Source organism: Lysobacter sp. Root916 (assembly GCF_001429785.1).
GTDB lineage: Bacteria > Pseudomonadota > Gammaproteobacteria > Xanthomonadales > Xanthomonadaceae > Lysobacter.
This window is the reverse complement of sequence record NZ_LMJF01000015.1, coordinates 285982-389471: the sequence shown is the minus strand read 5'-3', so window position 1 is coordinate 389471 and position 103490 is coordinate 285982. Positions and strand designations below refer to the sequence as shown.

Annotated in this window: 81 protein-coding genes, 2 tRNA genes and 2 pseudogenes (1 of these 85 running past the window's edge); 40 read left to right on the top strand and 45 right to left on the bottom strand. The window is 68.1% G+C overall.

All coding sequences use genetic code 11. The features are described from left to right. Nucleotides 1–1551: 1551 nt before the first annotated feature. Nucleotides 1552–2337, top strand: a complete 786-nt coding sequence (locus tag ASE35_RS18305; RefSeq protein ID WP_057164709.1) for an ankyrin repeat domain-containing protein — start codon at nucleotides 1552–1554, stop codon at nucleotides 2335–2337. A gap of 39 nt (nucleotides 2338–2376) precedes the next feature. On the opposite strand, the gene radA is transcribed toward ASE35_RS18305, so the two are convergent. The 3 genes from radA to ASE35_RS18290 form a co-directional block, all read right to left on the bottom strand. Then, nucleotides 2377–3786 (bottom strand): DNA repair protein RadA, encoded by a 1410-nt coding sequence (gene radA / locus ASE35_RS18300; RefSeq protein ID WP_056175861.1) that lies wholly within the window; start codon nucleotides 3784–3786, stop codon nucleotides 2377–2379. A gap of 157 nt (nucleotides 3787–3943) precedes the next feature. After that, complete coding sequence (locus tag ASE35_RS18295) at nucleotides 3944–4231, bottom strand: hypothetical protein (RefSeq protein ID WP_056175864.1); 288 nt, start codon at nucleotides 4229–4231, stop codon at nucleotides 3944–3946. Between the two features lie 174 nt (nucleotides 4232–4405). Beyond that, nucleotides 4406–4711 (bottom strand): hypothetical protein, encoded by a 306-nt coding sequence (locus ASE35_RS18290; RefSeq protein ID WP_056175867.1) that lies wholly within the window; start codon nucleotides 4709–4711, stop codon nucleotides 4406–4408. Nucleotides 4712–5214: 503 nt separating this feature from the next. Here ASE35_RS18290 and ASE35_RS18285 point away from each other — a divergent pair. Genes ASE35_RS18285 through ASE35_RS18270 form a run of 4 tightly spaced genes read left to right on the top strand, consistent with a single transcriptional unit; the run spans nucleotide 5215 to nucleotide 11267 of the window. Further along, the gene (locus ASE35_RS18285; protein ID WP_057159872.1) at nucleotides 5215–6339 is read left to right on the top strand and encodes an AAA family ATPase; all 1125 of its coding nucleotides are present in this window, start codon (nucleotides 5215–5217) and stop codon (nucleotides 6337–6339) included. After that, nucleotides 6336–6758, top strand: a complete 423-nt coding sequence (locus ASE35_RS18280; protein ID WP_057164708.1) for a hypothetical protein — start codon at nucleotides 6336–6338, stop codon at nucleotides 6756–6758. Before ASE35_RS18285 ends, ASE35_RS18280 begins: the two co-directional genes overlap by 4 nt. Continuing rightward, the gene (locus ASE35_RS18275; protein ID WP_057164707.1) at nucleotides 6755–8581 is read left to right on the top strand and encodes a hypothetical protein; all 1827 of its coding nucleotides are present in this window, start codon (nucleotides 6755–6757) and stop codon (nucleotides 8579–8581) included. Before ASE35_RS18280 ends, ASE35_RS18275 begins: the two co-directional genes overlap by 4 nt. Then, complete coding sequence (locus tag ASE35_RS18270) at nucleotides 8574–11267, top strand: bpX6 domain-containing protein (protein WP_057164706.1); 2694 nt, start codon at nucleotides 8574–8576, stop codon at nucleotides 11265–11267. The genes ASE35_RS18275 and ASE35_RS18270 overlap by 8 nt, the downstream gene beginning before the upstream one ends. A gap of 25 nt (nucleotides 11268–11292) precedes the next feature. Here ASE35_RS18270 and ASE35_RS18265 read toward each other — a convergent pair whose 3' ends face one another. The 9 genes from ASE35_RS18265 to ASE35_RS18230 all read right to left on the bottom strand — a co-directional run bounded on the left by ASE35_RS18265 (nucleotide 11293) and on the right by ASE35_RS18230 (nucleotide 29541). After that, the gene (locus tag ASE35_RS18265) at nucleotides 11293–11712 is read right to left on the bottom strand and encodes a hypothetical protein (protein WP_200943948.1); all 420 of its coding nucleotides are present in this window, start codon (nucleotides 11710–11712) and stop codon (nucleotides 11293–11295) included. A gap of 128 nt (nucleotides 11713–11840) precedes the next feature. Then, nucleotides 11841–12056 (bottom strand): hypothetical protein, encoded by a 216-nt coding sequence (locus tag ASE35_RS20845; protein ID WP_082576327.1) that lies wholly within the window; start codon nucleotides 12054–12056, stop codon nucleotides 11841–11843. 17 nt (nucleotides 12057–12073) lie between these two features. Next, on the bottom strand, nucleotides 12074–12877 hold the full coding sequence (locus tag ASE35_RS18260; RefSeq protein ID WP_157489557.1) for a hypothetical protein: 804 nt from the start codon (nucleotides 12875–12877) through the stop codon (nucleotides 12074–12076). Next, nucleotides 12861–24122: a putative Ig domain-containing protein gene (locus tag ASE35_RS18255; RefSeq protein ID WP_082611358.1), complete on the bottom strand. Its 11262-nt coding sequence runs from the start codon at nucleotides 24120–24122 to the stop codon at nucleotides 12861–12863. The genes ASE35_RS18260 and ASE35_RS18255 overlap by 17 nt, the downstream gene beginning before the upstream one ends. Nucleotides 24123–24672: 550 nt before the next feature. Further along, entirely contained in the window at nucleotides 24673–25791 is a 1119-nt protein-coding gene (locus ASE35_RS18250; protein ID WP_057164703.1) for a hypothetical protein, read from the bottom strand. Between the two features lie 71 nt (nucleotides 25792–25862). Beyond that, entirely contained in the window at nucleotides 25863–26252 is a 390-nt protein-coding gene (locus ASE35_RS18245) for a hypothetical protein (protein ID WP_157489556.1), read from the bottom strand. Between the two features lie 272 nt (nucleotides 26253–26524). Next, the gene (locus ASE35_RS18240) at nucleotides 26525–26842 is read right to left on the bottom strand and encodes a hypothetical protein (protein ID WP_057164701.1); all 318 of its coding nucleotides are present in this window, start codon (nucleotides 26840–26842) and stop codon (nucleotides 26525–26527) included. Between the two features lie 297 nt (nucleotides 26843–27139). Next, entirely contained in the window at nucleotides 27140–27841 is a 702-nt protein-coding gene (locus tag ASE35_RS18235) for a LytTR family DNA-binding domain-containing protein (RefSeq protein WP_057159608.1), read from the bottom strand. Beyond that, a complete protein-coding gene (locus ASE35_RS18230; protein ID WP_057164700.1) occupies nucleotides 27829–29541 on the bottom strand; it encodes a sensor histidine kinase in 1713 nt (570 codons plus the stop codon). The genes ASE35_RS18235 and ASE35_RS18230 overlap by 13 nt, the downstream gene beginning before the upstream one ends. A gap of 145 nt (nucleotides 29542–29686) precedes the next feature. On the opposite strand from ASE35_RS18230, the gene ASE35_RS18225 reads away from it, so the two are divergent. Continuing rightward, nucleotides 29687–31183, top strand: coding sequence for an alpha/beta hydrolase (locus ASE35_RS18225; protein WP_082611357.1), 1497 nt, complete (start codon nucleotides 29687–29689; stop codon nucleotides 31181–31183). Between the two features lie 303 nt (nucleotides 31184–31486). Here the strand turns inward: ASE35_RS18225 and ASE35_RS18220 are convergent, their stop codons facing one another. Next, nucleotides 31487–32140 carry a glutathione S-transferase family protein gene (locus tag ASE35_RS18220; RefSeq protein WP_057164699.1) on the bottom strand — a complete coding sequence of 218 codons (654 nt, stop codon included), beginning with the start codon at nucleotides 32138–32140 and terminating at the stop codon, nucleotides 31487–31489. Nucleotides 32141–32446: 306 nt separating this feature from the next. Here ASE35_RS18220 and ASE35_RS18215 point away from each other — a divergent pair, with 306 nt between their 5' ends. After that, entirely contained in the window at nucleotides 32447–32887 is a 441-nt protein-coding gene (locus tag ASE35_RS18215) for a VOC family protein (RefSeq protein ID WP_057164698.1), read from the top strand. 285 nt (nucleotides 32888–33172) lie between these two features. Here ASE35_RS18215 and ASE35_RS18210 read toward each other — a convergent pair whose 3' ends face one another. After that, nucleotides 33173–33451 carry a hypothetical protein gene (locus tag ASE35_RS18210; protein WP_056175908.1) on the bottom strand — a complete coding sequence of 93 codons (279 nt, stop codon included), beginning with the start codon at nucleotides 33449–33451 and terminating at the stop codon, nucleotides 33173–33175. A gap of 343 nt (nucleotides 33452–33794) precedes the next feature. Here ASE35_RS18210 and ASE35_RS18205 point away from each other — a divergent pair, with 343 nt between their 5' ends. Next, a complete protein-coding gene (locus ASE35_RS18205; RefSeq protein WP_157489555.1) occupies nucleotides 33795–34145 on the top strand; it encodes a hypothetical protein in 351 nt (116 codons plus the stop codon). Then, entirely contained in the window at nucleotides 34145–34417 is a 273-nt protein-coding gene (locus tag ASE35_RS18200; protein WP_057159611.1) for a hypothetical protein, read from the top strand. Before ASE35_RS18205 ends, ASE35_RS18200 begins: the two co-directional genes overlap by 1 nt. A 215-nt stretch (nucleotides 34418–34632) precedes the next feature. Here ASE35_RS18200 and ASE35_RS18195 read toward each other — a convergent pair whose 3' ends face one another. From ASE35_RS18195 to murJ, 9 genes are all read right to left on the bottom strand, one after another. Beyond that, nucleotides 34633–35232: a hypothetical protein gene (locus ASE35_RS18195; RefSeq protein ID WP_057164697.1), complete on the bottom strand. Its 600-nt coding sequence runs from the start codon at nucleotides 35230–35232 to the stop codon at nucleotides 34633–34635. A gap of 70 nt (nucleotides 35233–35302) precedes the next feature. After that, nucleotides 35303–35785, bottom strand: a complete 483-nt coding sequence (locus ASE35_RS18190; protein ID WP_057164696.1) for a hypothetical protein — start codon at nucleotides 35783–35785, stop codon at nucleotides 35303–35305. 365 nt (nucleotides 35786–36150) lie between these two features. Next, nucleotides 36151–37620 (bottom strand): hypothetical protein, encoded by a 1470-nt coding sequence (locus tag ASE35_RS18185; protein ID WP_157489554.1) that lies wholly within the window; start codon nucleotides 37618–37620, stop codon nucleotides 36151–36153. Between the two features lie 162 nt (nucleotides 37621–37782). After that, a tRNA-Thr gene (locus ASE35_RS18180) sits at nucleotides 37783–37858 on the bottom strand. A gap of 127 nt (nucleotides 37859–37985) precedes the next feature. After that, nucleotides 37986–38936: a 4-hydroxy-3-methylbut-2-enyl diphosphate reductase gene (gene ispH / locus ASE35_RS18175; RefSeq protein WP_056175923.1), complete on the bottom strand. Its 951-nt coding sequence runs from the start codon at nucleotides 38934–38936 to the stop codon at nucleotides 37986–37988. A 20-nt stretch (nucleotides 38937–38956) separates the two neighbouring features. After that, nucleotides 38957–39460: a signal peptidase II gene (gene lspA, locus ASE35_RS18170; protein ID WP_057164694.1), complete on the bottom strand. Its 504-nt coding sequence runs from the start codon at nucleotides 39458–39460 to the stop codon at nucleotides 38957–38959. 118 nt (nucleotides 39461–39578) lie between these two features. After that, nucleotides 39579–42449 carry an isoleucine--tRNA ligase gene (gene ileS / locus ASE35_RS18165; protein ID WP_057164727.1) on the bottom strand — a complete coding sequence of 957 codons (2871 nt, stop codon included), beginning with the start codon at nucleotides 42447–42449 and terminating at the stop codon, nucleotides 39579–39581. An 86-nt stretch (nucleotides 42450–42535) separates the two neighbouring features. After that, complete coding sequence (locus ASE35_RS18160) at nucleotides 42536–43576, bottom strand: bifunctional riboflavin kinase/FAD synthetase (RefSeq protein ID WP_057159614.1); 1041 nt, start codon at nucleotides 43574–43576, stop codon at nucleotides 42536–42538. Between the two features lie 96 nt (nucleotides 43577–43672). Continuing rightward, a complete protein-coding gene (gene murJ, locus ASE35_RS18155) occupies nucleotides 43673–45304 on the bottom strand; it encodes a murein biosynthesis integral membrane protein MurJ (protein WP_057164693.1) in 1632 nt (543 codons plus the stop codon). 148 nt (nucleotides 45305–45452) lie between these two features. On the opposite strand from murJ, the gene rpsT reads away from it, so the two are divergent. Then, on the top strand, nucleotides 45453–45722 hold the full coding sequence (rpsT, locus tag ASE35_RS18150) for a 30S ribosomal protein S20 (protein ID WP_056175933.1): 270 nt from the start codon (nucleotides 45453–45455) through the stop codon (nucleotides 45720–45722). A gap of 304 nt (nucleotides 45723–46026) precedes the next feature. On the opposite strand, the gene cgtA is transcribed toward rpsT, so the two are convergent. From cgtA to rplU, 3 genes are all read right to left on the bottom strand, one after another. Beyond that, complete coding sequence (gene cgtA, locus ASE35_RS18145; RefSeq protein ID WP_056175936.1) at nucleotides 46027–47094, bottom strand: Obg family GTPase CgtA; 1068 nt, start codon at nucleotides 47092–47094, stop codon at nucleotides 46027–46029. Nucleotides 47095–47286: 192 nt separating this feature from the next. Next, entirely contained in the window at nucleotides 47287–47541 is a 255-nt protein-coding gene (gene rpmA, locus ASE35_RS18140; protein ID WP_056175940.1) for a 50S ribosomal protein L27, read from the bottom strand. Between the two features lie 12 nt (nucleotides 47542–47553). Continuing rightward, nucleotides 47554–47874 carry a 50S ribosomal protein L21 gene (gene rplU, locus ASE35_RS18135; RefSeq protein WP_036113830.1) on the bottom strand — a complete coding sequence of 107 codons (321 nt, stop codon included), beginning with the start codon at nucleotides 47872–47874 and terminating at the stop codon, nucleotides 47554–47556. A 222-nt stretch (nucleotides 47875–48096) separates the two neighbouring features. Between rplU and ASE35_RS18130 the strand changes: the two genes are divergently transcribed. From ASE35_RS18130 to ASE35_RS18110, 5 genes are all read left to right on the top strand, one after another. Continuing rightward, a complete protein-coding gene (locus ASE35_RS18130) occupies nucleotides 48097–48738 on the top strand; it encodes a YidB family protein (protein WP_057164692.1) in 642 nt (213 codons plus the stop codon). Nucleotides 48739–49499: 761 nt separating this feature from the next. Beyond that, the gene (locus ASE35_RS18125) at nucleotides 49500–51566 is read left to right on the top strand and encodes a S8 family peptidase (protein WP_056175944.1); all 2067 of its coding nucleotides are present in this window, start codon (nucleotides 49500–49502) and stop codon (nucleotides 51564–51566) included. A 118-nt stretch (nucleotides 51567–51684) separates the two neighbouring features. Further along, nucleotides 51685–52551, top strand: coding sequence for an OmpA family protein (locus tag ASE35_RS18120; RefSeq protein ID WP_157489553.1), 867 nt, complete (start codon nucleotides 51685–51687; stop codon nucleotides 52549–52551). Between the two features lie 453 nt (nucleotides 52552–53004). Further along, nucleotides 53005–55929 (top strand): excinuclease ABC subunit UvrA, encoded by a 2925-nt coding sequence (gene uvrA, locus ASE35_RS18115; protein WP_056175950.1) that lies wholly within the window; start codon nucleotides 53005–53007, stop codon nucleotides 55927–55929. After that, on the top strand, nucleotides 55926–56345 hold the full coding sequence (locus tag ASE35_RS18110) for a thioesterase family protein (protein WP_056175956.1): 420 nt from the start codon (nucleotides 55926–55928) through the stop codon (nucleotides 56343–56345). Before uvrA ends, ASE35_RS18110 begins: the two co-directional genes overlap by 4 nt. 183 nt (nucleotides 56346–56528) lie before the next feature. Here ASE35_RS18110 and ASE35_RS18105 read toward each other — a convergent pair whose 3' ends face one another. Continuing rightward, the gene (locus ASE35_RS18105; protein ID WP_057159617.1) at nucleotides 56529–56978 is read right to left on the bottom strand and encodes a copper chaperone PCu(A)C; all 450 of its coding nucleotides are present in this window, start codon (nucleotides 56976–56978) and stop codon (nucleotides 56529–56531) included. Nucleotides 56979–57032: 54 nt separating this feature from the next. Here ASE35_RS18105 and ASE35_RS18100 point away from each other — a divergent pair, with 54 nt between their 5' ends. Continuing rightward, a complete protein-coding gene (locus ASE35_RS18100; protein ID WP_057164690.1) occupies nucleotides 57033–57791 on the top strand; it encodes an enoyl-CoA hydratase/isomerase family protein in 759 nt (252 codons plus the stop codon). A 437-nt stretch (nucleotides 57792–58228) separates the two neighbouring features. Here the strand turns inward: ASE35_RS18100 and ASE35_RS18095 are convergent, their stop codons facing one another. The 3 genes and pseudogenes from ASE35_RS18095 to ASE35_RS18080 form a co-directional block, all read right to left on the bottom strand. Beyond that, complete coding sequence (locus ASE35_RS18095; RefSeq protein ID WP_057164689.1) at nucleotides 58229–59080, bottom strand: sulfurtransferase; 852 nt, start codon at nucleotides 59078–59080, stop codon at nucleotides 58229–58231. Continuing rightward, nucleotides 59077–59912, bottom strand: a pseudogene (locus ASE35_RS18090) (DUF1289 domain-containing protein). Before ASE35_RS18090 ends, ASE35_RS18095 begins: the two are co-directional and overlap by 4 nt. Before the next feature lie 175 nt (nucleotides 59913–60087). Beyond that, nucleotides 60088–60777: an FKBP-type peptidyl-prolyl cis-trans isomerase N-terminal domain-containing protein gene (locus ASE35_RS18080; RefSeq protein ID WP_056175978.1), complete on the bottom strand. Its 690-nt coding sequence runs from the start codon at nucleotides 60775–60777 to the stop codon at nucleotides 60088–60090. Between the two features lie 199 nt (nucleotides 60778–60976). Here ASE35_RS18080 and ASE35_RS18075 point away from each other — a divergent pair, with 199 nt between their 5' ends. The 17 genes from ASE35_RS18075 (at nucleotide 60977) to ASE35_RS17995 (ending at nucleotide 76308) form a co-directional block, all read left to right on the top strand. Next, nucleotides 60977–61759 (top strand): enoyl-CoA hydratase-related protein, encoded by a 783-nt coding sequence (locus ASE35_RS18075; RefSeq protein WP_056175981.1) that lies wholly within the window; start codon nucleotides 60977–60979, stop codon nucleotides 61757–61759. A gap of 59 nt (nucleotides 61760–61818) precedes the next feature. Further along, the gene (locus ASE35_RS18070; RefSeq protein ID WP_157489560.1) at nucleotides 61819–62193 is read left to right on the top strand and encodes a hypothetical protein; all 375 of its coding nucleotides are present in this window, start codon (nucleotides 61819–61821) and stop codon (nucleotides 62191–62193) included. 143 nt (nucleotides 62194–62336) lie between these two features. Further along, nucleotides 62337–62969, top strand: a complete 633-nt coding sequence (gene nth / locus ASE35_RS18065) for an endonuclease III (protein WP_056176723.1) — start codon at nucleotides 62337–62339, stop codon at nucleotides 62967–62969. Nucleotides 62970–63115: 146 nt separating this feature from the next. Further along, a complete protein-coding gene (locus ASE35_RS18060) occupies nucleotides 63116–64339 on the top strand; it encodes an OprO/OprP family phosphate-selective porin (RefSeq protein WP_057164687.1) in 1224 nt (407 codons plus the stop codon). A 232-nt stretch (nucleotides 64340–64571) separates the two neighbouring features. Then, on the top strand, nucleotides 64572–65591 hold the full coding sequence (pstS, locus tag ASE35_RS18055; protein ID WP_162258752.1) for a phosphate ABC transporter substrate-binding protein PstS: 1020 nt from the start codon (nucleotides 64572–64574) through the stop codon (nucleotides 65589–65591). A gap of 454 nt (nucleotides 65592–66045) precedes the next feature. Further along, a complete protein-coding gene (gene pstS, locus ASE35_RS18050; RefSeq protein WP_057164726.1) occupies nucleotides 66046–67140 on the top strand; it encodes a phosphate ABC transporter substrate-binding protein PstS in 1095 nt (364 codons plus the stop codon). Nucleotides 67141–67316: 176 nt separating this feature from the next. Continuing rightward, nucleotides 67317–68282, top strand: a complete 966-nt coding sequence (pstC, locus tag ASE35_RS18045) for a phosphate ABC transporter permease subunit PstC (protein WP_056175992.1) — start codon at nucleotides 67317–67319, stop codon at nucleotides 68280–68282. Between the two features lie 20 nt (nucleotides 68283–68302). Further along, nucleotides 68303–69160 carry a phosphate ABC transporter permease PstA gene (gene pstA, locus ASE35_RS18040; protein ID WP_056176729.1) on the top strand — a complete coding sequence of 286 codons (858 nt, stop codon included), beginning with the start codon at nucleotides 68303–68305 and terminating at the stop codon, nucleotides 69158–69160. A gap of 34 nt (nucleotides 69161–69194) precedes the next feature. Further along, nucleotides 69195–70010 carry a phosphate ABC transporter ATP-binding protein PstB gene (pstB, locus tag ASE35_RS18035; RefSeq protein WP_056175996.1) on the top strand — a complete coding sequence of 272 codons (816 nt, stop codon included), beginning with the start codon at nucleotides 69195–69197 and terminating at the stop codon, nucleotides 70008–70010. Between the two features lie 157 nt (nucleotides 70011–70167). Continuing rightward, nucleotides 70168–70878 carry a phosphate signaling complex protein PhoU gene (phoU, locus tag ASE35_RS18030; RefSeq protein WP_056175999.1) on the top strand — a complete coding sequence of 237 codons (711 nt, stop codon included), beginning with the start codon at nucleotides 70168–70170 and terminating at the stop codon, nucleotides 70876–70878. Nucleotides 70879–71123: 245 nt separating this feature from the next. Beyond that, nucleotides 71124–71639 (top strand): RNA polymerase sigma factor, encoded by a 516-nt coding sequence (locus ASE35_RS18025; RefSeq protein ID WP_056176002.1) that lies wholly within the window; start codon nucleotides 71124–71126, stop codon nucleotides 71637–71639. A gap of 106 nt (nucleotides 71640–71745) precedes the next feature. Further along, nucleotides 71746–72195: a hypothetical protein gene (locus tag ASE35_RS18020; RefSeq protein ID WP_056176732.1), complete on the top strand. Its 450-nt coding sequence runs from the start codon at nucleotides 71746–71748 to the stop codon at nucleotides 72193–72195. 10 nt (nucleotides 72196–72205) lie between these two features. Next, nucleotides 72206–73063, top strand: coding sequence for a DUF692 domain-containing protein (locus tag ASE35_RS18015; RefSeq protein ID WP_057159623.1), 858 nt, complete (start codon nucleotides 72206–72208; stop codon nucleotides 73061–73063). Continuing rightward, nucleotides 73056–73838 (top strand): putative DNA-binding domain-containing protein, encoded by a 783-nt coding sequence (locus tag ASE35_RS18010; protein ID WP_057164686.1) that lies wholly within the window; start codon nucleotides 73056–73058, stop codon nucleotides 73836–73838. The genes ASE35_RS18015 and ASE35_RS18010 overlap by 8 nt, the downstream gene beginning before the upstream one ends. A 59-nt stretch (nucleotides 73839–73897) precedes the next feature. Further along, the gene (locus ASE35_RS18005) at nucleotides 73898–74554 is read left to right on the top strand and encodes a DoxX family protein (protein WP_057164685.1); all 657 of its coding nucleotides are present in this window, start codon (nucleotides 73898–73900) and stop codon (nucleotides 74552–74554) included. A 93-nt stretch (nucleotides 74555–74647) separates the two neighbouring features. Next, nucleotides 74648–75283 (top strand): ribonuclease T, encoded by a 636-nt coding sequence (gene rnt, locus ASE35_RS18000; RefSeq protein ID WP_056176014.1) that lies wholly within the window; start codon nucleotides 74648–74650, stop codon nucleotides 75281–75283. Between the two features lie 155 nt (nucleotides 75284–75438). Continuing rightward, a complete protein-coding gene (locus tag ASE35_RS17995; RefSeq protein ID WP_157489551.1) occupies nucleotides 75439–76308 on the top strand; it encodes a hypothetical protein in 870 nt (289 codons plus the stop codon). Nucleotides 76309–76685: 377 nt separating this feature from the next. On the opposite strand, the gene sugE is transcribed toward ASE35_RS17995, so the two are convergent. From sugE to ASE35_RS17965, 6 genes are all read right to left on the bottom strand, one after another. Then, complete coding sequence (sugE, locus tag ASE35_RS17990) at nucleotides 76686–77003, bottom strand: quaternary ammonium compound efflux SMR transporter SugE (RefSeq protein ID WP_056176021.1); 318 nt, start codon at nucleotides 77001–77003, stop codon at nucleotides 76686–76688. A 79-nt stretch (nucleotides 77004–77082) separates the two neighbouring features. Beyond that, entirely contained in the window at nucleotides 77083–77850 is a 768-nt protein-coding gene (rlmB, locus tag ASE35_RS17985) for a 23S rRNA (guanosine(2251)-2'-O)-methyltransferase RlmB (protein WP_056176024.1), read from the bottom strand. 276 nt (nucleotides 77851–78126) lie between these two features. Next, on the bottom strand, nucleotides 78127–80637 hold the full coding sequence (rnr, locus tag ASE35_RS17980; RefSeq protein WP_343123525.1) for a ribonuclease R: 2511 nt from the start codon (nucleotides 80635–80637) through the stop codon (nucleotides 78127–78129). 50 nt (nucleotides 80638–80687) lie between these two features. Beyond that, on the bottom strand, nucleotides 80688–82343 hold the full coding sequence (locus ASE35_RS17975) for a hypothetical protein (protein ID WP_057164683.1): 1656 nt from the start codon (nucleotides 82341–82343) through the stop codon (nucleotides 80688–80690). A 17-nt stretch (nucleotides 82344–82360) separates the two neighbouring features. Next, nucleotides 82361–82978 carry a hypothetical protein gene (locus ASE35_RS17970; protein ID WP_157489550.1) on the bottom strand — a complete coding sequence of 206 codons (618 nt, stop codon included), beginning with the start codon at nucleotides 82976–82978 and terminating at the stop codon, nucleotides 82361–82363. A 652-nt stretch (nucleotides 82979–83630) separates the two neighbouring features. Beyond that, nucleotides 83631–83715 (bottom strand) — tRNA-Leu (locus tag ASE35_RS17965). Between the two features lie 257 nt (nucleotides 83716–83972). Between ASE35_RS17965 and parC the strand changes: the two genes are divergently transcribed. The 3 genes from parC (at nucleotide 83973) to ASE35_RS17950 (ending at nucleotide 87661) form a co-directional block, all read left to right on the top strand. Continuing rightward, a complete protein-coding gene (parC, locus tag ASE35_RS17960; RefSeq protein WP_057159629.1) occupies nucleotides 83973–86216 on the top strand; it encodes a DNA topoisomerase IV subunit A in 2244 nt (747 codons plus the stop codon). Between the two features lie 10 nt (nucleotides 86217–86226). Then, nucleotides 86227–86883, top strand: a complete 657-nt coding sequence (locus ASE35_RS17955) for a thiopurine S-methyltransferase (protein WP_057164682.1) — start codon at nucleotides 86227–86229, stop codon at nucleotides 86881–86883. Between the two features lie 310 nt (nucleotides 86884–87193). Next, nucleotides 87194–87661, top strand: coding sequence for a hypothetical protein (locus ASE35_RS17950; RefSeq protein ID WP_057164681.1), 468 nt, complete (start codon nucleotides 87194–87196; stop codon nucleotides 87659–87661). A gap of 70 nt (nucleotides 87662–87731) precedes the next feature. On the opposite strand, the gene ASE35_RS17945 is transcribed toward ASE35_RS17950, so the two are convergent. Further along, on the bottom strand, nucleotides 87732–88889 hold the full coding sequence (locus tag ASE35_RS17945) for a beta-eliminating lyase-related protein (protein WP_057164680.1): 1158 nt from the start codon (nucleotides 88887–88889) through the stop codon (nucleotides 87732–87734). 319 nt (nucleotides 88890–89208) lie between these two features. Here ASE35_RS17945 and ASE35_RS17940 point away from each other — a divergent pair, with 319 nt between their 5' ends. Further along, a complete protein-coding gene (locus ASE35_RS17940) occupies nucleotides 89209–89688 on the top strand; it encodes a hypothetical protein (protein ID WP_056176051.1) in 480 nt (159 codons plus the stop codon). An 87-nt stretch (nucleotides 89689–89775) separates the two neighbouring features. Here ASE35_RS17940 and asnB read toward each other — a convergent pair whose 3' ends face one another. Next, nucleotides 89776–91455, bottom strand: a complete 1680-nt coding sequence (gene asnB, locus ASE35_RS17935; protein WP_057164679.1) for an asparagine synthase B — start codon at nucleotides 91453–91455, stop codon at nucleotides 89776–89778. 419 nt (nucleotides 91456–91874) lie between these two features. Between asnB and ASE35_RS17930 the strand changes: the two genes are divergently transcribed. Then, on the top strand, nucleotides 91875–94232 hold the full coding sequence (locus ASE35_RS17930; RefSeq protein ID WP_057164678.1) for a penicillin acylase family protein: 2358 nt from the start codon (nucleotides 91875–91877) through the stop codon (nucleotides 94230–94232). 172 nt (nucleotides 94233–94404) lie between these two features. Here ASE35_RS17930 and dapE read toward each other — a convergent pair whose 3' ends face one another. The 7 genes and pseudogenes from dapE to map all read right to left on the bottom strand — a co-directional run bounded on the left by dapE (nucleotide 94405) and on the right by map (nucleotide 101365). Beyond that, entirely contained in the window at nucleotides 94405–95541 is a 1137-nt protein-coding gene (gene dapE, locus ASE35_RS17925) for a succinyl-diaminopimelate desuccinylase (protein ID WP_057164677.1), read from the bottom strand. Further along, nucleotides 95538–95897 (bottom strand): Spx/MgsR family RNA polymerase-binding regulatory protein, encoded by a 360-nt coding sequence (locus ASE35_RS17920; protein WP_056176064.1) that lies wholly within the window; start codon nucleotides 95895–95897, stop codon nucleotides 95538–95540. The genes dapE and ASE35_RS17920 overlap by 4 nt, the downstream gene beginning before the upstream one ends. Continuing rightward, on the bottom strand, nucleotides 95894–96370 hold the full coding sequence (locus ASE35_RS17915; RefSeq protein ID WP_057164676.1) for a hypothetical protein: 477 nt from the start codon (nucleotides 96368–96370) through the stop codon (nucleotides 95894–95896). Before ASE35_RS17915 ends, ASE35_RS17920 begins: the two co-directional genes overlap by 4 nt. Before the next feature lie 132 nt (nucleotides 96371–96502). After that, on the bottom strand, nucleotides 96503–97000 hold the full coding sequence (locus ASE35_RS17910; protein ID WP_057164675.1) for a hypothetical protein: 498 nt from the start codon (nucleotides 96998–97000) through the stop codon (nucleotides 96503–96505). 8 nt (nucleotides 97001–97008) lie between these two features. Continuing rightward, a pseudogene (gene dapD, locus ASE35_RS17905) lies at nucleotides 97009–97962 on the bottom strand (2,3,4,5-tetrahydropyridine-2,6-dicarboxylate N-succinyltransferase); the annotation flags it as partial. Next, nucleotides 97899–100592: a [protein-PII] uridylyltransferase gene (glnD, locus tag ASE35_RS17900; protein WP_057164673.1), complete on the bottom strand. Its 2694-nt coding sequence runs from the start codon at nucleotides 100590–100592 to the stop codon at nucleotides 97899–97901. The gene glnD and the pseudogene dapD, both read right to left, overlap by 64 nt. Beyond that, a complete protein-coding gene (map, locus tag ASE35_RS17895) occupies nucleotides 100589–101365 on the bottom strand; it encodes a type I methionyl aminopeptidase (protein WP_056176078.1) in 777 nt (258 codons plus the stop codon). The genes glnD and map overlap by 4 nt, the downstream gene beginning before the upstream one ends. A gap of 97 nt (nucleotides 101366–101462) precedes the next feature. On the opposite strand from map, the gene ASE35_RS17890 reads away from it, so the two are divergent. Together ASE35_RS17890 and rpsB are read left to right on the top strand one after the other, a co-directional pair. Further along, the gene (locus tag ASE35_RS17890; RefSeq protein ID WP_162259073.1) at nucleotides 101463–102344 is read left to right on the top strand and encodes an MBL fold metallo-hydrolase; all 882 of its coding nucleotides are present in this window, start codon (nucleotides 101463–101465) and stop codon (nucleotides 102342–102344) included. A gap of 356 nt (nucleotides 102345–102700) precedes the next feature. Further along, nucleotides 102701–103490 carry the 5' portion of a 30S ribosomal protein S2 gene (gene rpsB, locus ASE35_RS17885; RefSeq protein ID WP_056176081.1) on the top strand. Its footprint extends 53 nt past the window's final position, so 790 of the gene's 843 nt are visible here — the first part of the coding sequence; its start codon is at nucleotides 102701–102703; its stop codon lies beyond the right edge, outside the window.

Here is a 103490-nt window from a genome sequence, read left to right as displayed (position 1 = left end):
AAACGTCGGCTTTGTTACATTCGGGCCGCCCCACGCCAAGGACGACCGCCGCCATGACGCTGCCGCTACCGCCCTCGCCGCTGCGCCGCTGGACCCTGGCCGGCCTGATGCTGTGCGCCCTGACTGCGTGCTGGGCGGCGCCGCCCGCAAGCGGCGAGCGGCTGCCCTGGGACCCGGGCGATTACTTCGAGGGTCCGGCCCTGCAACTGGCGGTGGCCAGCGACCGCCGCAAGGCTGAGCAGATCCGCTGGATGATCCACGAAAAAGGCATCAATCCTGATCACTTATTCGACAAAGGCGACATGCCGCTGGTGGCCTGGCCGGTGTTCAATGAGAACCCCGAAGGCCTGCGCCTGCTGCTGGAGAACGGCGCCGACCCGAANCTTATTCGACAAAGGCGACATGCCGCTGGTGGCCTGGCCGGTGTTCAATGAGAACCCCGAAGGCCTGCGCCTGCTGCTGGAGAACGGCGCCGACCCGAATGCGCGCAAGCACGAGCCGGAGCGCAAGCGAGGGCAGTACCGTAACAATGCGATGGTGCTGGCCGCGCGCAGCAAGAACCCGATTTATCTCAAGCTGCTGCTAGACCACGCCGGCGATCCCAATACGCTCAGCTCGAACAACGAGTCATTGCTGCATGTGGCGTATCTGCGCGGGCAATGGCAGAACGTGCAGTTATTGGTCGAGCGCGGTGCGCGCATCAACGAGCCTTTGTTCGCGAAATCCGAAAGTTACGAAGGCCACGACACCGTACTCAATTGGTACGCGAGCCTGGGCAATTTCGACAAAGCCTATTGGCTCTTGCAGCACGGCGCCGATCCGGCGCGCAAGATGTGGTTGCCACCGGACTTCGATGACAAGAGCCAGGGCGAGCGCATGCCCATCCTCGAATCCATCTTCTGGCTGCCGGTGAAACCGCACATGGTCGAATGGCAACGCAAATGCCAGATGTTCGCCCTAGCGCGCGGCCTGAAACCGCCGCCGATGCCCGACGGCATCAAGTTCAGCCGCAAAGGCCTGGGCCTGCCCACCGAGGAAAAGGACATTCCGCTACCGACGCTGGAGGAAGCCAAGCGCGCGCAGGCGTCCCCCGCGACGTCAAGCCCGGTGCCGACATCCCCGCCGGCGCGCTGACAGCGCCGCGGCGGTGTGTGGATTCAGTCCTCCGCCGACTCGAAGGTGCAGGCCAGGTGCCGAAGCGTTCTTGAATCGCGCAGCACCCGGAAGCAACTACCGCTCTCGCCCTCGAAGTACAGCACCGCGTCGATCATGTATTCGAGCGCGCACGAGCCGACGATGTCGCGCTCTTGGCGACGTGGCGACTATCCCTGAACAGCGCCATGCTTGGACCGAAACCGTCACTTCAAGCCGCCTTGTCGAAACGTCGGCTTTGTTACATTCGGGCCGCCCCACGCCAAGGACGACCGCCGCCATGACGCTGCCGCTACCGCCCTCGCCGCTGCGCCGCTGGACCCKGGCGATTACTTCGAGGGTCCGGCCCTGCAACTGGCGGTGGCCAGCGACCGCCGAAAGGCTGAGCAGATCCGCTGGATGACCCACGAAAAAGGCATCAACCCTGATCACTTATTCGACAAAGGCGACATGCCGCTGGTGGCCTGGCCGGTGTTCAATGAGAACCCCGAAGGCCTGCGCCTGCTGCTGGAGAACGGCGCCGACCCGAACGCGCGCAAGCACGAGCCGGAGCGCAAGCGAGGGCAGTACCGTAATAATGCGATGGTGCTGGCCGCGCGCAGCAAGAACCCGATCTATCTCAAGCTGTTGCTAGACCACGGCGGCGATCCCAATACGCTCAACTCCAACGACGAGTCGCTGCTGTACGTGGCCTACCTGCGCGGGCAATGGCAGAACGTGCAGCTGTTGATCGAGCGTGGCGCGCGCATCAACGACGGCCTCTACGCCACGCTCAACGACAAGCGCGGTCACAACACCGTGCTCAACTGGTACGCCAGCCTGGGCAATTTCGACAAAGCCTATTGGCTGTTGCAGCACGGGGCCGACCCCGCACTGAAGATACGCGCCTCGGACGAAGCCAAATTCGCGAACGACCGCGACCGCATGCCCATCCTCGAATCCATCTTCTGGCTGCCAGTGAAACCGCACATGGTCGAATGGCAACGCAAATGCCAGATGTTCGCCCTGGCACGCGGCCTGAAACCGCCGCCGATGCCCGACGGCATCAAGTTCAGCCGCAAAGGCCTGGGCCTGCCCACCGAGGAAAAGGACATCCCGCTGCCGACGCTGGAGGAAGCCAAGCGCGCGCAGGCCTCGGAGCCGAAGCCGCCGGTCGCCGCGCAGCCCGCCACATCGGTGCGCTAAGGCGACGAAGGCGCCACCTACGTCGGCCAACCGCGGACCTCAATCCGCCGACGCCTCCAGCGCATCGGCCAGACGCTCCACCGCCACCACCGTCATCTCGCCCACCTTTCCGCTCTTGGGCGCATTGGCCTTGGGCACGATCGCGCGCTTGAAGCCATGGGTCGCGGCTTCCTTCAGACGCTCCTCGCCGTTGGGCACCGGCCGGATCTCGCCGGACAGGCCGACTTCGCCGAAGGCCACGGTCTGCTCGGCCAAGGGCCGGTCGCGCAGCGAGGACAGCACCGCCAGCAGCACCGGCAGGTCGGCCGCGGTCTCCTGCACGCGGATGCCGCCGACCACGTTGACGAACACGTCCTGATCGCCGACCCCGACCCCGCCGTGGCGGTGCAGCACCGCCAGCAGCATGGCCAGGCGGTTCTGCTCCATGCCGACCGCGACCCGGCGCGGGTTGGACAGCGGCGAGGAATCGACCAGCGCCTGCACCTCGACCAGCAGCGGCCGGGTGCCCTCGCGGGTGACCATCACGCAGCTGCCCGGCTGCGGGGTGCGGCTGCCGGACAGGAAGATCGCCGAGGGGTTGGGCACCTCGCGCAGGCCCTTGTCCCCCATCGCGAACACGCCCAGCTCGTTGACCGCGCCGAAGCGGTTCTTGAATGCGCGCAGCACGCGGAAGCGGCTGCCGCTCTCGCCCTCGAAGTACAGCACCGCGTCGACCATGTGTTCGAGCACGCGCGGACCCGCGATGCCGCCTTCCTTGGTCACGTGGCCGACCAGGAACACGGCGGTGCCGGTTTCCTTGGCGTAGCGCACCAGGCGCGCGGCGCTCTCGCGGACCTGGCTGACCGAGCCCGGCGCGGCGCTGAGCTGCTCGGTCCACAAGGTCTGCACGGAGTCGGCCACGATCAGCGCCGGCTTCATGCGTGCGGCGTGTTCGAGGATACGTTCCACCCCGGTCTCGGCCAGCGCATGCACGCCGTCCAGGGGCAGGCCCAGGCGTGCGCCGCGCCCGGCGACCTGGGCCAGGGATTCCTCGCCGGTCACGTACAGGCCCGGCAGGGTCTGGGCCATGCGCACGATGGCCTGCAGCAGCAGGGTGGACTTGCCGATACCCGGGTCGCCGCCCACCAGCACCACCGCGCCGTGGACCAGGCCGCCGCCAAGCACGCGGTCGAACTCGCCGATCCCGGTGCTGACCCGCGATTCTTCGCCGTGCTGCACGTCCTTCAAGGCGGTGACGGCAGGCGCGTCGGCGCGCCCGGCCCAACTGCTGCGTCGCGTCGCCGCGACACCGCCGCCCTTGGCCGCCGGCTCGACCACGAACTCGCTCAGGGTGTTCCAGGCCCCGCACTCGCCGCACTGTCCCTGCCACTTGGTGTGGTCGGCGCCGCATTCGGAACAGACGTAGGCGGTGCGCGCCTTGGAGGCGGGCTTGCTGGCGGGCTTGGACATGGGGATCGCTGGCGGAAACTGACCGGCACTGTACCGGGACCGCGTCGCAACGCGCGAGACCGCAACGGCTGAACGGCGTGTAGGCGGATGCCGCCAGACGGGGTAGGCCCTCGCCTACCGCCCTACCCGTCTATAGGGAGGAGGCGACCGCGACGGCTCAGGCCGCCAGCGGCCGGTGGTGTTCCGGATACAGCGCGGGCAGCCAGCGCTGCGGCGTCGCCAACAGGCCCGGCACATCGGCGCGCGGCACGATCCCGTACCCGCGCGCATCGATATCCGCGGCGATGCCGCGCCAGTCCAGACGCGGCGCGGCCATGGTGCTCTCGATGGTCCAGCCGAAGCGCAAGGCGCCCAGCGCGAACATCTCGTCCAGCGGCAGCGGCCGCCCGGCGGGCGCGACGACGTAACCCTCCTCGTCGCCGACCACGAACACATCCACGCGCATCGACCGTCTCCTCGCCTCGCCTGCACCGGAGCGGCCGCGCCGCTCGATGGCGCGCCATGGTGGCGACCGCGCAAGAAAAATTTCGTGAAGAGCCGATGGCCGAACGGTGAAACACTGGCCGGCGTTCACACTCCGGTTCAGTACCGATGCTTATGCGCGCATGCGCTACGCGCCTTAGGCGGCCTCGAAGCGATTGAGCATGCGCCGCACCACCAGCGCCAGGGTGCGCCGCGACATTTCCATCGCCGCCAGGTAGTCGCCTGGACGCTCCTGCCCCATCGCGTGCTTGGCCGCGTTGACGGTGTCCAGCACCAGCACCGCGCCATCGGCGCCGACCATGTCGCTGAGCGAGCGCCGATGCGCGTCGAGGCGGCGCTCGATCTCGTAATCCAGGCCGCGCCCAGCGCGCGCGGCCACGCGCGCGAGCGTGGCGTCCAGGCGCTGGAGTTCGTCTTCGATCTGCGCGGAGCTGTAATGCATGGACGGCGGTTCCTGGGAGGGCGCGCCGGCGACGGCGGACGAGGAGCCTAGGCAGCGCGCGTCTCACCGGATGACACTGCAACGGCGGCGCGCACTTAGGCGACCACGAGTGTGACCGGCGTAGCGCGGGCGGGTTCCGCGATGCGACGCCTGCTGGTTCAGATGCGCGTCACGATCCGGCGCGGACGCCTGCATCGTCGAGCACGGGAGCCTGCCACTTGGTGTGCGCCGAGCGATGCCGCGATCCCGCCGGAGCCGACCGCACTGGATGGGATCCTTAATGCATCGCTACGACGGGGCGCCAATCCCAATACCGATGCCGGACCAAGTCGTGCCGCATCCACCATCGACACCAGGCGCGCGCGCTGGTGAAGGCGGGCGCATCCGGTCGGGCGGGATCCGAGGCTTTCGGCAGCCCCGGAAATCCGGCAAAGTGTGATGGGGATTCTTCCGCACCGACCATGCCGGCCCAGGCTCGCACGGCGCACACCTACTGCCGAATCATGTCTCAAATCATAGAAAGCACCGCCGCACGCATACGCGAGACCGTCCATTCCGCGACCACCGGCCTGGTCGAGCGCGAGCAACTGGCGGAATTGATGGTTCTGGCGGCCGTGGCGAGAGAGCATCTCCTGATCGTCGGCCCTCCGGGCACGGCGAAAAGCGCGGTCGTGAGACGGGTCGCTGCAGCGCTGGGCGGACGCTATTTCGAGTACCTGCTGGGTCGCTTCACGGAGCCGGCCGAACTTTTCGGCCCGGTCGATCTGCGCAAGCTTCGCGAGGGCACGGTCGAGACGGACGTTGCGGGCATGCTGCCGGAGGCCGAGGTCGCTTTTCTCGACGAGGTGTTCCTGGGGTCGACCGCCATCCTGAACACCTTACTGGGCGTACTGAACGAACGCCGCTTCCGACGCGGCCATACCGATCTTCCGTGCCCGCTCCGGGTCTGCATCGGCGCCGCTAACGCGCTTCCGGAAGATGAATCTCTCGCCGCCTTCGCGGATCGCTTCCTGCTGCACCTGTTCATCGATCCGGTGCCCGATCATCGGCTCGAAGCGATGCTGACCGGAGGTTGGCAGGCAGACCAGGCGAAAGTCACGCATTTTGCCGATCTGACGGATATCGACCTACTCGGCGGCGAAGTGGCACGGGTGAATATGGACGAGGCGCGAGGCGCGCTCGCCAACGCAATCCGCAAACTGCGCGGCGCCGGCTTGAGCTTGTCGGACCGAAGGATCGTCAAGACCCAGCGCCTGATTGCGGCCGCAACGGTCCTCGCCGGACGCCAAACCGCAACCGAAGCCGACCTGTGGCCGATCTTTTACGTGCTGCCCACGCGTGAGGCCCAGACCAGTGCGCAGGAGGTCCTTCGCGACTCCTTGGTCTCCGCCGCCAATCCGACCTTGCGCGCCGCCGTCGAGCACGCCGCGCTGCAACCGGTCTCGCGGGCGACGAGGCTGGTGGAAGCCGCGCGCAGCTGCCTGCACGAGCAGGACACGCCCTCAATGCGCACGATCGCCGAAGCGCTGTTGCGCGAGATCGACGCCAACTTCACTCCTCGCTCGCTTCCAGAGGAATTGGCTGTCGAGCGCGCTCGTCTGATCGAGCGCACCCACACAGACTCATGACCTGGTCCTGGCGGGATGAACCCGACCCGCCTCAACCCCAGGGCGTAATCGGGATCGGCTCGGTCGCCCGGCATCTGCTCACGATCGTCGAGCGGCTCGCGCAAGGCGGCGATACCGGGCTGATGGCGACAGCCAACGACGACGTATTGATACTGACGGGACCGGCGCAGCTACTGCCCTGGGCGGATGGCGTTCAATACATCGCGCCGCACGATGAAGCGACGGCGCTGTGGTTACCCGTTGCGGAACGCCCCGCGATTCCCATCGATTTGTTGGAGCAGGCGATCCGGCGCAAGCACCCCCGAATGCCCATGCTACTACTGCGGGAGCCAGGGCAATTGGTGCCTCTGACCCGCTTGCTGCCGGCCGACGCAGGTTTGCTGCGGCAGATTCGGAGCCGCTGGAAGGGCGACCAATGACGACGAAGCTGCCGCCGGCACTTCAGCCGTGGAGTGTCTGGCTGGATTGGTTCGACCCTGAAATAGCGACGATCGTCGGCGAGCTACTGCTGCGCCTGGATCCGCTGTTGAGCCGCGGCAACAGCCGCCTTCAGCGGGGCAAGATCGAACCCGACGGCGTCGACGACCTGCGCCAGCGCGGCCCTTACGAACGCCTGCTGTTGAGCGAATGGGCGCTCGCCGACGCGTTGCCGGACGAGTTCCTGCGCCGCGCCGCCTACCACGAACACCTGTTCCTCGCCCCTCGGCTGGTCACGCCCCAATCCGACGGATTGATCGCCGTCGTATTCGACGCCAGCCCCTCGCAGTGGGGCGCTGCGCGTCTGGTGCATGTAGCGATGTGGATACTGCTGGCCCGTCGCGCGCAGGCGACGCATATGCGTTTCGCGTGGGGCTTGGCTCACAGACCCGGCGTCCTGACGGAGAACGACTCTTCCGCGATGCTGAAGAACATGCTGAGCGCCCGCACGCACGAAGTCTCGGGGGCGGACCGGCATCGAGCCTGGCGCGACTACTTCGACTCCGCCGACCTTCCCCCCGGCGAACGCTGGCTGCTGGCGGCGACCGATGAAAACGTGGACGCGTTCAGCCATGTCGGTTCGGTGCGGCGCGGCTTCGACCACCGTCTGCATGTCCGTCTTGGCAGCGCTCAGAATCGGCGCAGCGTGGACCTGCCGATGCCGCCCTCACAACAGGCCGCGCAGTTGCTGCGTGGCGACTTCCTCGGAAATGCCAACGCGGCCGCGCATCGAAGGACCGCAGGAAAACTGTCCCTGCGACAACCTCCCCTGCTCAGCATTGGCGGAGATTACGTCGCCTTGCCGTTGTTGGGCGAAAGCCGTGCCATGGTCATCAAGATCCAGCGCAGCGAGAAGGAAAAGCCCGCCAAACCTCGTTACGGCAACTGGTCGTCCGGAGCGCAGTTGCTTTGCGGCGCGCTCTCTGGAGGCAGCTTCGGTGGCATCGTAGCCGATGCCCATCACCTGTACTTCTGGAAAATATGGGGCTTCCAGACCGTACAACGCCCTTCCAGCCGAGAATTCACCGTCACCCCCGGGCTCGCTCGGTGGCTCAGTTGCGTGTGGCTGAACAATGGCGGAAAAACCCACCGTATCGCCGTACTGGACAACGCCGGTCGCCTGTTGACCTGGACCAACGCCAGCGCGTCCCATGGCCGCAGCGATGCCGCGCATGTGATTCTGGACGAAGCGGTGGTCGCGCTCGTGCAGGCCGACCCGCAGAGGCTGATGTATGCCGCGCACAAGGCCGGCAAACTGAAGATCAAACTCGTGCATCGCGACGGAAACAAGACGCTGGTGACGAGTCTTCCGATTTCGGGGAAACCCGCCGCGGTGTTCTTTTGCGGGGCCATGCGCGACAAGGAATGGAATGGCGCCGTCTGCGTCGAACAACGCCCCGAAGGCAAGAGAAGCAAATCCAGCATATATCGCTTGTTCGAGGGCCGGCCACAGGATGGCTTTCGCGAGTACGAACTGACTATCGCGCCGGGCTCGAAGGCACTGGGACTGATCAAGGACGGGCAAACGCATACCAAGCACATATTGCTTGCTCTCAGCGCCGATCGCCGCGGGCTGATCGGGGTCGGACCGGATGGCATCGAAGACATCTATCGCTCGTCGAGAGACATCATGGCGGTATCGCTAGGAATCGACGGCGACCTGGTCGCCTTGATCAACCTCGACGGCCAACTGATCCTGCTCGGCGACGGCGGTCGCCGCTTGCTGATGAGCGTGAGCGGCCAAGCGGAGGCTGCCGATGAGTGATTCGGCCAATGTCCGCCACCCTGTGTGGCGGGGACAGCAAGCGGTGTCCGGCCTTTGGTTCCCCAGCTGGATCGCACCCGATCTGCGATCGGCCCGCTTGCTCGCGGCCTGGGTGCCAGGCTGCCGCGCCTACCGCTTCGCGACCGGGGACGCGCTGTGCTTCCCTCAGCCTCGGATTCTGGTTTGCGAGACCACGCAGGGGCTGGCGCTTTGTCGCATTCAAGGCGGCATGTATTCGGCGCCGCTGACGTCTGGCGAGCTGGCCCGGCTTCCGGCCACCGATATCGGAATCGTGCAAGGCGCCCAGGTCCTCAGCCTGACGCTTGAGCAAGCGATCGAACTCGACATGTCAGCTTCGATAGATGTCGGCGGCTACGCCCTGCACGATACCTACGATTGCCGCATCGCCGATGCCGCCCTGAAAGTCCCCCGACTCGACGGCAAGAGTGTGCGCAGCCTGCTGGGCGACAAGATTCCGCCACAAAGTAAGGACAGCGAGGCTCTACTTCGCGATATCGCCGATAAGCAAGCCGGCAGGGAAGTCAACAGTGGGGAACCTCGTTCCCTGAAGCATGGCATCGGCGCAGCGCGGGACAGCATCATCGGCCTGATGCTCTCGGCGTTCTTCAAGGCCGTCCCAGGCCCGGCGACCGGCGGCGCCTCGGCCAGGGCGGTTTCGCCCCGTCGACGACCGAACGGCCCCCAGCCATGGCGCGAAAGAATGGCGCGTCTGGCCATGCTCTCGAAGATCGCCAAGCTGATTGGCTACCGGCAAGGCGCCCACCTGCGCCGCATGATGAATATGTTCGAGAGAGGCGACCTGAACGAGGCCTTGCGCAATGCGATACCGCTGGACGGCCTCGCGGGCTCGTTGGGACCCGCCTTCTCGGCCGGCCAAAGACGACAAGATCTGCGCTTGTCCACCCACCTGGGCCCCTCTTCGAGCATCGGCATCGGCGAGGACTTGCAGTCTCATCTGCGCCGCCTGTACCGGACCGCATTCGAGCGATTCGACCGCCAAGGCGGCATCGACGAAGCTGTGTTCGTACTGGCGGAACTTCTGAACGCGCGTCAGGAGGCGCTCGACTACCTGGTCAAGCATGGCCGCCACTCCCAGGCAGCGGAGCTTGCGCTGGGGTGGGATATGCCACCCGGCATGATCATCCGATTGCTCATGCTTTCGGGCGATACGCAACGGGCGCTGCAGGTAGCGCGAAGAGACGACGCCTTCTCGGAGGCGATTCAGCAACTCCAAGCCTCTCATCCGAAGCTGGCGGACGAACTGCGATTGGAATGGGGGCACGCAAAGGTGCAGCGTGGCGACTGGCTCGGCGCCGTCGATGCCATCTGGCAGCTGCCGCACGCTCGCGATCACGCCCTGGCATGGCTCAAGGCAGCGGAAGAGGCCGGCACTGAACTCTCTGCGCGCGCACTGGTGCAGCGAGCCGCCCTGCTACCGGAAACGCTGCAGCATTACGCGGCGAGGATAGAGGTTCTGTCGGACCCGCTATCCGAGCCGGGCGCCAGATCGGCTCTGGCAGGGGCCCTGCTCGTATGTGGTGGCAAGAACGAAACCTTGCGAGCGCTGGCGACGTCGGTTTTGCCCGCCGTCGCGGCGGATCGCGCGGCCGGCCAGAACAACTTCAGCAGCAAGGACCTGAGCCGGCTGCTGAAAATTTCGAACGATCCCTATCTCATCGCCGATGTGCCCCGCTGGGCCGGCCCAAAGACGGAGCCGGACAAATCGCTTTGGCTACGAACCGAACCCCTAGCGCTGCAAGCTCCAAGGGCCGGTCTTCATGAGATACACGATGCCGCCGCGCTTCCCGGTGGCCGTTATCTCGTGGCACTGGGTGAATCCGGCGCTGCGATACTGGATTCGCATGGCCGGATCAGGCAACGCTATACCGTGCCCGCATTCAAGCTGGTCCTCGCCGACAGCGGCGAAGTGGCGCTGGCCATCGCACCTCGAGAACAAGCGTCGCGTGTTTCCAGATTGGACCTGGTAAACCATGCAATCGTCGATCTTGGCGTGATTGTGTTGCAGTTCGCGGCACCCCGTTTCGATGGCATCGGCTGGACCGTGGTCATGGCCAATCGCATTGTCGTAATCGATACCGCCAAGGACACCCGCGAAGTGCTCTGGCATGTCGCCGACCTACCGGGCCCCATCGTCGCCGCCGGCTTCTTCTCCGATCGAGAGATTTACCTGGTGGGCCTGACGGACGGCCTGCAAGATTGGAGCTACGCCCTGCCGGGGCGCCGCCTTCAAGCGCGCAGCGAACTCCGCCTGCACGACGACCGCCCCTTGCTACCGCATCGCCTATCCACGGTGCAGCAACCGCAGGTGCGCTTGTCAAACGGGACGCAGATCGAGCTGTGCTATCAACGCGATGGCGTCGATCGGCACTGCGTATTGAGCGAGGAAGTTCCCGCACAGGAGTTTCACTGCACTTTCGTTCCCTTCAGCCTGGGGATGATCGTCGGCTTGCACGAACCATCAGGCAGCCGCTACTTCGTGGTGCGGCTGGACAATGGAACCTTGGTGGCGAAGGTGGACTGGCCGGCCGGGGCATTGGCGTTCGCGCGTGAACAAGCGGAGCACTTGTTGTTTCATGACGCAACGGGACGTCTATTGGACGTGCTCATCGCACGTTCAAGCGCGCACGCCATTTCCGTGCTTTAAATCTTCGGCGCCGCGGCACCGGCCTTCACCCGCGACCCGCGCGGCTGCGTAGCAACTCGGAGTACTTGGCGATGCTCTGGTCGATCTTGTCGATGGCGAAGCCCGCCGACTCGGCTTCCATCGCGCCGGCCGCCGCGGCGACGGCGGCAGCCGCGCTCATGAACAGGTCTGTGGCCAGAATGCCCAGCGCATCTTCCGCGGCGTTGTTCGGCGCCTGATCGGTCAGTCCCTGGGTCATCTGCTTCAGCAATACCGCCTGGCTAGCCAGGGCGAGCTGGGAGATGCCGTCGAAGTAAGCGGCCGCCGAATGCGCGACCAGGTCGGCGGCGTCGGGCGACACGCGGCGCAGGGAGGCGATCGCCTCCATCGCGGTGGCGACGGAGTCCTGTGTCCGGGCTTGAATGTCCGCGTCGATAATCGGTGCGGGAGTGATCTTGTCGTCCATGATCGGTTCCTGGAGGTGGCTTGGAATGGAAAGCTGGGCGCGGAACGCGACCGTCCGACTGGCGACGCCGGCCGCGCGTAGTACGGTTCAAGCATAGCGAATCGGCTCGGCGCGCGACGCGCGCGTCGCTAACCGGAGGGCTTCCGTGCCGCCTTTGGACGGCGCGACTGCTTGCCCAATTCGGTCAGGCGCTCGGGCGAGCCCTGGCCGTTGAGCTCGTCCAACGCCGCCTGCGGATACTCGGCGAACACGTTACCCCACCAGCGTTTCAGGCTGTTGTCCCAAACGCGCCAGCCGTCGCCCGGGACCGCCCGGCCTACATAGCGTCGTTTGCGGGCTCCCATGATCGGCTACGCCCCGCCTACTTCCACCAGACCTCGCGCATCGGCATCGCATCGGCACAGGTGCCGCGAAGCCGGTCCTGCGCGTACGGCGGCAGTTGATCCGAACGGCCCAGGTCCAAGTAGTGAAGCTGGCGCATCAGCTCGGCGCAAGACGTCGCTCGAAACGTGCCGGACCACCCCAGCAAGGCGGCTTCCATTTCCCCGTCGCGGGTGCGGGCCTGCGGGAACAGCACGATCTGCTCGTACAAGCTATCGCCGTACTTACCTACCACGAGGGCGTCTTGCAGGTAGCGCGAACGCGTCGTGGCGCTGTCCTGATCGATGCCGTAGATGAAGTACCGGTCATCGTCGGCATGCAGCGGCTGGGCTTGCGCGAGCGCCAATCCCTCCGGGTCGAGACGCGCGACGGTGTCGACCGCGCCCAGCGATAGAAAGCCGGTGCCGTGCGCGATCGTTCGCCAGTCCGCCTGCGGACGTTGCGCACGAATGAAGTCCAGATAGGAACGCGGCAACGCGACGCCGAGCGCGCGTTGGCGTTCCTCGATTGTCCGCTCCAGCGCGCCCTCCTCCAGCGGCAACGCGACCGTCGCGACCAGCGGCTCCGGGCCCGCGCTGCGCGCCTGTCCGACTTCGCGCGACCAGCAATCCAGGAACCGGCGCCAGTCCGTCGGCGTGCCTGCGTATCCGGAAACCCGTTGATCCAAGGTCATGGCGTGCTCGCTCTGGCTCGGCGTATCCGGCGGCGTTCGGGCGCAGCCTGCCAGGATCAGCAGGACCGCCACCAGAAGCCGCCGGCGCATCAGCTTATCGCGAGCAGACATAGCCTGTAACGGGCAGGCCGCGCACTGCGACCACTTTGTACCTGCGGCTGGGCGTGTTGGCGGGGATGCCGCAGCGCGCATGGAACCAGCGCAGATGCGAGCCAACGCTGCGGTTCTGCGATTCGTTCACGCTGCGCAACGACACGTCGTTGGCCGCGCCGCCTTCGCGACTGGCCGCCCAGGGATACTCGTCGCAATCCGTGCCTGCGCCACCGGCGCAGGCACGACCCGGCCCCTTGTTCAGTCGCAACCAAGCGCGGCTGTGCGGAGGTTCTTGCCGCGACAGCATCGATGGCTTGCCCTCGCTCAGCGCGTCGCCGACATGCGCGCGCACCTCGGCGCTGTCGTCGCCGACCAGGAACATGGCGAACTGCGGCTTGCACTTGTTCTCGCCGGACTTCGCCGAGTTGATGCACTCCTCCAGCTTGGTGCGGATCAGCACGTCGGTCAGGACGTAGGTGCCGGTCACGGCCGCGACCGAGTACAGCGTCACCTTGGCGATCAGGCCCGCGGTGACCAGCGACGGCACGGCGGTTACCGACAGCTGCGCCTGGATCTGCAAGCCCATGGTCATGCCGCCCAGGTCGCTGAAATAGCCGCTGGGGTCCACGTAATAGGCCGGACTCGCGTTGGCGTACAGATACTTGTGCAGGCTGACCGGATCGCTGTCGTCGCCGGAGTAGGCGTCCATCTGGGTGAAACGCCCGTTGGCCGGGTTCATGTAGCGCGCACGCAGATAGTAGAAGCCCAGGTTGGGATCGAGCTGCTCGCCGGCGAACAGGAACGCGTTGTCGCTGGAGCCGGTGTGCGACTCGGTTTCGCCGAAGGCCTCGAACCAGTAGCGATCCGCCGCAGCACCCGCCGAGGTGGTCAGCAAACGCGTGCTGCCCAATCCGTCGCCGTGCAGATAGACCGTCTGTCCGCCGTCGCTGCGCCCGATGCGATCGTCGCCCATCAGGTACAGCACCGCGCGCGCGCCGGTGTGCTCCTCGATGACCTGATCGTTGCGGGCCGTCGGGTCGACCACGTAACGCGTGGTCACGCCGTTGACCGTCTGCGCCTGGCGGATGCCGGCCGGATCGTAGCGGTAAGACATCGCGCCGGTCGGCGTGACCGCATCGATCAGGCGGTCGCCGCCGTCGTAGCTGTACATGCTCAGCCCCGCGACATCGCTGCGTTCAATCAGGCTGCCGTTGGCGTCGTAACGGTACTGCACCGCCCCGCCACCGCCGACGTCCTCGCGCTGCAAGCGGTCGTTGACGTCGTAGGTGTAGGCCGTGCTGGTGGTGACGCCGGCCTTGGTCCGCACCTGGGTGAGGCGATTGCCGACCGCGTCGTAGGTCCAGTCGGTGGTGCGGTTGCCGCGCGTGCTGTCGACCACTTGCTCGCGCTTGAGCCGCTTGAGCGCATCGTACTGGTAGGTCACGGTGCGCGTCGAACCCACGCTGCTCTCCACCGCCTGGGTACGCAGGCCGGTGTTGTCCACCGTGTAGGTGAAGCCCAACAGGACCGCGTTGGCCGCGGAACGGTGGGTGAGGGTCTTCAGGCGGTTGCGCACGTCATAGGTGTAGTCGGCGCGGTTGCCGTTGGGCAACTGCAGCAGGCTGCGGCTGCCGACCTCGTTGTATCCATACGTGGTGGTGGCGCCGTCGCGAACGACGGTGGCCAGTCGATTCAGCGCGTCGTAGGTGTAGGCGACGTCCTGGCTGGCGGTGGTCATGCGCAGGCGGTTGCCCATCGGATCGTACTGATACGCGATGGCCACGCCGTCGGCCTGCACGACCGAGTTCAGGCGGTCGCCGGCATCGTAGCCGTAGCTCGCAGTGCCGGCGCCGTCGGTGCGCGTGGCGATCTGCCCCGTAGCCGTGTACGTGGTGACCGCGCCGGAGCCGTCGGCATGCCGCACCTCCAGCTCTCGATTCATCGCGTCGTAACGGAACTGACGCTGCGCGCCGTTGAAGTCGACATGGCCGACGCGATTGCCGTTGCCGTCGTACGCCCAGGTTTCGACCTGCCCGCCCGGCAAGGTCCGCGCGACCGGGCGGCCGGCGTCGTCGTAAGCCCATTGCGTGACGCGCCCCAATGCGTCGGTCTGGGCGATCTTGTTGCCCATCTCGTCGTAGGCGAACGTGGTCCGGCTACCCGCAGCATCCACCACCGCCGACAGTTGCCCGGTCGGCGTGTACTCGAAGGCGGTGACACGACCCATTTCATCGGTCGTGCTGGATTTCCGGCCCTGGGCGTCGTAGCCGAGAAGGCTACGCGGGTTGTCGGTGTCGGCGGTCGTCGTGTCGGGATGGAGGGTCTCGACCAGTCGGCCCAGCGGGTCGTAGACGAACTTGGTCGTACGCGCCAGCGCGTCCTTGATGCTGGCCTTGGTGCCGTTGACGTTGTAGGCGGTGGTGGTCGACCGCCCCAGCGCGTCGGTCACGACAGTCTGCCGTCCGGCATCGTCGTAGGCGATGGTGGTGGCGTTGCCGCGCGCATCCTCGCGCCGCACCTCGCGTCCGGCCTTGTCGTAACCGATGCGACTGACCGCGCCGTCGGGCAGATGGGTCTCGATCAAGCGGCCCGCCGCGTCGTACACCATGGTCGTGGTGCGCCCGGCGCGGTCGATCGTGGCGATCACGCGGCTCTCCGCGTCGTACACCGAGCGGTCGCGGGTGCCGTCCGGATGGCGCGTCTCGACCAATTGGCCGAACGCGTCGTAGTCCATCTCGGTGCGGTTGCCGTTGGCGTCGATGTCCGCCGACTGCTTGCCGATCGCGTTGTACTCCCAACGCGATACCTGGCCGATCGGATCGGTGGTGGAGGTACGGTTGCCCTTGGCGTCGTAGGTGTGGCGGGTGACCAGCGAGCGGGTGCTGCCGTCCGCCGCAGTGCGCGTACGCGTCTCGGTCAAGACGTGGCCGGCATCGTCGTAGGTGTACACGATGACCGCGCCCAGGGCGTTGGTCTCGCGCGTCTTGTTGCCACGACTGTCGTAGGCGTACGACGTGGTCGTCCCGTCCGGCAGGCGTACGCTCGCCAAGTCGCCGCTGGTGGCGTAGGTGTACTCGGTCTTCTGGCCCAGCGCGTTGGTGGACGACGTCAACTGGCCGTTGCGGCTGTTGTAGACGTTGTTGGCCACCGTCGCGCCGCTGGCGTCGGTCTGGGTCAGCACCTGGCCGCGGCTGTCGTAGGTCCAGCGCGTGGTCTGATTCAGCGGATTGGTTTCGCTGATCTTGTTGCCGGCGGCGTCGTACTCCCAGCGCCAGACCTCGCCCTCGCCGTTCTCGCGGCTGAGCTCGTTGCCGTACGCGTCGTAGCCGTGCTTGGTGACCTCGCCCAGCGGATTGATTTCCTGGGTCACGCGACCGTTTTCGTCGTAGGCGTAGGTCGTCGACTGGCCCAGGCGGTTCTTGACTACCTGGGTGCGGCCGACCAGATCGACGGTGTATTCGATCCGCCTGCCTTCCGCGTCGATATGCGCGATCAGGCGCCCGTTCTCGTCGTACTCGCTACGCGAGGCGCGGACGCCGCGCGGATCGATGATGTCCTGCAGGTAATGCGGGAAACGGCCTTCCAGGTAGCCGTAACGGGTGACCTCGCCGCGCTGGTCCACCGACGCGGTCAGGTTGCCCGCGAAGTCGTAGGTGTAGTCGATGAAGTTGCCGTCGGGCAGGCGGATGGTGGAGATTCGGCCCGCGCTGTCGCGGATGAACTGCACGCCCACGCCGCTGGAGTGCACGATGCCGTCGCGGGTGTAGGTCAGGGTGTTGCCGTCCAGGTCGGTGACCCGGCGGATGCCGACGCCCTGGCGCAGGTCGTAGCGCATGCCCTCCTTGGTGGTCAGGGCATAGTCGTTCGGGTCCGCCGGACCGATCTCGCCCAGATCGATCAGCTGGTTGCCCGCCAGCCTGACGCTGCCCAGGGTGGTCTGCTCCAGCTTGGAGGTCGTCCCCGGCAGGGCCTCGAACACGATCTGCACGTCGATGTTGGGCACGATGAACTGGCACTCCGGCATCGCCTTGGCGCGGAACTTCTCCAGCTTGCCGTCCGGCAACGCGACGGTGACGATCGGATCGCCCTGCGGCTGCACGCACCAGTTGCTGAAGAAGCCCGAGCGATACTCGTTCAAGCTCCAGCCCAGGCCGATCGTGCGCGATTCGTGCACGCGCACGTTCTGATAGTCGACGCTCCAGCCATAACCGAAATCGAGCTTCTCGTGGCTGCGGCGGGTGTCGTAGGTGCGCGTGACGGTGATCGGAATACCCATCACCGGGATCGACACGTCGGGGAAGCTCAGGCTGAAATGCCCCAGCTTCATCTCGCCGTCGACCACGATGCTGCTGAACGCCTTGGACTGATGGCCGGCGCTGTCCCAGGCTTCCAGCACGACCACGTACTGGCCGTTGAGCAGGCGCGTGGGATCGAGTTGCCCCAGCGTGCCGGACACCGCGGCGGTGCCGCTGGCCAGCTGCTGCGCATTGCTGCCGTCGCGGTCGACCAGATACAGCTTCCAGCCCGCCAGATCGGTGTCCTGCACCGAGCCGGTGATCGTTGTCGGCGCGGTCACCACCGCGTCGTCCGCCGGTGCGGTCAGGGTCAGGGTCGGCCCCTCGCTGCTGTTGGCGTCCAGAACGGTGAACTCACCGCTGACCTCGACCGTGTCGGTGCCGTCGCTGACGATCGCCACCAGGGCATGACGCCCGATCAGGGTGGTCTGCACCAGCGCGCGCAGGTTCGCGTCCACCGGCACCAAAGCGCCGTCCATGCGCAGTTCCACGCTGACCTGCGAGCCGGCATTGACCGGCAACACCTGCACGGTCACCACTTCGTTCGGACCGACCTGCGGCGGCTGCACATCCAGGGTCGCGCTGAAGGCCAGGCCCTCGACCACGCGCAGCAGCCAGGCCTGCTCGGTCCACAGCGCGCCGTCGCTGACGCGCAGACGAACCGGGTAGTCGCCGATCTGGGTGGGCTGCCAGTCGATGCGGCCGGTCTGGGCGTCGATCGTCATGCCGGCCGGCGCCTGGGTCAGGCTATAGGCCAGCAGATCGCCGTCCGGATCCAAGGTCAGCACGTCGTAGCGGTAGGCACGCCCCAGCTTGGCCGAGGTGGCCGGCGCGCTATGGATCACCGGCGCGCCGTTGCCGCCGCCGCTGCTCTGCTCCACCACTTCCACGCTGAAGGTTTGCCAGGCCACGCCGCCGCGGCCGTCGGCCACTTGCACCTTGAGCGCGTGCTGCCCGATCTGATTCAGCGCCGGCGTCCACTCGATGCGGCCGGTGTCGGCCGCCATCGCCATGCCGCGCGGGTACTCGAGCAAGCTGTAGCTCAGCGCGTCGCCATCGGCGTCCTCGGCCGCGACGTCGTAGACGTAGGCCTGGCCGACGATCGCGCGCGGATTGGGCGTACTGACGATCTGCGGCGCATGGTTGACCGGATCGTTGACGTACACCGTGAAGGTTTGCCGCGCCCAACCGCCGCGGTCGTCGCGCACTTCCAGTTCGAACTCGACCGCGCCGGTCTGCGCGGCGCTCGGCGTCCAGCGCACGGTCGAAGCCGGGCCGATCGCAGCGCCCGCGGGCAGGCGGTTCCAGACGTAGCTCAACGGATCGCCGTCCGGATCGACGGCGGCCGCGGCGTACTCGTAGGCCTGGCCCAGCGTCATCGACAAGCCGGGCGTACTGGTGATGGACGGGGCGCGGTTGGGCGTGGCGTAGACCTTGATCGCGTAGGCCTGTTCCGCGCGCGCGTTGCGCTCGTCGGTCGCGACCACCTTGACCGCGACCGGCGTGGCCGGCGCCGTACTCGGTTGCCACAGCACGGTGCCGGTGCGCGCATCGATCTGCATGCCCGCGGGCGCGCCCTCCAACGAATAGCGGATGCGTTGGCCTTCCGGATCGGTGGCGCGCACGTCGTAACGATAGACCTGGTCCACCGTCGCGGCCGTGATCGCGGTCGAAACGATGGTCGGCGCCTGGTTGGGCTCGGTCGAGGCCGCTACGTCGACGGTCCACGATTGCTGGGTGGCGTTGCCGTTGAGGCTGCGTGCGGCCAATACGAAGGTAAAGCGACCCACCTGGCCCCAGCGCGGGACCCAGGTCAGCTCGCCGGTGCGCGGATTGACCACCGCGCCGTCCGGCGCGCTGCTCAACTCGTAGGTCACCGCGTCGCCCAGGTGCGGCGAGGTCGCCGCGGCCTGGTAGCGGTAGGCCTGATGCTCGATCGCGTTGCGCGGCGCGGTGCTGGTGATGCTGGGCGCGAGCATGCGCTCGCTGACCGCCACCACCCACAGCAGCCGGGCCTGCAGCCCGCCGTGATCGGCGACGGCGATCGACGCGACCCGGCCGGACGCCATGTTGTTGCCGACTTCGCACTCGTTCTCGTCGGCGGCGGCGAGGATCACCGCGGTGACCTCCTCGCTGCCGACCGCCTCGATCGTGGTCGCCAGCTGCGCCGCCACGCTCTGCCCGGGCGCGACGGGCGGCACGGTCGCCTTGCCGATCAGACTTCCGGCATCGACGCCGCCCCGATAGAACGCGACCTCCAGCGAGCGGCTCCCGGCCGTGCCGCGATTGACGACGTCCGCGGTCAGGGTCAGGCCAGCGGCGTTCTGCGCGCCGTACGGTGCCGAGACGCGCAGGTCGGAGCGGAACGTGGTGGCCTGGGTCACCGCCTGACGCTGGCCCTGCACATACAGGGCCGCGGGCGGGCGCGAAACATCGGTGGGGGTCGGCCGCAGATCGCTGCGGACCTGATCCAGCGCGAAGGCGCTCTGATGCAGCACGCGCGAGCCCGCATGCCAAGGCAGTGTGGTCGAGCCGTAGGCACGCAGGGCGTTGCTTTCGCTGACCAGCAGCATGGCATTGCCGTCGCCGTCCAGGTCCACCAGGGTCGGCGTGTGCGAGTGATGGTCGCTCATGCCGGTGAAGCGCCACAGCACCGCACCGGTACGTCCGGCCACGACCTGCACATAGCCCGGGTTGGTGGTGAAGATTTCCAATTCGCCGTCGCGGTCGATATCGGCCGCCATCGCGGCGCGCGAATTGTTCGCGCTCCAGTTGGTCGCGCCGCTGATATCCCACAGGGTCTCGCCGCCGGCGCTGGAATGCAGGCGACCGGATGCAGCCACGAAGATGTCCTCGCTGCCGTCTCCGGTGAAATCGGCGACCAGCAGCGGGCCGGCCGTGGAGACCTGCGCGGTACGCAACCACACGTTGTTGCCGTCGGCGTCCACCAGGCTCAAGCGATAGCCGCGGCTGGTGTGTTCGCTGATCGCGATGTGCGCACGCGCGCTGCCAGCCACGCGCACCGGCGCGTAATACGCATAATTGACGGTGCCGTCCAAGGCGCTGGGCAGCTTCTTGCGCAGCGCGCCGTTGGCATCGCGGATCTCGCCGCGATACAGCACTTCGCGACGGCCGTCCTGATCCAGGTCGATCGCCAGGGCCTGACCGCGGCTGTCGGCGCTGGCCGGGAACTGCCACTTCAGGGTGCCGCCAGCCGTAAACACCGACGGACCGATCAGGATCTCCGAGGTTCCGTCGCCGTCCAGGTCGCTCACGCTGATCGCGTTGTAGTTCAGCGCATTGGCGGCCACCGGCACGTTACTGACCCAGCGCGGGCTGCCGTCCGGGCGCAAGGCGACCAGGTAGCGCTGGCTGTCCACGAACAGGATCGAGACATTGCCCTGCCCTTCCAGATCGGCCATCGCCGGCTGGATGTACCAATCCGGCGTGCGCTGGTTATAGCTCCACAGGGTTTCGCCGGTGTGGGCGTCAAAGGCATGCAGGCGGCGATTGCCGACGGTGGTGTCGGTCCAGCTGATCGCCACCACCGCGGTGAGGTCGGCCGAGGTCAGCTGGCCGTCCATGTTGGTGTCGAGGATCGGGCCCACCAGCGGCTGGGTCGGGAACCGCACCTTGGTGTTGGCCCAGCGCGAACCGGGCGCGAACTCGCCCAGCGCCGGGTCGCGCGCCAGGCAGAACGGATTGGCCGCCGCCATTGCGGCCGGATAGCGCGAGCTCACCGAGGCGGCGGGCCAGTTCAAGCGCCCGCTCACGCCATCGACGTCGGAACCCGGCGGCAGGATCGTGCCCTGCCACGCGAACTGCTCCAGCACGTTGACGTCGCTGACGGTGGGCGAATACGAATACGCCGAACCCAGCGTGGCCTGCAGCGCCGGCGCATTGGTGATGCGCGGCGCCTGATTGGGCAGATCGCCCAGCAAGGTGTAGACCTGCAGATCGTAGTTGCCGTGCTGGTCGCGCACGCGCAGCACCACGCGCTCGCTCTTGCCCGCGAACGCGGCGGGCACCTGCCACTGCACCGCGCCGGTGGCGGCGTCGATGCTCAGACCGGTCGGGCCCATGAAGACGTCGTAGCGCAGCTCGGACGACGGCGCCGCGGTAACTTGCGTCGCGTAGGCGTAGAGCGTGCCCTGCACCGCCCGGCGCTCGGGTTCGGAGACGAAGCGAGGCGGCAGGATCGCCGCATCCACGCTGAGCGTGTAGCGCTGGCGCGCCTCGGCGCCGGCCAGGTCGCGCACCACCAGTTCCACCGTGTGCGTCCCGGCTTGCGAGGCATCCGGCACGAAGGTGAGCTCGCCGGTCAGGCGGTTGACCGCCATGCCGATGGGCGCGGTCGCCAGCGCGTAGGACATCGCGTCGCCGCGGTCCGGGTCCGCCACCGTCGGCGCGTAGACATAGCGTCGGCCGACGCCGGTGGTCGCCGCCGGCGTCGAGGTGATGGTCGGCGCCTGATTCTGGTCGATCACCTGCACCGAGAAACTCTGCTCGGCGTACAGCCCGGCGCGGTCGGTGACGCGCGCGCGCACCCAGGCCACGTCCAGCGCGTTGTTGTCGGTGGCGCACTCGGCGACCTGCGTGGGCACCAGGATGCGCGCGCTCAGGCGACCCGGCTCGGCGCCGGCCTGCACCCACCACGGAACGGTCAGATGCGAGAGCGCGCCGGCCGCCAGGTCCGGCACGGCTTCCACCGACACCAGCTGGTCGTCGGCGAAGATCTGCACGGCGATCGCGTCGCCCACCGGCGCCAAGCCGCGGTTGCCGATGTCCAGTTCGATGGTGGCGCCGTTGGACGCCAGGCCGTGCACGTAGACGTCGGGCAGATTGCGGGTCGGCAGCTGCTGCAGGATTTCCTGCACCTTGATCTTCAGCAGCGCGTTGGTGAACGACTGCGCCACTCGGCCGCCGTCGCGCAGGACTTCGATGTCCCAGGCCGCGCCGCCAGTTTCCAGGGCCATGTTGACGTAATCGGCGATCGTGGTGCCGTCGCCGCCGTAGGCGCTGGCGTTGGCGCAGGTCAGGAAGCCGCCGCGGCCATCGGCCTTGTAGCCGACCTTGTGCTGGCCCAAACCCAGGGCCGCGCTGCCGTCGCCGCACTTGAAGCGGGCATTGACGACCGCGTTGAGCACGGCCTTCTGCGTGCGCATCTCGCCCAGCAGGGACGCGTAGGTGATCGACGCATCGGTGTTGTCGCGGTCTTCGTCGGTGACCAGGATGATGTTGCGCGCGGTGGTTTCGCGCAGCGGGTACTGGAAGATGGCGTGGCGCACCGCGCGCCAACCGTCCTCGGTGCCGCTGCCGCGCAGCGCCAACTGCGCGCTGGCGGTGATGAATTGGCGGTAGTCGCCGGTCAGGGTGGTGCCGACGTTGATCGGCAGCGGCACCGGGTCGTAGGCCAGCAGACCGTAGCGATTGGGGACGGCACCGTCGCCGACGCCGTTGGTGGTCAGGTGCGCTTCCAGCGGCGCGGCGAAGTCGGCGATCCAATCGTGCTCGCCCGACATCGAGCCGGATTCGTCGACCACCACCACCACGTCGGCGGCCGCGGCCAGGCTGGAGGTACGCTCGCCGCCGGCCATGCACATCGCGTTCGGCAGGCGGTTGTTGCCGGCCCAGCCGGCGCCGTTCCAGGCGATATCGCCGGTATCGGACGCGATGGTCATGCCATCCGGGCGCTTGAGCAGTTCGTATCGCAGCAGATCGCCGAGGTCCGGATCCTGCGCGCGCAGCGGGTACAGATACCCCTCCAGTTCCGGCGCGTCGTGCACCGCCGAGGTCACGATCAGCGGCGGACGGTTGCTGCGCTCCACCACCACCACGAAGGACTGCGCATCGCTGGCGCCGGCGCGGTCGGTGACCGCCACAGTCACCGGGTGCTCGCCGGCCTGGTCGACGCCGGGCGACCATTCGATCAAGCCGCTGGCCGGATCGATGCGCATGCCTGCGGGCGCGTTCACCAGCGAATACGTCAGCACGTCGCCGACGTCGATGTCTTCGGCCGTAACCGGGTAGCGGTACGGCGTATTGTCCAGCGCCCGCAGCGGCGGCACGCTGGTGATATGCGGCGGGTCGTTGACCGGCGTCACTTCGATCGCGACGGTGGCCACGTTGGAGTCGAACTCGCCGTCGTTGCTGCGGAAGGTCAGGCGGTCCGGGCCGTTGTAGTTGGGCGCCGGGGTATAGACCAGGTCGGGCGCCGTGCCGCTGAGCGTGCCGTGCTGCGGTTGCTCCAGCACTTGATAGGTCAAGCTGTCCGACTGGGTATCGGTGGCGGTGAGGCTAAGCGCCAACGCGGTGTCTTCCGGCGTCGACAGGTTCTGGTCCTGCGCGACCGGCGGCTGGTTGTAGCAACGCTGGTAACCGCGGAACTCGAAGCTCAGCCAGCCATGACCGGTCAGTTGGTAGTCGCGCAGGCGAATCACCGCGAACTGCTGGACGCGGTAGTCGTAGCGGTTGCCCTGTCCGCGCGTCTGCGAGTACGCGGGCACGACGATGTCGCGCCCCACCAGGGCGGCCATGTTCTGCCGCACCTGTGCGGCGTTCATCGAGCCGGGCCCGCCTTGCACCCAGTCGCCGATGTCCAATCGCTGATCCTGGGCGTCATCGGGGTTGCGATAGGTATCGCTGTCGCCCGGCGGTACCAGGCTGGCGGCCAGGGTGGGCGCGCTGGGTTGGCCGGACCAGGTCAGCCAGCTGTAGTTGCCGGCCCCGGTGCCGCGCGGCATGCGCTCGAACACCGTACCGGGCGCCGCGCCTTGCAGCAGCGAGGCCGGAACCGCGATCGGATAGATGGCGCAGAAGTTCGAGTCCGGCGCGGAGGCGCCGAAGGCCTCGATCAGCCGCTGCTGGGCGCCCGACGCGAGTACCGCGCCCGCCACCACCACCGCGCCCAAGAATCCCCAGGCGAACGTACGCAAACTACGGCCACCGCGACCGTTTTCCCTGTTCATACCGCTCTCCCCAGAGCATAGCCATCCAAGCAGTCATCGCCATCCATGGCCCGATCAGGGAGCCCGGCAGAACGCTGCCAATACCCGACCTCCCGCCGACAGTCGACGAGAGGCCGCTACGAATCATGAAAGGACGAGCGATCGGCTCGCCAGCCCCTCTTCCCTACAGCACAGAGGGGACGTTCGCGTGCGCCCGTCACCGAAGCCACCGGCCGCCCGCGCCGCAATGAACTGCGCTTACGGGCCCCGGCACGAAGCCGCGCCAGCCCGGTAAGACGCCTTGCGATCCCCCTCTATCAGGGTAGCGCATCGGATATTACGAACAGAAGTGCATCCGCGGTCGGCTGGCCTCGTGCCTCGCCCCCAGCCCCTGGAATCGAAATGCCGCACCGTCGAACGCGCTTTACTGGATGCGGGAATAGGCACCGCACCCGGGGAGCCACGACGGCGGAGTCTGGACCCCGCCGATGGCCGCGTCGGCCCAAACTCAGCGCGTGCGGTTCGCCCGCAGCCCCGCGAGCAGACGCCCGCGCGGTCTGCGCTGCGTCCGCTAGCCCATCGCCTTGCGATGCTCCGGCTGCTCGGTGGTCTGCGCGGCAGCGAGCTGGGTCTGCACCTGGGGGCTGACTTGGGCCTGCCCCGCGACGCTCGCTGCGTCCTGCTCGCGTACCCCGCGCGCCTGATTCTCGCTGACCATCGCGTAGTTCGGACCGGTCGGGCCCTTGCTGCCGTCGAACACGAACAGGTTGCGGTCCGGCTGGCCGTTGGCGTCGACCACGGCGTTGCCGGGCTGGATGCCGGTCACCGTGTCGAAACCTTTGAGCTTCGCGCCCGCATACAAGTTGGCCGCCACCTGATCGTCGGCCATGCCGTGCGTGCGCATCGCCGCGACCACCTGCCCGTACATCGGATCCTCGCGCATGCGTGCGACGTTAGGATCCAGCGCGGCCAGCGCAGTACGCTCGCCGGGCGCATCGGGGGTGTTCAGGCTGACCCGGCTGTCGGTGGACACCGCGCCTGGCGTCGGCAGCTTGGGGCCGATTACATCATCCGGCGACAGGCCGTGCTGGCCCACGCGCACGCGGTCGCTCCATTCCATGTTGCCGCCGCTGTTCATCACCACCAGCTTGCCCTGATCCAACTGCTGCCCGATCAGGTTGGCCAGCTCCTGCGGCGTCGCATTGCGATTGGCCGCGCCGATCTGGTTGCCGATGGAGTTGTTGTACAGGTCCATCGCCTCGCGGTTGGCCCAATTGCCGGGCAAACCCTCGTGCGCGGTGGTGAAGGCCTTGCCCCATTCCGGGCCGTACTCCTGCGCCAGACGCGCGCTCCAGTACGCATGCCGGAACGCGTCGCGATGACCGTCGTTGCCCTGCCACTCGCGCGCACGGTCGGCGGGAACGCCGGCCGGCACCGGATTGTCAGGAAAGCGTCGCTCGCCCTCGGCGAAAGCTTCGCGGGCGATGTCGCGGAACCCGCTCAGCCCCACCAGGCCGCGGTCGCGGGTCAGGCGGTCGAGCAAGGCTCCTTCGGTCTTGGTCATCTCGCGGCCGTCGGTGAACGGGATATCGAACGCACCGAACGCACGCGGGCGATAGGTGATGACCTCATCGTCGGCGACCTGATAGTTCGTCCGGATATCGCTGAGGTTGGGACGTGGATCCGGCATCGCGCTCTCCTTTTCGCTTGCGTTCGTTCGTCGCCGCGCGATCCGCTCCCCGCGATCGGCGGCGGCTGGCCTTATCTGCGCGCCCAGCGGCGCGATGTGACGCGCCCGTCCTGGTAGCGGACCTCGTAATACTCTTCGTCGATGCCGGCGTCGGAGACGCCCAGTTCGTAGATGTCCATGCCGGTCGCGGTGTTGCTGGAGTCGGGCTCGCCCAACACCATGATCACCTCATCGCGGGTCATGCCGTCGGTGATCGCCTTGGCCAGCGCGGGCACCATCGAGCCGCGCCGGTTATCCAGCGGCTTCGCGCCGCGTTGCGATTTCCAGGCAGCCGAATCGAAGTTCGCAGTCTCGTGCATGGCGCAGGCCGATAGTAGGAGGGGGATCAACAGGACGCTTACCCGCACGCGCCGCAGCGCGAGCCGGGCGGTAACCCCAAAGGTGATCGATTGCTTGCGCATGAACCGTCCCTGGAGATGGTTGGCGTCCGGATGGCAAGAGCCTAGCATGGTCGTTTGAGGCCGTCGTGAAAGCAGAAAACCTGCACCTTTACCGCGATTTCGACGCCAATCCTGAGTTGCGACCGCATCCGCGCCACCGGCACCAGATCTTGACCCACCACCGAACCGCGACCGTCGCATGAAGCGTTGTCTGCTGCCCTACCCCTGATCGGATTTTTGCGCCGCCTCCGGCCGCCAGGCCGTCGGCTAGCCTCGGATGCCCGCGGTCGACGCTAGGTGCGTTCGCGCCCAAGGCAGTAGCGCAGATCGCGCACCAGGGTGAACACCATCGCCAGCGCAAACAACAGGTGCAAGGCTCCGATCACCACGGTGCCCCAAGGTCCGGCCCATACGTCCACCAGCGCCGCCGCACCCCAGAAGCCCAGCGGGAACAATGGCAGCACCGGCACCACGCTGACCCCACCCCGCAGCTCCTTGGCGACGCCCTCACGGAGTTCCTTCGCGCGCAACTCGGCGATGGCCGCGAACGCCCAAAGCGACCAGACCGCGAACAGCAGCAGCGGTAGCCACCAGTGGGGGATCGTGATCATAGGACCAGAGCCATCGCGAATGCCCCACTACGCGCCGGGGCGTTCGCGCATCCTAGCGCCCGCCCCCCAAGCGAAACCATCGACCGGCCTACGGTTCGGCGCCGCGCGGCGCCGGCAGGCCGTCCGCGCGGCGCCATTGGCCACATAGACGTCCGCAGCCGAGGTCGATCGACGCGCCCATCCCTGTCGAACACCGCTCGGGGCGTCGCATCATCGGGCGCGGCCTGAGCTAGCCAAGCAAGCAGACTCGGCCTGTCGGTCGACACAGGCCAACGCGAGCACTGCGCTATTGCTCCCTCACTCAAGCGCGAGCTCGCTCCGCAGCGCCCCGACATAGACGCGTCCCACCGGCAGCTCCGCACCGTCGCCCAGCACCAGCCAGTAACGACTGCCCGAGCCGGCATGCAGGGTGCGGACATGGCGCAGGTTGACCAGGTAGGAGCGGTGGCAGCGCACGAAATCGGGCGGCAGCACGCCGGTCAGGCCGGCTAGGGATTTGTCGTGCAATTCGCTGCGGCCGTCGCGCATGCGCAACTCGCTGTAGTCGCCGTCCGCGCGGATCCACACCACGTCGGCCAGTTCGACCAGTGCCGTGCCTTGGGCGCGCCAGATGCCGAGGTAGCGGGCACGGCCGGAGCGATAACGACCGACATCGAGCAGCCGCTCGAGTGCCTGGCCGAGGCGTTCGCGCGAGAACGGTTTGGGAACGAAATCCAGCACGCCGTGCTCGAAAGCCTGCAGCGCGCGTTCGCGATGGGCCGAGACCACAACGCAGTGGTAGCGTCCGGCTACCGCACGCCGCAGCAGTTCGAAACCATCCTCGCCCTCAAGGTTCAGATCCAGCAAGATGCCGTCGTAGACGCTGCGCTGAAGTCTGTCCCCGGCAGATTCCAGGTCCGCAACCGCATCGAAACGCGCACGCGCGCCGGCCAGTTCCGTGCTCAGGCGCAACAGACGCTGGCGCACCAGCGGTTCGTCCTCGACGATCAGGATGCGCATGTCAGCTCGATCCGACCGCACCAATCGGCGCCATCGACGCCCTGGACGAAGCGCCAGCCGTCGGGATAGGCGGTGGCCAGGCTGGCCTCGATATAACGTGTGCCGGTGCCGCGACCGCGGTGCGGCGCCGATCCGCAAGCGCTGCGCAATTCCAGGGTCCAGCGATCGTTCTGGCGATCTACTCGCAATCGGAACGGATGCTGCGCGCAGGCCCCGGTGCCGGCGTGAGTCAGCGCATTCTCGATCTGGGCATGGAGGATGCCCGGCGGCAACGACAAGCGAGTGTCGTCGGCATCGACCTCAAGCGACAGCGGGTGATCGGAGGCCAGACCGACGATATCCAAGTGGCTGCGACACAAGGCCAATTCGTCCTCCAGCGAAACGCTTTGGCGGGTGCTGCTGTCGCGCAGCCGGTCGAACTGCTCGGCCAGCGACTCGACCAGACGGCTGGCGCGCGGCGGCGCCTGCTCGATCAACTCCTGCAGGCAGGTCAAGGTGTTCATGAGCCAGTGCGGATGGATGCCCCGCTGCAACAGCTGCAGAGAAAGCTGGGCGCGCTCTTCGCGCAGCTTCGCATTGTGGCGATCCAAGGCACGCAGCTGCGCGGCGTGGCGCAAGAGCAGGAAGCCCATCAGTATCGCCAGCAACAGGAAATACGGGCCGTCGAGGAAAGCGCCGTGCGCGACCGCCATCGCCAAAGCCCCGGCAAGCACCAGCGCCAGGATCGGTCCACGTTCCTCCTGCGCGCCATGGACGCGCAGCAGCACGCCCGCCGAGGCGAGCAGGCTCAACAGCAGTACCGCAGCGGAACGCGCATCGAAGCCGGGCATGAACGCCGCGACCGCCACCAGCGTCGCCAGATAGGCGATGCGCACGCCCATGGGCACGGACAGGCCGAAGTGGCGCGCCAGGTAGGCCGGTAGCAACATCGCCGCCGCCAGGTGCAAACCCAGCAGAACGAACAGGCGCGGGCCATGCCACGGATAGGCATAGCCCACCAGCGCGCGCCAACCCTCGATCATCGGCAAGGCCAGTCCGACGGCGCAGAGCGCGAGCAGCAGCCGAGCGCCAGGCCTGCGCCGACGGCCGCGCTGGACCGCCAGGAAATACAGATACGCCGCCGCGAGCGCACCGGTGGCGAAGGCGGCAATCAGCCACGGCCGCATGGCCTGGCCGTAGAGCAGCTCAGCGGGAGCCACCACGGCAAAGGCATCGGCACTGAGCAGCCGCAGGCCTTGATGCTGACTGGAAGCGAGCACGACCAGCTCATCCGTCCCGGCCCCGGCCGATGGCGGCAGCACGCGCACAATGTCGAGGCGGCCCGGACGTTCCTCCGCGACCGTGCGGCCCACGATGCCGTTGCCCGCCAACGGCTGACCGTTCCAGTAGAGCCGGCTGGCGCCGCGCAGCGAAAAGCGCAACGCGCGGTCGGCACCGCCCTGCGTCGCCGGCGCGGTCGATCGCCAGCGCAGCCAATAGGGGTCGCGCCAACCCGCAAGCACGCGTTGATCGAGCGGACGCCAATCCGCGTCGGCCGGTGGGCGCTGCGGTAGTTCGCCGGCCGCCGACATCGTCGCGGGCGCCATTTCCCCGGTCAGGATCCGCACCGTCTTCATGTCGGGCTTCGCAACGACCAGCCACGCGGCGACGGCGGCTAGCCACACGACGAGTACGGCCAAGGTGGTGCGCGAGATCTGCATGCCTCCATCTTATCGGCGGCACGGAGACACTGGACAGCCGTTTGGAGCTGTTCGGCGGACCGGCGCAGCCTGGCCGCGGCGTCGAAGCGGATGCTGATCCCGTGGCGAAGGCCACGTCCAGATCCTCTCCCAATCGGAGCTCGCCATGTTCGGAAAATCGCTATTCGTTGTCGGCAAACGCGGTACGCCCCCGCATCGGACCGGACGCCTGGCGGCGCTGTGTATCGCACTGGCCTGCGCATCGCCGGCACTGGCCCGCGATGCGCAGGCGCCGCTGGTGTTCAAGCCCTACGCGATGGAGACCAAGGGCAATGGCACGATCGCGACCGAGGAAGCGTTTCTGGAGGTGCCGCGCAGACACAGCCAGCCCGACGGACCGCGCATCCGTTTGCGCGTGGTGCGCCTGCCCGCGACCGGTGGCGACGGCCGCAGCGCACCCGTGGTCTACCTGGCCGGTGGCCCGGGCGGCTCCGGTTTCGGGACGGCGCTGGGCCCGCGCTGGCCGGTGTTCGACCGTATCCGCCGCGAGACCGATGTGCTGCTGCTCGACCAGCGCGGCACGGACTTTTCGGACATGCCCCCGGAATGCTCGCACGCGCATCGCTTCGACGACGCCCAACCGCTGCAGCGCGAGGCCGCGCTGGTAGCGCTGCGCGCAACCGCCGTCAGCTGCATCTCCGAATGGCGAAAGAGCGGCGTCGACCTGGCCGCCTATACCACGGCCGAAAGCGCCGACGACATCGAATCCCTGAAGCGTGCGATGGGCCTGAAGCGCATCAGCCTATGGGGAATGAGCTATGGCACGCATCTGGCGCTGGCCACCGTGCGCCGACACGGCCCGAGCCTTGAGCGTGTGGTGCTGATGGGCTCCGAGGGGCCTGACGATACGATCAAGTTGCCGTTGGCCGCGGATGCCTTGTTGGCGGATCTGGCCGTCATCGCCAAGAAGGACGGTTTCGACGATCTGCAAGGATCGGCCCGACGCGTGCTGGAAACGCTGCGTCGTCAACCGGCCCAAGGCAGCAGTTCCAAGCACGGCGGCAGAAAAGTCACCATCGGCGAGTACGACGCGAAGCTGGCGATCGCCATTGCGCTGGGCCGGCGCTCCACCCAGCGGATGCTGCCGCTGATGTTGCGCGAAGCCGAAGCTGGCGACTATGGCCTGCTGGCGAGCTTCGTCCTGATGGTGCGCGAGGAACTGGGCGGATTCCGGGCCATGCCGCTGGCGATGGATGTGGCATCCGGCCAGAGTCCCCAGCGCCGCGCCCTGGTCGAGGCACAGGCGCGCGAAAGCATGCTCGGCGACGCCTTGAACTTCCCGTTCCCGGAACTCGCCGACGGCCTAGGACTCGTCGATCTGGGGGAGGCATTCCGCGGGCCGCTGCGTAGCGATGTGCCCGTGCTTTTCGTCAGCGGCACGCTGGACGGCCGCACACCGCACGCCAACGCGCAGGCGCTGCGGCCTGGCTTCAGCCAGGGCAAGGAATTGCTGGTTCGCGGCGCCAGCCATGACAACGAGCTGTGGCTGGGCAACGCGGGCATCGCCGAGAGCATCGCCAACTTCCTCGCCGGCCGACCGGTCGCCGATCAAGTGCTGGACGTGCCGTTGCCGGTGTTCATCACCAGCAAGTCCGAGCTGTAAGCGTTCGAAGCGCCGCCGGGACAGCCTGGCGGCGTTGAACGCACTCCAAAGCGAAGACGACACGAATGTTGCTCAAGCGCTGTCCAGTCGGAACTCGCAATGGCTGCAGGAACTTCTGGCCCGCCGATCGCAGACCAATGGCTGCCCGCTTGCTCTCTGTGGGAGCGACGTGAGTCGCGATTGAAGCTTCGGCCGCCAGCGCAGCCACTCCGGATGTCAGTCGCTCGCGTCGCTCCCACAGAAGGCGCGACCGCAGCGGTGAGAGCGGACTCTGCCTTGGGCCGCCAGGCGTGAACGGCTCGGTCAAGCGGCCGGCGGCGGGGCGGCATTCACCGCCCACTGCGCGGCGAACGCGCGCTGATAGGCGGGCCGCGCTTCGCCGCGGGCCACATAGGCGGCCAGGCTCGGGAACTCGTCGAGCAAGCCCGACGGCCTCAGCCGCAGCAGCACCGACACCATCATCAGGTCGCCCGCACTGAACGCACCGTCGAGCCAGTCGGCATCGCCCAGCCGCGCCGCCAGCTGCACCAGCCGGGCGCGGATACGGTCCATCACCAGCGGCAGCCGTTCCTGCGCCCAGGGCTTGTCGCCTTCCTGGAACTTGACGACGACGATATCGAGGATCGGCGGTTCGACGGTATTGAGCGCGGCGAACATCCAGGCGATCGCGCGCGCCCGCGCATTGGCGTCGTCCGGCAGCAGGCCCGGCCGGCTTTGGGCGAGATGGAGGACGATCGCGCCGGTTTCGAACAGGACGAGGTCGTCCTCCTCCAAGGTGGGAATCTGGCCGAAGGGATGCAGGCGCAGGTGCGCGGGCTCCTTCATGTCGCGGAACGACACCAGGCGAACCTCGTAAGGCTGCCCCACTTCCTCCAGCGCCCAGCGCACGCGCGTGTCGCGCGCCAGGCCCTTGCCCCCGTCGGGCGATCGTTCGAAGGCGGTAATGGTGACGGTCATCGGCGTGCTCCTGGTGGCATGGGGGAGATTTGGCTGCTTACACCATGGCGACGAACAGGCAGACCCGAATTCGACATGAGCCCGGGAAGGATTTCGCACACATCGGCCCTCAGCTTCGACCTGGACCGCCCTCGCCCCGCGATAGTACGGTGAGGACGCCTGGGCGCCGGTGAGCGGCGACTCGGCCGTTGACCTTGAGTCTGAGCCGCTGGACTATCGATCCGTGCCCCGCTCCCATCAGCAATCGACGCCGGCGTCGCCCATCCGTCCTTCCCGGCGCGATTCAACCCAGCTCCAGGAGACCTCATGACCATCAAGCGCATGGACAACATCGGCATCGTGGTGGACGACCTCGACGCCGCCATCGAGTTCTACACCGAACTGGGCCTGGAGCTCGAAGGGCGTGCTCCCATCGAAGGGCCTTGGGCGGACGGCGTCACCGGCCTGCGCGACATGCGCGTCGAGATGGCCATGATGCGCACGCCGGACGGCCACAGCCGGCTCGAACTCTCCCGATTCCTCGCGCCGCCTGTAATCGCCGATCACCGCAACGCTCCGGTGAACGCCCTCGGGTATCTGCGCGTCATGTTCACTGTGGTGGACATCGACGACACGCTCGCCCGGCTGCGCAAACGCGGCGCGACGCTGGTCGGCGAAGTGGTCCGGTACCAGGACGTGTATCGGCTTTGCTACATCCGGGGGCCCGAGGGGATACTCATCGGGCTTGCGCAAGAGCTCGGGCGATAGAAGCCGGTCGAATGCCAAATCGAGCGATCTTGAAGCGGCGTCAATCGGCACGGCCCTGCTGAGCGCGATACCTGGCACTAGTTCCGACCGCAAGGCCCCGCCGGTCATGCGCAGCTTCGGGCATGCCGCACGCAAGCCTCGCGCGACAAGCCTAATCGCCGGACCGTACAAGACCTGGCCGGGCGCGGTCTCACGCGGCAGTTAGTCGCCAGCCGCTGTGGCAGGCGTCGTCGTGTACTCCACGCAAGACCGCGGTTCAAGCCATGCGCGCTTCGGAACCGATCGTCAGGCGCCGTTGTCACGGTCGTTGCGGTACTGATCGCTGATGCGGGGTCCGGCCAGGGCCTGAGCATGCCGCTTCTTTTCGCGAGAGACGCTGAAACAAGTGCCGGCGATGGCGACGACGAGCACGATGGGCCAGACGAGGACCCCAACGATTTGGCCTGCCCGGTAGGACGAGTCGACGTCCGTCCCCATCATGCCTCCGATGACGCCACCGGCGATCACGCCGACTATGGCCGCGGCGAAGAACCACTTTACGAACGCAAGCAATGCGTGCCCCATCACAGCCCCCGTCGGCGTGGAATACGGGGGGAAGTCTGGTCTCGACGGAGGAAACGTGTCAATGCGATGGATTTGGCACAGGAGCTGTGCGAAAGCCAGTGGCCGCCGAACGGGGAATAGGCGTTGAAGTCGGCCTTTAGAAAGTAGCCCCCACCCTGCCCCCTGTTTCGGCGATGCCGAACTGGCGCGTGGGCGGATTAACAGTCCGCCGCCCCCTCGGACCGGCGGACTCATTTGCGAAGCCCCTACCCCACTGGTTAGCATCCTTGCGCGGTGCCGATGGGGACAGCCACAGCACACCCGGCACCGTAGGGCTTTCAAAACTACGCATACAGGGGGATGTATGAATCGGATTTTGATCGTAACGGCCTTGGGGTTGGCCGTGTTTTCCGGACAGGCTGCGGCGGGTGAGCCGGTGTACGGCGTCGACAAGGACCTCGGCGTCGCTCTGGAAAAGAGCGTCGCCGCCGTCGAGAAAGCCGCCATCGCGCACGGCACCTGCGTATCCGCCTATCCGTCGCTCGACACCTGTGAGGAGTCGGCGAAGTTCGCGGGCTATTTCCAGTGCAAGGCCATCCGCGCCAACCACAAGGGCAGCTGCGCCAACAAGCCTTCGGACCTGGACAATCTGATCAAGGCGGCGAACGGCCTGAGCGGCCCGGCCGCCAAAGCCTTCTTGGCGGGAGGCCAGTGATGAACGCCAGAAAGCCGAAGGCGATCGCACCGCTCCTCTTGGGGACACTGCTAGCGCTGTCATTGCCAGCCTATGCCGGCGTCGTCGTGACCGGCGATGGCGCTACGCTGGAAGAAGCGATGGCCGCCGCCACCCGCAATGTCGAGGCCGCCGCCAAAGCGGCGAAGCGCTGCGTGAGTACGTACCCGAAGCTCGATACCTGCGTGCAGTTGGAGAACGGGATGTTCCGCTGTCGCGGGGTTCGCGCCAAGCACAAGGGCAGTTGCAACTAGGCGCCACGCGCGCCAGCTCTGCTCCAGGCCCATCGTTGGATTTGCAGCGGCTCGGTCACAGCCTTGACCGAGCCGCTTTTGTTTCGCCCCAATGCCAACCCGCCGCGGGCCAGGTACGCCGACGCGAAGCGTTCCATGAGGCAGTAGGCATCGCGCAAGGACACGAGGCGATCGAAGGCGTGATCTGTCAGTGCGGGTGGGAGCATAGGGTGGGCCTACGAAGCTTTTGAAGGCGACGGTTTCTCGAACGCATCATCCACATCCGATGAGACGGGCTCGCAGATATGTTTCGCCGCGTCGCCCAGGGCGTTCATGGCGTACTGCATCGCGGCGGCGGCCTGATCGGCCGGCTTCGGTGCGACGAACGAGAGGCGGATCTTCACTATCCTGCTGGGCGACTCGCCTATCCACAGAACGGAGCCGACGTCCTCGTTCTCCTTGGTCCACCGGTAGAGCCCCAACTGCCCAGGGGCGGGGTGACCCGCCAAGACGATCTGCGCAAAGTTGCGCGTAACGATTTCCATGCCTGGATGCGCCGCCACGATTTCGGTTTCGGCCCCTCTGAATTCCGTTTCCACGCTGGCGGACCGCGATTTGTCCATGAGGTATACCGTCAGCGCGGTCCGGTAGGGGCGCGCGTTATAGCCGAAAATTTTCCCCAGGCGATCCCGGCGCAGCGCGTCGTGATCCTCTTTCGAGAAGCTGAAGGCCTCCAGATCGCCGATGCGCGCAGGAAAGCACGCGCTTGGAACCGGCTCCGATTTGGCTTCGCCCACGAACGTCACACCGGCCGCGCCACACATGGCGAACGCCATTACCCAACGTCTCATCGCTTCCCCCCGACTTTTCATGCATTGACAGGCATCTCGCCCGCGTCAGCGACGATCAACCTCTACTGCAGGACACCTGCACTTCGCCCTGCGCGTCCATCGAACCCAACGGGATCGTGACCATGCTCTGCCCGTCGAACCGGAGGATGCGCTTTGTATCCGAGTTCTTGCGGGCTCTCATGGCATCCAGTGTGGCCTGCCCATGGGCGACCGTGAACGCGGGATGGTCGGAGGAAAGGAACTTCGACGAGTTGAACCGTACTTCGATCAAGTCGCCTTGCAGCGACCAGGTGCCGGTGTTGCGGGTTTCGGTGCGGATTTGCAGGCCTTCGCGGGTGTAGGTGACGAAGCTGTGCTCGGTGAAGTAGCCGTTGTCGGAGTAGACGCGGCGGTCGATGGTCGAAGCCGAGAGGTCGGGGCCGGGTGTTTCGTAAGGGCCGCAGGTCCAGGCGCCGACGATGTCGGGGGCCTGGGGAGCGGCTAACACTGCGAGAGGGAGCGTCAGCCCTAGCGTGAACGACAGGAATCGAAAACGCATGGGGGCTCCTGGATGGATTGGGTGGTGCGTTCTGGGAGTGTAGCGACAGGGTGATGCGATTGGCGGCGGCGCGGGGGTTGTGAAAGTTCCGAGGCGGGCCTGAGGCTCGTCTTTAGGTTTAGGCGGAAGGTGGGGCAAGAGCAAATCCTCCCCAGCCCTCCTTTTTCAAAGGAGGGGGCTAGAAGCGCCAAGCGGGGGGTCGGTGTTTTTGCGGCAGGTGGGGTTCGTGGTCGCGGCTTGCGCCGCTCCTACCCGGAGGTCGGGAGGGGCAGGACCGGGACACCTACCTTTGGGCCCGACTTTGTTGCTCCCCTTCCGCACCGGCACCCCATCTGCCGGGCTGAGCTTTTCTGATCATCCCGCCGTCAACCCGCTCCCGAACGCTGGATCCTCAGAGGGCGTTCCACTGGGGCCGACTTTCCGGTGCCGTACTCGAAGCGCAGTTCGCGCATGCCGTCCTTCACGTCGGGCAGGAGCGGCTCCGCGCTGGCACACCCGTCGTAAAGCCGCCCCTGTAGCGACAGGGCAATGGCCTGCGTATCGGCCGCCGTGGGATGCGACGGGTCGCGCGCGACGACGCGGCCGGGCAGTACCCATGCCACCGCTACGCCGTTGAGCGACGAAGTGACCAGCGCCTTCTCCGGCGGTTTCGCATCCTTGGCCAGGGCTTCGATCGGCGGCGGCGACCAGCAGTTGCCTGTGCTGCTGATCTGCAGCCGCGGCAGCATGCTCTGCGCGAACTGTTCCAGATCCTGGCGCAGTTGGGCGCGCGTGTGCTTCGCTGCTTCGGCGCTGTAGCGAAACTTGATGGCGTACATGCGGTCGACGGCGAACATCATCGCCGAGCTGAGCGCCTTGCCGTCGCGCACATAGGCGAAGTCGACGGCGTAGACGGTGATGTCATCGGCCTTTGCGCCGTGCGTGGCCTTGCCCTTGGCTCTTGCTTGGATCGGCACAGCAAATGCCTTCAACGCCGTCATGTCCTGCGGACCCGTCATCGTCTTTCCCCAAGCATCGAGCAGGTTCTGGCGCTCGACGCCGGCCATCTGCGCAACTTCCGCGTCGGTCAGCACGCCGACCGGGTAAAAGTAGACGTCGATCCAACCCTGTTTGTCACCCGCCCGCTGGAAGCGAACGGAGGCGCCGGCTTCCTGCGTGTCGTAGCGCTGTTCGCCCCGCATCTCCCACCCCTCGACCTTGAGGGGATATACCACGTGCGATTCACGCAGGAAGCCGCCTAGGAACGGCTGCTTGGACGGTCTGGACGCATCGACAGGGCCGTCGGTAGCGGAGGCGCTGTCGCATTTCTTCTCCACGATCGGTGCCAAATACGCACGTAACCTGCCCGCGTCCCGCTTCGCGATCAGCGCGTCGAGGTGGGGCGCCCTCGCCTTCGCGTCCTTGGCGAGGAACGCGGCATACGCGCGCAGCGTGCTTTCGACCGCGGCGACCTGTTTCGACAACTCATCGGATTTCGCGCCGTTTTCGACTTGGAACGCGGCGTTTCCGTAAATCGACTGCAGCAACAATTCACTGGTATTGGGTACCGTGTCCCCGTCCGATTTGACGAGATCGAGTACGTCGCAAACATTGACGACGTAATCGGGCGTCTCGTCCGCCCATTTCGTCAGCCATTGGCGGAGTTCACGCGCCTCGGCGCTATCAGGCGATGTCTCAAGTGCGCGCGTGTAGCGCACGACCCTGGCGGCATCCGATTCCAGCGGCGCGGCGGTTGCGGCAGTCGGCGTCTGCGCGCCAACGACCGCGGACACGAAAAGCAACGAAAATGTCAGCCCGACGTCCAGAACGGCGCTGCGCACTACCCGTGATGCCATTTTTTTAGTCCTTTCCGTCGCGCGTTGCGACCCCCTACCAGAAGGTTATCAGCGGATACGCCGCTGTAAGCTTCGGCCCACAGCATCGACATTCGCATCGTCGCGCAGCACCAAAAAAAAGGGCTTGCAGGCCGAGATCGCGCTGCAAGCCCTTGATTTTTATGGTGCCGGAAATAGGAATCGAACCTACGACCTACGCATTACGAATGCGCCGCTCTACCAACTGAGCTATTCCGGCGGTGTTGCGGGCCCTGGCCTTGCGGCGTGGGCGTCCGCGGGCAGGCCGCGGGGGTGTGAATTGTAGGGTTGGGCACCGGGGCGGGTCAATTCAGCCGGGCCGTAAGGCGCCCTGCCCGCTCCCGGCCTCAGCCGACCAGGCGCAGGCGCAGTTCCTTGGGCAGGGCGAAGACCATGTCCTCGGGCTCGCCGTCGAGCTCGTTGACGCGCTGCGCGCCGAGTTCGCGCAGGCGCTCGATGACGCCGCGCACCAGCACTTCCGGGGCGGAGGCGCCGGCGGTGATGCCGATGCGCTTGCGGCCCTTGACCCATTCCGGGTCGATCTCGACGGCGCCGTCGATCAGGTAGGCTTCCACGCCCTCGCGCTCGGACAGCTCGCGCAGGCGGTTGGAGTTGGAGCTGTTGGGCGAACCGACCACCAGCACCAGGTCGCACTTTGCGGCCAGTTCGCGCACGGCGTCCTGGCGGTTCTGGGTGGCGTAGCAGATGTCGTCGTGGCGCGGGCCCTGGATGGCCGGGTACTTGGCGCGCATGGCTTCGATCACGCTGCGGGTGTCGTCCACCGACAGCGTGGTCTGGGTGGTGTAGGCCAGGTTCTCGGGCTGGTCGACGTCGAGCGCGGCGACGTCGTCGGCGTCCTCGACCAGGTAGATGCGGCCGGAGCCGGCTTCGCGCCGCCACTGGCCCATCGTGCCTTCGACTTCGGGATGGCCTTCGTGGCCGATCAGGATCACGTCGCGGCCAGCGCGGCAGTGGCGCGAGACTTCCAGGTGGACCTTGGTGACCAGCGGGCAGGTCGCGTCGAACACTTTCAGGCCGCGGCGCTCGGCTTCCTCGCGCACGGCCTTGGACACGCCGTGGGCGCTGAAGATCACGGTGGCGCCGTCGGGCACTTCGTCGAGCTCTTCGACGAAGATCGCGCCGCGGTGCTTGAGGTCGTCGACCACGAAGCGGTTGTGCACGACTTCGTGGCGCACGTAGATGGGCGCGCCCAGGGTCTCGATCGCGCGTTTGACGATCTCGATCGCGCGGTCGACGCCGGCGCAGAAACCGCGGGGATTGGCGAGCAGGACGTCCATGGGCCGATTGTACTCCTGCCCTAGCCCTTGGGCTTGGCCGGGGGTGTCGCGAACAGGCCGACCAGGGCGATCCCGACCGCGCCGGCCACGATCGCCGAGTCGGCCAGGTTGAAGGCCGGCCAGTAGTGCTCCTGCCAATGCCACTGGATGAAGTCGACCACGTGGCCGTGCAGCAGGCGGTCGATGACGTTGCCCAGGGCGCCACCGATCACCAGCGCGTAGGGCAGCGCGGTCTTCCAGTCGCCGCGCGCGGTGCGCCGCAGCCAGGCCGCGAGCAGGCCGCTGATGGCCACCGCCAGCACCACGAAGAAGTACTTCTGCCAGCCGCCGGCGTCGCTGAGGAAGCTGAAGGCGGCGCCGGTGTTGTAGGTGCGGTACCAGTTCCAGACGCCTTCGATGACCGGGATGGCGGTGTATTCGGGCAGCGAGGACAGCACCCAGGCCTTGCTGAGCTGGTCGAGCACGATCACCGCGACCGAGACGATCAGCCAGGGCAGCGCGTTCTTGCTGGGGAGTTGCGACATCGTGTTGCGCTCCTGGTTCCGGCGGGGCCGGAAGCCCGGTGAAGAGGTCCGCGGGGGACCCGGTGATTCGGCTACCGCTCCGCATCGGGTCGACGCGGAGCGGATGAGGGACGAGGGTTCAGAACCAGCGACGGTCCTCGCCCGCGCCGGCGACGTTGTCTACGCAGCGGCCGCACAGTTCCGGATGCGTGGGGTCGCTACCGACGTCGGCGCGGTAGTGCCAGCAGCGCACGCACTTGCTCTTGGCGGTCGGCGCGGCGGTCACCGCGATGTCCTTGATCGCGTCGTCGGCGACGATTTCGACGTCGCCGCTGATGAACAGGAAGCGCAGCTCGTCGGCGAACGGCGCCAGCCAGTTCTGGTCGGCGACGCCGCAACGCAGTGCGATCTCGGCCTCGAGCGCGGCGCCGATCTTGCCTTCGGCGCGCATCGGTTCCAGGGTCTTGCTGACGTCGTCGCGCAGGGCCAGCAGGCGGGCGAAGTCCTCGGCCGACAGCGGCGCCTCGTCGGACAGCAGCGCCAGGCCGTCGTACCAGGTGGTGAACAGCACGTTGCCTTCGCGCGCGCCCTGCTCGGTGTTGGCCGGCAGGTGGCGCCACATCTCGTCGGCGGTGTAGGCCAGGATCGGCGCGATCCAGCGCACGAAGGCCTCGGCGATGCGGTACATCGCGCTCTGCGCCGAACGGCGGCCGCGCGAGTTCTCCTGCATGGTGTACAGGCGGTCCTTGGTCACGTCCAGGTACAGCGAGCCCAGGTCGACGCTGCAGAAGTTAGACAACGCCTGCACGATCTCGGCGAAGTCGTAACGCTCGTAGGCGGCGGCGATGCGGTCCTGCAGCTCGGCCGCGCGGTGCACGATCCAGCGGTCCAGGGCGACCATATCGCCCAGCGCGACCAGATCGCGCGCGGGGTCGAAGCCGCTGAGGTTGCCGAGCAGGAAGCGCGCGGTGTTGCGGATGCGGCGGTAGACGTCGGCGTTCTGCTTGAGGATCTTGTCGGAGACCGTCATCTCGTTGCGGAACTCGGTCGAGGCCACCCACAGGCGCAGCACGTCGGCGCCCAGGGTGTCGGTGACCTTGTCCGGCGCGAGCGCGTTGAACATCGACTTCGACATCTTCTTGCCGTGTTCGTCGACGGTGAAGCCGTGGGTCAGCACCTGCCGGTACGGCGCCACGCCGTCCATCGCCACGCCGCTGAGCAGCGCGCTGTGGAACCAGCCGCGGTGCTGGTCGGAGCCTTCCAGGTACAGGTCGGCGGGCTTATGCAGGCCGTCCTGCGGACGCTGCGCGAGCACGCACTCGTGGCTGGTGCCGGAGTCGAACCAGACGTCGAGGATGTCGTTGACCTTCTCGTAGTCCGCGGCTTCGTCGCCCAGCAGTTGTTCGGCGGTCATCGCGTACCAGGCATCGGTGCCCTCGCGTTCGACCGCGTCGGCGACCTGACGCATGATCTCGCCGGTGCGCGGATGCGGCAGCCCGGTCTCGCGATGGAAGAACAGCGCGATCGGCACGCCCCAATAGCGCTGGCGCGAGATCGTCCAGTCCGGACGGCCCTCGATCATGTTGTAGATGCGCGCCTCGCCCCAACCCGGCACCCAGGACACGCCGCCGATCGCGGCCAGCGCGTCGCGGCGCAGGCCGGCCTGCTCCATCGAGATGAACCACTGCGGGGTGGCGCGGAACACCACCGGCGTCTTGTGCCGCCAGCAATGCGGGTAGCTGTGCTTGATGCGGCCGGCGGCGAGGAGCGCGCCGCGCGCGCGCAGCACCTCGACGATCAGCGGATCGATCTTGAAGATGTGCTGGCCGGCCAGCGCATGGCCGTCGGCCGGCGGCGTCGACGGCAGGTACAGGCCGCGCGCGTCGACCGGATTGATCTGGGCGGCGCTGTAGCGCTCGACCAGGCCGTACTTCAGGCCGACCGCGTAGTCCTCCTGGCCGTGACCGGGCGCGGTGTGGACCGCGCCGGTGCCGGCGTCGACGGTGACGTGGTCGCCCAGCAGCACCGGGATCTCGCGCTCGTAGAACGGATGCTGCAGGCGCAGGCCCTCGAAGGCGACGCCCGGCTGCGGGCCCCACTCGCTCGCCTGCACGCTCGCGCCCTGCTTCAGCGCGTCGCGGTTGGCCAGCGTGGTCAAGAAACCCGCGGTGAGGTCGTGCGCGACCAGCAGGTATTCGGGGCGCTGAGCGCCCTCGCGGAACAGGCCTTCCGTGCCCGCCTCCAGCTTGACCAGCATGTAGTTCACTTCCGGACCCAGCGTGACCGCCAGGCTGGCCGGCAGCGTCCACGGCGTGGTGGTCCAGATCGGCACCGACAGCGGCGCGCCGTCGTCGGCGAGGCCGAAGGCGTCGAACACGCGCTTGCGGTCCAGCACCGGATAACGCACGTAGATTTCGGTGGATTCCTTGTCCTGGTACTCGATCTCGGCCTCGGCCAGCGCCGAGCCGCAGTCGAAGCACCAGTGCACCGGCTTGGAGCCGCGCACCAGGTGGCCGCGATCGACGATCTTGGCCAGCGAACGCATGATGTCCGCCTCGTAGCGGAAATCCATGGTGCGGTAGGGGTGATCCCAATCGCCGGTCACGCCCAGGCGCTTGAAGCCGCGGCGCTGGATGTCGATCTGGCTGGTCGCGTACTCGCGGCACTTGGCGCGGAATTCGGCGGCGTCGAGCACGCGTCCGTCGACGGTGCTGCCGACCTTGCCGAATTCCTTCTCGACCTTGTGCTCGATCGGCAGGCCGTGGCAGTCCCAGCCCGGCACGTAGGGCGCATCGAACCCGGCCAGCAGCTTGGACTTGACCACGATGTCCTTGAGCACCTTGTTGACCGCGTGGCCGACATGGATCTCGCCGTTCGCGTACGGCGGGCCGTCGTGCAGCACGAAGCTGCGCTCGCGGCCGCCGGTCTTCTCGCGAATTCGCTGATACAGGCCTTCGCTCTCCCAGCGCGCCAGGGTTTCCGGCTCGCGCTTGGGCAGATCGCCACGCATCGGGAAATCGGTCGCCGGCAGCAGCAGGCTGGCCTTGTAGGCGTTGCCGGGGGCGGGTTGGCTGGGGTCGTTGGTCACAGCGGGTCTCAGGCAGTTTTCTCGGCCGCGTCGGCGGCCCGAGCTGGCGACGTAGACGCACGTCGAGGGTCGTGGTGCGGAAGTTCGGTGTGCATCGGTTGCAGCGAGCGGCGCTGCGCGTCCAGCACCAGCAGCTCGCGCGCCTGGGCGGCGTCGCGGTGCATCTGCTGGGTCAGCGAAGCCAGATCGGGGAACTTGAGCTCGGCGCGCAGGTGGGCGACGAACTCGACCTCGATGCGACGACCGTACAGGTCGCCGTCGAAGTCGAACAGATGCGCTTCCAGCAGCGGTTCGACGCCGTCCACGGTCGGACGCGTGCCCAGGCTGGACACCGACGCGCGCGGACGCTCGCCGACACCGTGCACCCAGGTCGCGTAGATCCCCGACAAGGCCGGGGTCTTGCCGCCGAAGCGCAGGTTGGCGGTCGGGAAACCCAGGGTGCGGCCGAGCTGCTGGCCGCGCACCACGCGCCCGCCGATCGCATAGGGCCGCCCGAGCAGGCCGGCGGCGGCGGCGAAGTCGCCGGCCAGCAGCGCGGCGCGGATGCGGGTGCTGGAGACGCGTTCGCCGTCGTGGTGCACGGGCTCGATCTCGTGCGCCTCGAAGCCGCACTCCTCGCCGAGCCGTCGCAGCACGCCGATGTCGCCGCCACGGGCCTTGCCGAAACGGAACTCGGGGCCGACCCAAACCTCGCGCGCGCCCAGGCGCTCGACCAGCACCCGGCGCACGAAGGTCTCGGCGTCCAGGCCGCTGAGGCGGGCGTTGAAACGCAGCAGGCCGACCTGATCGGCGTCCAGCGCGAGCAGGCCCTCGGCCTTGGCGCGCGGCAGCAGCAGGCGCGGTGGCGGCGCCGACGGGGCGAAGAATTCGCGCGGCAGCGGCTCGAAGCTCAAGGCCACCGCCGGCACGCCCAGCGCGTGCGCACGCGCGACCGTGTGGCGCACCAGCGCGCGATGCCCGAGGTGCAGGCCATCGAAGGCGCCGATGCAGACCACACTGCCGTGCGGGCAACGGGGCCCGCCCTCGACGTCACGAAACAGCCTGCTCATGGGATTGCGTGGGGGACCGGCTCGAAAGGAGCGTTCAAAAGGATGAATCAGGAAGTATAGCCGGCGCGGACGACTCTCAAGCCGCCTGCGCCGGACTCAGTGCCCGCGCAGGTCGCGCGGGCGGATGCCCTGCAGCCACAGCATCGCGGCGTAGACCGCGCCGCCGGCGCCCACCGTCACCGCGAGCTTCCAGCCGCGCTCCCACCACGGCCACGCGGTCCAGCCCTGCCACAGCCACAACAGGGCCAGCACCACCGCGCTCATCGCCACTGCGGCCACGCCGATCTGACGCAGGAAGCGGCCCCAGCCGGGCTGGCGCGCATACACCCGCGCGCGCCGCAGGTACCAGGCCAGTTGCAGCGCGTTGACCCAGCCGGCGATCGCGATCGCCAGCGCCAGGCAGGCATGCGCGCCGGGCACGTAGCCCAGGGCTTCGCGCAGATGCCCGCCGCTGCGCAGCAGCGCGGCCTGGCCGGCCTCGGTGAAGTACAGCGCGCTCAGCAACAGGGCCACGGTCGCGACCAGGTTCACGATCACCGACACCACCGCCGATTTCACCGGGGTCTTGGTGTCCTGACGCGAATAGAAGGCCGGCGCCAGCACCTTCACCAGCAGGAACGCCGGCACCGCGGTGGACTGCGCCATCAGGCTCAGGCGGATCATCTCGGTGTCGGTGGCGCTGAGGCGGCCATACTGGAACAGGGTCGCGATCAAGGCCTCGGCACACAACACCAGGCCCAGGCAGGCCGGAATGCCGATCAGCAGGCACAGCCGGAAACCCCAATCCAGCCCCTTGGAAAAGCCCTGCGGATCGGTCGCGGCGTGGCGCTTGGACAAATGCGGCAGGATCACGGTGCCGATCGCGACGCCGAACATGCCCAGCGGGAATTCCAGCAGGCGGTCGGTCAGATACAGCCAGGTCACGCTGCCGGCGATCAGGAACGAAGCCAGCGCGGTGTTGAGCAGCAGATTGAGCTGAGCCACCGAGGAGCCGAACAGGGTCGGCACCATCAACCGCATGATCTTGCGCACGCCCGCGTGCGCCCCGCCCCAGCGCGGCCGCGGCAGCAGGCCCAGCTTGGACAGCGCCGGCAACTGGAACACCAGTTGCAGGATGCCCGCCACGAACACGCCCCAGGCCAACGCCAGCACCGGCTCCAGGCCCAGCGGCCGCATCAGCGGCACCGCGCACACCGCGGCGGCGATCATCGACAGGTTCAGCAGCACCGGCGACAACGCCGGAATCGCGAAGCGCTCGTAGCTGTTCAGCACCCCGCCGACCAGCGAGGCCAGGGAGATGAACAAGGCGTACGGGAAGGTGATCTGCAACATCTGGGTGGCCAGGCGGTACTGCTCGGTGCCCGGCTCGAAGCCCGGCGCGAACAGCTGCATCACCCAGGGTGCGGCCAGCACCACCGCCGCGGTCAGCACCAGCAGGGCGGCGGCCAGGGTGCCGGTGACCCGGTCGACCAGTTCCTTGACCGCGGCGTGGTCCTGCTTTTCCTTGTACTCGGCCAACACCGGCACGAAGGCCATCGAGAACGAGCCCTCGGCCGAGAGCCGGCGCAGGAAATTCGGGATCCGGAACGCGATGAAGAACGCGTCCATGGCCGGGCTGGCGCCGAATTGCCAGGCGTAGACCTGGTCGCGGACCAGGCCGGAGACCCGCGAAATCAGGGTCATGGCGCTGAAAACCACCGAGGACCGCAGCAAACCGGCCTTGCTCATCGCCCGCCCCCGGCCATTCCCGCGGCGGCGCCTGCCCAGTTGACGCAAGTCACTGAATCGGCCATACTTTTGGGTCTGATTTTCCGCAATTGCATTTTTGCACCCAGTTCCATCACAGCTTTCAACCAAATTTTCCAGGAAACCACCCGTGGCAAACATCAAGTCCGCCAAGAAGCGCGCCAAGCAGACGGTCGTCCGCAATGCCCGTAACGCCAGCCAGCGTTCGATGCTGCGTACCGCCGTGAAGAAGGTGCTGAAGGCCCTCGGCGAGAACGACGCCGCCGGTGCCAAGTCCGCGTTCGACGTCGCTCAGCCGATCCTCGACCGCTTCAGCTCCCGTGGCCTGATCCACAAGAACAAGGCCGCGCGCCATAAGAGCCGCCTGTCGGCCCGCATCAAGGCGCTGTCCGCCGCCTGATTGCGACGCGACTGCGGTTAGCGCCGCAGCAGCATGCGAAAACCCGGCTTCGGCCGGGTTTTTGCTTTTTGCGGGCAGGCGATTCACGACGCACGCGGCCGCGCTTGCGGAAACATTCGCGACGGAGCTTGCGCAGCGTGCATGTTGAGGCATGCAGCGCATCGTCGGCGCCGCGCGTGAAGCGAGCAAGAAGCGTTGCGCGCCGTCGCCTCGCGCGGCGACGGCGCGGCCGGCGATGCGCGCGGCCAAGTGCGGCGCGCGACGAGCGCCGCTTAGGGTCGAAATTGAACGCCGAGCCCGCGGCTCAGGGCGCATGTTCGCCGGCGGCGTTCGCGGCTTCCAGCGCCTCTTCGCGCTGACGGTCGAAGAAGGCCATCACGTCCAGCATGATCGGCCAGGTGCCGTCGCGGCCGATCGCCGAGACCAGGTACCAGCGGTCCTTCCAACCCAGTTCGTCGACGATCGCCTGCGCCGCGGCCTGCTGCTCTTCTTCCAGCAGCAGGTCGGCCTTGTTGAGCACCAGCCAGCGCGGCTTGGCCAGCAGCTCGGGATCGTGCTTGGCCAGTTCGCGCTCGATCGCGCGCACCTGCTCGGCCGGGCTCACGCCCTCCACCCCGCCTTCCATCGGTGCGATGTCGACCAGGTGCAGCAGCAGACGTGTGCGCTGCAGATGGCGCAGGAACTGCGCGCCCAGGCCGGCGCCGTCGGCGGCGCCTTCGATCAGGCCCGGAATGTCGGCGATCACGAAGCTGCGGTGCGCTTCCACGCTGACCACGCCCAGATTCGGATACAGGGTGGTGAACGGATAGTCGGCGACCTTGGGCGTGGCCGCCGAGACCGCGCGGATCAGGGTGCTCTTGCCCGCGTTCGGGAAGCCGAGCAGGCCGACGTCGGCCAGCAGCTTGAGTTCGAGCTTGAGTTCGCGCTGCTCGCCCGGCAGACCCGGCAGGGCCTTGCGCGGGGTGCGGTTGGTCGAACTCTTGAAATGCATGTTGCCCAGGCCGCCCTTGCCGCCGCGCGCGACCAGCAAACGGTCGCCGCTGGTGGTCAGGTCGCCGATCACCTCGTCGGTCTCGACGTTGGTGACCACGGTGCCGACCGGGACCACGATGACCAGATCGTCGCCGCCCTTGCCGTAGGCCTGCCGGCCCATGCCGTTCTCGCCACGCTGGGCGCGGAACTGCTTCTGGTGGCGGAAATCGACCAGGGTGTTGACGTTCTCGTCGGCGACCAGCCAGACGCTGCCGCCAGCACCGCCGTCGCCGCCGTCCGGCCCGCCCAGCGGGATGAACTTCTCGCGACGGAAGCCGATGCAGCCGTTGCCGCCGTTACCGGCGATGACTTGGATTTCTGCTTCGTCGACGAGTTTCATAGGAGCCGGGATTTGTGATTCGGGATTTGGGATTGGGGATTCGTAGAGCAAAAACGGGGCCACTGAGGATTGTAGCGGGAGCGGGAAATCCGGATTTTCGCTGTTGCGAATCCCGAATCCCGAATCCCCAATCCCGGCTTAGAAACGAAAAGCCCCGCCGAAGCGGGGCCCTTCGCGTACCGCGCGTCGCGCTTAGGCGACGACGCTGACGGTGCGACGCTTCTTCGGACCCTTGGTCGAGAACTCGACCTTGCCGTCGACCAGCGCGAACAGGGTGTGGTCGCGGCCGAGGCCGACGCCGGCGCCCGGATGGAACTGGGTGCCGCGCTGACGCACGATGATGTTGCCGGCCTCGATGGCCTGGCCACCGTAGATCTTCACGCCCAGGTACTTCGGGTTGGAGTCGCGGCCGTTGCGGGTAGAACCTACGCCCTTTTTGTGTGCCATGGCTGCTGCTCCTTACTTGTTGTCGCCACCGGCGATGCCGGTGATCTCGATTTCGGTGTAGTGCTGACGGTGGCCCATCTGCTTGCGATGGTGCTTACGACGGCGGAACTTGACGATGCGCACCTTGTCGGCGCGGCCGTGGCCGACGACCTTGGCGGTGACGCTGGCGCCCTTGAGCGCGTCGCCGAGCTTCACACCTTCGCCATCGCCCAGCATCAGGACGGTGTCAAACTTGATCTCGCTGCCGGCTTCGACATCGAGCAGCTCGACGCGGAGCGTCTCGCCTTGCATCACGCGGTATTGCTTACCGCCGGTGACCAGTACTGCGTACATGACCGGTATTCCTCTGTAGTTATTTTGGTCGCTGCCGCACCCAATAGCGGGCGGACAGAAGCGGAATTGTAGGTGCTTCAGCGGGTTAGGGCAACTATCCCGGTCCGCCGGACGGCACTGCCCCCGCCCCCGGGGCCGCCTGTCGCGGCCTTAACGCGTCTCATGCTGTAGTGAGCACGCTACGAAGGACCCCGTGGCCGCCCTTCCCCACGGGATCGCCGCATGTTCGAACATCTGCTGGACCAGGTCGGGAGCCGTCACGGCCTCAACCCGGACCAGGCCCGGCGCCTGCTGGCGGCCTGGCTGGACCGTATTTTCGACCCCGCCCGGGGCGGGACGGCGGGCTTCGTCCAGGCCTTCCGGGCCCAGGGGCTGGAGCCGCTGGCGACGTCCTGGATCGCCCCGGGCCCGAATCGGCCGCTGACCGCGGACCAACTGGAGCGGGTGTTCGGCGAGGCCGAGATCGCCGCCCTCGCCCGCGCCCTGGAGCTGCCCGCTGCGGCCGTGGCCAGCGCCTCGGCCGCGATTCTGCCCGAAGCCGTGGACGCCCTGAGCGAGGACGGCCGCTGGCGCGGCGGCCGCACGGCGAGCGCCGAATCGAGAGGGCCCGGCCCTGACGAGCACGGGCTGCACGCGCGGCCCGTCGACGACGCGCCGCGCCCCGAGCCGCCCACGCTCGAATCGATCGCACCGCAGCCGATCCGCGACACCGCACCGGGACCGCTGCCTTCCGAGCCCGCGCCGCTGTATCGCGCGAACGACGGGCCGCCGCTGCCTTCGGCGAAATCGTTCGCGCGCCGCGCATTGCCGTGGCTGCTGATCGCCGCACTGCTGATCGCATTGGCGCTGCTGTTGCGCGTTTAACGCGAAGCCAACGCGCCACGACGCGAATTGCGCCGCAATCGTGGGGCGACGCAGTTCACACAATCGAAATGGCGTTCGCGCGCTGCGGTCGGCGCGATTCGCGCCTGCCGCGCGCCCGTTCGTGTTTGTGAAGAGCGGCATTTTTCGCAACGAATTCAGCATCGCATTCGATTTGCAGCATCGCAGGCGCATCCACGTTACATGCGGCGTTACATATCCGCGCATCGTCGGTGCCTGCTTTAGTCGTAGTGCATGCCACTTGCGCACATCGCAACGCTTGAATTAGCTTGCCATGGACGCGCCTGCAGGGGGTCGCGTCGGGATCGAACCAGCATGGATGCTGAGTCGCACGCCAGCGCGCGCGACATCGGCGGAGATCGCCGGTTCCACACTCAGGGGGCCTCTGCATGCGACTGGAGTCATCCAGCCTTCCCGCATCTCACCGCGACGGCGAGCGCAGCGCGTGCGCGGCTCATTACCCTGTTTTGCACGATGCGCAGGCCGCGCATCGCGATGCGTGCGCGCGCGTCGCAGCCACAGCGACGCCGCTACGCGAAGCTGCGTTCCTTCGTTCTAGTTCCCCCATTACCGCGACTGCGCGACGCCCCGGACGGGCGCCCGCGCGCAGCCTGCGCACCGAAGTCCCGCGGCGAGGAAAGATGCCATAGCCGCGGACCAGCGCCCGACGCTATCAGGGGATGCGTCGGGGATCATGAGCTACGAAATCAAGGATGTTTGTCATGACTCGCAAAGCACGTTCTATGAAATGGACCGCACTGGCCATCGCCACCGCGATCGTGATCGCGCCCGCGGCCTATTCCGGCGGCAAGCTGCCGACGGCCAACAAGACCAAGGTCTCGACCTTGTCCCCGCAGGCGGCGAAGGCGGCTAAGGAACAGCCGGCCCAATACGACCGCTACATCATCACCTTCAAGGGCACCAGCAACGCCAAGGGCGTCGCCGCGGCCAAGGTCGGCACCCAACTCGCCAGCGCGTCGAAGGCGCTGGGCCTGGGCATCGCGCCGATGCGCACGCTGGCCACCGGCGCCGCGCTGATCCGCACCGAGCGCAAGCTCGACAGCGTGGCCAGCAAGCAGCTGATGATCGAGCTGATGAAGGACCCGAACGTGCTCGCGGTCGAACCCGATCGTCTGCGCAAGCCGCTGCTGGTCCCGAACGACCCGGGCTACGCGCAGCAGTGGCATTACAAGAACGGCCCCGGCGGCATCAACGCCGAGCCGGCTTGGGACCTGAGCACCGGCGATGGCGTCGTGGTCGCGGTGCTCGACACCGGCATCACCCCGCACGCCGATCTGATCGGCAACCTGGTCGCCGGTTACGACTTCATCATCGATCCGGACGTTAGCGTCGACGGCGACGGCCGCGATGCCGACCCGAACGATCCGGGCGATTGGCACGACGGCGAATGCAACATCTTCGGCATTCCCGAGGACAGCAGCTGGCACGGCACCCACGTCAGCGGCACCATCGCCGCCTCGACCAACAACGGCGTCGGCGTGGCCGGCGTCGCGTTCGGCGCCAAGGTCCAGCCGGTGCGCGTGCTGGGCAAGTGCGGCGGTTACGAGTCCGACATCATCGACGCGGTGACCTGGGCCTCCGGCGGCACTGTCACCGGCGTGCCGGCCAACGCCACCCCGGCCGAAGTCATCAACCTCAGCCTCGGCGGCGGCGGTGCGTGCTCGGTCGCCGAGCAGGCCGCCTACACCGCGGCGGCCGGTCGCGGCACCACGGTCGTGGTGGCGGCGGGCAATTCCTCGGCCGATGCGGCCGGCTACTCGCCGGCGAGCTGCAACGACGTGATCACCGTGTCCGCGGTCGGCCCGACCGGCACGCTGGCCGGTTATTCGAACTTCGGCGCCGTGGTCGACGTGGCCGCGCCCGGCGGTTCGGGCGTCACTCCGGCGGCCGACAACATCCTGTCGACCTTGAACCTGGGCCTGCAGGGCCAGGAAGGCGACGGCTACGCCTGGATGGCGGGCACCTCGATGGCGGCTCCGCACGTCGCCGGCGTGGTCGCGCTGATGCAGGCCGCGGCGCCGACGCCGAAGACCCCGGCGCAGATCAAGAAGATCCTCGAGAACACCGCTTACGCGTCCGGCGGCTTCCCGAGCGGCTGCAACTACGACAAGCCCTGCGGCGCCGGCATCGTCGACGCCCGCTACGCGGTGGCCGTGGCTTCCGGCGCCGAAGCGCTGCCGGCCGATCCGCCGCCGCCGCCGGCGCCGGAACCGGCCACCCCGCTGTCCAACGGCGTCACCGTCACCGGCATCGAAGTGCTGGCCGGCGGCAACGTGCGTTACCAGCTGCTGGTGCCCAACGGCGCGTCCAACCTGTTGTTCGCCATGTACGGCGGCACCGGCGACGCGGACATCTACGTCAAGCGCGGCACCCCGCCGACCAACACCTCCTACGACTGCCGTCCGTTCAGTTCCGGCAACAACGAGAACTGCTTCTTCCCGGCACCGCAGGGCGGCATCTGGTACGTGACGATCAAGGGCTTCAGCAACTCCGCCGGCGTGTCGCTGTACCCCAGCTTCACCGACGCCAACTGGCCGCGCGCGGTCGAGGCCGAAGCGACCCCGCTCACCAACCACCGCACCCGCGTGGATCTGACCTGGCAGGCGGGCAAGCGCAACATCGACGTCTACCGTAACGGCGCGATCCTCAAGACCGTGCGTAACAACGGCGCCACCACCGATACCTTCCGGATCATCGGCACCGGCACCATGAGCTACAAGCTGTGCAACAACGGTACGCAGGAATGCGCCGACCCCGTGGAGATCGAGTACGCCTCCTCCAAGCGCTGATCGCGGCATGCAACACGGAGGGCCCGGCATGCCGGGCCCTCCGCTACCGGGCCGCGACCCGCCGCGCATGCGCGGGTCCGCCGACCCGTCGTTCCCCTGCTACCGTTCTGGAGTCTGCATGCATCCCCACACCCCATTCCCGCGTCGGCATCGCGTCGGCGCCGTCTTGCTGACGCTGGTCTGCGTGGCCGGCCTGGCCGCCTGCAACCGCGGCCCCGCCGGCAGCGAGGCGCAGACAGCCAAGACTGCCGAGGCCGCGCCGGTGCCGCGTTACGACGCCAAGCTCAGCCTGGTCAACAACAACGGCAATCTGCGCTACGACGGCAACGTCGACAGCGAGGCCGCCAAGCAGGCGGTGATCGCCGCGCTCGCCCACGCCTACGGCGCCGAAGGGGTATCCGGCGACCTCGCCGTCGATCCCTACGCGCGCCCGGCCGCCTGGGCCGCCAACCTGCCCAAGTTCGCCACCGCCTTCCAGCAGCCCGGCGCCGCGGTCAGTTTCCAGGGCCAGCGCATCGAGCTCAGCGGCCAGGTCGCCGAGGCCGATCGCGCCGCCCTTCTGGAACAGGCGCGCACGCTCTACCCCGGCTACGCCTACACCGGCCTGTTCGAGGGCGTGGGCGCGGGGCCGGCCAACGCCGCCCTCGCCGCGCTGGACAAGCAGGCCAGCGCCGCCGAGGTGGTCCGGGCCCTGAACCAGACCCCGATCGCGTTCGAAGGCGACAGCGCGCGCATCGCCGCCGCCAGCCTGGACGCCCTGGGCGATGCCGCCAAGGCCATCCAGGCCGCGCCCGCGCAGACCCGCGTGGAGATCTACGGCCCGCCCGGCGGCGGCGCCAGCGAGGAGGAGCAGGCGCTGTCCAAGGCCCGCGCCGAGGCGGTCAAGGTGCTGCTGGTCGTGAACGGCGTCAGCCCGGGCGCGATCGAGACCAAGGCCGCGGGGCCCGACAGCGGGCGCGGCATCAGTTTCAAGCTGGTCAAATGACACGGCGGCCGGCAGCGCGGCGGCCGCCCCCGATTACGTAACCGGCCTCTCTCCAGGCCCTCGCCGGCGAGCTGTTTGCGCCGGCGTTTTTTTGGGCGGGGGACGGGAAAAGCAAATCCCCCTCAATCCCCCTTTTTCAAAGGGGGAAGACAAGCTAGCCCTCAAGAATCGGAGCAGCTTCCCTCTACTGAAGTAATCCAGCCGTTCCCCCCTTTGAAAAAGGGGGGCTAGGGGGATTTGCCCTTCCCCAATGCTCGATCCAGTACACCCGATCCCGCAGCCGCCCTCCGCCGCTCTTCGCCGCAAACGAAACCACCGTCGCGATCAGGCCTGCGACAGGTCCTCTTCGCGGCCCTTCCGTTCCGCGGATTTGCCCCCATCTTCCGCACTCGATACGCTCTTCTGTTCGCCGTCGCCTCGGGCGCCGGCGCCCTCCCCCATTGCAGGCAAACGATGGCGCTGGATTTCATCCGCATCCGCGGCGCGCGGACGCACAACCTCAAGAACATCGACCTCGACCTTCCGCGCGACAAGCTGATCGTGATCACCGGCCTGTCCGGCTCCGGCAAGTCGTCGCTGGCGTTCGACACGATCTACGCCGAAGGCCAACGCCGTTACGTCGAGTCGCTGTCGGCGTATGCCAGGCAGTTCCTCAGCGTGATGGAGAAGCCCGATGTCGATCACATCGAAGGCCTGTCGCCGGCGATCTCGATCGAGCAGAAGTCGACCTCGCACAACCCGCGTTCGACGGTAGGCACGATCACCGAGATCTACGACTACCTGCGCCTGCTGTACGCGCGCGTAGGCTCGCCGCGCTGCCCGGACCACCACTATCCGCTGGAAGCGCAGACGGTCAGCCAGATGGTCGACCAGGTGATCGCGCTGGACCCGGAGCAGCGCTACATGCTGCTGGCGCCGGTGGTGCGCGAGCGCAAGGGCGAGCACGCGCAGATCTTCGAGCAGCTGCGCGCGCAGGGCTATGTGCGCGTGCGCGTGGACGGCGCGCTGTACGAGATCGACGCGGTGCCGCCGCTGGCGCTGCGCGTGAAGCACACCATCGAGGCGGTGATCGACCGCTTCAAGCCGCGCGAGGACATCAAGCAGCGCCTGGCCGAATCCTTCGAGACCGCGCTCAAGCTCGGCGACGGCATGGCCCAGGTGATGTCGCTGGACAAGGCCGACGCCGCGCCGCTGCTGTTCTCGTCCAAGTACAGCTGCCCGGTCTGCGACTACTCGCTGCCGGAGCTGGAACCGCGCCTGTTCTCGTTCAACTCGCCGGTCGGCGCCTGCCCGACCTGCGACGGCCTGGGCGTGGCCCAGTTCTTCGATCCCTCGCGCGTGGTCGTGCATCCGGAGCTGTCGCTGTCGGCCGGTGCGGTGCGTGGTTGGGACCGCCGCAACGCCTACTACTTCCAGCTGATCCAATCGCTGGCCAAGCACTACAAGTTCGACGTCGACGCGCCCTGGCAATCGCTGTCCGAGAAGGCCCGCAACGCCGTGCTCTACGGCAGCGGCGACGAGCAGATCAACTTCAGCTACATCACCGAGAACGGCGGCCGCAGCCAGCGCAAGCATCGCTTCGAGGGCATCGTGCCCAACCTGGAGCGCCGCTACCGCGAGACCGAATCGGCCGCGGTGCGCGAGGAGTTGGCCAAGTACATCAGCGAACGCGCCTGCACCGAATGCGGCGGCGCGCGCCTGAACCGCGCCGCGCGCAACGTGTTCGTGGCCGAGCGCCCGCTGCCGGAACTGGTGGTGCTGCCCGTGGACGAGGCGCTGAGCTTCTTCAAGTCGCTCAACCTGCCGGGCTGGCGCGGCGAGATCGCGGTCAAGATCGTCAAGGAAATCGCCGACCGCCTGCGCTTCCTGGTCGATGTCGGCCTCGATTACCTGACCCTGGAGCGCAAGGCCGACTCGCTGTCCGGCGGCGAAGCCCAGCGCATCCGCCTGGCCAGCCAGATCGGCGCCGGCCTGGTCGGCGTGATGTACGTGCTGGACGAGCCTTCGATCGGCCTGCACCAGCGCGATAACGAACGCCTGCTGGGCACCCTGACCCGCCTGCGCGACCTCGGCAACACGGTGATCGTGGTCGAGCACGACGAGGACGCGATCCGCCTGGCCGACTACATCGTCGACATCGGCCCCGGCGCCGGCGTGCACGGCGGCGAGATCGTCGCCCAGGGCCTGTTCCCCGACATCCTCAAGGCGCCGCGCTCGCTGACCGGCCAGTACCTCAGCGGCAAGCGCCGGATCGAGATCCCCAAGACCCGCCACAAGCCCAATCCCAAGACCAGCCTGCATTTGCGCGGCGCCAGCGGCAACAACCTCAAGGACGTCGATCTGACCATCCCGTCGGGCTTGTTCACCGCCGTCACCGGCGTGTCCGGCTCGGGCAAGTCGACCCTGATCAACGACACCCTGTTCGCGATCGCGGCCAACGAGCTCAACGGCGCCTCGCACACGCCGGCGCCGTACAAATCGGTCGAGAACATCGAGCTGTTCGACAAGGTCGTGGACATCGACCAGTCGCCGATCGGACGCACGCCGCGTTCCAACCCGGCCACCTACACCGGCCTGTTCACGCCGCTGCGCGAGTTGTTCGCGCAGGTGCCCGAAGCGCGTTCGCGCGGCTACTCGCCGGGCCGCTTCAGCTTCAACGTGCGCGGCGGCCGCTGCGAGGCCTGCCAGGGCGACGGCCTGATCAAGGTCGAGATGCACTTCCTGCCCGACGTGTACGTGCCCTGCGACGTGTGCGGCGGCAAGCGCTACAACCGCGAGACCCTGGAGATCCTCTACAAGGGCTACAACATCAACGACGTGCTGGAAATGACGGTCGAGGATGCGCTGGGTCTGTTCGAGGCGATCCCGGCGATCTCGCGCAAGCTGGAAACGCTGATGGACGTGGGCCTGAGCTACATCAAGCTGGGCCAAAGCGCGACCACCCTGTCCGGCGGCGAGGCGCAGCGCGTCAAGCTGTCCAAGGAACTCTCGCGCCGCGACACCGGGCGCACGCTGTACATCCTGGACGAGCCGACCACCGGCCTGCACTTCCACGACATCGAGCACCTGCTGGCGGTATTGCACCGCCTGCGCGACGACGGCAACACCGTGGTGGTGATCGAGCACAACCTGGACGTGATCAAGACCGCCGACTGGGTCATCGACCTGGGCCCGGAGGGCGGCCATCGCGGCGGCAGCATCCTCGCCACCGGCACGCCCGAGCAGATCGCCGCGCTGCCGCATTCGCACACCGGCCACTTCCTGGCGCCGCTGCTGGGCCTGGCGCCGGCCACACGCACCATGCCCAAGCCCGCACGCAAGACGGCGGCCGCCGCCAAGCCCGCCGCGGCCAAGGGCAAGAAGAAGTCCGCCGCATGACCGAAACCACCGACACCGCCGCGCCCGTGCTGTTCCGCATGCCGATCGAGCTGCGCTGGCGCGATCTGGACGCGTTCAATCACGTCAACAACTCCAACTTCCTGACCTACCTCGAGGAAACCCGCATCCGCTGGTTCGCGAGCTGGGACGGCGAATGGGTCAGCGAGACCAACGCGCCGCTGCTGGCGGCCGTGCAGTTGAACTACCGGCTGCCCATTCCCTATCCGTCGGCGGTGGCGGTGGAGCTGTACACGCAGCGCGTGGGCAGCACCAGCCTGACCATCGGCCACCGCATCGTGGCCGAGGACGGCAGCGCGCTGTACTGCGACGGCCATGTGGTGGTGGTCTGGATCGACCGCGCCAGCGGCCGTCCGGTGCCGCTGCCGGCGGCGGTGTTGGAAGCGATCGAGCGCTGAGGCGCTCGCAGGCAGCGCACGGCGAACCCCTGGTCATCCGTCCTGCCAGCGGGCATAGCACGTTGGCGTTCGGTCGTGCACGAAGTGGCGGTTCGACAACGCGCGTCCGCATCCGTTGTCGACGGGAAGATAGACGAGCGCGTTGTCTTCGTGGGCGGTGGCGATCAGCGCACCGGCGTTGCTTTAAGGCTTGCGCGCTTCCAGCTCGCCGCGCAGCACCCCGCCGCCCTTGAGCGCGAACTCCACCACCACCTTGCTGCCCGGCTTCAGCGGCGCATGCGGCTGCATCAACATCAGATGCATGCCGCCGGGTTTGAGGGTGGCGTTGCCGTCGGGCGCGATCCGCAGTTCCGGCAGCGCGCGCATGCGGCTGATGCCGTCGACGATGCGGGTTTCGTGCAGCGAGGAGTCGCCGAAAGCCGGGCTGCTGACGCCGACGATGGTGATCGGGGTCGGGCAGCGGTTCTCGATGCGGCCGAAGCCGGCCATCATCGGCATCTGCGCGGGCGGCAGGCGTACCCAGCCGTCGACGATGCGCGCGGTGCAGCCACGCGCCTGCGCCGACGGCGCGACGCACAGGGCGCACAGCAGCGCCAGAACGTGAAAGGCGGTGCGAGAACGGGGCGGCTTCATCGGCCTATGATAGCGCCTGAGCTTTCCGTCCCGAATCGCCGCGCAGGAGCGCCCATGAGCCTAGTCACCGCCACCACCCACGGCGAAATCGTCGAGTTGCAGCTGGCGCGCGCGCCGGTCAATGCGCTCAACCCCAGCCTCTGCCAGGACCTGCGCGCCGCGCTGGGCCAGGCGATCGCGGACGGCGCCCAGGGCATCGTGCTGTCCGGCGGCCCCAAGGTGTTCTCGGCCGGTCTGGACGTGCCGCATCTGTTGTCGCTGGGTGCGGACCGCGACGCCCTGATGGCGGCCTGGCAGGCCTTCTTCGACACCGCGCTGGCGCTGGCCGCCAGCCCGGTGCCGGTGGTGGCCGCGCTGGCCGGCCATGCCCCCGCCGGCGGCTGCGTGCTGGCGCTGTGCTGCGACTACCGCGTCATGGCCTCCGGCCCGTTCCGGATCGGCCTCAACGAAACCCAGGTCGGCCTGGTCGCGCCGGAAGGCATCCAGCGCCTGATGCGGCGCGTGGTCGGCAACTATCGCGCCGAACGCCTGCTGGTCGCCGGCGAAATGCTGGACGCCGAACAGGCGCTGCAAGCGGGTCTGGTCGATGAGCTGACCGACATCGACAACGTCGCTACCCGCGCCCGGGTCTGGCTGGAGCACCTGCTGGCGCTGCCGCGTGCGGCGATGCTGCAGACGCGCTTGATCGCGCGCGCCGATCTGATCGAGGCGATGCAGCCGCAGTACATCCGTCTGCAGCACTTCATCGAGGCTTGGTATCAGCCTTCGACGCAGGGGGCCTTGCAGGCCTTGGTGGCGAAGTTGGGCAAGTAGCGCCGAGGAACCCGTAAGGTGCGGTGATAACCGCACGGGCGCGGGAATCGGAAGGCGCGTTGGTGCGGTTCGCGTTCGCTCACCGCACTCTGCGTTCGTGGGGATGCTGTTGAATCGGTTGCGCGGGGATCGCAAAGCAAATCCCCCTCAATCCCCCTTTTTCAAAGGGGGAAGACCAGCGGGGATAACCGCACCGGCGCGGGAATCGGAGGGCGCGATGGTGCGGTTCGCGGTCGCTCACCGCACCCTACGTTCGTGGGGACGCTGTTGAATCGGTTGCGCGGGGATCGCAAAGCAAATCCCCCTCAATCCGTCCGGCCAGCGGGCACAGCCCGCCGGCGTTCAGTCGCGCACGAACCTGCGGTTCGTAAACGCACGCCTTCACCCTTTTTCAAAGGGGGAAGACAAGCAAGGGCGAAACAAAAGCCAGCGGAGGTTTAGGCTTCGCCGGTCGCGATCGGGCGCGAGGGATCGTCGATCCAGCCGCTCCACGAGCCGGTGAACAAGCCCGCGCCCGGCAGGCCGGCATGTTCCATCGCCAGCAGGTGATGGCAGGCGGTGACGCCGGAGCCGCACATCACCACGGTCTGTTGCGGCGCCTGCTCGCCCATCACCGCGGCGAAACCCTGCGCGAGTTCGCCGGCCGGCTTGAAACCGCCGTCCTGCAGGTTCTGCGCATACGGACGGTTGCGCGCGCCGGGCACGTGGCCGGCGACGCGGTCCAGCGGTTCGACGTCGCCGCGGAAGCGTTCGGCCGCGCGCGCGTCGATCAGCAGGCCGCCGGCGTCGAGATGCGCGCGCACGGCATCGGCGTCCAGCAGGCGGTGCTGGTCGAAATTGCCCGGATAGCGGCTCGGCTGCGGCGTCGGCACCATGGCGTCGGTCGGCAGACCGAGCGCGGTCCAGCGCTGCCAGCCGCCGTCGAGCACGGCCACGCGCCGATGCCCGAGCAGGCGCAACAGCGCCCACAGGCGCGCCGCGGCCAGTGCGCCGTCGCCGTGGTCGTAGGCCACGACCTGGTCGTCGGGCGACACGCCCCAGCGCTCCAGGGTGGCCGTGAAGTCGGCGCCGTCGGGCCAGGGGTGGCGGCCGGCGTTGCGCTTGCGGTGATCCGACAGGTCGCGGTCCAGATGCGCGTAACGCGCGCCCGGGATATGCGCCTGCGCATACGCCGCGGGGCCGGCCTCGGGATCGCCCAGGCCGGAGCGGGCGTCGATCACGATCAGATCCTCGCGGCCCAGTTGCGCGGCCAGGTCCTGCGCGGACACCAAGGTGGTCCAGTCGGTCATGCGATCGCCTCCAGGCGTTGCCGCAGGTTCAACAGCATCGAGGCGGTCGCGCCCCAGATGCGCTGGTCCGGATAGCGGAACTCCAGCACCTGGCGCGCGCGGCCGCGGTAATCGAGGGTGTGCGTGGTCAGGTTGGCCGGATCCATCAGATAGGCCAGCGACACTTCGAACACATCCGCGACTTCGTTCGGGTCCGGCCGCGCCACGTAGTCGCGGTCTATCGTCGCCACCACCGGCAGCACGCGGAAGCCGGTGATGGTGGCGAGCGGATCGAGATAACCCAGCGGCGCGATCTGCGCCGGCGCCAGGCCGATCTCCTCGCCGGTTTCGCGGATCGCCGCGGCCACCGCGTCGGCGTCGGCGGTTTCGATGCGACCGCCGGGAAAGCTGACCTGGCCGCCATGCTGGCGCAGCGCATCGGTGCGGCGCGTGAGCAGCACGCGGGTGCCGTCCGCGCGCGGGACCAGGCCCACCAGCACCGCGGCGCGCGCGGGCTCGGCCTCGGGCAGCAGGCCGTGCAGTTCGTCCAGGTTCCAGGCGTCGCCGGCGGGCTCGCGGGCAAGGGGGTACAGCGCCTCGCGCAGCCGCGGATAGTCGATCGGATGATCGGGCGGCGACGCGCTCACCGGCGTCGCGACTCGCGGTCGGGCAGCACGTGTTCCATCAGCCGCAGACGCTCGTCGTCGTTCATCTGCGACCAACGCGCGATCTCGGCCGTGGTGCGGTGACAGCCTTCGCACAGGCCCTGCTCATCCAGCGTGCAAACGCCGATGCAAGGGCTCAGTACCGCACGAAATTGGAAGCTCATTCGCCACACCACCAAGCCGCGCATCCTCGCGCGACCGTCAGGGCGGCCGCAGGGGCCGCATCGCACCGGCCGTGGCCGGGTTCAACGCCCCGCCGGCGGAGCCGACGGGTGATTCGCAAACTACTCCGGCCAGGCCGGTGGACTGCTCAAAAAAGTTGCGCCGGCAGGGCCGGCGCAACCTGACAACTCAGCGATCGGCTTACTTGGTGCTGATCAACTTGATTTCGAACTGCACCGCCACGTTCGGCGGGAACGGCGTGCGCGGATCGGCGCCGTAAGCGGACGCCGGCGGCAGGGTCACTTCCCACTTCGAACCGGTCGGCATCTGCAGCAGCACTTCGCGCATCGCGGCCATTTCGATCTCGCTGACCTTGATGGCGGGGATCGCCTGCGCCGGACGCGCCTGCGCCGGACGCTCGCCCCAAGCGTAGGGGCCCGCGACTTCCAACTGCACGGTGTTGGTCTGGGTCGGCTTGGCGCCGGTGCCGACTTCGATCACGCGGTACTGCACGCCGCTGGGCAGGGTCTTCACGCCGGCCTTGGCCTTGTTCTGGGCCAGGTAGGTGTCGCTCTTGGTCTTGTTCTCGGCGGCGGCCTTTTCCCACTCGGCCTTGGCCTTGTCCTGCTGGCGCTTCTGCATGTTCTGCACGGCGGTGCGCAGCTGGTCGACCGGCACCGACGGCTGCTTTTTGCCGTAACCGTCCTGCAGGCCCTTGATGATGGTGTTCACATCGACCTGCTCGCCGCTTTCGACGGCGTTGCGGCCGAGGTCGTAGCCCAGCGCGTAGCTGAGCTTGCCTTTCTCGGACGAAGTGTCCTGCGCGACGGCGTTGCCGGCGGTCAGAGCCAGGGCCGCGATGGCGGCGGCAGCAATCAAACGCAACTTCATTCGTTGGAATCTCCGTAATGACACGGGGCGGATAAGACCGCCCCGATAGAAAGGCCCATCGGGTCGTATGCCCTCAGATGGACGGGGTAGGATAGCGGCCGCAAGGCTTAACCGCCACTGACATCCCGGGCTCTGACCCCGCGGACGCCTCGGAGTTCCTGCCTGGCGGCCGTGCCCTTCCCTACAGATACCTATTCATATGTCCTCATCGCCCCTGCTGACCACCGACCGCGGCGCCGTTCGCGTGATCGCCGTCAACCGCCCCGACAAGCTGAACGCCCTGAACGCGCAGACCCTGGACGCGCTGTACCAGGCCTTCGAGGCCGCGGCCGCCGATCCGGCGGTGCGCTGCGTAGTTCTGACCGGCAGCGGCCCCAAGGCCTTCGTGGCCGGCGCCGATATCTCGGAGATGAACGGCCTGACCCCGGTCCAGGGCCGCGATTTCTCGCTGCGCGGGCAGAAGCTGATGCGCCGGATCGAGAAGATGCCCAAGCCGGTGATCGCGATGGTCAACGGCTTCGCCCTCGGCGGCGGCCTGGAACTGGCGATGGGCTGCCACCTGCGCATCGCCGCCGACAGCGCCAAGGTCGGCCAGCCCGAGATCAACCTCGGCCTGATCCCCGGCTTCGGCGGCACCCAGCGCCTGCTGCGCCTGGCCGGCCGCGCCGCGACCCTGGAGCTGTGCCTGGTCGGCACGCCCATCGACGCCGAACGTGCGCGCCAGTTGGGCATCGTCAATCGCGTGGTGCCGGCGGCCGAACTGGAGGCCGAGACCTTCAAGCTCGCCGAACAACTGGCCGCGTCCGCGCCGCTGGCGCTACGCGGCGTGCTGGACTGCGTCGCGGTCGGCGGCGAGTGCGGCATCGAGGAAGGCCTGGAATACGAGACCGCGCAGTTCGGCCTGATGTTCGCCACCGACGACATGCGCGAAGGCACGACCGCCTTCCTGGAACGCCGCAAGCCGGTGTTCTCCGGCACGTGAGCGCGGCGGCGCCCTGCCGCTGCGGTTGCGCCGACGCCACCGCGGCGGGCACGCACGCGATCGCGCTCGCGCTGGCGAGCGACGACCTCGATCGCGCGCTCGCTTTGGGCCTGCTCGACTGCGCCCCTTGCCAACACTGCACGACGCAATGCCGTGCCGACGTGATCGCCGCACGCGATGCGCGCCGCAACGCGCTCGCCGCGCGGGCGCGCTATCGCGCACGCAACGCGCGCCTGGCGCAGCGCGCGCAGGAGCGCGCGGCGCAACGCGCCGGCGCACGTGCGCAGATCGAGGCGACGCCGCTAGAAGCCGCCGCGTCCGGAAGCGCGGCGCCGGCGGCAGCCGCACCGGCGGCGCGCCCGGCCCTGCCCACGGCGGCGGCGGCGGCGTTGGCGCGCGCGAAGGCCAAGGCCGCGGAGCGCCAGAAGCCGTGAGCCCCGCACGCAAGCCCATGCCCGCCGCCGGCAAACGCGGAGCGAGCAAGAACGCCGCCGGCGCGGGCACGAAGGCGCCTGCCAAGACCAAGCCCAAGGCGGCCAAGCGCGTCGCCCGTCTCGGCGCGGCCGAAGCCGAGGAGATGTTCGCCCGGCTCAAGGCGCTCAACCCCACGCCGACCACCGAGCTCGAATACAGCACGCCGTACGAGTTGCTGGTCGCGGTGGCGCTGTCGGCGCAGGCCACCGATGTCGGCGTCAACAAGGCCACCCGCAAACTGTTCCCGGTCGCGAACACGCCGCAGGCGATCGTCGCGCTGGGGGTCGAAGGGTTGAAGCCCTACATCGCCACGATCGGCTTGTACAACACCAAGGCCGCCAACGTGGTCGCGCTGTCGCAGCGCCTGCTGGACGAGCATGCCGGCGAGGTGCCGCGCGAGCGCGCCGCGCTGGAGGCCCTGCCCGGGGTCGGTCGCAAGACCGCCAACGTGGTGCTCAACACCGCCTTTGGCGAGCCGACGATGGCGGTGGACACCCACATCTTCCGGGTCGCCAACCGCACCGGCCTGGCGCCCGGCAAGACCGTGCGCGCGGTCGAGGACGGCCTGCTCAAAAGTGTGCCTCCGGCCTACCTTCAGGACGCGCACCACTGGCTGATCCTGCACGGACGTTACGTCTGCAAGGCACGAAAACCCGACTGCCCGCACTGCGCGATCCGCGACCTTTGCCGCTATCCGGACAAGACCCCGGGCGAGCCGGAGCCCGTCGCAGCTTGATTTGCGTGGATCGGCGGGCCTGGGCGGGAGCGCCTGCGCGACCGTCATCCATCGGTCATGGCAGCGAAATAAGTCAGTCCTGTCATATTTACGCAACTTTCACACCCTAGCCTGCGCGGCATCCAACCACGCCCTAGGGCCCCGCCATGAAACTCTCCCGCAGCACCCTGTCCGTCGCGCTGCTCGCCGCGCTCGTCGCTCCGGCCGCGCACGCCGAGGTCGCCCTCGACGTGATCGGCAACTCCGAAGTCAGCTTCGAAGGCCTGCTCCAGGCCGACTACTACAGCTACGGCAACGACCTCAAGAACCTCAACGTCGACGCCCCGGACGGCACGGACTCGGACAACGAACTGCGTCGCGCCGAGCTGGTGCTGAAGGGCAAGGGTCCGGGCAACTTCGAGTGGGTGCTGGGCTACGACGCCAAGGACGACAAGTTCCTCGACGCCAACGTCAAGTACAAGTTCGGCAACAACGCCAACCACTTCATCCAGGTCGGCCAGTTCAAGCAGCCCAACAGCATGGAAGAGCTGTCCTCGACGAAGAACAACGACTTCGTCGCCAAGGGCTCGATCACCAACACCTTCGGCATCGCGCGCCGCGTCGGCGTCGGTTACTACTACGGCGACGTCAACTGGGGCGTCAACGCCACCTATTTCAGCCGCGAGCTGACCCGCAACCGCAAGCACGGCAACGGCTTCGGCCTGCGCGGCACCTGGGCGCCGATCCTGGACGCCGGCAACATCCTGCACTTCGGCCTGTCGCACGTCGATTACGACGCCGACCTGGGCGGCACCGCGGCGCTCAACACCGGCGATACGGTTTCGTTCAGCGCCCGTCCGCTGGCCGACATCTCGCAGACCCTGGTCAGCACCGGCAACATCACCCGCTCCGATCGCGTCGCCACCACCGGCTTCGAAGGCCTGTGGGTGCACGGCCCGTTCAAGCTGCAGGGCGAGTACATGAAGACCAGCGTCAAGCGCTACGGCACGGCGCAGGACGTGGACTTCGACGGCGGCTACATCAGCGGCCTGTGGAACATCACCGGCGAAACCTGGACCTACAAGTCCGGCGCCCCGGTCACCGGCCTGCCGGACAACCCCGCCTCGGGCATGTGGCAGCTCGGCCTGCGCTACGACACGATCGACCTCAACGACGGCAGCGGCAACGTCACCACCGGCGCCACCACCGGCGTGCTCGGCGGCGAGCAGGACGCGTGGACCCTGGGCGTGAACTGGTACTGGCGTTCGAACTTCAAGTTCATGCTGAACTACGTCAAGGTCGACAGCAGCAAGTGGGTCGGCGGCACCACCCGTCGCTACGTCGACGACAACCCGAACATCACCGAAGTCCGCATGCAGTTCTACTGGTAAGTCGTAGCGCTCTCTCTCCCCCACTGGCTGTACCTTCGCGAATCGCCTCGGGGCGCGGCCACCGCCGCGCCCCTTTTTGCGTCCGCATTCCGGCCACGCCAGCGGCCATGCGTGTCAGCCACATGTCGGATGTCACCGACCTGTCACATAGCCGACCCGCGACTGTCATCGAACCGTTATGAAATGCGCCCAGAGCGGGTCAATGCCCGCCGTCTCTCTCCAGGAGCCCTCCGTGTTCAAGTCCATCCGCTTCCGCCTGGCCGCACTCGCGCTCGCGACTGCGTTCGTCGCCAACGCTCAGGCCGCCGACGTCACCGGCGCCGGCGCGTCCTTCGTTTATCCCATCATGTCCAAGTGGTCGGCCGACTACGCCAAGGCGACCCAGAAAAAGGTCAACTACCAGTCGATCGGCTCCGGCGGCGGCATCGCCCAGATCAAGGCCGCGACCGTGGACTTCGGTTCCTCCGACGCGCCGATGAAGCCCGACGAGCTGGCCAAGTTCGGCCTGGCCCAGTTCCCGTCGGTGATCGGCGGCGTGGTGCCGGTGATCAACGTGCCGGGCGTGGCCTCGGGCGCGCTCAAGCTCGACGGCGACACCCTGGCCAAGATCTTCCTCGGCAAGATCACGATGTGGAACGACCCGGCCATCGTCGCCCTCAACGGCGGCGTGCAGCTGCCGGCCAAGAAGATCACCGTCGTGCACCGCTCGGACGGTTCGGGCACCACCTTCAACTTCGTCAACTACCTGTCCAAGGTCAGCGCCGACTGGAAGAGCTCGGTCGGTGAAGGCACCGCGGTCAAGTGGCCGGTCGGTATCGGCGGCAAGGGCAACGAAGGCGTGGCCGCTTACGTCAAGCAGATCCAGGGCGGCATCGGCTACGTCGAGCTGTCCTACGCGCTGCAGAACAAGATGGCCTACTCGCGCCTGAAGAACGCCGCCGGCAACTACGTGCTGCCCAGCGACGAGACCTTCCAGGCCGCCGCCGCCAGCGCCGATTGGGCCAGCGCCAAGGACTTCTACCTGGTGATGACCAACGCCCCGGGCGAGAAGTCCTGGCCGATCACCGCGACCAACTTCATCCTGATGTACAAGCAGCCCAAGAACGCCGCCGGCGCCAAGAACGCCAAGGAATTCTTCCGCTGGGCCTACGCCAACGGCGACGCCCAGGCCAAGGCCCTGGACTACGTGCCGCTGCCGGACGCGCTGGTCAAGCAGATCGAGACCTATTGGTCGGCGAACATGAACTACTGATCCTGACGAGGATCGGCTTGCAAGGAACGGGCCTTCGGGCCCGTTCTGCGTTTCGGGGGGAGAATTCTTCGTCTGGCGGCCGGCCCTCACCCCAACCCCTCTCCCGCAAGCGGGAGAGGGGCTTCATGCGTAGGGCCTTGGATTCCCTTCTCCCGCTCGCGGGAGAAGGTGCCCGAAGGGCGGATGAGGGCCCGGGACGAGGTTGGAGCCGCGCCCGCGCGCCGGGCCCTCACCCCTCTCCCCGCAGGCGGGTGATGCTCCCCACGCAGGGCTTTTTGACACCGCCCTCACCGCCCTCCGACGCCCCGCCCCACTCTGCCGGCCCCGCCGCTGCGATCTTTCAGGCTTTCACTACAAATTCGTTACCGAACGATGTCATAGCGCTGTAACAAAAAGATCATCAAATGGCGCAGCCCCGCCGGCCAGTCTCGTCGGCACCCTCATGGAGTTGCGCATGAAATCGTCGCCGGCCCGCATCGCCGCCCTTTCCCTCGCCCTGACGCTGGCCGTGGCCGCGTGCAAGCCCGGCGCCGACGCCCCCAAGGCGGCCGCCGACGGCGCCGCGCCCACCGACACCGCCGCTGCGGCCGGCGACAAGACCGCCGCCATGATCACCGGCGCGGGCGCGACCTTCATCTACCCGCTGCTGTCGAAGTGGTCGGACGACTACAACAAGGCCACCGGCGCCAAGGTCAACTACCAGTCGATCGGTTCCGGCGGCGGCATCGCCCAGATCAAGGCCGGCACCGTCGACTTCGGTTCCTCCGACAAGCCGCTGTCGGCCGAGGAACTCGCGGCCGCGGGCCTGGGCCAGTTCCCGTCGGCGATCGGCGGCGTGGTGCCGGTGGTCAACGTCGAAGGCCTGGAGCCCGGCAAGCTGCGCCTGACCGGCCCCGTGCTGGCCGACATCTTCCTCGGCACCGTCACGATGTGGAACGACCCGGCGATCGCCGCGATCAATCCGGGCACCGCGTTGCCGGCGACCAAGATCAATATCGTCCACCGCTCCGACGGCTCGGGCACCACTTTCAACTTCGTCAACTACCTGGCCAAGGTCAGCCCGGCCTGGAAGAGCAAGGTCGGCGAAGGCACCTCGGTGCAGTGGCCCGGCGGCGTCGGCGGCAAGGGCAACGAAGGCGTCGCCTCGTACGTGAAGCAGATCAAGGGTTCGATCGGCTACGTCGAGCTGTCCTATGCGCTGCAGAACAAGATGGGTTACGCGCAGTTGCAGAACGCCGCGGGCAACTTCGTCCAGCCCAGCGCCGAGTCCTTCCAGGCCGCCGCCGCCAGCGCCGACTGGGCCAACGCCAAGGACTTCAACCTGGTGATCACCAACGCCAGCGGCGCCGACGCCTGGCCGATCACCGCGACCAATTTCATCCTGATGTACAAGCAGCCCAAGGACGCCAAGCGCAGCGCCGACACCCGCGCCTTCTTCAAGTGGGCGTTCGAGAACGGCCAGGCCCAGGCCAGCGCGCTGGACTACGTGCCGCTGCCGCCGGAGCTGGTGAAGCAGGTAGAGGCCTATTGGGCGGCGGAGTTCAAGTGAGGTCGCGGCCCGCGCCCGCGGTTGCGGGCGCGGCCTTGCCGGAACGTCCTCCCCGCGAAAGCCGGCTCCGCCTCACTTCGGCGGAGCCGAACATCCAGTGACTTAAGCGCGTCGTACCGAACCGCACACCGCTCCAAGCCCCACCACCCCACGCGCCCCACGGACCCTCGATCGCAATGAACGCGACCACCCTCCCCGCAGTACCGCTAGCGCGCGACCACGCCGACGCGCGCAACGATCGTCTGTTCCGTTACGTCCTCACCGCGACCGTGGTCTTCGTCCTGATCGCGCTCGCCGGCGCGGCGCTGTCGATGCTCTGGGGCGGCCGCGCCGTGCTGGCCAAGGAAGGCATCGACTTCTTCATCACCGCCGAGTGGAACCCGGTGGAGGACCAATACGGCGCGCTGGTTCCGATCTACGGCACCATCGTCACCGCGCTGATCGCGATGCTGATCGCGGTGCCGGTCAGCTTCGGCATCGCCTTCTTCCTGACCGAGGTCGCGCCGCGCTGGGCGCGCGGCCCGATCGGCACGGCGATCGAACTGCTGGCCGGCATCCCCTCGATCATCTACGGCATGTGGGGCCTGTTCGTGCTGGTCCCGGTGATGACCGAATACGTGACCCCGTGGCTCAACGACAACCTCGGCACCTGGCCGGTGATCGGCCCGCTGTTCCAGGGCCCGCCGCTGGGCATCGGCATGCTCACCGCCGGCATCGTGCTGGCGATCATGGTGATCCCCTTCATCTCCTCGGTGATGCGCGAAGTGTTCCTGACCGTGCCGACCCGGCTCAAGGAATCGGCCTACGCGCTGGGCTCGACCAAGTGGGAAGTCAGCTGGGACATCGTCCTGCCCTACACCCGTTCGGCGGTGATCGGCGGCGTCTTCCTCGGCCTCGGCCGCGCCCTGGGCGAGACCATGGCGGTGGCCTACGTGATCGGCAACAGCGTCAACTTCTCGGTGTCGCTGCTCGAACCGGGCACCACCATCGCCGCGGTCATCGCCAACGACTTCGGCGAAGCCACCGAAACCTACCGCTCGGCGCTGCTGCTGCTGGGCTTCGTGCTGTTCATCGTCACCTTCGCGGTACTGGCCGTGGCCCGGCTAATGCTGATGCAACTCTCGCGCAAGGAGGGCAACTGATGGCCGCCGTCACCCCGCAGATGCGCGCCGCCGACGCGCTCTACCGCCGTCGTCGCATCGGCAACGCGGTCGCTATCGTGGCCGCCTGCGCCGCCGCCGCGTTCGGCCTGTTCTTCCTGGGCTGGATCCTGTGGACCCTGGTCGCCAAGGGCATAGGCGGCATCAACTGGGCGCTGTTCACCCAGATGACGCCGCCGCCGCAGCAGGAAGGCGGCCTGCTCAACGCCTTCTTCGGCAGCGCGGTGATGTGCACGATCGCGATCCTGATCGGCACCCCGCTCGGCATCGCCGCCGGCACCTGGCTGGCCGAGTACGGCAACGCGCGCAAGTTCGGCACCGTGGTGCGCTTCGTCAACGACATCCTGCTGTCGGCGCCGTCGATCGTGCTGGGCTTGTTCATCTACTCGCTGGTGGTGGCGCAGATGGGCCAGTTCTCGGCCGTGGCCGGCGCCCTGGCCCTGGCCTTCATCGTGCTGCCGGTGGTGGTGCGCACCACCGACGAGATGCTGCGGCTGGTGCCCAGCCAGATGCGCGAGGCCGCGCTGTCGCTGGGCGTGCCGCAGTGGAAGGTGATCGTGCAGGTGCTGTATCGCAGCGCCTCGGCCGGCATCGTCACCGGCATCCTGCTGGCGCTGGCGCGCATCTCCGGCGAAACCGCGCCGCTGCTGTTCACCGCGCTGAGCAATCAGTACTGGAGCATGGACATCTTCCGCGAGATGGCCAGTGTGCCGGTCACGATGAACAACTTCGCCAACAACCCGGACGCGAACTGGAACACCATCGCCTGGGCCGGCGCCCTGGTCCTGACCTGCTTCGTCCTCTTCGTCAGCCTGTTCGCGCGGACCGTGATCCTGCGCAAGCGAATCTCCAATGACTGACCTCACCCTTCGCAACCTAGACCGGACTCCGGCCATGAACGACGCCCGCCTCAATCTCGCCACGCCCGAGCGGGAGAGCACTGCCGCCGCCCCGGCGCCGGTCAAGCTCGCCGCGCGCGGGCTGGATTTCTACTACGACAAGTTCCATGCGCTCAAGAGCATCAACCTGGAGATCCCCGAGAAGCAGGTCACCGCGCTGATCGGCCCCTCCGGTTGCGGCAAGTCGACGCTGCTGCGCATCTTCAACCGCATCTACGCGCTGTATCCGAAACTGGAAGCGCGCGGCGAAGTGTTGCTGGACGGCGACAACATCCTCGACCCCAAGTACCCGATGAACCGCCTGCGCAGCAAGGTCGGCATGGTGTTCCAGAAGCCGGTGCCGTTCCCGATGACCATCTTCGAGAACGTCGCCTACGGCATCCGCCACCACGAGAAGCTGTCGAAGTCGGAGATGAACGACCGCGTCGAGCACGCCCTGCGCCAGGGCGCGCTGTGGGACGAGGTCAAGGACAAGCTGGGCCAGAGCGCGCTGGGCCTGTCCGGCGGCCAGCAGCAGCGCCTGTGCATCGCGCGCGCGGTCGCGCTGCGCCCGGACGTGCTGCTGCTGGACGAACCGACCTCGGCGCTGGACCCGATCTCCACCAGCCGCATCGAGCAGTTGGTCGAGGAGCTCAAGAAGGAATACACGATCGCGATCGTGACCCACAACATGCAGCAGGCCGCGCGCGTATCGGACTTCACCGCCTTCATGTACCTGGGCGACCTGATCGAGCACGGCCCCACCGAAACCATCTTCTCCAAGCCGAGCAAGCAGCAGACCGAGGACTACATCACGGGACGTTTCGGCTGATACCGCTTTGAGCCCCTCTCCCGCTCGCGGGAGAGGGGTTGGGGTGAGGGCACGCAGGACGCAGGTCGCATCGTTAATCGGGCCAGGAGGCCCTCATCCGCCCTTCGGGCACCTACTCCCGCCCGCGGGAGAAGGGAAGCGCACACAGGACACTTATATGAGCACCCACATGCACGATCACATCGTCAAGAGCTACGACGACGAGCAGCGCCGCCTGCTCGACGAAACCCTGCGCATGGGCGAGATGGCCGCGTCCCAGCTCGAAGCCGCGCTCGACGTGGTCGAACGCCGCGACGACAAGGCCGCCGAGCGCATCATCGCCAACGACGAGGCGATCGACGCGCTGGAGCAGGAAATCAGCCACGACGTGATGAAGCTGGCGCTGCGCGGGCCGATGGCGCGCGATCTGCGCGAGATCCTGGCCGCGATCCGCATCGCCTCCGACATCGAACGCGTCGGCGATTACGCCGCCAACGTCGCCAAGCGCTCCACCGCGCTGAACCTGTCGCCGCCGCTGCCGCACATCGCCGGCCTGCATGCGCTGGGCACGCTGGCGGTCAAGCAGCTGCGCGACGTGCTGTCCGCCTACCGCGAGAACGACGTCGAGCTGGCCCAGCGCGTGCGCGCGCGCGACGCCGAGATCGACACCGCCTACACCGGCCTGTTCCGCGAGCTGCTGACCTACATGATGGAGGACGCGCGCAGCATCACCCCCTGCACGCACCTGCTGTTCATGGCCAAGAACATCGAGCGCATCGGCGACCACGCCACCAACATCGCCGAGAACGTCTGGTTCCTGGTCAAGGGCGAGGAGTTGCTGCCGCCGCGCGAGAAGCGCGACGACACCAACACCACGGGCGCGCTCTGAGCGCCCCTGCCCGGCCGCGCGACCGCGTGGGCCGGGTCGCGGCGCCCGCACCGGGCGCCGCAGCGGTACGCTGCAGCGCAGCAAATCTGCAAACGTTTTCAGCGTTCGCTAACTGAACGCAAACCCAACATATCCGGCAAGACCGCCTCCGCCGCGAACCGTTTGCCGTAACCCCTAACTCTTGGTACATGTCCGTAGCGCCCCGCTACGGTCTGGTAGCAAGGATTCGGAGGGATACGAAGGGCATGAGCGTTTCGATGGTCCATGGCGATTTGGCAGCGGCCCGTTCGGGCGACCGCGACGCGCTCGAGCGCGTGCTGGTGCGTTCGCGCCAGGACCTGCGTCGCTACGCCGAATTCCACTGCGTCATCAACGACGTCGAGGACGCCGTCCAGGAAACCCTGATCACGGTCTCGCGCAAGCTGCGCGACCTGCGCTCGCTGGAGTGCTTCGTCTCCTGGACCTTCCGCATCGTCAAGCGCGAATGCAACCGGCTCAAGCGCGGCATGCGCCTGCTGACCGGCGACGCGATCACCGAGAACATAATGCCGGTGGTGTTGCCCGACCCCTGCGAGTGGCGCCACGACGTCGCCGCCGCGCTGGAGTCGCTGCCCGCTCACTACCGCCAGGTCGTGCTGCTGCGCGATCTGGAAGGCCTGAGCATCGCCGAAATGGCCGCGCGCCTGTCGCTCACCCGCGAAGCGGTCAAGGCGCGCCTGCACCGCGCGCGTGCGCTGGCGCGAGAATATCTGGATCCATGAACAGTTTTCACACGCGGAACCGGGCACACTGCGCCGGCTTCCGCCCCGAGTTTTTAACCGGCGGGCCTGCCCCGTCATCATCGCCAACGTAATGGAGAGCAAGCGCATGTCCAAGCAGATCAAGAAACCCGTCGCCCTCGCGCTAGGTGCCGCCCTGGTCGGCGGCCTCAGCCTGTCCGCGTCCGCCTTCGCCATGAGCGACCTCTCGCAGGGTTACCTGCTCGGCGCCCAGCAGGCGCAGACGGCCGAGAAGGCCGCCGATGCCAAGGCCACCGACGCCAAGGCCGCGGAAGGCAAGTGCGGCGCCGATAAGAAGCATGCCGAAGGCAGCTGTGGCGCCGACAAGGACAAGAAGCACGCCGAAGGCAGCTGCGGCGCCGACAAGGACAAGAAGGCCGCCGAAGGCAAGTGCGGTGAAGGCAAGTGCGGCGCCGACAAAGACAAGAAGAAGGCCGCCGAGGGCAAGTGCGGCGAAGGCAAGTGCGGCGCCGACAAGGACAAGAAGAAGGCCGCCGAAGGCAAGTGCGGCGAAGGCAAGTGCGGTGGCTCGGTCTGAGCCACGCAGCATGGACGGCGTGCGTCCGCTGAACGCGGACGCCGTCGGCCTCGGTTTGCGGCGGGCCCTGCTGGGCCCGCTGCGATCGGCCGCGGCCACCGATTTCGATTTCCTCGAGCTCGCGCCCGAGAACTGGATCGGCGTCGGCGGGCGCTACGGCGACGCCCTGGGCGAACTCGCCGCGCGCCACCCGCTGGTCTGCCACGGCCTGTCGCTGTCGCTGGGCGGCACCGAACCCTTGGACGAGACCTTCCTGACCCGGGTCCGGCGCTTTCTGGACCAGCACCAGGTCCGCCTGTACAGCGAACACTTGAGCTACTGCAGCGACGACGGCCATCTCTACGACCTGCTGCCGATCCCGTTCACCGAGGAAGCGGTGCATCACGTGGCCGCGCGCATCCGTCAGACCCAGGACATCGTCGGCCGCCGCATCGCGGTCGAGAACACTTCGACCTACGCCACTCCGCACCAGGAGATGAGCGAAATCGATTTCACCAACGCGGTGCTGGCCGAGGCCGACTGCGAGCTGCTGCTCGACGTCAACAACGTCTACGTCAACTCGATCAACCACCGCTACGACGCGAGCGCGTTCCTGGCCGCGCTGCCGGGCGAACGCATCGCCTATATCCATGTCGCCGGCCACTACGACGAGGCCGACGATCTCAAAATCGACACCCACGGCGCGCCGGTCAAGGACGCGGTGTGGTCGCTGCTGGGCGAGGCCTACCGCCGCTTCGGCGCGCGCCCGACCCTGCTGGAGCGCGATTTCAATTTCCCGCCCTATGCCGAACTCGTGAGCGAGCTCGACACCGTGCGCGCGGTCCTGCGCGAGCACGCGCCCGCCGCCGCGCGCCAGGCCCATGGCTGAGCCGCGCAGTCAGGCGCCCGCGCGGCTGCGCGCGCAGCAGTTCGAACTGACCCGCCACCTGCGCGATCCGCAGGCCAGCCCCGCGCCGGCCGGCATCGAGGAACGCCGCCTGGAGGTCTATCGCGGGCTGCTGTTCAACAACATCGAAGGCCTGCTGGCCGGCAACTTCCCGGTCATCCACGAACTGCTGGGCGAGCAACGCTGGACCGCGCTGGTGCGCGGTTTCTTCCGCGACCACCGCTGCCGTACGCCGCTGTTTCCCGAGCTTGCGCGCGAATTCCTGCGCTACCTCGAGGATCGCGAGGACCTCGCCCCCGCGTTCCTGACCGAGCTGGCGCATTACGAATGGGTCGAGCTGGCCCTGCAGCTGTCCGATGCCGGCCTGGATGCGTCCACGATCGACCCTCAGGCCGATCTGCTCGACGGCGTGCCGGTGCTGTCGCCGCTGGCCTGGCCGCTGGCCTACGCCTGGCCGGTGCATCGCATCGGCCCCGCGTTCCAGCCCGAAGCGCCGCCACCGCAACCGACCCTGCTGCTGTTGCGGCGCGAGGCCGACGGCGAGGTGCGGTTCTCCGAACTCAGTCCGCTGGCCTATCGCCTGGTCGAACGCTTGGGCGAAGCGCCCGAACTCAGCGGCCGCGAGCAGTTGCGCGCGCTCGCCGCCGAGGCCGGCAGCGACGACATCGACGCCTTCGTCGCCCAGGGCCGCACCTTGCTCGAGCAGATGCGCGCCAGCGGCGTGGTCCCCGGCGTGCTCGCGAACCGTTCGGCCTGATCGGCGCCTCTGTAGGGAAAGCGCTGGCGGTACCAGCGCATTGCCTGCCGGAGCACGCCATGCCATTCCTCTCCCGCTGCGCCCATGCGCTGCGCGATCGCCTAGAAGGCCTGGGCGCCTGGACCGCCCCGCTGGGCCTGCGCCTGGTGCTGGCCTGGGAGTTCTACGAATCCGGACGCGAGAAACTGCAGGGGCAGAACTGGTTCGCCGAGGTCATGGCCGCGTTCCCGTTTCCGTTCGACCGTATTCCCGCCGACTTGAGCTGGTCCCTGGCGACCTGGTTCGAACTGCTGGGCGGCATCGCCCTGCTGATCGGCCTGGGCACGCGCTTCTTCGCCGCCGCCCTGTTCGTGCTGACCGTGGTCGCGATCGGGGCTGTGCATTGGCCGCAGGACTGGATGGGCCTGAGCCAGCTCGCCCAGGGCTACGCGATCACCGACCAGGGCGCCGGCAACTACAAACTGCCGCTGCTGTTCCTGGCGATGCTGTGGCCGCTGATCCTGCGCGGCCCGGGTCGCCTCAGCGTCGATGCGCTGATCGAGCGCGCGCTGCCCGTCGCGCCGGCGCAGGCGCGCAACGACGCCCTGGGTTGGGGCGCCGGCCTGCTGCTGTTCGGCACGGTCGCGGCGATGCTGCTGCCCCTGCCGGGCCTGGTGCTGGCCGCGGTCGGCCTCGTCCTGCTGACGGCTAGCCGGCTGCGTCCGCGCACGCGTTAACGCCCCGCCCCGCCTGCCTCTTCCCGCTTGCGAGAGGCGGCGGGGCGCGGGCACCGCAGCAGCCCCGTCACCGCCGTCTGCTAGGCTTTCCGCATGATCGACGCCGGCCTCGCCCCCCAAACCGCCCCCACTCCGCCCCGCCTGTGCAACCGTTTCCGCGGCTTCCTGCCGGTCGTGGTGGACGTGGAAACCGGCGGTTTCGACTGGAACCGCCACGCCCTGCTCGAGATCGCCGTGGTGCCCCTGGAACTGGACGACCAAGGCCTGCTGTACCCCGGCACCACCTTCAGCGCGCACGTGGTGCCGGCGCTGGGGACCGAGATCGACCCCAAGTCGCTGGAGGTCACCGGCATCGACATCGACCACCCGTTCCGCGACGCCAAGCCCGAGCGGGTCGCGCTCGAAAACGTGTTCGCGCCGGTGCGCGAGGCGATCAAGCGCCACGCCTGCCAGCGCGCGATCCTGGTCGGCCACAACGCCCATTTCGACCTCAACTTCCTCAACGCCGCGGTCGCGCGCAGCGGCCACAAGCGCAATCCCTTCCACCCTTTCAGCGTGTTCGACACCGTGACCCTGGGCGGCCTGGCCTACGGTCAGACCGTGCTCGCACGCGCGGTCCAGGCCGCAGGCTTCGAGTGGAACGCCGAGGAAGCGCATTCGGCGGTCTACGACGCCGAACGCACCGCGCAGCTGTTCTGCAAGGTGGTCAATGCGTGGCCGCGCAACTGAGTCGCGCGGCGGCGCGTCCTGAACCGCTCGCGTAGACCCGCAAGCCGCGCCGCATGCCTGCCGCAGCCCAAACCTATCTGTGGACGCCCGGCCAGGGCCCCGACACCGAAGCGCTAAAGCGCTTGCGCGAACGCCGGCCGCCGCCGAAAGAGCCGATGGGCGAGGCCTGGTTCATGGGTAGCGAGCGGGAGATGTACGCCGGTCTGATGCAATCCGATCCGCAGGACTGGCCCAGTCGCGAATTGCGGGACGCACTAGAGGCGCTGACGACCGGGCCGAAGGCTTTCGGCCACATCGACGAATGGAGCGAGTGGTTCGAGTTCCTGCTGCCGCGCGTACTCGAGCGCACCGAAGATCGCGATGTCTACGAGCTGCTGGTCAGCGCGGTGTTCGTGCATTGCCTGGACCCGGCCCTGCCCGAGTTCCCGCCTCGCTTCCGCATGGACCTGCTCGACACCTTGGGTCGCAGGTTGATGGCGCCGTCGTGCTGGAGCGATGGTCACGCAGGCGGCAGCGACGGGCTGTTGCAGCCGCTGTCCAACACCTATTACGGGCTCGAAGCCCATGGTGCCTTCTCGGCGGCCTGTTGCTTGGTGCTGCGATACCTGGACGCCGAAGCCGTCGACGGCTGGCTCGCATCGGTGCTCGCCATCGACGACACGGCTTGGCGTTGCGTCTTTGTGGTCTGGCTCGCGGGCGCCGGCACCTTGGTGCTCGATGCCGGGCAGCCCGATCGCCTGGAAAACCCGCAGCATCTGGATATCGACTGGAATTGGTCCTTCTTGCACGACGGCAGCGATCCCTCTCGCAAACTTGAGCCTGATGCGCCGCAGTTCGCCTTCTTTCCCGAACCGCAGGCCCAAGCCCTGCGGGCGGCGCTCAAGCGACACCTGGACCTCGCCACGATGGTGCGCTGGGGCGAGCAACTGACCGCCCTGCCCCTGGCCGACGTTGATCGCACCACCACCCTGTGGCAATACGACGCCGCCGTACTGCATGTGGTCGAGCGCTACGGTCTGAACTGAGCCTAGCGATCACAAGCGCTCGTCGGTCCGCGCGAGATCGGTGCCAGCGCGGCACCAATCTCGCGAACCGCAGACTAGGCCTGGGCCCCTGACGGCACCCCGCGCGTCGCCTTCGCCTTCATGGTGGTCGAGGACCGCATCGTCGCGATCCAGATCATCGCCGACCCGGCGCGGATGGCCGCAGCGAACGTCGCGCGGCTCGATTGATGCTTCGAACATGGACGCGGCGGCGGCTTGTTCGAAGCCGCCGCCGCACGTGCCGCGGTCACTGTATGGGATCGCAGCGCCGGTTGTTCGGAATGCAGCCCTTGCCGGGACAGGGCCTTGTGCAACGTGCGCAGCTCGCGCAGGCGGACAAGGCGCCGCCGCTACGAATCTCAGGGAGTGGCGAGCTTCAAGCCGACCAGGCCGGCCACGATCAGCAGCACGCTGATCACGCGCAGCGCGTTCACGGGCTCGTGGAACAGCACGATGCCGAGGATGACGGTGCCGACCGCGCCCACGCCCACCCAGATCGCATAGGCGGTGCCGACCGGCAGCGTCTTCATGGCGATGCCGAGCAGGCCCAGGCTGATCGCCATAGCGGCGACCGTGCCCACGGTGGGCCAGAGCTTGCTGAAACCGTCGGTGTATTTGAGGCCGATGGCCCAGCCGACCTCGAACAGGCCGGCGAGTACGAGAATGATCCAAGGCATGACAGGTCTCCTTCGCGATGGGGCCGTCCCCGGGCGACTGGAGAGGCGGGGTCGTCCCCGCTTCCTGCTTGCCCGTGGATTATTTCACGGGCGCCAGGCGCTGGCGCACCGCTTCGAACAGGGTCACGCCCGTGGCTACGGATACGTTCAGGCTCTCGACGGAGACGCCGTCGGCGCCGCCCGGCATCGGGATCTTGACCAGTTGGTCGCAGTTCTCGCGGGTCAGGCGGCGCAGGCCGTCGGATTCGCCGCCCAGCACCAGGCCGACGTTGCCGCGCAGATCGATGTCGTAGAACGAGGCCTCGGCCTCACCGGCCAGGCCGTACAGCCACACGCCCAGCTCCTGCAACTCGCGCAGCGAGCGCGCCAGGTTGGTGACCGGAATGATCGGCACGCTGTCGGCGGCGCCGGCCGAGGTCTTGCGCACGGTGGCGTTGATCTGCACCGCGCGGTCCTTGGGGATCACCACCACGGTCACGCCGGCCGCGGCCGCGCTGCGCAGGCAGGCGCCGAGGTTATGCGGGTCCTGCACGCCGTCCAGCACCAGCACCAGGGCACGGCCCTGCGCGGCTTCGATCAGGCCTTGCAGTTCGTTCTCGCTCCAGGTCTTGGCGGCGGCGTAGCGCGCGACCACGCCCTGGTGGCGCAGGCCGCCGGCGACGCCGTCCACGGCCTGGCTGGCGACCTTGCGCACGTCGATGCCGACGCGGCGCGCATTGCTTTCGATCTCGGCCAGGCGCGGGTTCTTGGCGCCGGCTTCGATCAGCACCTCGCGCACGTTATCGGCGTCGTGCTCGATCGCCGCCGAGACTGCGTTGATGCCGGCGATCCATTGTTTCTGGCTCATGGGGGTTCCGTAGACGGGAGCAACGCCGGCCGGCACGGGCTGGGCGGCGGGAGGACGAGGGGGGAGATTCTAAGCCAGCGGGGCGCGGGAGGCCCGTTTGCGGCGCTTCCTCCCCCGCCGCGCGAGGTTCCCCCCTTGAAAAAGGGGGCTACGGGGGAATTGCTTTTGCTCTGGCCCCGCGAACAGCAAATCCCCGGCGCCCCGCCTTCAGCACCCGCATCGAGACTGAGCTGGGCGCTCGCCCCCCGTCGACAACGGGGGGGCGAAGGCTACCGCTCAGTACTTCTGCTTGCTGCGCTTGGCCGGCTGGCCGCGCGGCGGCAGCGGCTTGGCGCCGCGGTCCTCGACCAGCTTGAAGTCGATCTTGCGGTCCTCGACGCTGGCCTTCATCACCACGATCGAGACCCGGTCGCCGAGACGGAACTCGCGCGCGGTGCGCTCGCCCTGCAGCGTCTTGCGGATCGGATCGAAGTGGTAATAGTCGTGCGGCAACTGGGTGACGTGGATCAGGCCGTTGACCTTGGATTCGTCGAGCTCGACGAACAGGCCGAAGCTGGTCACGCCGCTGATGGTGCCCTCGAACTCGCCGCCGACGTGCTGCTCCATCCAGGCCGCGCGGTAACGCTCGTCGACCTCGCGCTCGGCTTCGTCGGCACGGCGCTCGCGCTCGGAGCACTGCAGCGCCAGCGCCGCCATCTCGCGCGGCGAGTATAGGAACTGGTCCGGACGCGCGCCGGTCAGCGCGTACTTGATCGCGCGGTGCACCAGCAGATCGGGATAGCGGCGAATCGGCGAGGTGAAATGCGCGTACGCCTCCAGGGCCAGGCCGAAGTGGCCCAGGTTGCCGGGCGCGTACACCGCCAGACTCTGGCTGCGCAGCAGCACCGACTCGATCAGGGCCGCGTCGGGACGCTCGCGCACCTTCTTCAGCAGCTCGGTGAAGTCGCGCGGCTGCACCTGCGGCCACGGCGGCATGCGCAGCTTGAACTCCTTGAGGAACTCCTGCAGATCGGCATACTTCTGCTCCGGCGGGCGCTCGTGGTTACGGTACGGCGCCGGCACCTGCGCGCCGATCAGGTACTTCGCGGCCTCGACATTGGCCGCGATCATGCATTCCTCGATCAGCTTGTGCGCGTCGTTGCGCTGGAGCATGCCGGCCTGCACGACTTCGCCGCGCTGGTCCAGCACGAAACGCACTTCGCTGGATTCGAACTCGATCGCGCCGCGGCGCTGGCGCGCCTTGGACAGGACCTGGTAGAGCTGGTGCAGGCGCTGGATGTTCGGCAGCAGCGACCCGATCTGGCCCAGCGCCTCCTCGCGCGCTTCCGGCTCGACGCCCTCGCCCACCGCGTTCCAGACCTGGGTGTAGGTCAGGCGCGCGTGCGAGTTCATCACCGCTTCGTAGAACTTCGAATGCGCGACCAGGCCTTCGCGGTCGATCTGCATGTCGCAGACGAAGCACAGGCGATCGACCTTGGGCTTGAGCGAGCAGATGCCGTTGGACAGCGTCTCCGGCAGCATCGGCACCACGAAACCCGGGAAGTAGACCGAGGTCGCGCGGCGGATCGCTTCTTCGTCCAGCGGCGTGCCCGGACTTACGTAATGCGAGACGTCGGCGATCGCGACCACCAGACGGAAGCCGTCGCGGTTGGGCTCGCAATAGACCGCGTCGTCGAAGTCCTTGGCGTCCTCGCCGTCGATGGTGACCAACGGCGTCGCGCGCAGATCGACGCGCTGCGCGGCCACCGCCGGCGGCACGGTCAAGGGCACCGCGGCGGCCTCGTCCAGCACCGGCTGCGGGAACTCGTGCGGCAGCTCGTGGCCGTGGATCGCGGCCTGCACCGCCAGCGACGCAGTCAGGCGTTCGCCCAGCACCGTCAGTACGCGGCCGATCGGCGGGCGCTTGGCGTCCGGCGCCTGCACCAGCTCGCAGACCACCAACTGGCCGTTCTGCGCCTCCAGGCGCGAGTCCGGCGGAATCTGCACGTTGCGCTGGATGCGGCGGTCGTCGGGCACCACATAGCTGATGCCGGATTCGACCGTGTAGCGACCGATCAGGCGGTTGAGGCGGCGCTCCAGCACTTCCACGATCGCGCCTTCGCGGCGGCCGCGGCGGTCGACGCCGGTGACGCTGGCGAGCACGCGGTCGCCGTGCATGGCCTTGCGCATCTCGAACGGCGGCAGGAACAGATCGTCGCCGCCGCCGGCTTCCGGACGCAGGAAACCGAAGCCGTCGGGATTGGCGATCACCACGCCCGGGATCAGGTCCATGCGCGCGGCGGGCGCGAATTCGCCTTTGCGGTTCTGCAGCAGTTGGCCTTCGCGCAGCATCGCAGCCAGGCGCTTGCCGAGCGCGTCGAAACGGTCCGGCGCGCTCAGGCCCAGGGTCTCGGCCAGCGCCTCGGCGCGCATCGGGCCGTCGGCGCCCGCCAACAGCTGCAGGATGGCTTCGCGGCTGGCGATGGGCTGCTCGTAACGGCTGGCTTCGCGTTCGGCGTAGGGATCGTTGTAGGCCGGCGCGGCGCCGCGCGCGCGCGGCGCGGAGGCCGGGGCCGCATCGCCCTTGCCGCGCTTGCCGCCCTTGCCGGGTGGGCCGTGTTGCAGGGTGTCGGGCAGCCAGGGCGGTCGCGGTGCGGCGCTCTTCTTGCCGCCCCCGGGCTTACCTGCGCCGGGCTTGCCTTTCGCCGGCTTGCTGCCGGCCTTCGCGCTGTTCGCGCGGGTGGGTGTGCCGGGCTTGCCCCCGGCCGGGGTCTTCTTACTCATCGCGGCATGGTCGCACATCGCCATGAAAGCGGCGTCGTCGGGCGCGTCCGACGACGTCGCGCCTCAGGGCGGGATCAACCCATGCGATGCCCGCCGCGCGAGGGCGCGTCCTGGCCGCCCTGGCCCTGGGTCTGTTGCTGGCTCTGCTGTTGGCTTTGCTGCGCGCCGATCTGCGCCAGCTGCTCATAGCTTTGGCTGGCGGGCACGCGCGCGGCCTGGCCGGCCTCGACGTGGCTGTAGAAGTGCGGACCGCGCTCGCCCGACGGCGAATGCATGGCGAACACATGCACCTCACCGGTCGCGGTGGGGTGGCCGATCGCGACCCGTTCCAGCGCCAGACCTGGAGAGTCGAGGCGATGCCGGCACAGCAGCTGCGCGGAGATGTTGTCGCACTGCTCCGGGGTCCAGCGCCCGTCGGCCGCAAGCACGCCGTTTATCCGGCCGAGCGCGGCCTGTTCGACGTGCCCGACGCCCGGCGCGCCGTCGCCGTCCAGGGACAGGTCCGCGCGCCGCTGGCCGGGGCGCAGCGCGGGCATCCGCGGATCGACGGTCAACAGGCACTTGGGCCCGCCGCCCCGGTCCATGTTGAGATCGATCACGCCGTTACCGCGATTGACGCGCTGCAAATCGTCGCGATCGATCGCGCTCCAACCGCCGTTCAAGTAGGCGTGCCCGTTGCCGCGGGTATCCCAGGTCACGAAATTGTTGCCGGACGCGTACACGCCGTTGCTGACGAAACGCCCGGGCTGCTCGCGACTCAACTGGGCCTGCTGATAAGAGCCGCCGCGATCCAAGGCATCGATGAAAGGCAGCGCCTGCTGGTAGTTGGCGAACAGGCGCCGCACCGTACCGTACTCGCCGGGCAGATTCGGGTGCTGAGGATCCCGGTCCAGCCGGTTGGGGCGGACCAACGGATTGTCCAGCACGTTGTCCCAAGCCGCGTGCAGGGGATTGCCGGGGTGCGAATTGCGCAGCGCGTTGACCACGCGTGCGCCTTGCAAGGCCTTGTCGCGCCCCTCCTCCAGATAATCGGTGCGCGAGGAACTGATGGCGCCGATCGCGTTGCTGACCTGGTCGACACCGCGATAACCGCCGCGCGCGATCGTGTTGAGGATCGGGCCGGCCTCGTTTTCGTTCTGGTTGTAGACCTTGGCGACCATGGCGACCAGACGGACCTGATCGTCCTCCGAGGCGTTGCGGTAGAGCTGGCTGCGTCGCAGCGGCTCGATCGCGTTGTCCATGAGCTTCTCGACCTGGGCCACGTCGCGGTTGTGGCCCCAGGTCACGCCGGCGTCGGAGGCCAGAAAGCCGTTCAGGCGCCTGCGCACGTCGGGGTCGAGATCGGTACCGCCCTGCCGATTGATCTCATGCCCTTGCCGGCCCAGATCGGAGATCGCCTCCGCGGCTTCTGCCGGGGTCAGGACCGCCGCCTGCCGACTCTGGCGCGCCCAGGCCTGGTAGGCGTTGACCAGGTCCGCAGGCACGTTCTCGCCGCCGCGAACGTTGGGTTGATAGTGCTGGCCCAGATCGATCTGCACGGTACCGAAGGTGTAGCCGCTGTTGGCGGCCACCTCGATCCGGGGAGTGCGCGGGTTATCGCCCGCCACCGCGAGCCGGAAGGGGTTCTCGCCGCTCTCGGAGGTCACGCCGACCGCGAAATAGATGGTGGCGCGGATCTCGTTATCGGTCAGACCGCGGCGCGCGGCAGGCTGCTGGTGGTTGTCGGTCATGGGCGCCCCTCCTGGGCTCACTCATCGCAGACTTCTTCCGAATCGGTGACCGGCACCTGATCGGCCGGTTGACGATCTAGGGTGAGATATTCGTCGACCATTTCGCCTTCCCGGCGATACCACACCAATCGCTCGCCGCTGCGAACGAAATAAGCGGTGTTGGGCGTATAGGCCGGACAGCGCGCGTAGCCGCCGCGCTGCTCGGTCGTCGTACAAGCATCTACTTCCAGCTTGCCGTCCTTTTGCGCGCCGCGAAAACTGCCGTCCGAGCCCCAGATGTCGGTGCCGTCGCTCCAGGTCCCGGTATAGCCATCGCCATCGCGCGTGAGCGTGATGCCGACATAGTGGCCCTTGTAGCAGCGGGTGCTGAAACCCCAGTCGCCGGCGAACGCATCGGCGCCGGCGTCCGTCGCGGCCGCTTTCGTCGTCGGTCGCTTGTGCTGCGCCGAGCAAGCGCCGCCCGACAAGGCCAAGCCGGCCAGGCACAGCATCGTCCAGGCCTTGCGCCGGACGCTTCGATCGAACATTCCGTTCTCCTTGTGGCTGCCGCGCGCCTCGAAGCCGCAGGCAGCCCCGTTCCACTTGCCACAGGATAGCGCCGGTCGCCGCCGGCGGGCAGGCACGGGCGCCAGCATGCGGCGGGCCGAAGCGCTGCGCGCGCGGCGTTCCCCGCCTTGGAGCACTCAGCGGCAGTAACGGCCATGGCAATGATCCGCCGGCAGGTCGAGGAACGTTTCAAGGAAATCCGCAGGTCCGTCGGCGAGACCGTCGCAAGCATCCGCAGGTAATTCCCTGAGCAGATGCAGGGGCCACTGCCTGGCCGCCCGCCGGGTTCTGCAAGCGGGCTCGCGCGGCAGATATTCGAAACCGCCCGCGTCGACGCCGTGGCGATACTGGAAGCGCTGTGGGTGGTGTCCCGTCGTCGGCGAGATCGTCGCCGCGGTGTTGGATGTCGTCGGCGCCGTCTGTCGACGCAGATCAAGCCGCCGTCGCCGGGACCGACTGTGGTGACCGGGCGGCTACCACGAGGCGGCCGCCACGCCAATTGCAGCGGCGAGTCGTTCCTGCGCCTGATCGGCCTGGGCGACCCGGTGGTCGCGTTCGTGGTGCGCTCGATCGAGGGCGGTCCGGCCGGCTGTTCGCCAGGGCCAACTGCGCGGCACCGCGCTGTCGCCGCTGCGGGGCGCCGCGCTGCGCAACTACGACCAAGTGCGCTATCCATGCGCCGGTGCGCACCGGGCCCTGAAAACGAAAAACCCCTGATTTCTCAGGGGTTTTTCTGAATAGTGGTGCCCAGGAGAGGACTCGAACCTCCACGGTTTTACCCGCTAGTACCTGAAACTAGTGCGTCTACCAATTCCGCCACCTGGGCCTATCGCAACGCCGTTGGCGCTGCGAGGAGGCGTATGTTGCGTTGCGGTGAGGCGGCTGTCAACGGTTTTGTCACAACGCCGGCTCAACGCCGAAATCGGCAAGGCCGGCGCTCGCCCGGGACCGGGCACAGGCCCCTTACGCCGCGCCACGCAGGCTACGGCAGCGCGCGTGCGGACCCGGCGAAATCGCGGCCACGGCTCAGTACCGCGACGGGTAGAATCGTGAGGTCACGCCTTAGCGAGTTGATTGCGTTCCATGACTGATTCCGTACGTCCGGTGTTCCACGGCTTCGAACAGATCCCGCTGCGCGAGTACGCCGAGCGCGCTTACCTCGATTATTCGATGTACGTGGTGCTCGACCGCGCCCTGCCCTTCCTCGGCGACGGCCTCAAGCCGGTCCAGCGCCGCATCATCTATTCGATGAGCGAGCTCGGCCTCAACGCCGGCGCCAAGCCCAAGAAGTCCGCGCGCACCGTCGGCGACGTGATCGGTAAGTACCATCCGCACGGCGACAGCGCTTGCTACGAGGCCATGGTCCTCATGGCCCAGCCGTTCTCGTACCGTTACCCGCTGGTCGAGGGCCAGGGCAACTTCGGTTCCAGCGACGATCCCAAGTCGTTCGCGGCGATGCGCTACACCGAGTCCAAGCTGACCCCGATCGCCGAAGTGCTGCTGGGCGAGCTCGGCCACGGCACGGTCGATTGGGTGCCGAACTTCGACGGCACCCTGGAAGAGCCGACCTGGATGCCCGCGCGCCTGCCGCATCTGTTGCTCAACGGCACCACCGGCATCGCGGTCGGCATGGCCACCGACGTGCCGCCGCACAACCTCAACGAAGTCGTCAGCGCCTGCGTGCGCCTGCTCGACGACCCGGACGCGACCACCCGCGACCTGTGCGAGCACGTGCTGGGGCCGGACTATCCGACCACCGCCGAGATCATCACCCCGCGCGCCGACCTGATCGCGATGTACGAAACCGGCCTGGGCAGCGTGCGCGCGCGCGCCACCTGGGTGAAGGAAGCGCAGAACTTCGTGATCACCGCGCTGCCCTACCAGGCTTCGCCGGGCAAGATCATCGAACAGATCGCCCAGCAGATGCGCGCCAAGAAGCTGCCCTGGCTGGAAGACCTGCGTGACGAATCCGACCACGCCAATCCGACCCGGATCGTGCTGGTGCCGCGCTCCAACCGCGTCGATGCCGAGCAGCTGATGGGCCACCTGTTCGCGACCACCGACCTGGAAAAGAGCTACCGCGTCAACATCAACGTGATCGGCCTGGACGGCCGTCCGCAGGTCAAGGGCCTGAAGACGCTGCTCAGCGAGTGGCTGGTGTTCCGCACCGACACCGTGACCCGCCGCCTCACCCATCGCCTGGAAAAGGTCGAGCGCCGCCTGCACCTGTTGGAAGGTTTGCTGATCGCGTTCCTCAACCTGGACGAAGTGATCCGCATCATCCGCAGCGAGGACGAACCGCGTCCGGTGCTGATGGAGCGCTTCGGGCTCAGTGAGGACCAGACCGACTACATCCTGGAAACCAAGCTGCGCCAGCTCGCGCGCCTGGAGGAAATGAAGATCCGCGGCGAACAGACCGAGCTGGCCAAGGAACGCGAGCAGCTGATCGCCACCCTGGGCAGCAAGGCCAAGCTCAAGAAGCTGGTGAAGGACGAGCTGCTGGCCGACGCCAAGAAGTTCGGCGATGCGCGCCGCTCGCCGCTGGTCTCGCGCGACGCCGCGCAGGCCTTGTCGGAAACCGAGCTGGTGGCCAGCGAGCCGATGACCGTGGTGCTCAGCGAGAAGGGCTGGGTGCGCGCGGCCAAGGGCCACGACATCGACGCGGCCACCCTGAGCTATCGCGACGGCGACGGCCTGCTGGGTTCGGCCAAAAGCCGCAGCACGCAACAGGTCGCGTTCCTGGATTCGACCGGACGCGCCTACTCGACCGTGGTCCATGGCCTGCCCTCGGCGCGCGGCAACGGCGAGCCGCTGACCGGGCGCTTCTCGCCCGCGGCCGGCGCTTCGTTCCAGGCCCTGGCCAGCGGCGACAACGACAGCCGTTTCGTGCTCGCGTCCAGCCATGGCTACGGCTTCGTGACCCGTTTCGAAAACCTCACCGGCCGCAACAAGGCCGGCAAGGCCATGCTGTCGCTGACCCCGAACGCCAAGGTGCTGCAGCCGGCCGCGGTCGGCACGGTCGAGGCCGACCGGGTGGTCGCGGTGACCAACGTCGGCCACCTGCTCGCGTTCCCGGTCTCGGAGCTGCCTGAGCTGGACAAGGGCAAAGGCAACAAGATCATCGACATCCCCAAGGCCAAGCTCGGCACCGAGCGCGTGGTCGCGGTGGCGGTGGTCGCGCCGGGCACGACGCTCAGCGTGCGCTCGGGCACGCGCACCATGAGCCTGTCGTGGAAGGACCTGGATGCCTACGTCGGTGCGCGCGCGACTCGCGGCGGCCTGCTGCCGCGCGGATGGCAGAAGGTCGAAGGCCTGTCGGTCGAGTGAGCGAAGCGGAATGAACGCGGAATTCTGGCAACAGCGCTGGCGCGAGCGACAGATCGGTTTCCACCAGGACCGTCCGTCGCCGCTGCTGCTCAAGCATTGGCCGTCGCTGGGGCTGGCGCCGGACAGCCGGGTGTTCGTGCCGCTGGCCGGCAAAACCCTGGACATGGCCTGGTTCGCGTCGCAGGGCCATCGCGTGCTCGGCGTCGAGCTGTCTCGGATCGCGGTCGAAGAGTTCTTCGCCGAGCACGGCCTGACGCCCGAGGTGGAGATGTCGCGCTACGGCCGCCACTACCGCGCCGGCGCGATCGAACTGATCTGCGGCGACGCCTTCGCGCTGGACGCCGCACTGCTGTCCGATTGCGCGGCGGTGTTCGACCGCGCCGCCTTGATCGCCCTGCCGACGCCGCTGCGGGAGCGCTACGCGGGCGAGCTCTACCCTCACCTGCCCTCGGGCTGCCGCGGCCTGTTGATCACGCTGGAGTATCCGCAGCACGAGAAGCAGGGCCCGCCGTTCTCGGTCGTAGAGCAGGAGGTCTACCGCCTGTATGCGCCGGACTGGCGGCTACGCACGCTGGAACGCCGCGACATCCTCGCCCAGCAACCGGCCTTCATCGCCGACGGCGTGACCGCGTTGGACACGGTGGTTTACGCGCTAGAGCGCAACTGAGGCCCGAGGCCGCCTCGCCGTGGGCGGCCGGCGGCGCCCGCGCCCCTCGCTTGGCCTGACGCAACTCTCGATTGGCCCGATGCCGCGCCGCGCGCGCGATGCGACGAAGCGCCGGAATCGTGGCATGAACGACGGCCACGACGACGCCTGAAGATCCGACACTAGGCACGACGGCCATGCGGCCGTCTTTGCCGCCGGCGACGGCCACCGACGCGCATGCGAAGGTCCCGCCGCAGCGCTCCTTCGGACGCTTCGGTCAGGAACGGCCGCTGCCGGCATTACCCACCTAAGAACGCAAGGATCTGCGTCCATGAAGCATTCCCACTCTCGCCTCGCCCTGATCGCCGCGGCCCTGTTGCTGCCCCTGACCGCCGCGGCGACGCCGCCGCCGGACGCCACCGCGCGAATCCCGATCTGCAACGGCGGCTACTTCGCCGAAATGTCGCTGGACTTCGGCAACACCGGCACCACCGCTACCGTGGCCGCCAAGGCCAAGGTGGTCAGCTCACCGGTCGGTCCCTTTCCGCCCGCGCCGCCGTATTACGCGGTCTACGCCGCGGCTTCGCACCGTCCGGACGCGGGCTCGGCCTGGTCCACCAACGACCAGAACCTGGAAGGCGTCTCGTCCTACCCGACCTCGCCGGCCAGCGCGACCAAGATGGCGTTCCGCTCCGCGACCTGCGAACTGGCCGGCAACGCCGTTGTCAGCGTGCATTGCCCTAGCGGTCAGTGGGAGTACAAGACCCTGGAGCGCACCTGGGTCGGCTGCGGTCTTTAAACGCGTTTGAGCCGTCGCCACGAACGGGCGCCGCCGATGCGGCGCCCGTTTCGTATGCGAGCGCGATGGCTCAGGCCTTCGCGGCTTCGATCAAGCCCTGCGCGATCGCCTCGGCGTTGGAGCGCAGCACGCTGGGATTGACCTGCATCGCGAACTCGCCGGTTTGCGGATGCGGCCGGGGCAACAACAGACCGCGCTGCTTGGCGCGCTCGCGGAAGGCCTGGGGGTCGTCGGACACCGCCAGGAAATAGCGGCTGGTGCCCGCGGGCAGCTTGCGCGATTTGAAGCGACGATCCTGCGCGAGCAAGGCCAACAAGCGATCGGTGAGCTGCCAGGCCTGCGCGTAGTCGGTCTCGTAACGGTCCACGTACTGCGCGGCCACCGCGACCGCCGGCCAGGCCTGCGGCAGGGAGCCGCCGAACATGCGCCGGGTGTGATACAGGCCGTCGATGAAGGCCGAGTCGCCCGCCAGGATGGCCCCCGACATGCCGTTGAAGTGCTTCCACAACGACACGAACACGGTATCGAACAAGGCCGCGTGTTCCTGCAGGCTGCGCCCCGAGTGGTACGGCAGATTGAACAGCCGCGCGCCGTCCAGATGCAGACGAATGCCCTCGCCGCGCGCATAGGCGCTCAGACGCACCAGCTCGTCGTAATCGGCCATCTCGTGATCGCGGCGCCGCACCGGCGACTCGATCGAGACGACGCCGATCTTCATCGGCACGCGCCCGCCGGCGGAACGCCCGACCCAGTCGCGCGCCTCGTCGACGGTGATGGTGCTGCGCCCCGGCGCCAGCGGCACCAGGTTGAGCCCGCTGAGGATCTCGCCGCAGTCGCCGCTGTCGTTGTAGAAATGGCTTTCGGCCTGCACCAGCACGCGCCGGTCGGCGCCGGCCAGCTTGCGCAGCGCGATGTGGTTGGCCAGCGTACCGGTGGGCACGAACATCGCCGCCTGCTTGCCCAGTTTCTTGGCGAAGCGGGCTTCCAGCTCGGCGACGATGCCGCCGTTGGAATAGTTATCGGCCTCGATGCCGGCGCCGGCGCTCATGCGCTCCAGCAGCACCGCGTACTCGCGCGAACTCAGACCCAGGCCGTCGTCGTAGAAATTGACGTGCTTGAACAAGTCCGCGTCGGCGTCGCCGGCGGCGGCCGACGCGGCCGCCGCTTGCGCGAGCACGGGCGAGACCGCCGTCAAACCGCTTACCGCGATGAATCGGCGTCTGTCCATGCGCGCATCCGGAATTGGGGTGTGCGCGATCATACTCCAGCGCATTCGTTGCGCAGTTCGCGTGCGAATAGGCACGCGCCGAAAACCTTGTGCCGCGCGCGCGACAACCCAACGTCGGCGCCGATGGCGTCGCCCGGTTGGAAACTGCTGGACGACCGCAAATCGCGCACGTCGCGTCGCTCTGGAACGCTAGACTCGATCGCGATGCGCGCCACGATGCGCGCGTCGCCACGGCCGGCGACGGCGTCCGGCACAGGAGCGCCGGACAAGAAGATTCGCTGTCGCCGACGCTACCCATACCACGCTAAGGATCAGCCGCATGAATCAGCACCGCACCCGCGTTTCCGCCGCGATTGTCGCCGCATCCCTACTCGCCCTACCCCTGGCCGCCGGCGCCACGCCGCCGCCGGATGCGAGCAGCGATATCCTCGTCTGCAACGGCAAGTATCTGGTGAGCCTGGACCTGGACTTCGCCGAAGGCGGCGTCGATGTCAGCGTCGCCGCCAGCGCCGACCTCAACCCGGCCGACGGCTTCAGCCCGCCGCCGGAACCGCCGCGCTGGTACTCCGCGTACGTAGTGAGCTCGCATCGCGACAGCGCGCACCCGACCTGGGACAGCCACAGCGAAACCGTTAGCGGCAACGGCTCCTATCCCTCGCAGGCGCCGATCGCGAGCTACTGGACCTGGATCGGCGCCGGCTGCGAACTCAAGGGCACCGCCACCGTCAACGTCGGCTGCCCCGGCGGCAGCAGCGAGACCAAGACCCTGACCCGCACCTGGGTCGGCTGCGGCTTCTGACGACCGCATCGCAGCGGTGTCGGCGCCGCTGCGATCCGTAGCGCACGGGCGTGGCAAGCGCCGCGCCCGTTCCGTCGTAGCGCCGGCTCAGGCCAAGGCGGCTTGGTGCACGCCGGCGACCGCGCGCCCCGACGGGTCGGCGGCATTGGCGAAGGCCGCGTCCCAGGCGATCGCAGCCGGCGAGGAACAGGCGATCGACTTGCCGCCCGGCACCGTCTCGGCGCAGGCCGTGCCCGGGAAATGGCGCTCGAAGATCGAGCGGTAGTAATAGGCCTCCTTGGTCTGCGGCGGGTTGATCGGGAAGCGACCCGGCGCCGCGGCCAGGTCGCGGTCGCTGACCTGGGCTTCGGCATGCGCCTTGAGGCCGTCGATCCAGCCGTAGCCGACGCCGTCGCTGAACTGTTCCTTCTGCCGCCACAGGATGGAATCGGGCAGATAGCCTTCGAAGGCCTCGCGCAGCACCGCCTTCTCGATCCGGCCCTTGCCGGCCATCTTGGCCTGCGCGTCGATGCGCATCGCCACCTCCAGGAACTCGACGTCCAGGAACGGCACGCGCGGCTCCACACCCCAGGCCATCATCGATTTGTTCGCGCGCAGGCAGTCGAAGCTGTGCAGGGCGTCGAGCTTGCGCACCAGCTCTTCGTGGAACTCGCGCGCGTTCGGCGCCTTGTGGAAGTAGAGGTAGCCGCCGAAGATCTCGTCGCTGCCCTCGCCGGACAGCACCATCTTCACGCCCATGGCCTTGATCCGCCGCGCCAGCAGGAACATCGGCGTGGACGCGCGGATGGTGGTGACGTCGTAGGTTTCGATGTGCTGGATCACGTCCGGCAGCACGTCCAGGCCTTCCTCGAAGGTATAAGTGAAGCCGTGGTGCACGGTGCCCAGCGCCTGTGCCGCTATCTCGGCCGCGGCCAGATCGGGCGAGCCGGCCAGGCCGATCGCGAAGGAGTGCAGGCGCGGCCACCAGGCCTCGGCCTGGTCGTCCTCTTCGATGCGACGGCGCGCGAACCGCGCCGCGCAAGCCGCCACCAGCGATGAATCCAAGCCGCCCGACAGCAGCACGCCGTAAGGCACGTCGCTCATCATCTGCCGATGCACGGCGCGCTCGAAGGCGGTACGCAATTCTTCCTTGCTGACCTCGACGCCGCGCGTGGCCTCGTAGTCGCGCCACGGCCGCTGGTAGTACTTCACCGGCACCCCGACCTCGCTGTCGTAGTAGTGGCCGGGCGGGAACGCGGCGACGTCGTCGCACAGGCGCGCCAGCACCTTCATTTCCGAGGCCACCCACAGGCGGCCGTCGGCGTCGTGCCCCCAGTACAGCGGGCACACGCCGAAGGGATCGCGCGCGATGACGTAACGCCCGCGCGCCGCGTCCCACAGGGCGAAGGCGAAGATGCCGTTGAGGCGGTTCAGCAGCTCGCCCAGGTCGCCGCCCTCGCGGTAGAGCGCGTTGATGACCTCGCAGTCGGACTTGGTCTGGAACGCGTAGGGCGCGCGCAGCTGTTGCTCGAGTTCGCGGTGGTTGTAGATCTCGCCGTTGACCGCCAGCGCGAGCTCGCCGTCGGCCGAACGCAGCGGCTGCGAACCGCCGGTGGGATCGACGATGGCCAGCCGCTCGTGGACCAGCAGCGCGCGCGGATCGACGCTGACGCCGGACCAGTCGGGCCCACGGTGGCGCTGGCGCGCCGACAGGGACAGGGCCAGCGGCCTGAGCGGTCTCAGGTCGGCGCCGGGGCGGAGGTCGAACAGGCCGAGGATCGAGCACATCGGGGGAATCTCCAGTGAGGTTGAATTGCTTTTCTTTGAATCCCCGGCCATGGATGGCCGGGCTCTTGTTCAAGGACGAACGATCAGTAAACAACCCAGAAACGAAAAAGCCCGCGCTTTTCGGCGCGGGCTTCGTTGACGATTAAGAGCGTATGTTGCGCGCGCTAATCGCCGGCCCGCGGGAGGCTGGCGTTATTGCGATTGTTATTGTTCGCCGCGGCCACGGCCGCGCGGCCGCGGAGGGCGGCGCTGCGGATCAGGACGGTGGCGAAGGGACGGGTCATGGCTCGATCCTGCTTGAGGCCGGGACGGTTTGCAAGCGTCCGGGGCTCCCGCCCGCCCGGTCCGCTCGCCTAAGGCCAACGCAGCCCCCTGGACGGAGCGGCCAATCGGCTAAGCTGCGCCGCGGAGGGCACCTCATGGCACATTGGATCAAGCGCGGCCTGCTCGCGCTGCTGGTAATGGGTTTGATCGCGGGCGCGGGCGCCTGGTGGCTGCTGCGCGGCAGCCTGCCGCAACTGGACGGCGAACTGGCGCTGCAGGGTCTGTCGGCCCCGGTGAGCGTGCAGCGCGACGCGCAGGGCGTGGTCACCATCGACGCCGCCAACGAGACCGACGCGATCCGCGCGCTGGGCTACATCCATGCGCAGGAACGCTACTTCGAAATGGACCTGCTGCGCCGCACCGCGGCCGGCGAGCTGTCGGCGTTGTTCGGCCCGATCGCGGTCGAGGTGGATCAACGCCGGCGCGTGCATCGCCTGCGCGCGCGCACCGAGCAACAGCTGTCCAGTTTCGCCGGCGAGCAGCGCCCGCTGCTGCAGGCCTATACCGACGGCGTCAACGACGGCCTGGGCGCGCTGCGCGCGCGGCCCTGGCCCTATCTGCTGCTGGGGACGCAGCCGCAGCGCTGGCAGCTGGCCGACTCGGCCCTGGTCGGCTACGCGATGTACTTCGACCTGCAGGACGCCGACAACGTGCGCGAACGCGCGCTGTGGAAGCTGCGCCCGGCCCTGTCGCCGAACCTGTACGCACTGCTCACCCACGGCAGCAGCAGCTGGGACGCGCCCCTGTTCGGCAATCCGCACGGCGATGTGCAGTTGCCCGATGCGGCCACCATCGACCTGCGCAGCATGCCGATACCGGCCGACGAAGCGCCGGTGGAAGTCCCGCGTCGCAACGAGGTCGGCAGCAACAACTTCGCCGTCGCCGGCAGCCGTACCCGCGACGGCCGCGCGATCGTCGCCGACGACATGCACCTGGGCCTGCGCGCGCCCAATCTGTGGTTCCGCGCGCGCCTGCGCTACGCCGACGCGCGCGTGCCCGGCGGCCGCATCGATGCCGGCGGTTTCACCCTGCCCGGCCTGCCGGCGCTGGTGGTCGGCAGCAACGGCCATGTCGCCTGGGGCTTTACCAACAGCTACGGCGACTGGCTGGACTGGGCGATCGCGCCCGGCTGCGCCGGCCCCGCACCCAAGGCCTGCGCCGGGCTGCGCACCTACGAAGAACGCATCGAGGTCAAAGGCGAAGCCGCGCGCGTGCTGCGCGTGCGCGAGACCGCCTGGGGCCCGCTGATGCACGACAACGCCGACGGCAGCGCGCTGGCGTTGCGCTGGTCGGCGCATCTGCCCGGCGGGCTCAATCTGGGCCTGGCCAAGCTGATTCGCGCGCAGTCGCTGGACGAGGCCATGCGCGATGCCCAGGGCGTGGCGATGCCGGTGCAGAACCTGCTGGTCGGCGACCGCGAAGGCCGCATCGCCTGGCGCCTGCTCGGCCCGATTCCGCAGCGCGCGCCGGGCTGCACGCCGGCGGTGCCCCTGGCCGCAGACGCGGCCTGCCCGCCCTGGACCCTGCGCAGCGACGTCGCACCGCAACTGATCGATCCGCCCGGCGGGCGTCTGTGGACGGCGAACTCGCGCACGCTCGAAGGCGCCGAACTGGCGCGCATCGGCGACGGCGGCCTGGTCCTGGGCGCGCGCGCGCAGCAGATCCGCGACGACCTGATGAGCAAGTCGCGCCTGGACGAACGCGACCTGATGCGAATCCAGCTCGACGACCGCGCGGTGTTCCTGACGCGCTGGTGGACGCTGCTGCGCGAGCAGGCGGCGCGCTCCAAGGATGCGCCCGCGTTGAAGGAGCTGGCCGCGGCGTCCGCGCATTGGGAAGGCCGCGCCGTGCCCGAATCGGTGAGTTACCGGCTGGTGCGCGCCTGGCGCCTGGCCGTGCACGATCGCTTGATCGACGGTCTGACCGCGCCCGCACGCGTGCGCCAGGGCCGCGATTTCGAGATGCCCGAACTGCCGCAATTCGAAGGCGTGGCCTGGCCGCTGGTCACCCAGCAGCCGCAGCACCTGCTGCCGCGTCGCTATCCCTCCTGGGACGCGTTGTTCGAGGACGCCGCGCGCCAGGTCCGCGACGATCTCGCCAAACAGGGACCGCTGGCGCAGCGCCGCTGGGGCGAACGCAACACCGCCGCGATCTGCCACCCGCTCGCGCGCGCCCTGCCCGAATTCGCCAAGCCGGTGCTGTGCATGCCTGCGGACGAACTACCCGGCGACGTCGCCATGCCGCGCGTGCAGCGCCAGGACTTCGGCGCCTCCGAGCGCATGGTGGTGGCACCGGGGCACGAAGCCGAGGGCATCATCCAGATGCCCGGCGGGCAAAGCGGGCATCCGCTGTCGCCGTACTGGGGCGCCGGTCACGACGACTGGGTCCAAGGCCGCCCCTCGCCGTTCCTGCCGGGGGCGACGCAGCACACCTTGACGCTAAAGCCGCGCTGAGGCGCGGCAGGTGGAGCGACGCGGCCGATCGGGACTGCGCGATCGCGGCTCACGCCGCTCCCACAGAAAGCAGGCCGCGTCGCTCTCTGTGGGAGCGGCGTGAGCCGCGATTAGAACCCACACGACGCAACGCGAATCCCAGCCCGCGCGCCCAACTCCCGGCGCCGAGCGTTTAAGCGTTCGGCACCAGCAAACGCTCGATCAAGGCCAGATACAAATCCGGCAGCGCTTCCAGATCGGCCACCGACACGTGCTCGTCGACCTTGTGGATGCTGGCGTTGACCGGCCCGATCTCGATGCACTGCGCGCCCAGCGGCGCGATGAAGCGCGCATCCGAAGTACCGCCGCCGGTGCTTTCTTCCGGCGCGGCGCCGGCGAAACGCGCCAGCACTTCGCGCGCGGCCGCGCGCAGCGGACCTTCCGGGGTGTAGAACGGCTCGCCGCCGCGGAACCAGCGGATCTGGTATTCCAACCCGTGCGCGCGCAGCACCTGCTCGCATTCGCGCTCCAGGCCCTCGGCGTTCCAGCTCGGGTTGTAGCGCAGGTTGAACAATACCTGCAGCTCGCCCGGAATCACGTTGTTGGCGCCGGTACCCGCGTGCACGTTGCTGATCTGGAAGCTGGTCGGCGGGAAGGTCTCGTAGCCTTCGTCCCAACGTCGCGCCGCCAGCGCCGACAGGGCCGGCATGGCCTGATGGATCGGGTTGCGCGCCTTGTCCGGATAAGCGACGTGGCCCTGCACCCCGATCACGTTCAAGGTCGCCGACAAGGTGCCGCGACGGCCCACGCGCAGCAGGTCGCCAAGCTTGGCGGTCGACGAGGGCTCGCCGGTCACGCACCAGTCCAGGCGTTCGCCGCGCGCGCGGAAGGTCTCGGCGACGCGGCGCACGCCGTCGATGGCGTCGCCCTCCTCGTCCGAGGTCAGCAGCAGCGCGACCCGGCCCGGATGACGCGGATACGCGGCGACGAAGCGTTCCAGCGCGACCACGAACGCGGCCACGCTACCCTTCATGTCGGCCGCGCCGCGGCCGTACAGCACGCCGTCGCGGATCTCGGGCACGAAGGGATCGCTGGCCCAGGCCTCGCGCGGGCCCGAGGGCACCACGTCGGTATGCCCCAGCAGCACCAGGGTCGGGCCGTCCTCGCCGTGCACGGCCCAGAGATTGTCGACCTCACCGTAACGCAGATGCTCGCAGCGCAAGCCCGCGTGCTGCAGGCGTTCGGCGATCAGCGCCTGGCAACCCAGGTCTTCCGGCGTCACCGACGCGCGCGCGATCAGATCGCGGGTCAGCTGCAGGACATCGCTCACTTACCCACTCCGAAGCGCAGCTTGAAACCGTTGTCGCTGAAGCCCTGGGTGACGGTGCCGTCGTCGGTGACCACCACCGGGCGCCGGATGAGCTGCGGATACTCCTTCAGCAGCAGCTTCCATTCCGCATCCGAGGCCGGCTCCTTGCGGTTCGGCGGCAGCGTGCGCCAGGTGGTCGAGGACTTGTTGATCATCGCGTCCCAACCGCCGAGCTGGTCGCGCCAGCCCAGCAGCGTCTCCGGCGTCTGCCGGTGGTCGCGATAGTCGACGAAGCTGTGCGCGACGCCGAAGCGGTCCAGCCACTTACGGGCCTTCTTGCAGGTGTCGCAGTTGTTCAAGCCATAGAGCGTGGTCATTGCTGCCCCGTCGAATTGCGTTTGAGTGCCGCGATGCGGTCTTCCAGTTGCTTGATCTGCGCGGGCGCCCCGTACGGCATCCCGTCCAGGAAGGTGTCGCGCAGGAGAAAGACGATCTTATCCCCGAACTTTCCCGGAACGGAGAGCGTCAGCGTCAGGCGGACCAAGGTGCGCCAGCGGGCCGAATCGACGGCGACCACGTCGCGCAGCTGCACCGTGTCCTCGACACCACCGTTGCGGACCAGCAAGCGGTCGCCGTCGTCGTAGACCTCGTCCAGCACGTCGCGCAGGTAGCGATAGGTCACGACTCCGCCGACCACGATGGCGACCGCGAACACCCCCACCGTCTCGACCGGCACCGGGCGCTGCAACAGCGCGGCCACCAGCGCGGCGGAAAAGGCACCGAACATCACGATGGGGAAGGTGCGTTTGAAGTGGTAGGACATCGACGATGAGATGCGGCGCATGGTCATGAATATTCCGCCCGATTCAAATCGGCACCCCAGCTATCGGCCCGTATTGCACCGACATGCTCCCTGCACATGCGGATGTTCTTATCGGCGCGACGGTCCCTCGAAACGTAGATGCGCATCATTCGCTCTGACTCAGCCAGACGGCGATCGAGCGCCTGCCGACGCGATGGAACCTAAGGCGGCGGTCATGGCGACGCGTTCGCGCAGCGCGCGGCTGACGTCGCTGCCGCCGGGCGAGCCGAACGGCGAATTGGGTTTCGGGAAGAATTCGATCCGTCGCCCGAACTTGCTCGAAATGCGTAGGGACAACACCACTTTTCGGGTCCGCCACTCGATCTGCTCGGACACCTTGGCGATGTCCGAGATCGGTATTAGCTCTTCCAGCCCCCGACGCCGCACCCGCAATGCATCGCCCGCCTCTTCTACGCTATCGGCGAAACGCCGCGTATACAGCCACCAAGTCACGCTATTGAGCGTCAGGAGACCCAGCATAAACCAGATCTCTAGCGCTAATCGGTAGAGGCCGAGCACATGACCTATTGCGAGTGAGGCGAGTGCGACAACCAGAGCACCCGCCGTCCACGAGGTGATTGCCCTTGCCACCACCGTGTTGGCGGACAGACGCGCCATCGGCTGACTCAGTCCGCCAACCCGCGCAGCAGCTCGTTGATGCTGGTCTTCGACAGCGTCTTGGCGTCGACCTGCTTCACGATCACGGCGCAGTACAGCGAGTGCGAGCCGTCCTTCGCCGGCAGCTGGCCGGACACGACCACGCTGTAGGGCGGCACGTAGCCGTAGCTGATCTCGCCGGTGGCGCGGTTGTAGACGCGGGTGCTCTGGCCCAGGAACACGCCCATGCCGATCACGCTGTGGTGGCCGACCACGAAGCCTTCGACCACTTCCGAGCGCGCGCCGATGAAGCAATGGTCCTCGATGATGGTCGGCGAAGCCTGCAGCGGCTCCAGCACGCCGCCGATGCCGGCGCCGCCGGACAGGTGGCAATGCTTGCCGATCTGGGCGCAGGAGCCGACCGTGGCCCAGGTGTCGACCATGGTGCCTTCGCCGACGTGGGCGCCGATGTTGACGAAGCTGGGCATCAGCACCACGTCCTTGCCGATGTGGGCGCCGCGGCGCGCGATCGCGCCGGGCACCACGCGCGCGCCGAGCTTGCGGAAGTCGCTCTCGCCGTAGCCTTCGAAGCGCGCCGGGACCTTGTCCCAGAACGGCGCCGGGTCGGCCTCGACCAACTGCATCTCGTTGACGCGGAAGTACAACAGCACCGCCTTCTTCAGCCATTCGTTGACGGTCCAACCGCCCTTGCCGTCCGGCTCGGCCACGCGGAACTCGCCCTGCTCCAGGCCCGAGATCACCCGCTCCACGGTCGGACGCGTCGATCCCTCGATCTCGTCCGGCGTCAGCATGCTGCGGCGCTCGAAGGCGCTGTCGATCATGAACTTGAGTTCGTCGATGCCCGGCGCCTTGGGCGCGGTCTTCTTGCGGACGGTCTTCTTGGCGGTCTTGGCGGGGCTCATCGGTGGTCTCCTTCCAGGCAGGCGAGCAGCGCGTCGCGCAGCGCCTGCTGTTGCGTTTCGTCGAGCGCGCGATCGCGCCCGTCGGTGTCGGGGCTGGTGATCTGGAACATGTCCTCGGCGCGTTCGCCGAAGGTGGCGATGCGCGCGTCGTGCACGCGCAGCGCCTGATTGCGCAGGGTCATGGCGACGTCGGCGAGCAGGCCCGGCCGGTCGGTGCAGACCAGACTGAGCAGGGTGCGCTCGCCGGCGCCGCCGGCGCTGTCGCTGCCGGATTTGTCGACCGTGTTGAAGCCGATCTGCGGCACGATGCGGAAATGCTTGAGGTGGCGCGGCTGGGCGCGGCGCGCCGGCCGGACCCGGTCCAGCGGCGCGGCCAGGGTCGCGGCCAGACGGCGCTCGACGTCCTCGGCCGAGGGCGGATGGCGCGGGTCGGTGGGCACGACTTCGAAGGTGTCGAAGATGGTGCCCTGCGGGCCGTCGAGCACGCGCGCCTGCTGGATCGCCAGGCCGAGGCGGTCCAGGGTGGCCACGATCGCGGCGAACAGGCCGTCGCGGTCGGGCGAATGCACGAACACTTCCAGCGCACCGGCCAGCGCGCTGACCGGACGCGCACGCACGCGGGTGTCGCCGACCAGCACGCCGCGCAGCGAAGCGGCCTGCCAGGCGATCTGATCCGGGCGCCCGCGCTGGAAGCCGATGTCCGGCATGCGCGCGAACAGCGCCGCGATCTCGTCGTCGCCGCTGCCGAACGCGGCCAGCATGGCGTGCGCGGCGGCGCGGGTCTCGGCCGCGCGCTCGGCGCCCGCGACCGGGTGCTCCAGCCCGCGTCGCAAGGCCAGGCGGGTGGCGGTGTAGAGATCGGCCATCAGCCGGTCCTTCCACGCGTTCCACAGCTTGGGCGAGGTGCCGGCGATATCGGCGCAGGTCAGCAGATACAGATGATCCAGACGCTCGCGGTCGGCGACCTTGCCGGCGAAGCGGTGGATCACTTCCGGATCGGCGATGTCCTGCTTCTGCGCGGTCACCGACATCAGCAGGTGTTGGCGCACCAGCCATTCGATCAGGGCGGTGTCGGCCTCGCTCAGGCCCATCACGGTGCCGAACGCGCGCGCGTCGTCGCCGCCGAGCTCGGAATGGTCGCCGCCGCGGCCCTTGGCGATGTCGTGGAACAGGCCGGCCAGCAGCAGCAGTTCGGGCTTGCGCAGGCGCGGCCAGACTTCGTGGGCGATGCTGAAACGCTCGTCGGCCACGCCGGAGGCGAAGCGCGCCAGATTGCGCAGCACCGCCAAGGTGTGTTGATCGACCGTGTAGACGTGGAACAGATCGAACTGCATGCGCCCGGAGACTTTCGAGAACGCCGGAATCCAGCGCCCGAGCACGCCCAGGCGCGCCATGCGTTCCAGCGCGTGGACCGGATGCGGACCGCGCAGGATCGCCAGGAAGCGCTCGCGCAAGGCGGGGTCGGCGGCCTCGAAACTGGGGATGCGCGACAGCGACTCGGCCAGCGCGCGCGCGGTGCGCGAGTGCAGGCCGCGCACGCCGTCGTGCTCGGCCCAGGCCGCGAACAGGGCGAAGATGTCCTGCGCGTCGCGCGGCCACTGCGGCGAGCGCGCGGCGATGTAGTCGCGGCGCAGCTCGAAGGCCTCGAACGCGCCGCGCATCGGCACCGGCGCGGGCTCGCCCTCGATCTGCTCTTCGTAACGCTGCAGCAGGCGCTCGCCGATCCGCAGCACCAGCGCGGCGCTGCGGTAGAAGCCCTGCATCATCTGCTCGACGGCGAGGGTGTCGGCGTTGTCGACGTAGCCCAGGCGCTCGGCCAGCAGTTTCTGGTAGTCGAAGCGCAGGCGCTCCTCGCGCTTGCGCGCGACCAGGTGCAGGCCGAAGCGCAGGCGCGACAGGGCGCGGCGTTCGCGCTCCAGCGTGCCCAGTTCGTCGACGCCGAGCTGGCCGATCGCGACCAGCGATTCCAGGTCGGCGGTGCCGATGATGCGCAGCGCCATCCAGTGCAGGGTCTGAACGTCGCGCAGGCCGCCCGGGCCTTCCTTGAGATTGGGTTCGAGATTGTCGGCGGTGTCGCCGTAGCGCGCGTGGCGCTGCCGCAGCTCCTCGCGCTTGGCCAGGAAGAACTCGCGCGCCGGCCACACGTACAGCGGCGCGATCGCGGCCTGCAAGGTGGCGCCGGCGTGATGGTCGGCGGCCAGCGGGCGCGCTTCCAGCATCGCGGTAAGCACGGTGATGTCGGCCGCGGCCTCGGTGCATTGCGCGGCCGAGCGCACCGCATGGCCGACCGGCAGGCCGCCATCCCACAGCAGGGTGAAGAAGCGGCCCAGGGCCTCGGCGTGATCGGCCTGGGCCTGCGACTCGGCCAGCACCAGCAGGTCGATGTCGGATTGCGGGAACAGTTCGCCGCGGCCGTAGCCGCCGACCGCGAACAGCGCCAGCGGCGCGTCGGCCGGAATGCTGTCGCGCCAGGCCGCGCGCACTTCGGCGTCGACGGTGTCGGCGCGCACGCGCAGCAGGCGGTCGATGTCGATGCCGTCGGCGGGGGTGTCGGCGCCGGCGTCGAAACGCTGCGCCAGCGCCGCGTCGACCGCGTTCAATGCGGTGCGGATCGACGCCGCCCGCTCGGCGCTGTGCGCCGTCGCGCCCGGCTCCGTCAGGCCAGAGCCGGCGGCGGCGCTACCGGTCATAGGTCGTTGTCGTCGCCGGGCAGCCGGGTCAGGATCTCGACGCCGTCGTCGGTCACCGCGACCGTGTGTTCCCACTGCGCCGAGAGCTTGCGGTCCTTGGTGACCACGGTCCAGCCGTCGGGCAGCAGCTTGGTGTGGCGCGCGCCCTCGTTGATCATCGGCTCGATGGTGAAGGTCATGCCCGGCTTCAGCACCAGGCCTTCGCCGGCGCGGCCGTAATGCAGCACCTGCGGGTCTTCGTGGTAGATGCGGCCGATGCCGTGGCCGCAGTACTCGCGCACCACGCTGAAGCGTTCGGATTCGGCGTACTGCTGGATCGCCGCGCCGATGTCGCCCAGGGTCGAACCCGGCTTGACCGTGCGGATGCCGCGGAACATCGCTTCGCGGGTCACGTCGACCAGGCGCTTGGCCATGACCGAGGGCGCGCCGACGATGTACATGCGGCTGGTATCGCCGTGCCAGCCGTCCTTGATGACGGTGACATCGATATTGACGATGTCGCCTTCCTTCAGGATCTTGGACTCGCTGGGAATACCGTGGCAGATGACGTTGTTGACCGAGGTGCAGACCGTCTTGGGGAAACCCTTGTAGCCGACGTTGGCCGGAATCGCCTGCTGCACGTTCACGATGTGGTCGTGGCAGAGCTTGTCCAGGGCCTCGGTGCTGACGCCGGGCTTCACGTGCGGAGCGATCATCTGCAGCACCTCGGCGGCCAGGCGGCCGGCGACGCGCATCTTCTCGATCTCGTCCGGAGTTTTGATGGTGATGGGCATGCGGGCATTATCGCCTATTCACGCCCCGCGATCATGGCGGCGCGCGGTCCACAGCGTGCCGCCGTCGTCCTCGCCCGCCCCCATCGGAGCCATCCGCATGCCGCTGCGCCGCGTTTCCGTCGTCTCTCTCGTCCTGGCCCTGGTGCTGAACGGGCCGGCCCCGGCCGCCGAGCCCGCAGCGGCCTGGGTCGAACTCGCCCCCGGCCTGTCGGCCTGGAGCGGCCCGGCCACCACCGTGCTGCTGGCCGAAACCGAGCACGGCGCGCTGCTGGTCGACAGCGAAACCGCCAAGGCCGCGCCGGCGCTGGGCCAGGCCCTGGCCGGCCGCAAGCCGCTGCGTTACGTGGTCAACACCCACTGGCACGGCGACCACGCCGGCGGCAACGAGGCCCTGGCCGCGACCGGCGCGACCCTGATCGCGCACGAGAACGCGCGCCGGCGCATGGCCGAAGCGACCTTCCTCAAGCACCACAACCGGGTCATCCCGCCCCTGCCCGCCGCCGCCCTGCCCCGCGTGACCCTGGCCGGCGACGGCCGCATTCGCCTGGACGGGCTGGAGGCGCGGCTGATCCACGTCCCCGCCGCGCACACCGACGGCGATCTGCTGGTGCATTTCCCGGCCGCCAACGTGCTGCACATGGGCGACTGCTACTTCAACGGCTTCTATCCGATCATCGACACCGGGGTCGGCGGCACCGTCGACGGCCTGATCGCGGCCCTGGACCGCGGCCTGGCGCTGTCCGACCCGCGCACCCGGATCGTCGCCGGGCATGGCCCGATCGGTACCCGCGCCGATCTCAAGGCCGCGCGAGACATGCTCGCGGAGGTGCGCGAGCGCGTCGCCAAGCTCAAGCGCGCCGGCCGGACCCGCGAACAGGTGCTGGCGGCCGCGCCCACCGCCGATCTGGACCCGGTCTGGGGCCAGAACTGGGTCAAACCGGCCCAGATCGTCGGCTCGGTCTACGACAGCCTGCCCTGAGCGACCCCATCTAGGAGCGGAGCGAATCCTCCTCAGCCCTCCTTTCAAAGGGGAAGACCAGCCGCTGCGAAGGGGCTGGGCACCTCCGGTTGCCGCAAAGCCCTGATCCGGCTACACTTCCGCGGCTATGCGGAGGCCCCAGGGCTTTCGCGCCGCCCACGCCGGGCGTCACCGGCGAATACACACCCGCTGCCACAGCCCGTGCCGGGGTGCCTCGTACAGCTGATTCGTACGCGGTTCGGACACGGAAGCAGCGGGGAGGCCCAACCCCGGAACCACGCGCCGCCGGCCCCGCCTGCGGCGCACCGCCCTCATTCCTCGTGGCGGTCGGTTCCACTGCCTATCGGAGTCATGCAATGCCCCAGATCACCATGCGCCAGATGCTGGAAGCCGGCGTCCATTTCGGCCACCAGACGCGCTACTGGAACCCCAAGATGGGCCCGTACATCTTCGGCGCCCGCGGCAAGATCCACATCATCAACCTCGAGAAGACCGTTCCGCTGTTCAACGACGCGATGAACTTCATCTCGGGCATCGCCCAGAAGCGCGGCACCATCCTGTTCATCGGCACCAAGCGCTCGGCGCGCGAGTCGATCAAGGAAGAGGCCGAGCGTTGCGGCATGCCGTACATGACCCAGCGCTGGCTGGGCGGCACCCTGACCAACTTCCGCACCGTCAAGCAGTCGGTGTCGCGCCTGAAGGAACTGGAAGCCGGCGAAACCGACGGCACCTTCCAGAAGCTGGTCAAGCACGAAGTGCTGGGCCTGCGCCGCGAGCGCGAGAAGCTGTTCGCCTCGCTCGGCGGCATCAAGGAAATGAACCGTCTGCCCGACGCGCTGTTCGTGATCGACATCGGTCATGAGGACATCGCGATCAAGGAAGCCAAGAAGCTCGGCATCCCGGTCGTCGCGGTCGTCGACACCAACTACGATCCGGCCCTGGTCGACTACGCCATCCCGGGCAACGACGACGCCATCCGCGCCGTGCAGCTGTACGCCCGCGCCGCCGCCGACTCCGTGCTCGAAGGCAAGGCCGCCGCGCCGGCCGTCGGCGTGCGCGAGGAAGAGTTCGTCGAGCTCGACGCCGAAGGCAACCCGATCGCGAAGGAAGACCGCAAGGCCGCTCCGCGCGGTCGCGCCCCGGCCA

Coding starts and splice junctions, on each gene's coding strand:
- ASE35_RS18205 (WP_157489555.1), top strand. CDS start 33,795: ATGAATCGGATTTTGATCGTAACGGCCTTGGGGTTGGCCGTGTTTTCC.
- ASE35_RS18130 (WP_057164692.1), top strand. CDS start 48,097: ATGTTCGAACATCTGCTGGACCAGGTCGGGAGCCGTCACGGCCTCAAC.
- ASE35_RS17915 (WP_057164676.1), bottom strand. CDS start 96,370: ATGACCATGCGCCGCATCTCATCGTCGATGTCCTACCACTTCAAACGC.
- ASE35_RS18185 (WP_157489554.1), bottom strand. CDS start 37,620: ATGGCATCACGGGTAGTGCGCAGCGCCGTTCTGGACGTCGGGCTGACA.
- lspA (WP_057164694.1), bottom strand. CDS start 39,460: ATGTCGCAACTCCCCAGCAAGAACGCGCTGCCCTGGCTGATCGTCTCG.
- map (WP_056176078.1), bottom strand. CDS start 101,365: ATGCCCATCACCATCAAAACTCCGGACGAGATCGAGAAGATGCGCGTC.
- pstC (WP_056175992.1), top strand. CDS start 67,317: ATGAACGCGACCACCCTCCCCGCAGTACCGCTAGCGCGCGACCACGCC.
- ASE35_RS18075 (WP_056175981.1), top strand. CDS start 60,977: ATGTCCTCATCGCCCCTGCTGACCACCGACCGCGGCGCCGTTCGCGTG.
- ASE35_RS17950 (WP_057164681.1), top strand. CDS start 87,194: ATGAAGCATTCCCACTCTCGCCTCGCCCTGATCGCCGCGGCCCTGTTG.
- ASE35_RS18260 (WP_157489557.1), bottom strand. CDS start 12,877: ATGTCTGCTCGCGATAAGCTGATGCGCCGGCGGCTTCTGGTGGCGGTC.
- ASE35_RS18255 (WP_082611358.1), bottom strand. CDS start 24,122: ATGAACAGGGAAAACGGTCGCGGTGGCCGTAGTTTGCGTACGTTCGCC.
- murJ (WP_057164693.1), bottom strand. CDS start 45,304: ATGAGCAAGGCCGGTTTGCTGCGGTCCTCGGTGGTTTTCAGCGCCATG.
- ASE35_RS17890 (WP_162259073.1), top strand. CDS start 101,463: ATGCCGCTGCGCCGCGTTTCCGTCGTCTCTCTCGTCCTGGCCCTGGTG.
- ASE35_RS18200 (WP_057159611.1), top strand. CDS start 34,145: ATGAACGCCAGAAAGCCGAAGGCGATCGCACCGCTCCTCTTGGGGACA.
- ASE35_RS17910 (WP_057164675.1), bottom strand. CDS start 97,000: ATGGCGCGTCTGTCCGCCAACACGGTGGTGGCAAGGGCAATCACCTCG.
- ASE35_RS20845 (WP_082576327.1), bottom strand. CDS start 12,056: ATGGGAGCCCGCAAACGACGCTATGTAGGCCGGGCGGTCCCGGGCGAC.
- ASE35_RS17930 (WP_057164678.1), top strand. CDS start 91,875: ATGGCACATTGGATCAAGCGCGGCCTGCTCGCGCTGCTGGTAATGGGT.
- ASE35_RS18025 (WP_056176002.1), top strand. CDS start 71,124: ATGAGCGTTTCGATGGTCCATGGCGATTTGGCAGCGGCCCGTTCGGGC.
- ASE35_RS18290 (WP_056175867.1), bottom strand. CDS start 4,711: ATGCATTACAGCTCCGCGCAGATCGAAGACGAACTCCAGCGCCTGGAC.
- ASE35_RS18210 (WP_056175908.1), bottom strand. CDS start 33,451: ATGGGGCACGCATTGCTTGCGTTCGTAAAGTGGTTCTTCGCCGCGGCC.
- sugE (WP_056176021.1), bottom strand. CDS start 77,003: ATGCCTTGGATCATTCTCGTACTCGCCGGCCTGTTCGAGGTCGGCTGG.
- ASE35_RS18110 (WP_056175956.1), top strand. CDS start 55,926: ATGACCGAAACCACCGACACCGCCGCGCCCGTGCTGTTCCGCATGCCG.
- ASE35_RS17955 (WP_057164682.1), top strand. CDS start 86,227: ATGAACGCGGAATTCTGGCAACAGCGCTGGCGCGAGCGACAGATCGGT.
- ASE35_RS18275 (WP_057164707.1), top strand. CDS start 6,755: ATGACGACGAAGCTGCCGCCGGCACTTCAGCCGTGGAGTGTCTGGCTG.
- uvrA (WP_056175950.1), top strand. CDS start 53,005: ATGGCGCTGGATTTCATCCGCATCCGCGGCGCGCGGACGCACAACCTC.
- asnB (WP_057164679.1), bottom strand. CDS start 91,455: ATGTGCTCGATCCTCGGCCTGTTCGACCTCCGCCCCGGCGCCGACCTG.
- ASE35_RS17995 (WP_157489551.1), top strand. CDS start 75,439: ATGGGCGAGGCCTGGTTCATGGGTAGCGAGCGGGAGATGTACGCCGGT.
- ASE35_RS18195 (WP_057164697.1), bottom strand. CDS start 35,232: ATGGCGTTCGCCATGTGTGGCGCGGCCGGTGTGACGTTCGTGGGCGAA.
- ASE35_RS18245 (WP_157489556.1), bottom strand. CDS start 26,252: ATGCGCAAGCAATCGATCACCTTTGGGGTTACCGCCCGGCTCGCGCTG.
- ASE35_RS18190 (WP_057164696.1), bottom strand. CDS start 35,785: ATGCGTTTTCGATTCCTGTCGTTCACGCTAGGGCTGACGCTCCCTCTC.
- ASE35_RS18020 (WP_056176732.1), top strand. CDS start 71,746: ATGTCCAAGCAGATCAAGAAACCCGTCGCCCTCGCGCTAGGTGCCGCC.
- pstS (WP_057164726.1), top strand. CDS start 66,046: ATGAAATCGTCGCCGGCCCGCATCGCCGCCCTTTCCCTCGCCCTGACG.
- ASE35_RS18285 (WP_057159872.1), top strand. CDS start 5,215: ATGTCTCAAATCATAGAAAGCACCGCCGCACGCATACGCGAGACCGTC.
- ASE35_RS17975 (WP_057164683.1), bottom strand. CDS start 82,343: ATGACCGACAACCACCAGCAGCCTGCCGCGCGCCGCGGTCTGACCGAT.
- ASE35_RS17970 (WP_157489550.1), bottom strand. CDS start 82,978: ATGCTGGCGCCCGTGCCTGCCCGCCGGCGGCGACCGGCGCTATCCTGT.
- rnt (WP_056176014.1), top strand. CDS start 74,648: ATGATCGACGCCGGCCTCGCCCCCCAAACCGCCCCCACTCCGCCCCGC.
- rpmA (WP_056175940.1), bottom strand. CDS start 47,541: ATGGCACACAAAAAGGGCGTAGGTTCTACCCGCAACGGCCGCGACTCC.
- ASE35_RS18240 (WP_057164701.1), bottom strand. CDS start 26,842: ATGATCACGATCCCCCACTGGTGGCTACCGCTGCTGCTGTTCGCGGTC.
- ASE35_RS17945 (WP_057164680.1), bottom strand. CDS start 88,889: ATGGACAGACGCCGATTCATCGCGGTAAGCGGTTTGACGGCGGTCTCG.
- ASE35_RS18250 (WP_057164703.1), bottom strand. CDS start 25,791: ATGCCGGATCCACGTCCCAACCTCAGCGATATCCGGACGAACTATCAG.
- ASE35_RS18270 (WP_057164706.1), top strand. CDS start 8,574: ATGAGTGATTCGGCCAATGTCCGCCACCCTGTGTGGCGGGGACAGCAA.
- ASE35_RS18095 (WP_057164689.1), bottom strand. CDS start 59,080: ATGACCGACTGGACCACCTTGGTGTCCGCGCAGGACCTGGCCGCGCAA.
- phoU (WP_056175999.1), top strand. CDS start 70,168: ATGAGCACCCACATGCACGATCACATCGTCAAGAGCTACGACGACGAG.
- ASE35_RS18015 (WP_057159623.1), top strand. CDS start 72,206: ATGGACGGCGTGCGTCCGCTGAACGCGGACGCCGTCGGCCTCGGTTTG.
- ASE35_RS18305 (WP_057164709.1), top strand. CDS start 1,552: ATGACCCACGAAAAAGGCATCAACCCTGATCACTTATTCGACAAAGGC.
- ASE35_RS18120 (WP_157489553.1), top strand. CDS start 51,685: ATGCATCCCCACACCCCATTCCCGCGTCGGCATCGCGTCGGCGCCGTC.
- ASE35_RS18105 (WP_057159617.1), bottom strand. CDS start 56,978: ATGAAGCCGCCCCGTTCTCGCACCGCCTTTCACGTTCTGGCGCTGCTG.
- glnD (WP_057164673.1), bottom strand. CDS start 100,592: ATGACCGGTAGCGCCGCCGCCGGCTCTGGCCTGACGGAGCCGGGCGCG.
- pstB (WP_056175996.1), top strand. CDS start 69,195: ATGAACGACGCCCGCCTCAATCTCGCCACGCCCGAGCGGGAGAGCACT.
- ispH (WP_056175923.1), bottom strand. CDS start 38,936: ATGGACGTCCTGCTCGCCAATCCCCGCGGTTTCTGCGCCGGCGTCGAC.
- rnr (WP_343123525.1), bottom strand. CDS start 80,637: ATGGCGATGTGCGACCATGCCGCGATGAGTAAGAAGACCCCGGCCGGG.
- parC (WP_057159629.1), top strand. CDS start 83,973: ATGACTGATTCCGTACGTCCGGTGTTCCACGGCTTCGAACAGATCCCG.
- ASE35_RS18215 (WP_057164698.1), top strand. CDS start 32,447: ATGACCATCAAGCGCATGGACAACATCGGCATCGTGGTGGACGACCTC.
- ASE35_RS18235 (WP_057159608.1), bottom strand. CDS start 27,841: ATGCGCATCCTGATCGTCGAGGACGAACCGCTGGTGCGCCAGCGTCTG.
- ASE35_RS18160 (WP_057159614.1), bottom strand. CDS start 43,576: ATGAGCAGGCTGTTTCGTGACGTCGAGGGCGGGCCCCGTTGCCCGCAC.
- ASE35_RS17920 (WP_056176064.1), bottom strand. CDS start 95,897: ATGACCACGCTCTATGGCTTGAACAACTGCGACACCTGCAAGAAGGCC.
- ASE35_RS18225 (WP_082611357.1), top strand. CDS start 29,687: ATGTTCGGAAAATCGCTATTCGTTGTCGGCAAACGCGGTACGCCCCCG.
- ASE35_RS18265 (WP_200943948.1), bottom strand. CDS start 11,712: ATGGACGACAAGATCACTCCCGCACCGATTATCGACGCGGACATTCAA.
- rplU (WP_036113830.1), bottom strand. CDS start 47,874: ATGTACGCAGTACTGGTCACCGGCGGTAAGCAATACCGCGTGATGCAA.
- ASE35_RS18295 (WP_056175864.1), bottom strand. CDS start 4,231: ATGCGCGTGGATGTGTTCGTGGTCGGCGACGAGGAGGGTTACGTCGTC.
- ASE35_RS18230 (WP_057164700.1), bottom strand. CDS start 29,541: ATGCAGATCTCGCGCACCACCTTGGCCGTACTCGTCGTGTGGCTAGCC.
- ASE35_RS18100 (WP_057164690.1), top strand. CDS start 57,033: ATGAGCCTAGTCACCGCCACCACCCACGGCGAAATCGTCGAGTTGCAG.
- pstA (WP_056176729.1), top strand. CDS start 68,303: ATGCGCGCCGCCGACGCGCTCTACCGCCGTCGTCGCATCGGCAACGCG.
- radA (WP_056175861.1), bottom strand. CDS start 3,786: ATGTCCAAGCCCGCCAGCAAGCCCGCCTCCAAGGCGCGCACCGCCTAC.
- ASE35_RS18005 (WP_057164685.1), top strand. CDS start 73,898: ATGCCATTCCTCTCCCGCTGCGCCCATGCGCTGCGCGATCGCCTAGAA.
- cgtA (WP_056175936.1), bottom strand. CDS start 47,094: ATGAAACTCGTCGACGAAGCAGAAATCCAAGTCATCGCCGGTAACGGC.
- ASE35_RS18060 (WP_057164687.1), top strand. CDS start 63,116: ATGAAACTCTCCCGCAGCACCCTGTCCGTCGCGCTGCTCGCCGCGCTC.
- ASE35_RS17940 (WP_056176051.1), top strand. CDS start 89,209: ATGAATCAGCACCGCACCCGCGTTTCCGCCGCGATTGTCGCCGCATCC.
- ASE35_RS18125 (WP_056175944.1), top strand. CDS start 49,500: ATGAAATGGACCGCACTGGCCATCGCCACCGCGATCGTGATCGCGCCC.
- rlmB (WP_056176024.1), bottom strand. CDS start 77,850: ATGAGCCAGAAACAATGGATCGCCGGCATCAACGCAGTCTCGGCGGCG.
- ileS (WP_057164727.1), bottom strand. CDS start 42,449: ATGCGTGGCGATCTGCCCAAGCGCGAGCCGGAAACCCTGGCGCGCTGG.
- ASE35_RS18080 (WP_056175978.1), bottom strand. CDS start 60,777: ATGAAGTTGCGTTTGATTGCTGCCGCCGCCATCGCGGCCCTGGCTCTG.
- nth (WP_056176723.1), top strand. CDS start 62,337: ATGTTCGCCCGGCTCAAGGCGCTCAACCCCACGCCGACCACCGAGCTC.
- ASE35_RS18280 (WP_057164708.1), top strand. CDS start 6,336: ATGACCTGGTCCTGGCGGGATGAACCCGACCCGCCTCAACCCCAGGGC.
- ASE35_RS18220 (WP_057164699.1), bottom strand. CDS start 32,140: ATGACCGTCACCATTACCGCCTTCGAACGATCGCCCGACGGGGGCAAG.
- ASE35_RS18010 (WP_057164686.1), top strand. CDS start 73,056: ATGGCTGAGCCGCGCAGTCAGGCGCCCGCGCGGCTGCGCGCGCAGCAG.